The sequence below is a fragment of the Butyrivibrio sp. VCB2006 genome (assembly GCF_000420945.1).
GTDB lineage: Bacteria > Bacillota > Clostridia > Lachnospirales > Lachnospiraceae > Butyrivibrio.
Genome location: NZ_ATVX01000007.1, coordinates 1 through 115,343, shown reverse-complemented (window position 1 = coordinate 115,343; position 115,343 = coordinate 1). Strand labels below are relative to the sequence as shown.

86 protein-coding genes, 3 tRNA genes and 1 rRNA gene (1 of these 90 running past the window's edge) are annotated in these 115,343 nt (G+C 42.2%); 23 read left to right on the top strand and 67 right to left on the bottom strand.

Annotated elements, in window-relative coordinates:
• Nucleotides 1–142: the 5' portion of a spermidine synthase gene (locus G613_RS0108855; protein WP_029232320.1), read on the bottom strand. 1,523 nt of this gene lie to the left of the window's left edge; 142 of the gene's 1,665 nt are visible here — the first part of the coding sequence; it begins with the start codon at nt 140–142; its stop codon lies beyond the left edge, outside the window.
• A 250-nt stretch (nt 143–392) separates the two neighbouring features.
• Here G613_RS0108855 and G613_RS18605 point away from each other — a divergent pair, with 250 nt between their 5' ends.
• Both G613_RS18605 and G613_RS0108845 read left to right on the top strand, forming a co-directional pair.
• Entirely contained in the window at nt 393–1,808 is a 1,416-nt protein-coding gene (locus G613_RS18605) for a GGDEF domain-containing protein (RefSeq protein ID WP_051151052.1), read from the top strand.
• Nucleotides 1,805–3,589, top strand: coding sequence for an ABC transporter substrate-binding protein (locus G613_RS0108845; RefSeq protein WP_029674733.1), 1,785 nt, complete (start codon nt 1,805–1,807; stop codon nt 3,587–3,589). Before G613_RS18605 ends, G613_RS0108845 begins: the two co-directional genes overlap by 4 nt.
• A gap of 61 nt (nt 3,590–3,650) precedes the next feature.
• Here G613_RS0108845 and G613_RS0108840 read toward each other — a convergent pair whose 3' ends face one another.
• From G613_RS0108840 to G613_RS0108830, 3 genes are all read right to left on the bottom strand, one after another.
• Entirely contained in the window at nt 3,651–5,006 is a 1,356-nt protein-coding gene (locus G613_RS0108840) for an MATE family efflux transporter (RefSeq protein ID WP_029232319.1), read from the bottom strand.
• A 110-nt stretch (nt 5,007–5,116) separates the two neighbouring features.
• Nucleotides 5,117–7,888, bottom strand: coding sequence for an AAA family ATPase (locus G613_RS0108835; protein ID WP_029232318.1), 2,772 nt, complete (start codon nt 7,886–7,888; stop codon nt 5,117–5,119).
• A 25-nt stretch (nt 7,889–7,913) separates the two neighbouring features.
• Nucleotides 7,914–9,134, bottom strand: coding sequence for an exonuclease SbcCD subunit D (locus G613_RS0108830; RefSeq protein WP_029232317.1), 1,221 nt, complete (start codon nt 9,132–9,134; stop codon nt 7,914–7,916).
• A gap of 191 nt (nt 9,135–9,325) precedes the next feature.
• Here G613_RS0108830 and G613_RS0108825 point away from each other — a divergent pair, with 191 nt between their 5' ends.
• A complete protein-coding gene (locus G613_RS0108825; protein ID WP_029232316.1) occupies nt 9,326–9,736 on the top strand; it encodes a DUF4430 domain-containing protein in 411 nt (136 codons plus the stop codon).
• 28 nt (nt 9,737–9,764) lie between these two features.
• Nucleotides 9,765–10,301, top strand: coding sequence for a hypothetical protein (locus G613_RS0108820; RefSeq protein ID WP_029232315.1), 537 nt, complete (start codon nt 9,765–9,767; stop codon nt 10,299–10,301).
• Between the two features lie 318 nt (nt 10,302–10,619).
• Here the strand turns inward: G613_RS0108820 and G613_RS0108815 are convergent, their stop codons facing one another.
• On the bottom strand, nt 10,620–11,468 hold the full coding sequence (locus tag G613_RS0108815) for an ABC transporter ATP-binding protein (protein ID WP_029232314.1): 849 nt from the start codon (nt 11,466–11,468) through the stop codon (nt 10,620–10,622).
• Nucleotides 11,469–11,683: 215 nt separating this feature from the next.
• On the opposite strand from G613_RS0108815, the gene G613_RS0108810 reads away from it, so the two are divergent.
• Entirely contained in the window at nt 11,684–12,856 is a 1,173-nt protein-coding gene (locus G613_RS0108810; RefSeq protein ID WP_029232313.1) for a serine hydrolase domain-containing protein, read from the top strand.
• Nucleotides 12,857–12,978: 122 nt separating this feature from the next.
• Here the strand turns inward: G613_RS0108810 and G613_RS0108805 are convergent, their stop codons facing one another.
• Nucleotides 12,979–13,890, bottom strand: a complete 912-nt coding sequence (locus tag G613_RS0108805; protein ID WP_029232312.1) for a hypothetical protein — start codon at nt 13,888–13,890, stop codon at nt 12,979–12,981.
• A 175-nt stretch (nt 13,891–14,065) separates the two neighbouring features.
• On the opposite strand from G613_RS0108805, the gene G613_RS0108800 reads away from it, so the two are divergent.
• Together G613_RS0108800 and G613_RS0108795 are read left to right on the top strand one after the other, a co-directional pair.
• A complete protein-coding gene (locus G613_RS0108800) occupies nt 14,066–15,397 on the top strand; it encodes an MFS transporter (protein WP_029674728.1) in 1,332 nt (443 codons plus the stop codon).
• Between the two features lie 212 nt (nt 15,398–15,609).
• Nucleotides 15,610–16,887 carry an O-acetylhomoserine aminocarboxypropyltransferase/cysteine synthase family protein gene (locus G613_RS0108795; RefSeq protein ID WP_029232310.1) on the top strand — a complete coding sequence of 426 codons (1,278 nt, stop codon included), beginning with the start codon at nt 15,610–15,612 and terminating at the stop codon, nt 16,885–16,887.
• 19 nt (nt 16,888–16,906) lie between these two features.
• Here the strand turns inward: G613_RS0108795 and G613_RS0108790 are convergent, their stop codons facing one another.
• From G613_RS0108790 to G613_RS0108735, 10 genes are all read right to left on the bottom strand, one after another.
• The gene (locus tag G613_RS0108790) at nt 16,907–17,551 is read right to left on the bottom strand and encodes a GDSL-type esterase/lipase family protein (RefSeq protein WP_029232309.1); all 645 of its coding nucleotides are present in this window, start codon (nt 17,549–17,551) and stop codon (nt 16,907–16,909) included.
• A gap of 214 nt (nt 17,552–17,765) precedes the next feature.
• Nucleotides 17,766–18,896: a M20/M25/M40 family metallo-hydrolase gene (locus G613_RS0108780; protein WP_029232308.1), complete on the bottom strand. Its 1,131-nt coding sequence runs from the start codon at nt 18,894–18,896 to the stop codon at nt 17,766–17,768.
• Between the two features lie 8 nt (nt 18,897–18,904).
• Nucleotides 18,905–19,663: an amino acid ABC transporter ATP-binding protein gene (locus tag G613_RS0108775; RefSeq protein WP_029232307.1), complete on the bottom strand. Its 759-nt coding sequence runs from the start codon at nt 19,661–19,663 to the stop codon at nt 18,905–18,907.
• Nucleotides 19,626–20,453 (bottom strand): amino acid ABC transporter permease, encoded by an 828-nt coding sequence (locus G613_RS0108770; RefSeq protein WP_029232306.1) that lies wholly within the window; start codon nt 20,451–20,453, stop codon nt 19,626–19,628. The genes G613_RS0108775 and G613_RS0108770 overlap by 38 nt, the downstream gene beginning before the upstream one ends.
• Nucleotides 20,454–20,465: 12 nt before the next feature.
• Nucleotides 20,466–21,362 (bottom strand): transporter substrate-binding domain-containing protein, encoded by an 897-nt coding sequence (locus G613_RS0108765; RefSeq protein WP_029232305.1) that lies wholly within the window; start codon nt 21,360–21,362, stop codon nt 20,466–20,468.
• A 19-nt stretch (nt 21,363–21,381) separates the two neighbouring features.
• A complete protein-coding gene (locus tag G613_RS0108760; protein WP_029232304.1) occupies nt 21,382–21,900 on the bottom strand; it encodes a GNAT family N-acetyltransferase in 519 nt (172 codons plus the stop codon).
• A 2-nt stretch (nt 21,901–21,902) separates the two neighbouring features.
• Nucleotides 21,903–23,144, bottom strand: a complete 1,242-nt coding sequence (locus G613_RS0108755) for a glutathione S-transferase C-terminal domain-containing protein (RefSeq protein WP_029232303.1) — start codon at nt 23,142–23,144, stop codon at nt 21,903–21,905.
• A gap of 339 nt (nt 23,145–23,483) precedes the next feature.
• Nucleotides 23,484–24,227 (bottom strand): tRNA threonylcarbamoyladenosine dehydratase, encoded by a 744-nt coding sequence (locus tag G613_RS0108745; protein WP_029232302.1) that lies wholly within the window; start codon nt 24,225–24,227, stop codon nt 23,484–23,486.
• Nucleotides 24,228–24,281: 54 nt separating this feature from the next.
• Nucleotides 24,282–24,959, bottom strand: coding sequence for a hypothetical protein (locus G613_RS0108740; protein WP_029232301.1), 678 nt, complete (start codon nt 24,957–24,959; stop codon nt 24,282–24,284).
• 58 nt (nt 24,960–25,017) lie between these two features.
• Nucleotides 25,018–26,082 carry a pyruvate kinase gene (locus G613_RS0108735; protein ID WP_029674722.1) on the bottom strand — a complete coding sequence of 355 codons (1,065 nt, stop codon included), beginning with the start codon at nt 26,080–26,082 and terminating at the stop codon, nt 25,018–25,020.
• Between the two features lie 254 nt (nt 26,083–26,336).
• Here G613_RS0108735 and G613_RS0108730 point away from each other — a divergent pair, with 254 nt between their 5' ends.
• Complete coding sequence (locus G613_RS0108730) at nt 26,337–27,248, top strand: alpha/beta hydrolase (protein WP_029232299.1); 912 nt, start codon at nt 26,337–26,339, stop codon at nt 27,246–27,248.
• Nucleotides 27,249–27,309: 61 nt separating this feature from the next.
• On the opposite strand, the gene G613_RS0108725 is transcribed toward G613_RS0108730, so the two are convergent.
• The 11 genes from G613_RS0108725 to G613_RS18600 all read right to left on the bottom strand — a co-directional run bounded on the left by G613_RS0108725 (nt 27,310) and on the right by G613_RS18600 (nt 44,070).
• The gene (locus tag G613_RS0108725; protein WP_029232298.1) at nt 27,310–29,067 is read right to left on the bottom strand and encodes an SGNH/GDSL hydrolase family protein; all 1,758 of its coding nucleotides are present in this window, start codon (nt 29,065–29,067) and stop codon (nt 27,310–27,312) included.
• A 136-nt stretch (nt 29,068–29,203) separates the two neighbouring features.
• Entirely contained in the window at nt 29,204–30,697 is a 1,494-nt protein-coding gene (locus G613_RS0108720) for an ABC transporter substrate-binding protein (RefSeq protein WP_029232297.1), read from the bottom strand.
• 355 nt (nt 30,698–31,052) lie between these two features.
• Complete coding sequence (locus tag G613_RS0108715; RefSeq protein ID WP_013279717.1) at nt 31,053–32,063, bottom strand: carbohydrate ABC transporter permease; 1,011 nt, start codon at nt 32,061–32,063, stop codon at nt 31,053–31,055.
• Nucleotides 32,056–32,964, bottom strand: coding sequence for a carbohydrate ABC transporter permease (locus G613_RS0108710; protein WP_013279716.1), 909 nt, complete (start codon nt 32,962–32,964; stop codon nt 32,056–32,058). The genes G613_RS0108715 and G613_RS0108710 overlap by 8 nt, the downstream gene beginning before the upstream one ends.
• A gap of 57 nt (nt 32,965–33,021) precedes the next feature.
• Nucleotides 33,022–35,616, bottom strand: a complete 2,595-nt coding sequence (locus tag G613_RS0108705; RefSeq protein ID WP_029232296.1) for a DUF5696 domain-containing protein — start codon at nt 35,614–35,616, stop codon at nt 33,022–33,024.
• Nucleotides 35,617–35,635: 19 nt separating this feature from the next.
• Complete coding sequence (locus G613_RS0108700; protein WP_013279714.1) at nt 35,636–36,295, bottom strand: Yip1 family protein; 660 nt, start codon at nt 36,293–36,295, stop codon at nt 35,636–35,638.
• Nucleotides 36,296–36,300: 5 nt separating this feature from the next.
• A complete protein-coding gene (locus G613_RS0108695) occupies nt 36,301–37,818 on the bottom strand; it encodes a hypothetical protein (RefSeq protein ID WP_196805049.1) in 1,518 nt (505 codons plus the stop codon).
• A gap of 19 nt (nt 37,819–37,837) precedes the next feature.
• The gene (locus G613_RS0108690) at nt 37,838–38,701 is read right to left on the bottom strand and encodes a carbohydrate ABC transporter permease (RefSeq protein WP_013279712.1); all 864 of its coding nucleotides are present in this window, start codon (nt 38,699–38,701) and stop codon (nt 37,838–37,840) included.
• Between the two features lies 1 nt (nt 38,702).
• Nucleotides 38,703–39,641, bottom strand: a complete 939-nt coding sequence (locus G613_RS0108685) for a carbohydrate ABC transporter permease (RefSeq protein ID WP_029232293.1) — start codon at nt 39,639–39,641, stop codon at nt 38,703–38,705.
• A gap of 27 nt (nt 39,642–39,668) precedes the next feature.
• The gene (locus tag G613_RS0108680; RefSeq protein WP_029232292.1) at nt 39,669–42,626 is read right to left on the bottom strand and encodes an extracellular solute-binding protein; all 2,958 of its coding nucleotides are present in this window, start codon (nt 42,624–42,626) and stop codon (nt 39,669–39,671) included.
• A gap of 13 nt (nt 42,627–42,639) precedes the next feature.
• Nucleotides 42,640–44,070 (bottom strand): endo-1,4-beta-xylanase, encoded by a 1,431-nt coding sequence (locus tag G613_RS18600; RefSeq protein WP_029232291.1) that lies wholly within the window; start codon nt 44,068–44,070, stop codon nt 42,640–42,642.
• A gap of 400 nt (nt 44,071–44,470) precedes the next feature.
• On the opposite strand from G613_RS18600, the gene G613_RS0108670 reads away from it, so the two are divergent.
• A complete protein-coding gene (locus tag G613_RS0108670) occupies nt 44,471–45,436 on the top strand; it encodes a helix-turn-helix transcriptional regulator (RefSeq protein ID WP_029232290.1) in 966 nt (321 codons plus the stop codon).
• 61 nt (nt 45,437–45,497) lie between these two features.
• Here the strand turns inward: G613_RS0108670 and G613_RS0108665 are convergent, their stop codons facing one another.
• A complete protein-coding gene (locus G613_RS0108665; RefSeq protein WP_029232289.1) occupies nt 45,498–46,970 on the bottom strand; it encodes a glycoside hydrolase family 43 protein in 1,473 nt (490 codons plus the stop codon).
• Between the two features lie 286 nt (nt 46,971–47,256).
• On the opposite strand from G613_RS0108665, the gene G613_RS20045 reads away from it, so the two are divergent.
• The 4 genes from G613_RS20045 to G613_RS0108645 all read left to right on the top strand — a co-directional run bounded on the left by G613_RS20045 (nt 47,257) and on the right by G613_RS0108645 (nt 53,499).
• On the top strand, nt 47,257–50,061 hold the full coding sequence (locus tag G613_RS20045) for a carboxylesterase family protein (RefSeq protein ID WP_029232288.1): 2,805 nt from the start codon (nt 47,257–47,259) through the stop codon (nt 50,059–50,061).
• A 44-nt stretch (nt 50,062–50,105) separates the two neighbouring features.
• Nucleotides 50,106–51,401, top strand: coding sequence for a glycoside hydrolase family 5 protein (locus tag G613_RS0108655; RefSeq protein ID WP_029232287.1), 1,296 nt, complete (start codon nt 50,106–50,108; stop codon nt 51,399–51,401).
• Between the two features lie 132 nt (nt 51,402–51,533).
• Nucleotides 51,534–52,520, top strand: a complete 987-nt coding sequence (locus tag G613_RS0108650; RefSeq protein ID WP_029232286.1) for a diaminopimelate dehydrogenase — start codon at nt 51,534–51,536, stop codon at nt 52,518–52,520.
• A gap of 19 nt (nt 52,521–52,539) precedes the next feature.
• The gene (locus G613_RS0108645) at nt 52,540–53,499 is read left to right on the top strand and encodes a hypothetical protein (RefSeq protein ID WP_029232285.1); all 960 of its coding nucleotides are present in this window, start codon (nt 52,540–52,542) and stop codon (nt 53,497–53,499) included.
• A gap of 176 nt (nt 53,500–53,675) precedes the next feature.
• On the opposite strand, the gene G613_RS0108640 is transcribed toward G613_RS0108645, so the two are convergent.
• The 8 genes from G613_RS0108640 to G613_RS0108605 all read right to left on the bottom strand — a co-directional run bounded on the left by G613_RS0108640 (nt 53,676) and on the right by G613_RS0108605 (nt 64,427).
• A complete protein-coding gene (locus G613_RS0108640) occupies nt 53,676–53,945 on the bottom strand; it encodes a GIY-YIG nuclease family protein (protein ID WP_029232284.1) in 270 nt (89 codons plus the stop codon).
• Nucleotides 53,946–53,979: 34 nt separating this feature from the next.
• Nucleotides 53,980–56,232: a beta-glucosidase BglX gene (gene bglX / locus G613_RS0108635; RefSeq protein ID WP_029232283.1), complete on the bottom strand. Its 2,253-nt coding sequence runs from the start codon at nt 56,230–56,232 to the stop codon at nt 53,980–53,982.
• 136 nt (nt 56,233–56,368) lie between these two features.
• On the bottom strand, nt 56,369–57,019 hold the full coding sequence (locus G613_RS0108630; RefSeq protein ID WP_029232282.1) for an HAD family hydrolase: 651 nt from the start codon (nt 57,017–57,019) through the stop codon (nt 56,369–56,371).
• Nucleotides 57,020–57,184: 165 nt separating this feature from the next.
• Nucleotides 57,185–60,760 (bottom strand): transcription-repair coupling factor, encoded by a 3,576-nt coding sequence (gene mfd / locus G613_RS0108625; protein ID WP_029232281.1) that lies wholly within the window; start codon nt 60,758–60,760, stop codon nt 57,185–57,187.
• A gap of 96 nt (nt 60,761–60,856) precedes the next feature.
• Nucleotides 60,857–61,435 (bottom strand): aminoacyl-tRNA hydrolase, encoded by a 579-nt coding sequence (pth, locus tag G613_RS0108620; RefSeq protein ID WP_029232280.1) that lies wholly within the window; start codon nt 61,433–61,435, stop codon nt 60,857–60,859.
• Nucleotides 61,436–61,700: 265 nt separating this feature from the next.
• Nucleotides 61,701–61,994 (bottom strand): septation regulator SpoVG, encoded by a 294-nt coding sequence (gene spoVG / locus G613_RS0108615; RefSeq protein ID WP_029232279.1) that lies wholly within the window; start codon nt 61,992–61,994, stop codon nt 61,701–61,703.
• A gap of 44 nt (nt 61,995–62,038) precedes the next feature.
• On the bottom strand, nt 62,039–63,157 hold the full coding sequence (gene glgD / locus G613_RS0108610) for a glucose-1-phosphate adenylyltransferase subunit GlgD (RefSeq protein ID WP_029232278.1): 1,119 nt from the start codon (nt 63,155–63,157) through the stop codon (nt 62,039–62,041).
• A 1-nt stretch (nt 63,158) separates the two neighbouring features.
• Nucleotides 63,159–64,427 carry a glucose-1-phosphate adenylyltransferase gene (locus G613_RS0108605; protein WP_029232277.1) on the bottom strand — a complete coding sequence of 423 codons (1,269 nt, stop codon included), beginning with the start codon at nt 64,425–64,427 and terminating at the stop codon, nt 63,159–63,161.
• Nucleotides 64,428–64,627: 200 nt separating this feature from the next.
• Here G613_RS0108605 and murC point away from each other — a divergent pair, with 200 nt between their 5' ends.
• From murC to G613_RS0108585, 4 genes are all read left to right on the top strand, one after another.
• Nucleotides 64,628–66,022, top strand: a complete 1,395-nt coding sequence (murC, locus tag G613_RS0108600) for a UDP-N-acetylmuramate--L-alanine ligase (RefSeq protein ID WP_029232276.1) — start codon at nt 64,628–64,630, stop codon at nt 66,020–66,022.
• A 361-nt stretch (nt 66,023–66,383) separates the two neighbouring features.
• Nucleotides 66,384–67,493 (top strand): DnaD domain protein, encoded by a 1,110-nt coding sequence (locus tag G613_RS0108595; RefSeq protein ID WP_081647827.1) that lies wholly within the window; start codon nt 66,384–66,386, stop codon nt 67,491–67,493.
• Nucleotides 67,494–67,615: 122 nt separating this feature from the next.
• Complete coding sequence (locus tag G613_RS0108590) at nt 67,616–68,599, top strand: ATP-binding protein (protein WP_029232274.1); 984 nt, start codon at nt 67,616–67,618, stop codon at nt 68,597–68,599.
• Nucleotides 68,599–69,813 (top strand): ribose-phosphate pyrophosphokinase, encoded by a 1,215-nt coding sequence (locus G613_RS0108585; RefSeq protein ID WP_029232273.1) that lies wholly within the window; start codon nt 68,599–68,601, stop codon nt 69,811–69,813. Before G613_RS0108590 ends, G613_RS0108585 begins: the two co-directional genes overlap by 1 nt.
• 111 nt (nt 69,814–69,924) lie before the next feature.
• Here G613_RS0108585 and G613_RS0108580 read toward each other — a convergent pair whose 3' ends face one another.
• Nucleotides 69,925–70,911, bottom strand: a complete 987-nt coding sequence (locus tag G613_RS0108580) for a hypothetical protein (RefSeq protein ID WP_029232272.1) — start codon at nt 70,909–70,911, stop codon at nt 69,925–69,927.
• Nucleotides 70,912–71,189: 278 nt separating this feature from the next.
• Here G613_RS0108580 and G613_RS0108575 point away from each other — a divergent pair, with 278 nt between their 5' ends.
• On the top strand, nt 71,190–71,843 hold the full coding sequence (locus tag G613_RS0108575; protein ID WP_029674713.1) for an HAD family hydrolase: 654 nt from the start codon (nt 71,190–71,192) through the stop codon (nt 71,841–71,843).
• 52 nt (nt 71,844–71,895) lie between these two features.
• Here G613_RS0108575 and G613_RS0108570 read toward each other — a convergent pair whose 3' ends face one another.
• The 4 genes from G613_RS0108570 to G613_RS0108555 are packed head-to-tail and all read right to left on the bottom strand — an operon-like array spanning nt 71,896 to nt 79,517.
• Nucleotides 71,896–73,149, bottom strand: coding sequence for a hypothetical protein (locus G613_RS0108570; RefSeq protein WP_029232270.1), 1,254 nt, complete (start codon nt 73,147–73,149; stop codon nt 71,896–71,898).
• Nucleotides 73,150–73,171: 22 nt separating this feature from the next.
• Nucleotides 73,172–73,810: a lactate utilization protein gene (locus G613_RS0108565; RefSeq protein WP_029232269.1), complete on the bottom strand. Its 639-nt coding sequence runs from the start codon at nt 73,808–73,810 to the stop codon at nt 73,172–73,174.
• Between the two features lie 25 nt (nt 73,811–73,835).
• A complete protein-coding gene (locus tag G613_RS0108560; RefSeq protein WP_029232268.1) occupies nt 73,836–76,952 on the bottom strand; it encodes a glycoside hydrolase family 2 TIM barrel-domain containing protein in 3,117 nt (1,038 codons plus the stop codon).
• Entirely contained in the window at nt 76,953–79,517 is a 2,565-nt protein-coding gene (locus tag G613_RS0108555) for a hypothetical protein (protein ID WP_029232267.1), read from the bottom strand.
• Between the two features lie 80 nt (nt 79,518–79,597).
• On the opposite strand from G613_RS0108555, the gene G613_RS0108550 reads away from it, so the two are divergent.
• The gene (locus G613_RS0108550) at nt 79,598–80,086 is read left to right on the top strand and encodes a DUF402 domain-containing protein (protein WP_029232266.1); all 489 of its coding nucleotides are present in this window, start codon (nt 79,598–79,600) and stop codon (nt 80,084–80,086) included.
• On the opposite strand, the gene G613_RS0108545 is transcribed toward G613_RS0108550, so the two are convergent.
• The 6 genes from G613_RS0108545 to G613_RS0108520 form a co-directional block, all read right to left on the bottom strand.
• Nucleotides 80,083–81,255, bottom strand: coding sequence for a cell wall hydrolase (locus tag G613_RS0108545; RefSeq protein ID WP_029232265.1), 1,173 nt, complete (start codon nt 81,253–81,255; stop codon nt 80,083–80,085). The two genes, G613_RS0108550 and G613_RS0108545, sit on opposite strands and share 4 nt — an antisense overlap.
• Nucleotides 81,256–81,262: 7 nt before the next feature.
• Complete coding sequence (locus G613_RS0108540; protein WP_029232264.1) at nt 81,263–81,745, bottom strand: deoxycytidylate deaminase; 483 nt, start codon at nt 81,743–81,745, stop codon at nt 81,263–81,265.
• Nucleotides 81,746–81,980: 235 nt separating this feature from the next.
• The gene (gene upp, locus G613_RS0108535) at nt 81,981–82,610 is read right to left on the bottom strand and encodes a uracil phosphoribosyltransferase (RefSeq protein WP_029232263.1); all 630 of its coding nucleotides are present in this window, start codon (nt 82,608–82,610) and stop codon (nt 81,981–81,983) included.
• Nucleotides 82,611–82,702: 92 nt separating this feature from the next.
• Nucleotides 82,703–83,140 (bottom strand): ribose 5-phosphate isomerase B, encoded by a 438-nt coding sequence (gene rpiB / locus G613_RS0108530; RefSeq protein WP_029232262.1) that lies wholly within the window; start codon nt 83,138–83,140, stop codon nt 82,703–82,705.
• 93 nt (nt 83,141–83,233) lie between these two features.
• Nucleotides 83,234–84,292 carry an L-threonylcarbamoyladenylate synthase gene (locus tag G613_RS0108525; RefSeq protein ID WP_029232261.1) on the bottom strand — a complete coding sequence of 353 codons (1,059 nt, stop codon included), beginning with the start codon at nt 84,290–84,292 and terminating at the stop codon, nt 83,234–83,236.
• A gap of 4 nt (nt 84,293–84,296) precedes the next feature.
• Nucleotides 84,297–86,000, bottom strand: coding sequence for a glycosyl hydrolase family 18 protein (locus tag G613_RS0108520; protein WP_029232260.1), 1,704 nt, complete (start codon nt 85,998–86,000; stop codon nt 84,297–84,299).
• 713 nt (nt 86,001–86,713) lie between these two features.
• Here G613_RS0108520 and G613_RS0108515 point away from each other — a divergent pair.
• A complete protein-coding gene (locus G613_RS0108515) occupies nt 86,714–87,511 on the top strand; it encodes an adaptor protein MecA (RefSeq protein ID WP_029232259.1) in 798 nt (265 codons plus the stop codon).
• Between the two features lie 133 nt (nt 87,512–87,644).
• On the opposite strand, the gene nifJ is transcribed toward G613_RS0108515, so the two are convergent.
• Nucleotides 87,645–91,175 carry a pyruvate:ferredoxin (flavodoxin) oxidoreductase gene (gene nifJ, locus G613_RS0108510; protein WP_029232258.1) on the bottom strand — a complete coding sequence of 1,177 codons (3,531 nt, stop codon included), beginning with the start codon at nt 91,173–91,175 and terminating at the stop codon, nt 87,645–87,647.
• A 417-nt stretch (nt 91,176–91,592) separates the two neighbouring features.
• Here nifJ and G613_RS0108505 point away from each other — a divergent pair, with 417 nt between their 5' ends.
• Nucleotides 91,593–91,763 carry a DUF362 domain-containing protein gene (locus tag G613_RS0108505; protein ID WP_026517500.1) on the top strand — a complete coding sequence of 57 codons (171 nt, stop codon included), beginning with the start codon at nt 91,593–91,595 and terminating at the stop codon, nt 91,761–91,763.
• Nucleotides 91,764–91,983: 220 nt separating this feature from the next.
• Here the strand turns inward: G613_RS0108505 and dnaB are convergent, their stop codons facing one another.
• The 14 genes from dnaB to G613_RS0108430 form a co-directional block, all read right to left on the bottom strand.
• A complete protein-coding gene (gene dnaB, locus G613_RS0108500; protein WP_029232257.1) occupies nt 91,984–93,327 on the bottom strand; it encodes a replicative DNA helicase in 1,344 nt (447 codons plus the stop codon).
• A gap of 1 nt (nt 93,328) precedes the next feature.
• Nucleotides 93,329–93,775, bottom strand: coding sequence for a 50S ribosomal protein L9 (gene rplI / locus G613_RS0108495; protein ID WP_029232256.1), 447 nt, complete (start codon nt 93,773–93,775; stop codon nt 93,329–93,331).
• 3 nt (nt 93,776–93,778) lie between these two features.
• Nucleotides 93,779–95,830, bottom strand: a complete 2,052-nt coding sequence (locus tag G613_RS0108490) for a DHH family phosphoesterase (RefSeq protein WP_029232255.1) — start codon at nt 95,828–95,830, stop codon at nt 93,779–93,781.
• Nucleotides 95,831–95,949: 119 nt separating this feature from the next.
• Nucleotides 95,950–101,373 carry a CehA/McbA family metallohydrolase gene (locus G613_RS18595; protein WP_029232254.1) on the bottom strand — a complete coding sequence of 1,808 codons (5,424 nt, stop codon included), beginning with the start codon at nt 101,371–101,373 and terminating at the stop codon, nt 95,950–95,952.
• 66 nt (nt 101,374–101,439) lie between these two features.
• Nucleotides 101,440–102,600, bottom strand: a complete 1,161-nt coding sequence (locus G613_RS0108480; RefSeq protein WP_029232253.1) for a YibE/F family protein — start codon at nt 102,598–102,600, stop codon at nt 101,440–101,442.
• Nucleotides 102,601–102,863: 263 nt separating this feature from the next.
• Nucleotides 102,864–103,127 carry a 30S ribosomal protein S18 gene (gene rpsR / locus G613_RS0108475; protein WP_013279647.1) on the bottom strand — a complete coding sequence of 88 codons (264 nt, stop codon included), beginning with the start codon at nt 103,125–103,127 and terminating at the stop codon, nt 102,864–102,866.
• A 17-nt stretch (nt 103,128–103,144) separates the two neighbouring features.
• Complete coding sequence (locus G613_RS0108470) at nt 103,145–103,600, bottom strand: single-stranded DNA-binding protein (protein WP_029232252.1); 456 nt, start codon at nt 103,598–103,600, stop codon at nt 103,145–103,147.
• 18 nt (nt 103,601–103,618) lie between these two features.
• Nucleotides 103,619–103,906, bottom strand: coding sequence for a 30S ribosomal protein S6 (rpsF, locus tag G613_RS0108465; protein ID WP_026489981.1), 288 nt, complete (start codon nt 103,904–103,906; stop codon nt 103,619–103,621).
• 109 nt (nt 103,907–104,015) lie between these two features.
• Nucleotides 104,016–104,189, bottom strand: coding sequence for a DUF951 domain-containing protein (locus tag G613_RS19055; protein ID WP_081647826.1), 174 nt, complete (start codon nt 104,187–104,189; stop codon nt 104,016–104,018).
• Nucleotides 104,190–104,948, bottom strand: coding sequence for an NAD-dependent protein deacylase (locus G613_RS0108450; protein WP_029232251.1), 759 nt, complete (start codon nt 104,946–104,948; stop codon nt 104,190–104,192). It abuts the gene before it with no gap.
• A 248-nt stretch (nt 104,949–105,196) separates the two neighbouring features.
• On the bottom strand, nt 105,197–106,942 hold the full coding sequence (locus G613_RS0108445; RefSeq protein ID WP_029232250.1) for an extracellular solute-binding protein: 1,746 nt from the start codon (nt 106,940–106,942) through the stop codon (nt 105,197–105,199).
• 102 nt (nt 106,943–107,044) lie between these two features.
• A complete protein-coding gene (locus G613_RS0108440; protein ID WP_081647825.1) occupies nt 107,045–107,974 on the bottom strand; it encodes a carbohydrate ABC transporter permease in 930 nt (309 codons plus the stop codon).
• 16 nt (nt 107,975–107,990) lie between these two features.
• Nucleotides 107,991–108,938: an ABC transporter permease gene (locus tag G613_RS0108435; protein WP_029232248.1), complete on the bottom strand. Its 948-nt coding sequence runs from the start codon at nt 108,936–108,938 to the stop codon at nt 107,991–107,993.
• Between the two features lie 258 nt (nt 108,939–109,196).
• Entirely contained in the window at nt 109,197–110,159 is a 963-nt protein-coding gene (locus tag G613_RS0108430; RefSeq protein WP_029232247.1) for an AraC family transcriptional regulator, read from the bottom strand.
• A 176-nt stretch (nt 110,160–110,335) separates the two neighbouring features.
• On the opposite strand from G613_RS0108430, the gene G613_RS0108425 reads away from it, so the two are divergent.
• Together G613_RS0108425 and gnpA are read left to right on the top strand one after the other, a co-directional pair.
• On the top strand, nt 110,336–111,385 hold the full coding sequence (locus G613_RS0108425) for a glycoside hydrolase family 88/105 protein (protein ID WP_029232246.1): 1,050 nt from the start codon (nt 110,336–110,338) through the stop codon (nt 111,383–111,385).
• Between the two features lie 18 nt (nt 111,386–111,403).
• Nucleotides 111,404–113,566 carry a 1,3-beta-galactosyl-N-acetylhexosamine phosphorylase gene (gene gnpA, locus G613_RS0108420; RefSeq protein ID WP_029232245.1) on the top strand — a complete coding sequence of 721 codons (2,163 nt, stop codon included), beginning with the start codon at nt 111,404–111,406 and terminating at the stop codon, nt 113,564–113,566.
• A 94-nt stretch (nt 113,567–113,660) separates the two neighbouring features.
• Here the strand turns inward: gnpA and G613_RS0108415 are convergent, their stop codons facing one another.
• The 5 genes from G613_RS0108415 to G613_RS0108395 form a co-directional block, all read right to left on the bottom strand.
• On the bottom strand, nt 113,661–114,569 hold the full coding sequence (locus G613_RS0108415) for a S1 RNA-binding domain-containing protein (protein ID WP_029232244.1): 909 nt from the start codon (nt 114,567–114,569) through the stop codon (nt 113,661–113,663).
• A gap of 157 nt (nt 114,570–114,726) precedes the next feature.
• Nucleotides 114,727–114,797, bottom strand: a tRNA-Cys gene (locus tag G613_RS0108410).
• Between the two features lie 18 nt (nt 114,798–114,815).
• Nucleotides 114,816–114,887: transfer RNA gene (locus G613_RS0108405), tRNA-Glu, on the bottom strand.
• A gap of 64 nt (nt 114,888–114,951) precedes the next feature.
• Nucleotides 114,952–115,024, bottom strand: a tRNA-Asn gene (locus G613_RS0108400).
• A gap of 105 nt (nt 115,025–115,129) precedes the next feature.
• A 23S ribosomal RNA gene (locus G613_RS0108395) occupies nt 115,130–115,343 on the bottom strand; the annotation flags it as partial.

Here is a 115,343-nt window from a genome sequence, read left to right as displayed (position 1 = left end):
TAGTCCATACAATCTGTGATGAGCTAAAATACGGCGCTAAGAGCCTGCTTGCTCCAAGTTCCACCGCCATTACCGACATTCCGGCAAAAAACTCAGTCATATACAAGAATAACTTGTTCCCCAAAATAGCTTTCTTTTCCATACCTTCTCCCTATATTCCGTAAAATCATTCTAAACAGAGTATATCACAGTCACTCAGTGTTTTGGACGCAGCGACACACAAAAACCGGGGTGCATCATAAATTTGCGAAATATTATATATTTATTTTCGTTTGTTTTTATAAATAAGATATTTTTAAATGCTACAATTTATCTGTGATACTGTGCACCCGGTGCGGCTTTTTTAGTAGTGATATCCAAGGCCGCGCGCAGATTCAAACCGTTTTGGGATTATGTGGAATAAAGCCCAGGAAAGATTTAGGACTCGTAGCCTTATAGCCACAATAATTCTGATTATAGCTGCTGTTATAGGATCTTTATTCTATACCGTCTACATCAGAAGCTATACAAGGCAGAGAACTTACTCGGAACTTCAAAATGCCACCCAGGAAACTCTCGACTCCATCGAGAGTGAATTTCGTGCAACCAGAAATATGCTGCGTCAGACCGCACGTATTATCTCAAGTTCCAACGATTCCCTTCATTCCCTCAGGACCAATTCTTACATGACCACAGGACAGATCACGTCTAATATTTCCGATATCGCTATTCTTACCCCCGAAAATAAAGTAGTTCGAATTTCAGGCAGTGACATTGATGCCACAGGAGTGCTTGATTTTGACAGCATAGTAGATAAAGGTGAACATATCTCCACCCTGCAACCGGATTTGACTGATCCTGACGAAAATGACCTTAGAATCTTCGTCCCTATCCGCAGAAGAGGTGAAACCATTGCATTTATCTATGGTACTGTAACTCCTGAAGTCATCCTGCGATCATGGGTTCCTGTAGTATACGACGGCAATGCCACAATTTCAGTTGTGGAAAAAGATACCGGCGTTATCATCATGGATACCAAGAGCAGAGAACTTCAAACCATCGAAGAAGCAAATATAGATATACATTCAATTTCTACCGATATTTCTTTTACCGAAGCTGTACGAAAAGGCCAGAGTGGCTATGCCATAGGAAAAGACGCCACCACCGGCAGGGATCAATACTACTGTTTCCTTCCTATGAACATAGAAAATTGGGAAATAATATTCAGCGTTTCTGAGAAAGACGTATATGCTACTGTTAGGCCTATCCATACTTATCTGTATGTATTCCTATTCCTTGCAGGTATTGGCCTTGTAATCTACTTCATTTACATCATACATATCACCACCGGATCTCTTGTGGGTATTGAGCGAAGGGCCAATATGGATGCCCTTACAGGTCTTCAGAACAGAAACCGCTATGAGTACTTCTGCTCACATCTTCAGCAGGGTACTGACGGTATCGCTTGCATTTATTTTGATGTCAATGGCCTTCACGAACTCAATAACACTCAGGGCCACCTTGCCGGAGACAATATGCTCAAGGCTGTGGCAAATTCCATTGTGGCTGAATTTGGCGAAAACAATACCTATCGAATAGGCGGCGATGAGTTCGTAGCCTTCAGATATGAAAGAGATGAGAGCCTTGTAAGAAAAGACCTTGCTAAGGTTGTAGCTGACATTGAAGCTCAGGGCTATCACGTTGCCTGCGGCCTTGCCATGGCAACTCCTGACAAAAAGCTTCTTACCGTCATCAAATCCGCAGAGGAGGAAATGTACGAAAACAAGCGTCTATACTACGAGTCTATCGGAAAGGAGATGAGAGGATGAAAAAGACTTATCGCCTTATAATTTCATGCATTTTATCCTTGATGCTACTTCTTTCCGGATGTGGGTACTCACTTCCTGACATTGAACACCACCTTATGGAAGATGCATTCTCCGACGGAGCCGTAGTTTACAGAACCCTGTATGCCTCCGAGGTAGTCAGCCTTAATTACCTCACTGATGACTCCATAGTAGATTCGATTATAAGCGTAAATGTTATAGATGACCTTGTTGACTATGATGATCACGGTAACATAATCCCCGGGCTTGCCAGCAGCTGGGAGAGTAGTGATGATCTGACAAAATGGACCTTCCACCTAAGAGATGGGATTACCTGGGTTGATTATAATGGTGAGTATTACGCAGACGTCACCGCAGATGACTGGGTTTGCGCCTATGAGTATGCCAAGACAGACAAAACCAGCAGTGTTTCTGTAGCAAGCGTAGAAGCCAAGGACGACAAGACTCTTATATATACCCTTAATGAGCCCTGTCCATTTTTTACAAGTCTCCTGTCCTACTCCTGCTACCTTCCTGTTTGCCGGGCATATCTTGATAAAATAGGAAATCTTTTTGCCAAGGATTATAAACATCTTTTATACAACGGTGCCTATGTCCTTCACTATTTCCAGCCCTTTGAGCAGCAGATTCTGGTAAAGAATCCTTCATATTGGGATAAAGACAATGTGTTTATTGACAGGATTGAAAACCGTTTTGATTATGATGCTACTGACGTTTCCACATCTATGTATTTAAACGGATCTATAGACAGGGCAATTGTGCCTTCAGAGAAATTAAAAACATATCTGGAGGATCCTGAAATTTCAGATCACATCCACAGAACAAGGCCAAATAATACGGCCTCAAATTTCTATGCCTTTAATTTCTATCCGCGTTTTGACTCCAAATATGAACCTGAGAACTGGGCCAAGGCTGTGGCCAACGAGAACTTCAGAAAAGCCATTATGTACTCCATAGATCGCGTCACTCTCTTGTCAATCTATGAGCCATACATGCCTACTCTTCTTCTTTCCAACACCATAACTCCTCCGGGAACTCTTTATATAAATGGACAAGACTATGCTTCTCTTCCTTCGTTAAAAGAAATTACGGAAAGAGACAGTTACAACCTATCCCTTACAAGCTATTACAGGAAAATGGCAAGAAAAGAGCTAAGGGAAGCCGGCTGCAGTTTCCCTATTAAAATCCTTATGCCCTATGACCCTTCCGTGGAAGGCTGGGGCCTTGAAGCCGACAAAATAGCCGTCCAGATTGAAGCTGCTCTTGGTAGAAACTTCGTGGATGTCATTGTTGAGGCAGGAAGCTCCACAGGCTTTGAAATGTCAGTTATAAACAGCGGCAAGTTTGCTCTTACAAAGTGCAGCACCAGTTCCGATTACTATGATCCTCAGACCTGGACTGATCCTTTGGTTGATGGCAGCAATTATACCTTCTGGGAAAAATGTGAAGATGAGGAAGTTAAAAAGCTCAATCAGGGCTGGAATTCCCTGGTAAAAGATGCAGCTGCCATAACAAATGATTTTGAGAAAAGATATTCTGCCTTTGCCGGTGCAGAAAAGTACGCAATTGATCATGCCATTGTAATCCCATTTTCAATCCTGAATGGAGATGGCTATGAAATGTGCAAATTGAACGAATTCGAGGGAGAATATTCCCACTACGGATATGCAAGTAACCGCTATAAGTTCAAAAAAATCCACGACAAATCCATGAACCTGGAGGAGTACTACGCAGCCTACTGGGAGTGGATTGCGGGGTTCTGATCATATTTATCGTAATCATAGAAAAGACCAGCAGATATCTGTTCTGCTGGTCTTTATCATTTTAGAATTTTTTTAATTCTGTCATGGCCATGGGTACTGCCACAAATAGTGACAACACATCCGCGCAGGCCTGAGCCATCTCAACTCCTGTGATTCCAAGGAATGCCGGAAGTATCAAAATCATAGGAATAAAGCAGATTCCATTTCGGGCGGAAGCTGTAATGGAAGCCTTAACTCCCTTACCGATTGACTGAAGCATCATGTTACTGATTACAATTGCTCCTGATAACGGAAGTGTGCAACACTGGAATCTCAGGGCTGCTACTCCAACCTGAACTGCTGCCGGGTCCTTGGAAAATGCAGTAATAATGTTAGGAGCAAAGATAAAGCAAACTGCTCCGATTCCCACAAGTACAATTGTTGAATACTTGACGCAGAATGTGAAGCCCTCTTTTACTCTGGATTTAAGACCAGCACCATAGTTAAAGGAACATACAGGCTGATAGCCCTGACCAAATCCGATAAGAGCTGATGCCATCATCATCATGATTCTTCCCGCAACACTCATACCTGCAATCGCAGCATCTGAGCCAATTCCGCCTGCTGTATTATTAAGAATAAGTGTGGCAATTGCTGCAAGACCCTGTCTGAACAATGATGGAGCTCCGCCATTTACGATTTCTTTTATATAATGCCAATTTATATGAACGTTGGCTGGAGAAAGCTTGATGTTCTCACCCTTACTTGTTCCTATGAGAAGCACGCAAAAACTTGTCATCTGTCCCATTACTGTAGCAATGGCTGCGCCCCTTACTCCCATGTGGAAGCCAAGGATAAGAAGTGGATCCAGAACCATGTTCATAAGTGCGCCGCACATAAGTCCGATCATGGCGTAGTACGCTGCTCCCTGGAATCTGAGCTGATTGTTTATTACAAACTGGGCCATCATAAAGGGAGCACCAATCAGGATAATTCTCATGTACTGCTTGGTAAATTCCAAGGTAAGATCTGTGGCACCTCTCCCAAGAAAGCCTGCAATAGGATTAACAAGAAGATTTCCTACAACCGCAAATATTACTCCAAGAATAATCGCCATAGCAAAACCTGTGGAAGCCATCTCGTTCGCTTCCTTGTGGTTATCTGCCCCAAGCATTCTGGATAAATAGTTTCCTGATCCGTGTCCGCAAAAGAATCCGAAGGCCTGAATAATAGCCATTACTGTGAAGACCAGACCAACAGCTGCAGTAGCTGAGGTATTAACTGTGGGGTCGCTTGATACTCTTGCAACAAAAAACGTGTCTGCCGTATTATAAATTGCTGTGACCATCATACTGATGATGGTTGGGACTGACAGTGTCAAAATAAGCTGTGGCACCGGAGTCTTAGTCATATATTCTCTTCTGTTCTTTACTGACATGAATAATCCTCATTTCTACTTCGATATTCCTATGTATTGTATTGCATACAAGATAAAAATGCCAGATACTAATCACCTTTGGATTCATAAATATCTGGCATTTTTCATTTTCAAACTATGATTTGCGCCTTACTTCCGCCACTCTTCTCCTTGGTAACAACGATCTGCTTGTCGATTTTCTCTTTGAGCTCTGTGACATGAGAGATAATTCCCACAAGGCGATTTCCTTCTGTAAGGCCTGCAAGGGCATTGTATGCAAGCTCAAGTGAATCGCTGTCCAAGGTTCCAAAGCCCTCATCCACAAACATGGTATCAATCTGGATTCCACCTGCCATGGACTGGATTTCATCAGATAATCCCAGTGCCAGAGAAAGAGCTGCCATAAAGGATTCTCCTCCGGAAAGTGTCTTGACGCTACGCTGGCTTCCATTGTAGTGGTCGATGACTCCAAGATCAAGTCCGCTCTGACCACGGTTATTTGCAGCTTCTTCCATACGTTTAAGCTCGTACTGAGCATCTGACATCTTCATAAATCGAAGGTTAGCTCTGGCAATTATTCTGTCAAAGTATGTTGTCTGGATATAAGTTTCCAGCATGATCTTTTCTTTGCCTGACAGCTTGCCGCTTGCTGTGTCCGCAAGAGCTGATACCCATGAAAGTCTTTTCTCATTCTCGGATAGTTCGCTGCACTTTTTATCTATTCCAAGTCTTGCGGCTTCGTTTGCTTCAATCCTAGAGTTAGCTGCTGTGTAAAGATCGTTTTGCTCAGACCTAAGGTTCTCCAGATTTCTCTTTTTATCGAGTTCCTGCTCAAGCTGAATTTCTTCTGATTTATCCAGAGTTTCTTTAAGTCCCTTTATCTGTCCCTTAAGGAGATTGATATGCTCAAGATGATCCTTGAATTCCTTGTCGGCCTTATCGTAATTGGCCTGTATTGAGTCTGCATTTTCTTTAAGAGCCTTAATCTCTGCTTCTGCGGCGGACCTACTTTCAAACTCGAACTTTTCTTTTAGAGCAGTGCTTTGTTTTCTAACTGCTTCAACTGCGGATTTATCTGCTGCCAGTTTTTCTTTTAGTGATGCTTCTTTTTCCTTGGCAGCGGCTATATCTGCCTCGAGCTTTGGAAGAATTCCCTCGATTTCTTCTTTTCTCTTTATGAGCTTATCTGCCTCTTTAACCTTGGCATTAATCTCTTCAAGTTCTGTCTCTGCGCTATCTGTAAGCGAAGCAGCTACCTGCCTGATAGCCTCCGGCGTAGTCTCTTCCACCTTGGCAAAAGAGCTCAAATCTTCCACCACATTTTTCTTGTTGGCATCAAAAGCGCTACCCAGTTCTCCGCACTTTACACTGGAGCTTTCAACTGCTGTTCTTGCCTTTTCAGCTGCAGCTTTAGCTTCCTTAAGCTCAGCATCTGTAGGAACCGCTCCTTCAGAAATTGCAGGAGTTGGGTGTGAAAGTGCTCCGCACACTGGGCAGGGCTTACCCTCTTCCAGGGTTGCCGCCAAAACTCCTGCCTGTCCGTCTCTGTAGGCCTTAAAGATATGCTCGTAGTGAGAATTTTTCTCCTGATACTCTCTGTCCAGTTCCAGGTACTGCTCTCTGGCTCTATCCAGCTCTTTTTCCATCTTCTCAAGAGAAGCGATCTTACCAGATATATCCTTAAGGCGGGCGTACTTATCCTCAAAAGCTTTCACCTGGGCAAGATACTTTTCCTTATCAGCGGCAGCATTTGCGTAGGTAGTAAGCTCTTTTTTTAATTCTTCCTGATTCGCCAAGAGAGCCTTAGCCTTCTCAAAAGCCATCTTGGAGTCAGAATCCTCCGCTTCAATTTCTCTGTCTAATCTCGCTGCTTCCTTAATGAGTTTTTCGTACTCAAGATACATAGGAAGCTCTGCGTCTATCTGAGCCTGTTTTTTCCTATACTCTTCCTTGGAAGGCAGTTCTTTTTCCGCTTCTGCTAGAGCCTCTTTTAACTGCTCCTGCCTTGGCTGTGCCTCATCAAGCTCATCTGTGAATTTTTCCAGGTCAGCTGTAGCCTTCTGGATTTGGGTTGCCTTACCAATGCTCTGGTTAACCACTTCCAGCTCTTTATCAAGGGTTTCAATCTGCTCCTTAGCCTTACCAAGAAGAGCCATATCCTGAGAAAGAAGCTTTTCTATCAGGTCCAGAACTTCTTCCGTAAACATGTCTCCTTCTTTTGCCTTGTCCACTTCTATAGACAAAACATCCGTCTCCTGGCAGGCAATTCCTGAGATATACTGCTTAACGCTCTTCTTGGCATCCTGACAGATTCCGTAGCATTTCTTTCTCTCCTCCTCAAGTCTGTCCTGAAGAGTCTGATAGGGCTTGGTCTTAAAGAGCTTTCTGAAAATCTCCTGTCTCTCCTTGGTATCAGCCAAAAGGAGCTTCAAAAAGTCCCCCTGCGCCAGCATTGCAATCTGTGAAAACTGCCCTCTGTCTATTCCAAGAAGCTCAACAACTGCACTGTTTACATCCCTTACCTTAGTGATTACATTTCCGTCCGGCATATGAAGCTCAGCATTTGGAAGTTCTTTTTTCTCCCCGTCGCCTCGCTTTGCCTTTCGCATATATTCGGGATTTCTTTTTATGTAATACTCTTTTCCCGCGTGGGTAAAGGACATCTCAACAAAGGTCGGAGTATCGCTATCCGCGTATTTGGAGCGAAGCATAGAAGTCTCCCTGCTGCCACCACTGGCTTCCCCAAACAGGGCAAAACAGATGGCATCAAAGATAGTGGTCTTTCCTGCGCCGGTATCTCCGGTAATCAGATAAAGCCCCTTCTCTCCCAAGTCTTCCATATTCAATTTAATCTCTCCGGCATATGGGCCGAAGGCGGATATTGTTAAAGATATAGGTCTCATATCATCATTAGTCCTTCATGTCATCTCAGTTCCATATTCCTTCAATAAGATCTTTAACCAGTTCTTTCTGCTCCTTAGACATCTCCTGATTGTTCTGTTTCTCATAGAATTCCTCAAAAAGCTCTACAGGAGATTTTCTCTCTACATCAGAGGCACCTTCTACTATTCGGTTTTCTCTGGTTCTTTTGTTGTCATAGCTAAGCTTCATGAGGTTAGGATAAATAAACCTCAGCTTACTGATAGCATCAGGAATATCCTCCTCGTCAGTAAGGATTGCCTGAATGTAATCCTCTGTGTTGGTGCTTTCGTAGTTCTTTTTATCAGTGAGTTCCTCATAAGTTCCCTTGATCTGACGAAGGTCTCTCTTGGGTGTCAGAGGAATCTTTTCTATCTCAATGTCACCTTTTTCTTTTACGGTGACCACTGTGACTGACTTGTGATGATCCTTTTCGGAAAAAGAATATTTGAGAGGCGTTCCACTGTATCTTATGGTTTCTCTTTTTACAAACTGAGGACCGTGGATATGACCAAGAGCCACATAGTCGAAGTCGTCAAATATAGAGGCATCCACATTATCAAGGCCTCCGATTGTGATTTCTTCAGATTCGCATCGTTCAGCTCCTGTTACAAATTGATGTGCAATGAGGATGTTACGCTTTGTGCTATCTATTGATGTGTTTGTTGCGGTATTTCCACTAATGTCAGAATTCTCTTCCGCCGCAGCAGTATCTACTTCTACATCTTTCCGGCAACTCAGATGCGTCAGTGCTATCCTCACAGCATCTGTGTAGTCCGTAATTTCTTCATCAGGGTAGAAAGCCCTCACATTAGCCGGCTTAACAAAGGGTAGCATGTAGATATTCACATCGCCGCATTTATCAGAGTATTCGTCCGCACATGTGAAATGACTCACTTTGCCGTCATAGGCTGGCGATAAGTGTATTCCCGCCATATCTATAATTCGTGAGTTCTGTGCAAACCTCACCGCAGAATCATGATTTCCGCTTATGGCATAGACCTGAAGTTTCCTGTCAGCAAGCATACTAAGAAAACCATCCCAGAGCCTTACTGCGTCCTCGCTGGGCACAGACTTATCGTACACGTCTCCGGCAATGATCACCCCATCTGGTCTGATCTCATCAAGAATATTTATAATCTGTAATAGGATATACTTTTGATCCTCTATCATGGAAAACTCGTTAACTCTTTTCCCAAGATGGAGGTCAGATAAATGAACTAATTTCATAGAATTCCCCAATTCCCCGTTTGCTTATACTACTAAATTTCTTCTTTTCATACACTATATTATTTTACACTTAACCACATGTATATCCAAGAAATCATTATGGATTTACTCGTATCTCTTTCCAAAAGCCACTAAATATGTGCTATACTAGGCATCGGAAAAACAATAATCGATAAAAAGGGAGATTTATTATGAAAAACAACAAGAAAACCATAATTGGAGTAGTTTGTCTGGTAGCTTTATTAGCAGTATTTTCTGTTTGCTGGTTTGCATTTGGACCTAAGGCTACAAAGGGTGCTAAACACATTACAGTTGAGGTACTTAACAGCGCCGGAGAAGCAACAGAATACCAGCTTGATACAGATGCAGAATTCCTTCGTCAGGCCATGGATGAGCTCAATGCTCAGGGCTTTAGCTACGACGGAACTGATTCAGAGTACGGCATCATGGTTTCCACAATTAACGGTGAAGTAGCCGATTACAACACAGATGGTGCTTATTGGTCTCTTTTTGTAAATGACGAGTACGGCCAGTATGGCGCTGATTCACAGCCTGTAACAGACGGCGACAAGTATACATGGGCTTATGAGTACGCTAAGTAATTGATCCAAGATATTACAAATAGAATTTATGAACAATTCAAGTAAATTTACAGTTAAAGATATAGCCTTAATTGGCCTCATGGTGGCCATCATAGAAGTCTGCAAGGCTGCACTTTCTTTTTTGCCTAACATAGAGCTTACAAGCTTCTGGCTTATAATGTTCACTCTGTTTTTTGGCTGGAAGGTCATCCTTGTAGTCCCTGTATTTATCCTGATCGAAGGTGCCCTCTACGGCATGCAGCTGTGGTGGATCATGTATTTGTACATATGGCCCCTGCTAGTCCTGATTGCATGGCTCTTTAGGAAAAATGAGTCCGCTATTATGTGGGCCGTCATCTCAGGGATCTTCGGCCTTTGCTTTGGTGCACTATGCTCAATTCCTTATTTCGTCATTGGTTGGAGCAGCGGAGACTTTGTGAGTGGCCTTCGCTCCGGCTTCACCTGGTGGATTGCAGGAATTCCCTGGGATATGATACACTGCGCAGGAAACTTTGTCCTGATGCTGGTTCTGTATCACCCAATCAGAACTGCTATGAAGAAAATCCAAGTAGCAGCTATGCAATAAGCCTGCAATTACGGCTCATGAATCATTGACCGACACTCGTAGTAAGATAAAGTCTCAATTCTAGTGTCTGTCAGAAGCTGCTTCTTACTGTCACGACACTAGGATTGAGGCTGTTCCCCCATTCTAGTGTCTATTCTTGGCCAAATCCCTTACATTTTTGTCTACTAGACACTAGACAGCTATTTAATTCTATTTTCTAGTGTCCAACCAGCTAACAACTGACACTCGGGCAATAAACAATTGCTATCTCTAGTGTTTTTCTCCAATCCAACAATTCCAAAAAGCACTCGTAATCACCCAAAAAACGATTCTATAGTGTCAAATAGCAACACCAATGCCGCATATAAAACTAATCCAAAGCTCATGATGAAGATCCATTTTTTCCTCTCTATCCTGGTATGTATCTTCCTGCTTTTTGGAAAGAAATTCCCCAAGATTAAAGAGCCTGATTTCCTTGGCATGGTCACAATACTGGGTCACTCTTTCCATATAGTCAGTCTTTCTCCAGGAATCAGAGAGCTTATCCCAAACCTCTTTTTTATCCTTCTCAACTATTTTCCTATAATACAGAAACTGGATAACGCATAGGACTATCATTGCCAAAATGAGCCTGATGTCCAGAACCATAACTGCCACAAATGTGACAACTACGGTAAAAAGACTGGTAAGAAGCTGCTGCATATAACGCATCATTCCCTCGACGCCATTCATGTTGCCTCCTGTCGCCTGAGCAGCACGCCTTGCCACATCAAGAACGTCAGATCTTTCTATTAGTTCATACTTAAGTGAAAGAACTCTTGCTATCCTCTCGGTGATCATATGCATACGAACATATATAAATCTGTACCAGACAAGACATTCAGACAAAACGCTTCCTATATTCAAAAGGCATGCGATTACTCCTGCCACCAGGACAATCTTGATAAGTTCTTCCAAGGCCTCTTTTTCCGGAAGTCCCATCTGAATAATATCAATTACATATTTGCCAAAAATACCCCAGAAATAGGAAAGAACAGATGAGCACACCATCCCCAGAAGTACAAGAGCCACTACATCTGGCTTGTACTTAAGCATCTTCCCCATGATATATCTTGTGTTACTCCATATCCCAAATTCCTTGTGTAAGGGATTATCTTTGCTTTCTTTGTATTCGTCCTCAATCCACATGGCTATTTCCTCCTTTTGAGCAAAGGCCACATTTCACATAGTAAATGCGCCAAACAACGATGTCTACACAATTCTAACCTACGCAAAAGCTCATAGCTACTTACATATTGCTATCAAAACCCCTGATGGTCTAAAATACTTAGTGAACAAGTTTTTGTATTGCAATCTTGATTCAATATAAATGTAAATAAAGAAATCCTACGAGGTGTAAGACAATGCGAGATAAATTAAAGCTCATCCAAACAGCCATGGATAAAGCCGTAGCAAATAAGGAAGTTGCCGGTGTTAATCTCCTGGTAATTCAGGACGGCAAGGAAACCTTCTATGCTCAGAGCGGCCATTCCAATATAGAAAAAGATATCCCGATGAACAGGGACACAATCGTTCATTTGTATTCCCAGTCTAAGCCTGTGACGGCGGCTGCTGCCATGCTTCTTATGCAGGATGGAATCTTTGATCTGAATGAGCCTGTATCAAATTTCTTTGACAGCTTTAAGGATCAGACCTGTGTTATTGATGGGGAAATCAAGCCACTTCCAGCAGACAAGAGCGTTCGCATAATTGATCTTCTGAATATGACTTCCGGCCTTACTTATGGCGGAATGAATAACGCTGCAGAGCGTACTACAAGCTTGCTTCTCGCAGAAGCAATCAGAAGATTGGAGAAGCCTTATGAAGAGCAGATGAGCACTCTGGAATTTGCTGAAGAAATCGGCAAACTTCCGCTGGCTTTCATCCCGGGAACCCAGTTCCAATACGGCACAAGTGCAGATGTTCTTGGTGCAGTAATTGAAAAGGTAACCGGTCAGAAGCTCGGAGAGTTCATGAAAGAGCGTCTCTTTGATCCCCTTGAGATGAAGGATACAGGCTTCTATGTTCCTGATGATAAAAAGAATCGCCTTTCTCTTGCCTATGAAGTTGTAAACGGTGAGTTTAAAGAGTTGTTTGGAGATCACCTTGTCATCAGAAAAGATGGTAACAAGAATGCCTTTGAATCAGGCGGTGCGGGACTTTTCTCAACTCTTGATGATTATTCTCATTTTGGTCAGATGCTTCTTAATGGCGGAACATATAAGGGAAAAGAGATCCTGACTCCGGCAACAGTAAAGTTCATGACTAAGAGCTCTCTTATGGACGGCCCTCAGCATGCTTTTGATTTCTGGAATGGTCTTGAAGGTCACACTTACAGTAACCTCCTAAGGATCATGGTTGATCCAGAAAAGGCACTTATCATCGGTCACAAGGGTGAATACGGATGGGATGGATGGCTTGGACCATACTTTATGAATGATCCCGAGTCAAACACAACCCTGCTTATGATGACCCAGATGAGAGACTACGGAACCGGCCACCTTACAAGAAGACTTCGCAACATTGTGATGTCTTAAAGAAATATATCTGCATACAAGCACTAGATAGTTATAATCTGATACATTTCCACAGAAAAAGAGCTTACACCGGCAATTATCTCCGATGTAAGCTCTTATTTTATTTGTTTCTTCCTGTTCCTTTATCTTCGTTTTGCTGCTGCCCTTTTCTCAGCTATCTCAGCCAAACGCTTATTTATTTGATTCCTGATAAAGACTTGATCTGACTCTTTTACCAGGAAATACATATATGAGTCTAGCACAAGACTCTGAGGGAGTCCACGGCCCACAAGCTTAAAGTTTCTAAAGCCCATGTCAATGTAGTCCTTCATTTGCTCTTTACTGATAAAAGCAGGCTTGTTCTTGCAGTCTTCAAAGGATTTCTTTTCCTGTCTGTTAGGGCAGTTAAAGGGCCTTGCAATCTCAAACTCCAATTGTTTTTCCGCTTCGTCGCGGTAATGCTCAAGACGCTTAGGGCACTGTGGAAAACAGATTTCATCCACAAGGATTTCTACTCGGTCAGCCACAGGCTTAAGACTTTCCAGAACTTCCTGATCGTGGTTCATGTCATAATCAAGAACAACCATGAAATAATCCTTCTCAAGTTCCTGATGGAGCTTGTCGGGGTCAGTAATTCTCTTGGTTGTAGATGAAATGAACTTGAAGTTCGGATACTCTTTTCGAAGATATTCCTCGAGAACAGGAGTATTAACAAGCACCTGATTCTCGCCGTTATCTGCAAGTCGCATAACGAGGTTGCAGTAGGTGTCGTTTAAATGCTTTTCTTCTATAAGTGGATTGGTCCAGGTGAAACGCACAGGAACGTGCCTTGAGTTGAACATCTTGATGGTGCGTTCAATCTCATTCTTGGGGCAGAAACCCAGAACTGTTCTACCTCCGTTCCAAATAGCTCCCGGAAATGTACCGTAAACACTGCCCACACGGTAATTATCATAAAAGCTGTTTGGAAATTCTCTCATAAGGTCAATCAGCGTACTATTAAGATCTCTGAATACGCTAAATCCCGGTAAATGCCAATAAATATAGTCCTTCATATATCCCCCAAAACTCTTTTTTGTAATCCCCATTACAAGTATATTTAATTATACTCAGAAGAGTCTTGCTTTACTAGCTTTTCTTTGCTTTTTTACGCTTGCAGTTTTAGCGAAAAAATGATGTATAATCTAATGTAAGAGTGATTATCAAAAAAGCGTATAGTGGGGGGTATTTATGAATAAAATAATGAAGAGTAACAAGGCTCTGTTCTGGTCACTTATCTGGCTTCTTGGTCTTGCGGGCCAGCTTTGTTGGAACATGGAAAACCAGTGGTTTAACACCTTTGTTTATGCCAAGATAGCCAAGGATCCAACAATTATCTCATGGATGCTGGCCATTTCTGCCACAGCCACCACTATCTCAACATTTCTTTTCGGATGTGTCTCTGACCGAATCGGTAATCGAAGAAGTTTGATCTCAATTGGCTATACTCTGTGGGGAGTATTTACCATAGCTTTTGGCTGCACAAGCTTTCTTAAGAGAGACAGTAGCGAAACCACAGCTCTTATAGGCGTTGCCTTTGCTGTCGTAGCAGCAGATGCCATCATGAGTTTCTTTGGTTCCATGGGTAATGACATCGGTTTTAATGCCTGGATCAATGACCATATGAATCCTGAAAACTCAGGCTCTGTGGGCGCTGCCCTGGCTGTTCAGCCTGTAATCGGAACTATAGTAGGTACCGTACTTGGTGGTCTCCTTGTGGGAGCCGACGACAACTACATGCGTTTATTTATAGTTATTGGCGGAAGCGTCATCGCACTTGGTATTTTTTCTCTCTTTGCCCTTAATGACTCAGCTTCACTAAAACCCTCCAAGAGAGGTTCATTTTGGGGCCAGTTCTTTTCCATATTCAATGTAAAAGAGTATTTGCAGCACAGAGAGCTTGTATTTGTTAATCTCATGCTGGCTGTTTACTTTATATCGTTTAACGTGTATTTCTCACATCTTGGCAACTTTATGATCTACTATCTGGGATTTACAGCAGATATCATGGGTCTTATCGAGGGTGTTGGCCTTATGATTGCCATGTTTGCCACAATTCCTGCCATAAAGCTGATCAAAGCCGATAAGTCTACGCTTATTGTCCTTATTGCCATCGTCCTTAACACTATCGGCCTCCTTGTGATAGGTCTTTTCGTATCCCCGGAGAATGTAAATCCCGGCAGTATCTGGAATCCGCACCTTTTAATCGGAGTTCTTTTTGTGGGCCTTGGCTATATTCTGTTCCTGCAGACGGTTACAGTATGGTCCAAGCTTCTGTATCCGGAGGAGGCCAGAGGTCAATTCGAGGGAATCCGTATCGTTTTCTATGTGCTGATTCCTATGGTTGTGGCTCCACTTATCTCCAATCCAATCATCAAGAAGAGTGGTGAATTCGTAGACGAGTACGGGTTTACAGAGTATCTGCCTACAAATACGCTGTTCCTGGCAGGAGTATTCCTTGTTCTGATGACTCTTATTCCACTAATTCTGGCTGATAGGGAGCACCAGAAAACCTCTTCTTAATAATATAGTGAATATCATAATTGCAAGATTATATTTCGTTCAAAATTCATCCCGTTAATTCAATAAAGTCTGTTGAATTTATCTGAAATATGATATTGTTATAGGGATGTTTTTTCTATAATACAATCTATATTTTTGTAAGATGCTACAGAATCAGTAGTTATGGCAAAAGAAATGATTCTTATGTAATCTGTAGCAGATAGGAGCATAAAATGAGCGAACAGAAAATCGGAACAAAATGCGTGCAGGCTGGATATACTCCGGGAAATGGCGAGCCTCGTCAGATTCCTATTATCCAGTCCACAACTTTCAAATATGACACCAGTGAAGATATGGGTAAGCTTTTCGACCTTGAAGCTTCCGGATACTTCTACACAAGACTTCAGAACCCAACTAATGACTATGTAGCTGCCAAGATTGCTGCTCTCGAGGGCGGATGCGCAGCTATGCTTACATCTTCAGGACAGGCCGCTAACTTTTTTGCCCTGTTCAATATCTGTGAATGCGGAAGCCACATTGTAGCTTCATCATCAATCTACGGCGGAACCTTCAACCTCATCGCTGTAACAATGGCTAAAATGGGCATCGAGGTAACCTTCGTTTCACCTGATGCTACAGAGGATGAGCTTAACGCAGCATTTAAAGAGAATACAAGAGCTATGTTTGGTGAAACAATCGCAAACCCTGCTCTTACAGTTCTTGATATCGAGAAATTTGCCAAGGTTGCTCACAGCCACGGCGTTCCACTTATCGTAGATAACACTTTCCCTACACCAGTCAACTGCAGACCTATTGAGTGGGGAGCTGATATTGTAACTCATTCAACAACCAAGTACATGGACGGTCACGGCGCCGGTGTTGGTGGTGCTATCGTTGATTCTGGGAACTTCGACTGGATGGCTCACGCAGACAAGTTCCCAGGTCTTTGCCAGCCTGATGATTCTTATCACGGAATCACTTACGCTGAGAAGTTTGGAAAAGAGGGAGCGTTTATCACAAAGTGTACCGCTCAGCTCATGCGTGACTTTGGCTGTATCCAGTCACCTCAGAATGCTTTCATTCTGAACCTTGGTCTTGAATCACTTCATGTTCGTATGCCTAAGCATGTTGAAAACGGCCTTGCAGTTGCCAAGTTCCTTCAGGAGCAGCCAGGAGTTGTTAAGGTTAATTACCCTGGTCTTGAGGGAGATAAGTACCACGGACTTGCACAGAAATATCTTCCTAACGGCGGATGCGGAGTTGTATCCTTCGAACTTGCCGGAGGACGTGCTGCTGCAGAGAGCTTCATGAAGAAGCTCAAGGTATTTGCAATTGAAACTCACGTTGCTGATGCACGCTCCTGCTGCCTCAACCCAGCAACATCAACTCACCGTCAGATGACAGACGAACAGCTATCTGCAGCTGGAATCCCAGCCGGACTTATCAGAATCAGCTGCGGTCTTGAGGACAAAGAAGACCTTATCGCAGATCTTAAAAATGCACTTGCATAAAATAATACCTGCCACTGCGTCAAGCAGTGACAGGTATTTCTTTTGCAAGATTCATTTCCACAAGTTTCTCAGAGATTGCCCTTGCAAGTTTCCTATGTCCCTTCTCATCCATATGCTCGTCATCAACACTACTTGGAGCCGCCACATCTGATGCTGCAAGAAAGGCATTTTCTCTTTTCCCCGCAATCTTTTTATACTCCTCTTTAAGCTGCCTTGAAGTAAGAACTGAAGTCTCATTAAACTCAGGATCTTTTTCCGGAAGCCATACCTCTTTTCCCAAGGTAATAGGAGAAACCACAAGAATCTTGGAGGGTTCTATATATTTCTCAAGCTCGTCCAAGCATCTCTCCAGGCCTTTTCCAATAATATGGGAATTGGCGCCAAACAGAGCTTTGCAGTCATTGGTTCCAAGCATTATAACTGCGCCGTCCAAAGGGTAATTGCTCTCAAGAGTGAGTCTAAGTGTATCCGCGCCTTTCCTAAATGGCCTAAGAGCATCCTCAAATACTGTTGTCCTTCCGCAAAGGCCATCTTCAATTATTCTATCCCCGGGAAAACGCTGCTGAACAAGGCTTGGCCACCTGACTCCCCAAGGATATCTATTTGTTGTTCCGGGGATAAGTCCCCAAGTATTTGAATCACCGAATACTAAAATGTTCGACATATCTTTTCCCTCATAATATCTGAATCCGTTAACGATCCTTCCAACAATTCTATTATGAGTTACTAGCTATGCATCGTAAATTAACCAAATCTGATAGTCACATATAATATCAGGCTATCACAAGTACCCTTTTCTTTCAGGGCCAAAATCATACTTAAGGCTATACGTATCTTTTCTGTCTGCTATCTCATCGAAGTCATATTTGCTCATAGGTTTATTCCTCAGATGTCATAAGAGTTTTGAACAATTCTTTTGTCCTTATCAGTTCATCAACAGTAGTGTACTCAGAAGTTGTATGGATATCATGCATAGGATTATAGATGCAAAGGGCATCAATTCCATTTCGGACGAGGACATTCGCGTCGCTTCCACCATAAGATTTCTTAGGAATTGGAATAATACCCTGCTTCTTAAGAGCTTTTTCATATCTGCTGACAGAGTTGTATTCTTGATTTTCCATAGAGTATGCAATGAGTCTTACACCATAATCACATTCTGTTCTTGCACCAATTCCCGCGGCTTCACGCTTGAACACCGTTTCAATCTCATTCCATTTCCTGAAAGCATCTTCATGAACAGAGCTTCTTATTTCGCCCTTTACGATTACAGATTCAGAAACCACATTGCTATCTGTCCCGCCTTTTATACTTCCGATATTCACAGTAGTATGATCATCAGTCCATCCCTGTTTAATACCTGCTATAGCTGCTGCCGCCGCTGCTATGGCATTTATACCGTTTTCAGGCTCAAACCCTGCGTGTGCTGCTCTACCTTCTATTCTTATCTCGAAGTATATGAGTGTCGGCTCCTGGGAAGAATAAACGCCATACTCTCCACTACAATCAGGGACAAAGGCCGTCTTCGATCTAATCTTTGTAAAATCAAAGGAAGAAGCGCCAACTGTGTAGGCTTCTTCTGCCACTGTGAACAAAAACTCTATCGGAGGATGCGATAGCCCTTCTTCCTGAACCTCCCTGAAGGCTTCCAAGATTGCAGTTATGGCGGCCCTGTCATCGGCGCCAAGAACCGTAGAGCCGTCACTGGTAATGCGCCCATTCTTATGCACGATTACCTTTTTCCCATTTCCCGGTGATACAGTATCCATGTGGGCGCAAAACAAAATTGGTTTCCTATTTTTTATCTCCCCCTCGCCTTTGTAAATCCCGTAAAGATTTCCGGCATTTCCACCAATCTTTTCTCCCACATTGTCTTCTGTCAGAACTACACCTGATTTTCCAAACTCGATTTTTAGATAGTCCGCAACAGCTCTTTCCTTATAAGATTCACCATCTATAGAAGCAATGGAAGTAAAACGCTCTACGATTTTTCTTTTTGCACCATCCATAACTAACCTCATATTACATATTCAGGCTGATTTAAAATGCTCATCTTGGAAAAGAAATCCTTTGTTCTCTGATTTTTCGGATGTTCAAAAACTTCCTTGGGCGTGCCATCCTCGACTATATGGCCTTTATCCAGAAAAATCACTCTATTTGAGACGCTCTTTACAAAGTTCATTTCATGAGATACTAGAAGCATAGTAAAGCCTTTAGCCGCAATCTCCTTAATTACTTCCAGCACTTCTCCTACAAGCTCGGGATCAAGGGCCGATGTTGGTTCATCCAATAGAAGAAGTCTAGGCTTCATCGCCAGTGCTCTTGCTATGGCTACTCTTTGCTGCTGACCTCCTGACATATGCTTCGGATAATGATTGGCAAAAGAAAGCATTCCGACCTTTTCAAGCTCTTCAAGAGCTAATTTTCTAGCCTCTTCTTTCTTCATCTTTTTTACAACAATTAGTCCTTCCATGACGTTTTCCAACGCAGTCTTCTTTTCGAATAGATTGAACTTCTGGAAAACCATCCCAGTGTTTTGTCTTATCTTGATAATTTCTTTTTTATTCTTTTTGGAGAGATCAACTCTGATTCCATCCAAACTGATTATGCCTTTGTCCGGAATTTCGAGCTGATCTATGCACCTAAGAAGGGTTGATTTTCCTGTACCTGAAGGGCCTATAATGCCAATTACTTCCCCCTCCTGTATTTTTAGTTCTATGTCCTCTAATACAATATTGTCATGATACCTCTTGGATAATCCTTCTATCTCTATCATTTTCGACCTCTTTACCGACTTTATATTTTGATATCTGCTTAGCCTTAACTTTTTCAGTGCCTGGCTCTAATGGTATATAATTGGCAACTTGTTCGGGAATAGCCAGCTTTTTTTCCACAAAAGACAAGCCTTTTTCTATGACAACTGTTATAACCCAATAAATAATTGCAAGACTCACATACACTTCAAAGTATCTGTATGTTCTTCCTCCAATGATCTTGCCTTGCGCAGTCATCTCAACAACTGCGCAGGTAAAAGCAAGTGATGTTCCCTTTATTACAGATATAAGTGAATTTCCAAGAGAAGGAAGTGCTACAGTTATTGCCTCCGGAACAATAATCCTAAAAAGAGTCTGGAAGTAATTCATTCCCAATGCACTTGCTGCCTCAATCTGTCCTTCTCCCACGGAAAGAATCGCCGCTCTGATAAACTCAGCATTGTATGCCGACTGATTGATTCCAAGGGCCACAACCGCATATATAAAGCCATCTATCTTGGCCACATGAAAATCAGTACCATAACTTTGATTTAACCATTTAAAAAACATGGGTATGCCAAAGTATGCAATATACAGCTGAACCAATATCGGTGTTCCTCGTATAGCGGATATAAAAAATGTAGCCACTGACTTAAGAATCTTCACCTGCCTGATCTTTACAATTGCCAGAACAAGTCCAAGTGCCAGCCCCAAGAGCATTGATAAAAGTGCCAGTTCAAGGGTTATGGGTAAGAACCTTATTAAATCCGGCAATTGAGTAAAAACCAGTTTGAAATCGAATAAATTTGACATACCCTTCTCCTTTTAGTTAAGTACTTTTTCAAAATCTGCAGCGTCAGGAGACTGATCAATTCCAAAATACTTCTCTGACAATGTCTTTAAAGTACCGTCTTCCTTGAGCTCTTTTAGTACTCTGTTTACATCTTCTCTAAGGGCAGCTCCAGCCTCATCCTTTGGGAAAAGGAAATATGCATTTAAGGAAGATGAAACATTTTGAGCCTCTTCATCCGACAAAGAATTTCCCTGAAGTTGCAAGTCATACTGCTCTTTATAAGCATTGAAAATTGGATGATCATCAATTCTAAAGTCAGAGGTTCCATCTAATATATGCTCAAAAAGAACTAAAATATCGCTCTCTGTGTAAACCAGCTCAATCTGAGCATCAGGATTTGATTCGTTCCATGCCTCCAGAGCATTGGTCACATTGTTACCGGCTCCCACTTCAATTTTGTAGCCTCTTTCAGATGCATCCCTGAAAGATGTTAAAGGCTCGTCATCAGCTCTCTGAATGAAATCATATACAACCTTGTCATAAGGATATGAGTAGTAGTATGTCTCTGCTCTTTCCTCTCTATACCCCCAGTTATTTACTGAAATCTGATACTGTCCGCTGGTCAGGCCGGTAAGTGCATCATCGGTTTTTACCAGCTCTACATCGTACTGTGGAAGTTTCTCAAATACTGCTCTGAATACTGCAATATCATAACCATCCAGTTCATCATTCTCATCCACTGTGATATATGGAACTGGACCACCTCGTGTAGCAGCAACCACATGGATCACTTCTTTTGTGTTATCTACTGCTTCCGCCGCAGAGGCTGATGAAGGATTTGCACTTCCGCATCCAATAAGTGAAGCTGCTCCCACAACTATTGATGTAAACAATGCCAAATTTCTTTTGATCACTTCTAAATTTCTCATAATTCTTTCTCCTCCTTTTTTATGAAACATGTTTTTCTACAAGTACGCAGGAAAATCCTAATTTGTTTTTCTGCGGTATATAGTTTCTTGTTATTTCTTCCAGATTTCTTCCGCTTTCTTCATAAATCCTTGGATCTACACCCTGAACTAATTCATAACCAAGTTTTTCATAGAACCCCTGTGCTCTATCCTGACTGTTAATAACAATCTTTGTGACATTACTCTCAAGAATCCACTCCTCTGCTGCTTCTATGAGTTTTTTTCCAACGCCTTTCTTTTGGTAATTCCTTACCACACAGACTCTGCCGATTTTTCCTATATCATTTCTTGGAAAAGAAATCCTGCATCCCGCTACGGGCTTACCATCATCAATGATTACCACTGCCTTGTAATCATCTGTAATCAGCTCTTCATGTCCATACTCAAAATTAATTGGAATTCCCTGTCCGAAGCAGAATGCATCTGTCCTGGCGTATTCATAGGCCCTGTGGAGCCATACCGGTGAATCCTTTGTTATTCTGTGAATCTCAGTATCCATTTTTACTTCTCTACCTCGTTATGTAGCTTTCCTTTAAGAGGATTGACTGTTACATCAAACTCAGGTCTGTAATTTGTTGGTTCTCTGTCATCCCAGGATGGTGAGTTCCAAATCGTCTCTGATATTTCTGACTGGTAATCCTGCGGTGTTTCTCCTTTAGGATGCTTTAGGAAAAGATTATCCGGATCACTGGAAAGCTTTGCTCTCTCATGGTCAGTCCTCCAAATTTCCTCAAATGGGATAAGAGGTACGATTCTCTCCTCGTAGCCTTTGAAAAAGCTCTTTCCCCCTCCTATTCCTCTGCCTTCCTTAAAGAAGGTATATTTTTTGAACTGAGGAATTGAATAAAGTTCACGCAGGTATCCCCATATATTCTTGTATTCAGTGATTCTCTTTTTCATAGGTCCAATTGATCTAAAGTATCCTGTCTCCCACCTTACAAGTGAAACATAGGCTCTTATATCCGAATCTGTGATGTAATCACCAAAGATGAATCTATTGGTCTCGAGTCTCTTATCCAGCTTTTCAAGCGAATCAAAGAAATCTTCATAGGCTTCATTGTAAGCCTCCCATGATACTCCAAATGCCATGCGGTAGTGGCCATTGTTGATATGAGGGAACAACCAATCATTGAACTCATCAATCTCTTTTCTGTACTTCTTGGGATAAAGATCCGGTGCGTCCACCGGCTGATATTCTCTGAACTGTACCTCTATATAATTTGATAATCTGTGGTAGTCATTGTTAACAGCCTTCTTCTCTTTAATATCCACCAGCGTCGGTGTTGTAGCTCTTCCCTTGTAAAATGGATTTGCATTCTTATAAAATTCTGAAAGAAAATGAACTCCTGTTATAGGATCTTTATAATCCTTCTGATCTGCAAAGCCATGTCCATATTTATTTGATTTACCCGAATGGCTTGTAGTCTGATCTTTGATGACATTTTCAAGTCCAAGTAAGTCTCTTACTATAACAGGTCTGTTGGACCAGTTGCATCCATGTGCCCAGTAAATTGCATATCTGCCATCTTCTGCTTTATGTTCTCCTTCTTTTTCTCCAAAAGGAACTATGAAAGAATTTGGCTGTCTTACGAAAACTCCTCTCTCATTAGTCTCATCGTTCTGCTCATTTGGTCTTGGAGCAAGTCCTCCTGCCTCCTTTGCAAATAACTCTGCAAGCTGGTCTGTATATTCTGTTTCATTTTCTATCTGTGGTCCAAAATTAACTGCGCAACTATTACTCATTTTCATTCTCCTTTTCGTTTTCACCTAAAAAAGGGTAAAAAAATACAGCTCACCTTTTCGTGAACTGTTCCCCAAATTTTCCTAGTTCATAAAAAGATTACCACTCATCCCATATTCGTTTCTTTTGGCATGGTACAAAGACAACACATCATCATATTCTCCTTATTTGTCATATTCATTTTCATCATCGTCTTTGCTCCTTTCGTTTTGTATTGTGTTTTGTATTGTGTTCTGTTGTATTTATGCTAATGCCTTATCGCGTTAATGTAAAACATTCAAGAGTTATAGTGAGCGATAGGAAATGATTATCGCTTTCAAAAAAAACTCCCAGTCCTGTGACTAGGAGTTTACTAAATCTTTTATAACCTCGGAAGCAATAATTAGTCCTGCTACCGATGGCACAAATGCTGTACTTCCGGGAGTACTACGACGAGGATGAGCTACTTCTGAATCTGAATCTGAATTTGCTTCTGCACTGCTATCAGGCTGGATGGGCTTAAGTGCCTCTTCTTCCGAATACACCACCTTAAGTTCCTTGATTCCGCGCTTTTTAAGCTCTCTTCTCATTACCCTTGCAAGGGGATCTACGCTTGTCTTGTAGATATCTGTAATCCTGAATTTGGTAGGATCAAGTTTATTTCCGGCTCCCATGGAACTGATGACAGGGACACCTTTTTCTTTTGCCCGCATAATGATCTCAATCTTGGCGGTTACGGTATCTACTGCGTCGATAACATAGTCGTAGTCTTCAAAGGGGAACTGATCTGCATTCTCAGGTAAAAAGAAACACTGGTGAACGTTGACTTTGACGTCAGGATTTATGTCCTGCATACGCTCTTTCATAACTTCAACCTTGTATCTTCCTACTGTGCTGTGAAGGGCGATTATCTGTCTGTTAAGGTTTGAAAGGGCCACCTTATCATCATCGCAAATATCGAACTCTCCAATCCCTGAACGCACCAGGGCTTCGCAGACGTATCCGCCCACTCCACCTACGCCAAAGATGGCAACTCTTTTACCGGCTAATTTATTAACCGCTTCCTCTCCCAGAAGAAGCTCTGTTCTCGAAAACTGTTCACTCATATTTATATCTCTTTATTTGGAATTCTTTGGTTACTTGTTCTATTTTGCTCAGTTTTAATTGATTTTGGCACAGTCATATGCTGACAACGGCTGTCCAAGATACTCCATAATAGCAAGCTCATCCACTGCGTCATACACTGCGTTGTGGACTTCGCAGTAACCTACGTTTCCTGTAAGCATTCTGGTGATTGGCTCTACTCCGTAACTTGTCTTAAGGCGTCCGGTCTTACAGCAGGGCATTGTATCTTTTATGGCCTTGTTAAACTGCTTGTAGGCTGCAAGTCTCATTATGTCATACCACTCAAAGCTATCCAATTCTCTAAGGTGAGACAAGTCGAACTTACCATTGTAGGCAAATATCTTGCTAATTCCATTTCCTCTTAGGAATGTGCTTATTTCATCTATTGCCTTTTTCCTTGATAAACACTGGGGTTTTGAGTTATTAACTGTCGCACTTCCAAGGTGTTTTTCCTGATAATTCAGGACATTTGAGTACATTCCGCCTACTCGGTAGGCTGGATCAAGTATGTAGTATCTTGTATTCTTACACTTAAAGGTGACTGAGTCGGCAATTGCAACTCCGATAGACATCACTTCATCACGCCAGTTGGTTTCGGTATCAATTACGGCGATTAAATTCCCATTTTTTGCTATCGGCGGTACAGCTTTTTTTGAATTACCCGTCCCGCCCTTAAGCATCTCAAGGAAATCAATTGATGCATTTGAACTCATATTTCTTCTCTTTTTCTTTTATTACTACAAATATATCCTGGCAAGTCTACCATATATTTTACATTGCGACTTGCGCAGTTTTGCTCAGATATTTTATCACATCTACAGGGTTTTCTCCTACTGCAGTTTCTCCGGTGACCATAACGGAGCTTGCGCCATCAAGAACCGCGTTGTAGATGTCACTCACCTCAGCTCTTGTGGGAACTTTGCTGTGTTCCATGGATGCCAGCATCTGTGTGACCACCATAAATGGCATAGCACTGTATTTGCAGGTCTTGGCTATCATTTTCTGGACCTTGGGAAGTTCCCAAAGTGGCATGGCATTGCCAAGGTCGCCTCTTGCAATGACGATTTCATCTGCATAAGGGAAAAAGGTCTCAAGATTTTCTACTCCGTCCATGTTTTCAATCTTGGCGTATATCCTGATTTGCTGGCCATCATTGTTATCAAGTTCCTTGCGTAGTTCCTCCAGCTCTTTTACCCGTCTTACAAAGGGCTGCATCACTCCTGTTACTCCGTATTTCGCTGCAAGGGCAATATTCTCCCTGTCTGTATCGGTGATAGCCGGCATTTCTATGGTCTGACCAACAATAGCAATGCTCTTTCTGCCCTGCAAAAGACCTTCCCTGGTCACCTTAAGTCTTGCGCTGGGAACAGCCAGCACATCCACAAGGAAGTCGCTCATAGGCGCATTCTCGACATCAATAGAAATTACCTGGGCAGCTATTTTACCATCATCCAAAAGGATTTCCTGGCCAACCCGGAGGTTCTCCAGAATAATCGAATCGACCGGGACAGCTACAGAAGGCCTATTTTCAGTCTCAGATTCGGTATTTGCTTCATTATTTTTGGCGCAGAGCCCTATAATATCATCCTGATGAAGCTCAATGGGCTTCTCCAGATTTCCAATCCTAAGCTCCGGCCCCTGCATATCAATAAGAATCTTGGGCTCAACAGCGGCTCTTTTTGCTGCAGTCTTAATTTGTGTGATAGATTCGGCGCAGTCTGCCAGCTTAACGTGGGACAAATTGATTCTGATTCCCGTCATGCCCTCTTTAAACATCTCATATAATATATCTTCGTTGTCACAACTTGGACCTAAAGTACCAAAAACATCAATCATAATTATTCCTCATAAATTGAAACGAACATGCTTCTAATCTTAGGTTACTCTTATTCTATTATATTCCAAAATGAACATGTAATGAAACATGATGATTTTTGGAAAGCCGCATAAATCAAGACAATTTTGTTGGTCAATTGCTAGAAGCCACTGTATTTCTGCATTGAATTTGGGGACTTGCATTTTTGAAATTTCGTGATATTATTTTGTCTTTGGAAAAATGTCAATTTGTTTTTAAGAGGTTAAAGCGTTATATGAAATTCGTAATAATAAACATATTAGTCTTTATACTTATATATCTTACACTCTGTGCAATAATTGCAAAGTCACTTGGACTTGTAAAGTGTATTGATCCTAAAAAAGCATATATGAAAGAAAACCGCAGACATTTTCTTGATGGCTACAAGAAATGGAAAAGTGAAGAGTACATAATTAAATCATTTGATGGTTATGAACTTCATACAACTTATATTCCTGCAGCTGTTCCTTCCAAAAGATTTGTAATCCTGGTTCATTCATCAACTTACTGTAGAATCGGAGGCATCAAATACTTTAACATCTTCAGAAAAATGGGATATAACGGTATTCTTTTTGATCTTCGTGGTCACGGTGATAATGCAAAGACTCCATCAACATGGGGCATCAAGGAAAGCAAGGATCTTCTTTCTGTAATAGATGATACTGTTAAGCGTTTCGGAGATGATATCAAGATTGGCGTTCACGGTGAGTGTCTTGGCGGCGTTACAGCGCTTACTGCTCTTAAGTATCACCCTAATATTTCTTTTGTTGTTGCTGACAGCTGCTACAATTCACTTTATTCACTTATTTGCAAGCTTGTTCAGCAGCTTGGACATGTATCACTTATAGTTTTTGATCCGGCTATAGTCTTCTTCAAGCTTATGTTCGGATATTCTTATAAAAATATATATACAAGAGACAGCCTTAAAGGCAATACAGTTCCTATCTGCTTCATTCAGGGTGACAGCGACTGTGTTGTACCTGTAGACGATACAGTAGAACTTGAAAGCGCAACTAAAGGCTACACTGAAATGCACATATTTGAAGGCGCTGATCATACTCGTAACATCCTTGCTGATGCAGATCGTTATGAGGAAATAATCAGAAACTTTTTATTCAAAGTTAACTGTATGGAACTTACAGCTTAATTAAACAAAATTCCCGGGAATGCATAGTTTCCCGGGAAATTTTTGTCTAAAATCTATTATCTTATACTACCGCACCGAATCCAAGAATTGTAAATCTCTTATCTTCCATGCCTTCTGCCATCTTAATCTCAACTATATGGCTTGCAGCCTTCTTGTCATTAAAGAGAATAACTGCATTGCAGTGAGTCCAGCCAACCTTAAGAGGATCGGCATCCATTACTTTCTTGTCATCTACAAAAACCTCTGCAGTGCCGTAGATCTGGCTGCCTGAATCCTTGAATAAAAGAAGGAGCTTGCTGCATGTAATCTTCATCTTAAAGCTTGTTTTCTCACCTGCCACTTCACTTCCCGGGATATGAGCCCAGTTATAAGGGAACTCAGGAACTGGTTCAATCTTATCATCCATCTCAACCATCTGAAGTTCCTTGTCAGTGTCGTTAAATGAACCCTCTTCCAACAGGCTAACGTGGTATTTCTTTTTGAGACGTGGAAGCTCATGTCTGTCAATGAGTTCTACATTCTCAAAGTCTGCGCCGATAACAGGCTGAATTCTTGAAAGCTCAGTTTCATCAATGCCTGTATCAAGGCTTGTGGCGTTGCCATTTACTTCATCCATAAGATGGATAAGGCAGTCGCTCATTATCTGATGTCCTAGATTGCTTGGATGGTAAACATCGTAAAAGAACTGATTCTTGGAAATAACTCTTCCATCTTCCGGAAGAAGGTTAAACTGTGGTGATACAGCATCAAGAATGCTTACCATAGGTATATCGTAGCGAACTCCAACAGGTCCAAGCCTATCCTGTAAGTTCCAATCAAATGAGAAAACAGCAAACAAAAGAACTACTGCAGGCTTCCATGGAAGTGCAAGGGCCTTACGTACAAGAGACTCATAACATACGCCCTTAGTCTCATCACCCTCGTCATTAACGGCAAATTCGATAACAATCATATCAGGCTTTCTAACGCCGCTTCTAAGGACATCTCTTTCGAATCTTACCATTCCAAGCTCGGAAGGTGTTCCGCCAACTCCGGCCTTAAGAAGTGTTACTTTTCCACCGTTTGCATATTTTCTCTCAAATTCCTTAGCAAAAGCTCTAGGGTAGCATTTTTCATGAATCGGAATAGCTCCTGCTCCCTGAGTTATAGATCCGCCGATAAATCCAAGGGTTACATCCTCTCCCTTGCCGGCTTTCTGAAGTACTTTTTCCAGTCTTGCAGTGTTACCCAGCTGCATGAGACTTCGGCTTATCATCTCACTGTAGCCCTTTGATCCAAAATCTACCATGGATTCCATAGGCTGAATAGGAGCAACAAAGCCGTTGTTCAGGTAAAATCTGACATCTACTGAAGCCTGAATTCCTGGTGTAGGAAATTCAAATCTTATCTGGCCGGGTTCACGGTCAGATTCCTTCCAATCTACATCAGACATATTGATGACTCTTTCCATACCATCCATCTCAAAATCTAATGTAATCTGGGTTGATGTAGGATCACTCTGGGTTGCTCCATACATCTGAAAAACAAATCTTACTTTTTCTTCCTTAACACGTCCTGATACACTCACCCCAATTGAGTGAACCATCTTCCTGAAGCCCTCTGTAGTCTTAAGAAGACTTAACATGTAATCATCTGTTATATTTCCAGAAAGTCTCGCTGCATCAATGAGTCTTCCATCGCTTTCGTAAATAAACTGTATTCCTCTTCCATCAGGCTGAGGCGTACCATATATTTCTTTACCCTGCATTATAAAAAAGAATGGTTTCTTTTTGATAGGATCCTTAGGTGCCTTGGGTCCTCTAACTGCTACTGCGTCCATAGTTTTTCGTTAACCCCTTAATATGAAGTAAAAAGCATTAAATATAAAATTTCGCGTAAGTTTACATAGAAAGAAGCGGCGCCTTTATAGACGCCGCTTCAAAAATCCTTTATAAAAACCTTTTAAAAGCTTTTAATTATTTGTTAGCTTCGTCAACATAAGCCTTCCATGTATCACGGATTGCTTCAACCTGCTCTGAAACTACAGCGCCAGGTCCAATGTTCCATACGAAGTCAGAACCAAGGTTAAGGTTAGGAACCATTCCGTGGAATGCAACTGTTCCCTTTTCTGTCATCATCTGGATTGTCTCATCAACTGCTCTCTCATCGAACTTACCGTTTCTAGCTGTTGAAAGGTATCCGTTGTAATCGACGTACTCAGCAGCTGGAGCGTTTGTCCAGAGGTTCCAAGCAAATGCAAGCTTCCAAGCCTTGTCTGCATCATAGCAAGCAGGGATAGCAACTGGGTTGTTTGACCAAACGTTGATGTAGTCGTTCATCTTAGGTCCCTTAGGGAACATTACGAAACCAATTTCATCCTGCATATCCTCAAGGAAGTTACCTGGGCATCCAGCGTACTCATCCTCTACAAGGAAAGCTGCCTGACCGTTAAGGAACTGCTCTTTGTAGTAATCCCACTCAGCACCCTCTGGGTTAGCTACTTCTGCATCATACTTATCAAAGATGTTAACTGTCCACTCAAGAGCTTCAAGTGTCTCAGGTGACTCAAGGTTGTATACGAACTTTCCGCTAGCATCCTTGTCGATGTAAGAACCGCCGTTTGAGAAAACAGCTTCTGTTGTCATAACACCTTCGTTAAGTGTAAGACCATAGATATCTACTGTACCATCGTTATCCTTATCCTGCTGAACCTTTGAGAGAAGTTCTTCGAACTTATCCCATGTCCATGTTCCATCAGCCTGCATATCGTAGATTGATTCAGGATCGATACCAGCCTCTGTAAGGATTCTCTTGTTGAAGTAAACGCCTGTACGTGCCTCTGAATAGCCAGCGAACATAGCGTAGATTGCATCTCCCTTAGCATACTGCTCGTGAAGAAGGTTTCTCTGGAACTTGTCCTGTGAGAAATCAAGGCAATCAAGTGTAGAAAGGTCATACATAAGACCGTTAGCCATAGCAGATGTGATAGCTGGATCATCACGAAGTGTGAAGATGTAGTTCTCATCGCCACCTGTTGTAGCATAATCTACGAAATCTGTAGGTGTTGAACCCCAGTCAGACATAGCTGTCTGTGTAAGTGTGAAGTTGTATGTCTCCTGAAGCCAATCATGGTAATCCTTAACAGCCTCTTCATACTCATTCTGTGGTTCTGCTGGGTCGCCTGACCACCAGTCGCGGATAACAATTTCCATACCACCAAGATCTACTGGGTTGCCATCTGCATCTGTGATAATCTGATAAGGATCATACTCGTCAGATGCTGTTTCTTCTGCAGCTGCTTCTGTTGTAGCTTCTGCAGCAGGAGCCTCAGCTGTTTCTGTTGTTGTTTCAGCTGGCTGCTGTGTGTCTGTTGATGCTGGTGCTGTCTCAGCTCCGCATCCTGCCATGCTTGTGAGCATAGCTGCTGCTGCGATAGCAGCTGTTGCTTTTGTTGTTAGAGACTTTCTCATACTCTAATCCTCCTTGTTAATGTAATCCCCTTAGGATATGTTTAACGAAAAAACTACTAACTTATATTATAAGTTTGTACATGTTTTTCCGATAACCAACTATTGCTATTTTATTCCCACACTTCTCAAATATTGCTAAAATTGCCAGAATAAAAGATAAACTGTCTAGTCGAACTACGTGTTCGCGATATGACGGATTGCTCCGTACTTCGTACTCTCGCAATCCTACGTCCATTCGGAAATCGACATACTCATTACATTCGTATGTCTTTTTTCCTCATGTCCGTTAGGTCTCCGAGGTTTCAAGTACCAGCATGCAAGCATGCGTACTTGAAACTTCTGATCCCAATATCGCTCACATCTTTATACCAGTAGCAGCAATACTCTCTACGAATGATCTCTGTGCGAAGAGGTAAAGAACGATAAGTGGAACGATGATCATAAGTGTTCCTGTTGCAAGAATACAGTTAGAATAAGCAACAGAAATTGTAGTCTTAACGCCGTTAATTCTCTGGATATAAGCACCAAGGCTGTCTACGATTCTCGAAAGGCCTGTGCTGACAAGCTTGGTATTACCAAGGAACATTCTGGAGTAGAATCCGTCTGTCCACTGCCATACAAATGCGAAAAGGAAGCAAGATGTAAGGATAGGTGTAGCCTGTGGAAGCATGATCCTGATGAATGTCTTAAGTGTTCCGCATCCGTCTACATAAGCGGCCTCTTCAAGGTCACCAGGGATGTTACGGAAGTACTGACGGATCATGTAGATATACAATCCATTCTTAAGTCCCATACAACCAGCACTCATCAGATAGTAAGGAATCTTGGAACCACGGAGGTTAATGCTTTCTCCGGTGATAAGTTTGAATATTCCTAAGATATCAAAGTATCTAAAGTGCAAGTGAAGTGAGCTGGCAATTGTCTGTGGTGGAATCAGGATTACAAGGATAACCATTACGAACCAGAATTTCTTAAGCGGAAATTCGAATCTTGCAAATCCATATCCAACAAGTGTACAAACTGCAATCTGAAGAGCAGCGATTGTAAATGAAATAAGAAGTGAGTTAAGTACAGCACTCTTGTAGCTCATAAGTTCAGCTGCAAGTCTGTAGTTTGCAGTTGTGAAATGCTCAGGGATTGAAACTACTATAGGGTTATACAGGTCTTTTTCTGTCATAAAGCTGACAGATATCTTGTTGAAGATTGGCTGAAGGATCAGGAAGCACATTCCGAATAAAAGAATGAATCTTATAATGCTTACTGCTCTCTCCATAACTACTTTCTGAAGCAGATAACCACCAGAGAGTTTATTTCTTTCCCAAAATGTTAATTTTTTGAATTCAGTTGTATTTTGTACATTAGTCATAATAATAAACCCTCTTAGAAATCAGGAATGATGTTACTCCTACGAATGCCAGAACTATCAAAAAGTAAATCCATGACATCGCTGATGCATTACCATACTGCTGCTGATCGATCATTACCTTCTGAATCTTCTTAATAACTTCGTTATCAGTTCTCATACAGAAATCAACTACTGTGTAGAGCCAGTTTACAAGGAACAGTGAACTGATCATTGGGAATGTGATCTTCCAAAGGCTCTCCCACTTTGTACATCCTTCTATATCAGCTGCCTCATACATACTTGATGAGATTGTCTGAAGTCCTGACAGGAAGATGATGATCTGAATACCTGATGAAAGAGCTACATCATAAATATTATCTATAACTTCGAATACCTTCTCATAAGCTCTTACACCAATACCTGCTGTTCTGAGGACTTCCTCAAGAGCATCTGTAACACTTATGCCCTGAGTTGTCTGTTCAATTGTCTGTGCAAGCTGATCCATAAGCTGGTTGTTAGATTCAAGTCCGATGATAACGCCGGATGAAAGAATAACCGGAAGGAAGAAAATCGCTCTTACAAGTGCTCTTCCCTTGAACTTCTGATTGAGGATCAACGCTACGAAGAAGCTAAATACTATGATTGCCAGGGAATAAACCATCATTCTGGTTATTTCTTCCCACAGAAGTCTGTTATATTCAGGATCAACCCTGAAAGCGAATATGTAGTTTGTAATACCATTCAGAGTCTTTGTAACGTTTCCGGCTGCAAGATTAACCTCACAGAAACTCATGTAACAAGACTCGAAAAGCGGTTTGACCATAAAGACCAGAAAACCGATTATGAACGGAGATATGAAAAGATATCCCGATATAGCCTTACGCTTTTGCAAGCCGGCTAACTTATTCTTTTGTTTACTCATGATAAATGCCTCTCTTATCTTTTGTTACTGGCCATTTCTGACCAGTAACTTATGTGACTATCTTGTTACAACGTAATCTCTTGCAGGAACCTTAACGCCGTCTGCAGTGTAATCACTGTATCCATAGTTAACATATACCTTGGTTCCATCTGCATATTCTGTGCAGGATACATCAGATGTAAGGTTGTCATGACCTGTCATTTCCTGATTAAAGGTATGACCAAGCTCCTTGTTGTATCTGGTGTAAATGTTTACGAGGTTATCTTTAACAGCATCGAAGTATGCTCCGTAGTACTGTGTGTAAAGAGTCTTCTGAGTTGCAAAAGAGCTTTCGTTCATGAGTTCGAAGCAAAGGCCTGCGCCATACTCTGCTGAATAAAGGATCTCATTTTCCATGTTTCCACATGTGTTGATTGCTCTTCCTGTGTAATCAACTCTTCCGTGTACTGCAAGCTGGTAAAAAGGAATGCACTCATCAATTATTGTGTATTCGCTTCCTCTAAGGTCCATGCCTGTAACCATCTGGCAGAATGGAACTGCATAGTCATTACCCATGTTGATCATAAGTGGAGTTCCATTGTTATTGTAGTTCTCAAGCTTGGCAACCTGTTCATTCAGAACTGCCTCTCTGCTGTATGTCTTTTTCTTATAGAAGTCAGATGAGAGGTCCATTCCAAGATCCTGGAATGATGCACCTGCGCCATACTTCTGTGAAGCTTTTACAAGGTTGTCTGCATACTTGTTAGCGACGTCTGTGTGAAGCAGGAAGTACTTGTGGTCTGCATTTTCTCTCTGTCCGTATGTTACGTTACTGTACTCATACAGCTCAGCTCTTTCTTTACTGATGAATTTAGCAGCATCCCTATATGAGAAGAATCCATCTAAAAGATTACTGTTAAATGCGTACTGTGTAATTCCGTTGAGGTAAACTGTGTTACCATTTGCTTCTGCACTGCTTATCAGATTCTGAAGATCTTTTTTGCTTCCAAGGGCTCCGATTGTCTTGGTCTTGGAAAGAACTTTCTGCTGAACACCACCGTTGCACCAGCCTGAAAGCTTAACGTGCATATTTGTAAGGCCTGCTGCTGTGAGCTGATCAAGTATATTTGATGCTTCTGAATAGCTTGTAAGCTTAAGTGGTCTTGAAACAGGAACACCAACAATCTGTTTAACCTTATCGATTGCGCCAACCATCTCGATTGCTACAGGAGTACTTGTATCACTTACAAGATCAAGGTATCCTGCGTATTCCTTCTGTAAATATTCGCCATATGTCTTGGCCATATCTACATAGCTGCCTGAGTTAACAAACTTGTATCTCTGAGTAATTGTCTCATCAGGAAGGTCTGTTGCGTACTCGTAGATTTCACTGTTAGCGATATCACCTACATCGTACTGCTCTCTCTGACAAACGCTGTACTTGGCATTTACGAAGTTGTAGCTGTGGTTCTTACCAGCGATATCTGCCTGAATTGAAGCATAACTTCTGCCGTTTTCCAGAATACATACAAAGGAATCATTTCCTTCTGAAATACCATATACTCCGTAGTAAGCTCTTGTATTGTGTACTACCGCATCTCTTGAAAGACACATGTCCCAACCATATACGTTAGTGTAATAACTACTCTGTGATGTCTTACCATTGTTGAAGTTTATGATTGCTCCGCCACCTTCAGGAACCAGCATGAAGCCCTGATCCTCAGGTCCGCCAGCTCCGAAGTACGGAAGTGGAGTTACAGTGTAAATTGGTGTCTCAGGATCGAAGTCCAGATCTTTAAATGGAACTTCTACAACCAGGTCTTTTCCATCAAGCTTGTAAACTACACTTGCGTTGAATACAGGTGTGTCTGATGAAGAAGATGAAAAATCCAGTTCCTTATCAGCAAGGTAATCATCATATGTATATCCTGCTGCTTCGAACTTATCCTGAATTGTCTTACGTACGTTATCCTTGGTTCCTGAACGAAGTACATAGATAACATCTGTCTCAAGTACGGGATAGCTTGCAAGGAGCTCATCCTTGTTATCCTTTGGTGTCAGTTTGTTGATATCGTACTTTTTGTAGTACTGCTTGATCAGATCTACTTCTTTTTTATCAAGGTTACCCATGAATTTTTCGAAGTTAGTCTTTGTGATTACAGGAGGAATTGTGAACTCCTTCTGGACACTACCAAGTGAGTAGTTAACTCTGATCTCATTCTCGCCGGGAACTATCTCATAAATTCCGTTCTGAGCACTGAAGGCAAAAGAGTTATAAGTTGTTTCAAGTCCCTGTGTGATTGAGTAGGACAGGATAAATGGAGACTGAAGGTAGTTTTTCTGATCATCAAGGGCTGCTGTATCTTCTGCTGCATCCTTGGGATTTGAATACCAAACCTTGCCGCTGTCCTTAACTTCAACAGTGAACTCTGTCGTTGCCGGATCCATTGTAAGCTTGAGCTGTCCGTTATCGATAACTACCGGCTTATCATTGCCATCAAAGGCATATGGTGGAATCGGTTCCTTAACCTCTGTAGGAGCTTTTGTATTTATTACATAAAGAGCAGCTCCAACTATTATCAAAAGAACTATGATTGAAGGGAGAAGTTTTAAAAAGCCCTCCAATATTTTTTGAGTAAATGCATTCTGCTTTTTATTTTTATCTTTTTTCAACTTGGTCACCCCTTCATTCCTACATTCGGAACATCAATTCTTTTGCCAGGGAAATGAAATACGCAACTCCCTGTGAAATCATGCTAAAGAAGATCATCAGAATAAAGATCATGACTAGCATTGCAAACAGTGTAGCTACAGTAAACAAAAGGTTCTTGCCGGCTGAGTACTCATGTATCTGTCCCATGGCTGCTATTACCAAAAGAGCTGCCCAGACAAGTGATAAAGCACTTACTACGCTGTAAAATTCGGCTTCGTCTACTGTTACAAAGTTACTGAAAATCATAAGTGGGAACTGGATGAGCGGATAAGGAGTAAGTGCATAGCATGTAGCCATGTAAACCTGTCCTAGCCTACCTTTACCATCAAACAGTGTGGTAAGTCCCCAGTTACCTACAACCCAAAGAGCCAATGGGAAGAGGATACTTGCAAGGTAGAGGAAAATATTCAAGTCTTCCCAGTAAACCTGTATAAAAAGGAAACTTGTAAATCTCAGCTTGAGAACACGGATTAAAAGTGTAAGGAAAAGAATCGTGTTGGCAGCTGCATAAGTTCCTCTCTTTTCGTGAGTCAGATCCCAGAAACCGTCTAGTGGATGCGTAATGCAATAGAACGCAAATTTCAGGGAGTCAAAATATTTATCTTTAGGATTATCTAATTGTTTTGTATTTGCTATCATATTTCTCACCCTTTTTTCTCTAGAACAAATATATCTGCTGTATCTATCTCATGTCTGATTGCCTTGACCTTGCCAATTGATAGAGGAACAAGGAACAATAACAGTATTACCAGTACTATCCAGAAGATGTGCTCTTCTACCCAGATTTTTCTGTACTGCTTATATGCTTTGGAATAGTTTTCCGCATCATACTTAAGTTCAAAGTACTTCATAGCTTCTTCATACTGTTCCTGACGAAGAAGCGATCTTCCGATTCCGATGTAAGCAAGATCATAGTTACCATTCTGGTTCATAACTTCCTGCCATGCTTCTCCGGACTCTTCGTACTTACCTTTATCGAAGTCTTCGATGGCTTTATATACAAGCTCTCCGAACTGTGTAGGAACAAATGCTGTGATTGAGCAGTCAAGACTGTCTACTACGTAGAGCTCGTGGCCTACATGATCGATAGCTGAAGGTCTTCTGAAGTAACCGTCCATGTTACCGTTACCACCGAAAGCGAATACCATACGTCCCTGATCATCGTAACCAAAGAGTCGTCCTCTGTTTCTGTCAAGGCAGACATAAATGTCATTGTCCATTACAGTTACGTCTGTGAGTATTGATGGACCCTCATAACCACCGCCGGATCCCAGATAAAGATCTCCGCCTACTGACCAGTCACCGTTAGAAACAAGGATGTCGCTACCAAGAAGGTTTAATTTTCTAACAGCATTTTCATCGTTATGTGCCTGATCTTCTGTACGAGCTTTTGTTGCATATATGAAGCCTTCATAGTCCATGAAGATGTTCTCATACTCTGTAGGAACGAAGGATTCCATCTTGGCTCTCTGTTCCTGAGAAGCGAGTTTCTTCCATATATAATCTGTCCAGTCAAAAGATACCGGTGTGGCTCCAACAAATCCTGAGAAAGTACCATCATTCTCATATTTGATAAGACCTTTGTTGATACCTGTCGCTATACAGTAAACACGTTCTGCTGTATCAACTGCCAGCTTGGTTGGTTGGAATACCAGCTTAGGATCAAGTGTGTTATCTGTTGGTTTAACAAAGTCCATTATGTAATTTAGATCTTTGTCAGCCTTAATAATTCTTGCATTCCCATTATCAGCAATGAATATATTTCCATCTTCTGATATAGAAACATCTGTCGGGTTATTGAGAGTAGAAGGATTTGCCCCCTTAATGGAATCAATTATTCTTACTACTTCCATCTGCTCAGGTGAAATCCTGTTAAGCTCAATTATTCTGTTGTTTCCACTGTCACACAAATAAAGTGTATTGCCATTTGCAAATAATCCCTGAGGATTCTTGAGCTTGGTATCAAGGCCAAGTTCTGTAGATGTGAACACTTTGCAGGAGTTGTAAAAGTCTGCACTGTCCATGTAATCGCCCCAGTAGTCATAGTTGTATGTGTAACTACCCTCGTTTGTGTTGGCCTTAACCTGAAGTGGCTGAAGAAATGCGGATGCTATCGCAAGTATTGCCATTCCAGTTCTTAAAAAGAAATTCTTTTTACGCATATGCATTCAACCTTTCAAATTAGTCCTTAAGTCCTGAGCTAGCCATTGTCTCGAGGATCTGGCTCTCAGAGAATACGAAAATCAAAATAGGAACTATCATTACTACTACAAGAACCGCAGCTCCCTGACCTGTTCTTGCGATACCACCACTCTGAATCTGCTGAAGAGCAAATACAAGAGTTTTCTTTTCCTCAGAATAGATGTATGTTGATGCCTTGTTGTTCCAAAGTCCCTGTACTGAGAAGATGATAAGTGTCATCCATGCAGGCTTAACGTTTGGCATTACTATTCTGGAGAATACTGTCCATTCATTAGCACCATCGATCTTGGCAGCTTCGATAAGAGCTGTTGGAAGACCTTCCATGAACTGCTTCATAAGGAAAAGACCCATTGGAGAAGCAAATGCCGGTATAATGATTGCCCAGTATGTATCAATCCATCCTAATTTATTAAGGATGAGGTAGTTAGGAATTGCCGTTACCCAACCTGTGAACATCATAGCTACTGTAACGATCTTGAAGAACGTCTGGTTACCTGGGAATTCGTACTTAGCAAGTACGAAAGCACCCATGGAAGCTATGATAAGATGTCCTGCTGTACCAACAAAAGTAATGAACACTGTGTTGAACAGGTATCTTGTGAATGTAACCCATGACTTACCCATTGTTACGAACAAGTCTGAGAAGTTATCAAGTGTAGGATGCTGAGCGAAAATCTTGGGCGGGAATTTAAAGAGCTCGTCCAAAGGCTTTAACGCACTACTTACTGCATAGATGATTGGGAACGCCATTACAAAGGCAACCAATAACAGGAAAAAGTAAAGTGCTATATCGCCAGCAATTGATCTATTTGGCTTTCTTTTTTTAATTATTTTTGCGCTCATATCAAGTACCAACTCTCCTTAACAGACTCTGGATTGCCTTGTTACAAAGTATCATCATCAGGAACAGGATTGTAGCTATTGCACAGGCATAACCCATTTCAAATCTTGAATAACCATAGTCAAACAGGTGTGTTACGATGGTACGTGCTGCGTAATCCGTACTAGGATATCCGCAAAGAGCCATTGTTACATCTGCAACTCCAAAAGAAGAAGTGATTGTCATAACCGCACCGAACATAAGCATTGGCTTCATGCTAGGAAGGGTAATGAACCACAGTTCCTGCCATCTGTTCTTGATACCATCCATGTATCCGGCTTCGAACATTGATCTGTCGATACCCTGAAGTCCGGCTACGAATGAAAGGAATCCGGTTCCCAAACTCATCCAGAGAATAACGATCATACATATAGGAAGCATGTATCTTGGATCGATGAGCCACAGCCTTGCTGTATCAATTATTCCCAGATTCATAAGGAAGGCATTTACATATCCGTATGCATCTCCTCTGAAGAATACTGAGAAGATTACATAACAGTTACCTGCTATGGAAGGGGCGTAGAACACGATGACCGCGATACTTCTGATCCATACGGGTAGCTCATTTATGAGCCAGGCAAAAAGGAAGGATAAGATATATCCAAGGGGGCCTGTGATCAGAGCTATCATCAACGTGTTCTTAACGCCTATCAGAAAGATATCATCCTGAAGAACCAGTGAGATATAATTCTGCAATCCTATGAACCGAGGAGGCTCAAGTATGTTGTAATATGTGAAGCTGTAGTAGATTGAAGCTACTACAGGGAACACATAAAACATCGTAAAGAGTATTGCATAAGGTGCCAGGAAGAGGTAACACATCTTTCGGTTCTTGGCCTTCTTCCAGGCTACAGTCATATTATGTTTGCGAAGTGTAAAATACTTCTGAAGATATTCCTTCATCACCTTGTCTCCCAATAAACTTGTTGTTTAGTCAACCGGCATACCAAATTCGATACGTTTCTTCTTGATCTCTTCGTCGATCAGGATTGAGTAGTCGATAATTGTCTCTCGAGAATCAACCTTTTCGTTAATAACTTTTCTGATCGCATTGGAGATATGTCTACCTGTGAAGTAACCACCTGGAACCTCTCTGATTCCAACTGTGTTATCCCACTGCTCATCAAGAACTTTGATGTCTTCTGTACTCCAGGAAAGATTCTTGAACGCATCTCTGTTGGCTGTTGCATATCTTGCGGATGAACCAAGGAGAGCTTCGATCTCACGACCAAATCTAACCTGTGTATCAGCCTTAGCCCACCACTTCATGAATTCCCAAGAAGCAAGTCTAAGTTCTTCATCATCTGTCTTGATCATCATTGTTGCACTACCTGTGATAAAGTCTGATCTATCAAGATACTGCTTGCCATTTGCATCTGTTCTGTAGGTACCAGGGATAAGAGTGAAGTCCCAAAGTCCTCTGATCTCAGGTGCGGAAACCATCAATGTGTTGTAAGTAGAATATGGAGCAATTCCAATTGGCATTTCTCCTGAACGGAATCTGCTTACAAAATCGTAAACTGTAGGAATACCATAATCATTAAAGTATCTTACATAATCATCAAATGCTGCTACACCAGCCTCAGTATTAACTGTGGTCTTGGTGCCTTCCTCGTTGTACATGTCTCCGCCATACTGATAAAGGAGTGCAAAGTACATTGAAAGGTCAGGAGTGTTGGACATGATTGATGTTGAAGCTGCTGCAGCTCCGCTGCTTCCAGCTGCTGTAGGAATACCTACTGAAAGGTTGTTACCCTGGATTGTAGGAAGAAGCTCAATCAATTCTTTCCAAGTGTTTGGAACCTCAAGTTCCATTTCTTCAAGTACGTCTTTTCTGTAGAACATTACGTTGAAGGTCTGTGTCTCAGGAATACCGTAGATGTGTCCGTCTAATCCATACTGCTCATAAGAGCTCTTTGAATAGTGGCTCATTACTTCTTCCCAGCCCTCGAACTGTGTAATGTCTTCTGCTGCACCACGGAGTGCGTAGTTTACAGGCTGATCGGCACCAACTGAAAGAACTACGTTTGGTCCGCGTCCTGCAAGAACGGCATTAAGAAGTGCACCGGGATCAACGATTTCTACGTTGACCTTAACTCCTGTTGATGTGGTAAAGTCATCATCTACCATGGTCTTAAGGATTGTACCCTGGTCACGACCTGTAAGTACCCAAACCTTAACTACCTTGTCTGTTGAATTCTCATCATATACATCACCAACTGAGTTGTAATCTACAAAGAAGGAAGCAACGAAGGACTTGATCTCGTGTCCTGCCTTTGTAAAGAAGTTTGCCTTTTCCTTTTTAGGAGTAACCTCTGTTCCTGAAACTACCAGGTAATCTACATCCAGCTTGGTCTCACTAAGATTAAGTGAAGCTGTACCAAGTGAAGTGATGTTATCCTTGAAGGTTGTAAACTCTGTTGTAATCTTCTGAGGCTTAGCACAGAATCTTTCAAGCTGCTGAGCAATTGTCTGTGCTGTGGCAATGTTATCTGCCATCTGTCCTGAGTAATCAACCATGTCATCAACTATCTTGTAAAGTCTCTTGGACTCAAGTTCCATAGCTTCCATGATTTCAGGATAGGTTGTATCAATATGGTAATCTCTGTATACGTCTGGTGAAGCACCTGTGTAAACAAGGATTCTTCTGTAAATCTGGTTAAGTCTGTAAGTGGAATCTTCCATTTCCTCAAGGATTGCACCCATGCCACCGAGAGTTGCCTCAAGTCTGATTGTGTGCTGTCCCTTTGTGAGGTAGAAGTTAAATGGTGTTCCATCCTCTGATGCTAGGTCCTTACATTCCCAGTCATTCTTGTAATCAAAAGAAATTTCTGAAAGCTCTTCAAAAGGAACCTCTCCGTCAATAAGAACTGTTCTGTTTGAAACAGATCCTCTTGAATAGTTCTGACGTGCCTTTACCATGATGTTGTAGTAACCATCCTCAGGCACTTCGAAGTTCCACTCAATCCACTGTCCTGAGCTTCTCCAAGCCTCACCACCTACGTAGTTGAGGACTGTGGTTGTTACGCTGTTAGGAACTGTAGTTGGCGAGGAACGATCGTATTTAGCATAAAGGGAGGACTCTGATCGAAGGCTGGAATCCTCGCCCTGTACCACCAAATTGAAAGTCTTGGCTGTTTCTGAGCCGGCATTCTGTGGCTGCGCTGCCAAGTATTCCTCATAAGTGGGTTTATCTGTTATTGCCTTAAGCTCTACATTAGATAGAAGCATTGGCTCGTTATCTGCAATGAAGCTAAGTTTGTTCTCACCCTTTTCAAAGTAGAAGACATATGGCTCAGCTACAAATCCCATATCATCTTTGAAGTAAGCACTCTGCCATCCGAAGTATTCTACCTGACGAGGTCTGATCTGGTTGCCCTGATTATCGATCTTAACTTCTCCGCCGTCCATCCACATTCTTGTGAAAGCAATGTTTCTGGCATCCTCAAATGGGAGCTCGTCGTTGATCATTACTGTTCTCTCTGCAGGAACGCCTCTTGACTCTGTTATCTTGTAGTCGATGTAGAGTCTGTACATTCCGGCCTGTGGAACATTTACGTTCCAGGTTACTGTTGAACCTGTGTCAGTGAAAAGAGCATCCTTCTTATCATCTGTAGCACCCTTTTCTACTCTGACTGTTCCTTCAGACTCATAATTGAAGATGTCCACCTGAACATCGTTTGCAGGATGTGCATCATTCAAATGCTGGTTTACATATCCTGTGTATGCTCCGACTCTTTCCATACCCTCAACTTCCTGAGTGAGGTCAACCCCCTCATACTTAGCATGGAAGTCTGCCTTCTCTCGTCTTGTTAATACAAGACACAGGCAAATGATTGCTGCTAAAATACCAAGTACTATCAATAGTTTTTGTAAAGTCTTATTCATATTCTTAAGTCCTTTAGTTAGTTTCTGCAAAAACCCAAAATGCGGGCTTGGGCTTGTACAAATCATCAAACAACAGTGGGCACTGTGCCTTTTCCTTGTTGCTGCCACCACCTACCGTAGATCTGTGCTGAAGCCACGAATACTTGTCAATTGTTCCCCAGAATGTAATACCTGTTACTTGTACTCCGGAAGCCTGAGCTGATTGAAGTGCGTAGTACTGAAGATTGTACTGTTTGCGCATCTTCTCGTACTCTTTTTCCTTGGACTCTGCGCTTCCATCGTAGTCATCGGAAGAACTAAGATCCCACTCAGTTATCTGAACGGCCCCAACCACTTCGCCGTAGGCCTTGGCCGAAGCTTCCACATCTGTATAAGATGGTGAATCAGCACTGTAGTGACCCTGCATGCCCATGGCTGAAATTCTTGTTCCAACTCCGGGCTCGCCTTCCTGTGACTTGATTTTCTGTAAGAGAGCTACAATTCCTTCTCTCTTTTTGGCTACGCACTCGTTGTAGTCGTTGTAGTAAAGTTCAAGTTCTGCGGGTGCGTATTTGTTTGCATATTTGAATGCGTTTATAATGAACTCTTCGCTCTGGTAAACGTGCCACCAGCTGGAGTTATTACCATGTGTATCGTTTGAAAGATCTTCGTTTGGATTCTCTGTATCTGTTCTATAGGTTCCTGTCGCATCTGAAACTGCTTCGTTAACTACATCCCATCCATAGAAAAGATCTTTGTAAGGACTGTCCTCTCCGGTGAAATGAGTAAGTACTTCTCTTATGTACCACTCCTGTCGCTTGTCCATTTCCTCTGCAGATACATAAGGCTTAGTCTTGTCGTAGTCCTGATGGAAGAACCACTCCGGTGTCTGTGAATGCCATACAAGAACATGGCCTCTTACCTTGATCTGTCTGTCCGGATTGACTTCGTTCCACTTAACAAGTTTGTTAAGTATCTTCTCGGGATTAGAAAAGTTCAAAACCGGAACTGTAATGGTCTCGCCGTTTAGTTCAGCCTCCTGAGTTCCAGGACATTTTCCGTTGCTATAGCCAAACAATGAATCAGGTTTAAGCTCGTTTCCCAGGGTTACTGCATTGAAATGAGTTGTTACCAGATTCCATAGTGGAATGTCCCAGGGCTCTTTGCCTGTAATTGCACATCCGACTCTGCATCCCATTTTTTGCTCTACACAGTCTCTAAGTGCCGGAATCTCTTCCTCATCTCCTGCCTCAGCATCTTCTGAGCTGCCCTCATTAGAACTAGAAGCTTCTATATTCGATTCGTCTGTGGAAGTACTGATAAGTGAATTATCTGATGTTGCCGCTTCGGTACCAGTCTCCGATGATCCCGCCGCCGGACTTTCTGTGACTGCGCCACAGGCCACCGTCGCCAGCATCACTGAAGCTGCCATGATGGCAACTAAAGATTTGCCCCTATTGTACACTTTCCTTTTGCCTCCCAGTAATAATACTCAAAACTTGCTACCGTCGACCCCCATCGACAAGTATAAGCATAAAGGCTTTCGATAGGTGGTGCTTACCAATTTTTGCCTGATGGTTTGCAGATGTTGCTTTTTAATGTCAAAAAATGCGATACAGTTTTTGTGCATTATTAACAAAATGGCATATAAAAATCGTGCACCATTTATTTAATGTGAGCACGATTAGGTAATTAATAGCAATATTTGATAAGAAGCATTTGTCAGAAAATGTTATTATTTGCTTGTATTTTATTGACGATGTGATTATTTATGATTGTTTAAGCGTCCGCAATATTTCGGCAAGTGGGGATAAAAAATTGCCTTTTGGACGCGGTTGTTATTTGAGGTATGGGAGGAGATCACTATGGTCAAGAATTCATCTACTAATGTCACTCTCGATTATTACCAGCAGAACACCGATTACAGTGCACGTACTCTTGAGGGTAATAATGAGAAAGCAATTTTCCCTAAGGATAGTTCAATCAGAATCTGGTATAACGAACAGGCTTATGACTATCCATCACATTGGCATAACGCCCTTGAGATCATCGCACCTATCGATAACTACTATGATGTAGAGATTGAAGGAGAGATTCATAGGGTTATGGCCGGCGAGATTGTTTTCATTCCGCCTAGGAAATCCCATTATTTGCATGCGCCAAGCACAGGAGCAAGATATGTATGTCTCTTCGATATTGATTTCTTTTCATCAATGAGAGGCTACTCAGGTCTTATGAACATGCTCAAGGACTGCATTCATATCACACCTGAAACATATGCTCCGATTTATAATGAAATAATGGCTTTATTCTCACAGATTTGGAATGAGTATTTCCAGAAAACCGAGTTCTATGAGTTTTCAATTTACTCCCATTTATTCCAGATCATGACTATTCTTTCAAGATATCAGCTCAATAAGATCAATCTTTTTACAGAATCTACTCCTGTTAAGAGAAGAGAGTATTTTGAGAAGCTCAATACAGTCATTGATTACATTGATGAGAATTATGCTTACGATATTACTCTTGAAGATGCCGCTTCCTACAGTGGTTTCTCCAAGTTCCACTTCTCCAGACTGTTCAAGGAGTACATGGGATGTACCTTCTATGATTACCTTATAGGTCAGAGAATCAAGGCGACAGAGCTGCTGCTCACAAGAGATGATCTGTCAATTACAGATATTGCTCTTCAGTCCGGATTCTCAAGTATCTCAACCTTTAACAGAACCTTTAAACTCAAAAAAGGTTGCACACCGGGTGAGTATCGTTCATTATTCTCCGGCGGTCTTGGCAAAGAAAAAGGTGATGTATCCGCAAAAGTTGCCAAGTAATTTCCTTATTAATATGTACTAATAAATTGCGCTGCCCGCATCCGCGTGCAGCGCTTTTCATTTATCTGGCAATCCAGGAATATACTTCATATCCTTCGCCGGCGTATACAAAGAATACGTTATGCTCGCCGGTTACAGGCTCTGTAAATTCTGCTATGGCCTCAACATTATCAGCCTTCTCATTAGCAATAACTGCACAACCTACAGCTTCGCCTGATGGGCTGTCGAGACATACTTTTATAGCTCCGCGATAGTCACCGTTTGGATTTGTCTCTTTTACATTGAGAGTAAATGCAATCTCTTTTGCTCCGTCAGTTCCAAAATCAACACCGGATACACTTGTCCATGCGCCGTTTGAAATGTCGCAAAGAATCATATCGCCTGAGCCGCACTTTTTAGCCACATCGCCATACTGCTTGGTCTTAAGACCGATTGATGCATTAGAAAGAGTTACTGCCTTAACTTCCTCGTATGGGTTAAGTGCTTTGAGCTGCGCTACACCTGCTCTTGTACCTGCACTCTTGGATGGCTCGTTGTTCTCGTTGAGAACGAGCTTATCCACATTGGTGCTGCGGTAGCCGCCGTCCATATCAAGGCCTTCTTCAAGGATTCTTGAATGGTATGTTATGTAATACTCACCATTAAACTCAAACATGGCGTGATGGTTGTTACCGCCTCTTCCAAAGAATCTCTCAGGATTCTTGAGAACAGGATTGCATCTTTCAAAAGGTCCCATAGGTGAATCAGACTTCATTGTAACAATCTCGCCGGATTCAAAGCCAAGCTCTGATGCAGCCTGTGGTGTTACGTTGAAGTTTGAACAGTATGAGTAGTAATAGGTTCCGTCAATCTTGTTGATTCCTGAATCTTCAAAAAGGTAATCAACATTTTCGATGGCAATAGGATCCCCGTCAAGGCTCATCATGTCGTCGCCAAGCTTGCAAACCCTTGCTGTGCCGGGATTAGCTGCCTTGTCAGGTGAAGGAACTCCGCCGCCAACGTAGATGTAAGCAGAGCCGTCATCATCCATGAGAACTGCAGGGTCAAAAAGCCATGTAACCTCTGCACAGTTGGGGGTCTCTCTGGAAATAAGCGGTCCTCCGATTTCATCAATAAATGGTCCAACAGGTGAATCAGAAGTAAGAACTCCGATTCCGTTTCCGTTGTTTGCAAAGTACAAGAAGAACTTGTCCTTGCCATCAATATTCTTGTATGCTGCTGCGGGTGCCCATGAATTAGGTCCCCAACTTGCTGCTCCGGTCTTTCCGGCAGCGTAAACTGATCCGTGGTCTGTCCAGTTTACAAGGTCATCAGAAGATACAACATTAATCGTATTGATATTGCCGTAAGTATTCTCTTTTATTGAGCCATCGGCATTATAGGAAGGCTTGTCCCCGGTCATATAAAGGTAAACCCTTCCGTCGTAAACAAGTGCATATGGATCTGCTCCAAAGCGCTGTACCATTACAGGGTTATGATCTGTAATAGACTTCGCACTCTTTTGAAGACTAATAGTTCTAGTCAGGCTCTTCATTGCCCATACCTCCAATCATTTTACGCCAATGAAGAAAAAATCATTCGTGTCATTAGCAATAAAAATATAATGGTTAATACCTCACCCTAGCCACCAAATAATTGCTGAATTAATGTCGTATATTGCGATGGACTGCAAGTTAGCAAGGATTCGCTTTTATCTAGCAATATTTGGGTGGATGATCCTAGTCCTCAAACTATAAATTTAAGATAAGTGAATGTACTATATATGTATAAGAAATAATGCGTTTTTATCAAAACTATAAAAATTGGGGAGAGTATGCAAAATGCTTAGAGAAACACAGGTTAAAAACGGCAAAGTCAGAGGTCTGGCCGGAACAGACCCAAGAATAACTGTTTATAAAGGAATTCCTTTTGCAGATAAGCCCATCGGGCAGAACAGATGGCGCGCACCTCAGCCATGTCCTGACTGGGACGGAGTTCTTGATGCCTATAACTTTGGTCCAATCTCATATCAGGACAGACCGGGCATGGGCACAGATATTTATTGTAGAGAATGGCATGTTGATCCGGGCATGACTCTCAGTGAGGACTGTCTCTACCTCAACATCTGGACTCCTGCCAAGAAGGCAGATGAGAAGCTCCCTGTACTTGTATGGTACTTTGGCGGTGCCTTCCAGTGGGGCTACACAGCTGAGATGGAGTTTAATGGTGAGCAGCTTGCAAAGCGCGGTGTTGTAGTAGTAAGTATCGGCTACAGACTTAACTGCTTTGGTTTCCTTGCTCATAAAGATATTACAAAAGAGGCGCCTACTGCCCCTTCAAACTTTGGTCTCATGGATCAGTGCGCAGGTCTTAACTGGGTTTATGACAATATTGCTGCCTTTGGCGGTAACCCTGAGCAGATCACAATTTCAGGCCAGTCCGCAGGTGGATCCAGCGTTATGCACCAGCTCACTCATAAAGGCAATGAAAAGCTCATTAAGGGCGCTGTAATCTTCAGCGGAATCATCCGCCTTGCAGATCCTCAGAATGATATATTCAGGCCCCTTACCCTTGAGCAGGCAGAGGATCTTGGCCAGCAGTTCTTTGAGTCCCTTGGGGTAAAAGACCTGGAGGAGGCCAGAGCTCTTTCAACTGAAGAAGTATTTAACGGCTACAACCGCTTTGTAGCAGATCACCCAAGAATGTTCCCTATCCAGGACGGCTTCTTCTGCGAGGAAGATCCTGTTCAGAAGTTCATTGACAGGAAATGTGCAGATGTTCCTGTAATGTCAGGTAACACAACAGATGAATTTAGCTGGGGCGGCGTTAACAGCGTTGAAATGTCTGTTAAGGCTGTATTTGAAGGTGCTCATAAAAATGAGCCTTCTCAGAACTTCTATTATTACAGATTTGATCCCGATATCCCGGGAGACGGAAACCCGGGGGACAGCTATCCCGGAACCTTCCACTCCTGCGATCTGTGGTTCTTCTTTAACTCTATAGATAAGTGCACACGTCCTTACAGAGGAAGACACTTCGACCTGGCAAGACAGATGTGCGACTACTATGCAAACTTTATTAAGACTGGTAATCCTAACGACGATGGCGGCATCAAGGGCCTTGTAAGATGTGGAGACCCTGAGAGCCTTTCTGTTTGGCTTCCATACTCCCCTGATAACAGATTTGAAATGGAATTCCTCGGAAAAGGAGCTACTCCTAAGTTCGAAGGTGGTATCAGACAGGGTAGCAAGAAGCAGGCAGTTAATCCTTATCTTCCATCCTGGGAATACATTCCTGACGGAGAGCCCTATGTATTTAACAATCGCGTATATGTATATGGTTCTCATGACCTTTACCAGGGCGAGACCTTCTGCCTTGGAGATTATGTAACCTGGTCAGCACCTATAGATAACCTTGGAGACTGGCACTACGAGGGAGTTATCTATCCCAAGACTGCAGACCCTCTTAACAAAAGAGGTAACATGTGCCTGTACGCTCCTGACTTAACTGTTGGTCCCGATGGCAAATATTACTTATATTATGTCCTTGATAAGGTAAGCGTTGTATCTGTTGCAGTCAGTGATACTCCTAACGGTCCTTTCAAGTTCTATGGCTATGTTCATTATGAGGATGGAACAAGACTCGGTGACAGAGCAGGCGACGAGCCACAGTTTGACCCAGGTGTTCTTACTGAAGGGGATACAACATATCTTTTCACAGGCTTCTGCGGACAGGGCGACAAGTCAAGACACGGCGCAATGCTCACTGTTCTTGATAAGGACATGCTCACTATTAAAAGAGATCCGCAGTTCGTTGCTCCCGGTAACTGCTACAGCCAGGGTACCGACTACGAAGGACATGCCTTCTTTGAGGCTCCTTCCATCAGGAAGCATGATGATACCTACTACTTCATCTACTCTTCAGAGGTTATGCACGAGCTTTGCTATGCTACTTCCAAGGATCCACTTGGCCCTTACACCTATGGCGGTGTAATTGTATCCAATGCTGACCTTCATATCGACAGCTACAAGAAGGCCGAGGAGGCAACCTGCTATGGTGCCAACAACCACGGAAGTATCGTAGAAATCGGCGGTGATTGGTATATCTTTTACCATAGACACACAAACGGAACCTGGTTCTCAAGACAGGGCTGTGCAGAGAAGATACACTTCGAGGCAGACGGTTCCATCAAACAGGTAGAGATTACTTCCTGCGGACTTAACGGCGGACCACTTAGCGACGTTGGTGAGTATCCATCATATATCGCCTGCAACATTTTTACCGATGAGCACAAGCTTTACGTTGAAGCTGATGCTCCAAGAGTTGTTCAGGAAGGCGGCGATGGTGCTCAGAATAACGGCTACATCAAGGCAATCGTTGATACAACTACTATTGGATTTAAGTATTTTGATGTTAAGGATGCTTGCGGTCTTAGAATTAAGACCAGAGCTTACTTTGACGGATGCTTCGATATTAAGACCAGCCTTGACGGCGAGGTAATCGGCCAGATCAAGTGCAACGGTTCCAATATCTGGGAAGCTCACGAGTGTAAATTCGACAAGAAAGTTTCCGGTGTGCTTGCATTGTACCTGCGCTATAATGGTAGTGGTAGCTGCTCACTCGCAAGCGTTGAGTGGCTGCACTAAACGCAATATATTTATTAGTTAAGATTTAAATAAGAGGATATTTTATGTACAAAAAAAGATTATTATCAATTGCATTAGCTGCTGCAATGACATTTGGAGTTATGACTGCATGTGGTGACAACAATAACAACACCAATCAGACAACTTCAGAGGCAGGCGTCGATAACTCAGAAGCAGTTTCTCCCACAGAAGAGAGCAGCAAAAGCAATGACAGTTCTTCTGAAGCCGCCACCGAGGCATCCGCTTCAGAAGAAGTTCCATCAGTTACTGTTAAGGGTATTACCGAAAGGAGCGACGAAATGCGTGACATTTCTGCAAAAGAACTGGTGGCTGAGATGACCGCAGGCTGGAACCTCGGAAATACTCTGGAGGCAACCGGCGGAAACGGAATTGATTCCGAGACAAGCTGGGGTAACCCTAAGATTACCAAGGAAATGATTGATTTTGTCTGCGAAAAAGGTTTTGACAGCATCCGTATCCCGATTACCTGGGGCAATCACGTAAGCGAAGCTCCTGATTATACAATTGATCCTGAGTGGATGGACAGAATTGAAGAAGTTGTTAACTACGCTCTGGACGACGGAATGTATGTCCTTATCGATTCTCACCACGAAGAGTTCTGGAGAATTCCTGATGCTGAGCATATCGAAGCAGTAGATGCAGAGAATATCGCCATTTGGAATCAGATCGCAGAGAGATTTAAGGACTACGGAGACCACCTTGTATTTGAAGGTCTTAACGAACCCAGAACAAAGGGAAGTGAAAATGAGTGGTCAGGCGGAACTCACGAAGAGCGAGTTCTCGTAAATCGCCTCAACAAGTCTTTTGTTGATACAGTACGTGCTACCGGAGGCAACAACGAAAAGAGGCTTCTTCTTGTTACTACCTATGCCGGTGCAAATATGCCTGAAGTTCTTAATGAACTGGACGTTCCTGAAGATGATGAGCATATCGGCGTAGCAATTCACGCTTACGAGCCTTACTTATTTACTTTTTCAGGTGGTGACGGCGAGTACGCTACTTGGGATGGCAGCCACAATGGCGATATCATTAAGCTGATGACCCGCCTTGAGACAACCTTTATCAAAAACGATATCCCTGTTCTCCTGACGGAGTATGGCGCCATGAACAAGAAAGAGAACACCGAGGAAGTAGTTAAATGGGCCGAGGCTTATGTTTCCCGTGCTACAGAAAGAGGCATTCCTTGCTTCTGGTGGGATAACGGAATCTACACTCAGCAGGGCGAGAAGTTCGCAATTCTCGACCGCAAGAACCTTAAGTGGTATAGAGAAGAGGTTGTAGATACAGTTATTCGCGAGAGCTACAATGGCAAGAATTAAATTTTATAAAACTCTTTTTGTTAAAAAAATCCTATGTTATAATTCTTTTCGTTAGGCACAGATAACATGAAGTCATTTTATAGTAAACTGAATACTTGCTTAGCATAAAAATAAGTTATATGGAGGACTAAGATGAGTACAAGAATTGGTATTTTAGGTTATGGTAACCTTGGAAAAGGCGTTGAACTGGCTGTTAAAGAGGCCCCTGACATGGAACTGGTAGCTGTTTTTACAAGAAGAGATCCTTCTTCGCTCACAATTCAGACTGCTGGTGTTCCGGTAGTTTCAGTTAATGACGTGGCCGCATGGACAGATAAAATTGATGTCATGATTCTCTGCGGAGGAAGCGCTACTGATCTTCCAACACAGACTCCTGAGTATGCTAAGCTTTTCAATGTAGTAGATAGTTTTGATACTCACGCAAGGATTCCTGAGCATTTTGCGAACGTTGATGCTGCTGCCAAGGGAGCCGGCAAGATCGCTGTTATTTCCTGCGGTTGGGATCCAGGAATGTTCTCACTTGCAAGAGTTTACTCAAATGCTATTCTTCCTGACGGAAATGACTATACATTCTGGGGCAAGGGCGTTTCACAGGGCCACTCAGATGCTATCAGAAGAGTTAAAGGCGTCAAGAATGCCAAGCAGTACACAGTACCTGTAGAGGCAGCTCTTGAGGCAGTTAGAAACGGTGAGAATCCTGAGCTTACAACACGTCAGAAGCACACAAGAGAATGCTTTGTAGTTCTTGAAGAGGGCGCTGACGCTGCAGCAGTAGAAAAAGAGATCAAGGAAATGCCTAACTACTTCGCTGATTACGATACAACAGTTCACTTCATCAGCGAGGAAGAGCTTCTTACCAAGCACGCAGGCATGGCTCACGGCGGTTTCGTATTCAGAAGCGGCAAGACCGGTGCTAACAAAGAGCACAATCACATTATTGAGTACAGCTTAAAGCTTGATTCAAACCCTGAGTTCACAACCAGCGTTCTTGTAGCAGTTGCAAGAGCAGCTAAGAGAATGCAGGAAGAAGGCATGAAGGGATGCAAGACAATTCTTGATATTCCTCCAGCATACCTTTCTGATAAGAGCGGTGAGGAACTCAGAGCTCATCTTTTATAATTTTTTAAGGGGTTACACAATGTCACAAGTTAAGTTTCATTTACCGGGGTTACGTTACAATTTTCCCCTGAACATGTTCTGGCTGAACATGATGAAGCAGTATCCACACTACTTCAGAGAAGGTGTTGAGATTGCATCATTCTTTGGTTGTTTCCCATTCTCTCTTTGGAATGGCGGACGCCTTATTTCCGATGATCAGTGCGATGCTGGATTTGTTAAGCATGTCATCAGCAGCATAAATGCGCAGGGTATTCCTGTCAGATTTACATTTACCAATCCGCTTATCAAGGAAGAAGACCTTTCAGATGAATTCTGCAACTTCTGTATGAAGGCCGGAGACAATGGTAAAAACGAGGTCCTTGTCTTTTCACCTATCCTGGAGGAATACATCCGCAAGAACTATCCTTCCTACAAGATAGATTCCACAACCTGTAAGGAAATCAGAGATGTGGAGACTCTTAACAAAGAGCTTGAGAAGGACTACAAATATGTTGTTCTTGACTACAACATGAACAATCAGTGGGATATCATAGAAAATCTCCAGCACAAGGAAAAGCTTGAAGTTCTGATAAACGCTCTCTGCATTCCAAACTGTAAGAGACGTGGCGATCACTACAAGAACATCGCTCTTAACCAGGAGATCATGAAGGAGAACAGAACTCTTCCTCCTGAAAAGAGAAAGCACATTATTCCATGGACCTGTGAGTATGGAGATAAGAACAATCTTTACACTATTCAGGACTACTGCACTTTCGTTTCACCAGAGCTTATCTGGGAAAAGTACGTTCCTATGGGAATCAATAACTTTAAGATTGAGGGCAGAACTGCTAACCTGTTCTCTCTCATCGAGACTTATTGTTTCTTTATGATAAAGCCTGAATACGTTGGAGAAGCAAGGCTTCTTCTGCTTCATAACCTTGAAAAGAATCATTTCATTCAAGTTAACAAGCCAAGACCGGGTGTATTTAAGCCAGAGTAATTATTTGGCTAATAATGAGAGTAGCAAAGAGAAGCATCATAAGTCTTGCTATAAAGTTACCCCAATGACTTCCACAAAGGTAAGAATATCAATAAGCCTTTCATTTCCTTCAAACTTTTTAAAGGCAATACCAATCACATAAATTACTACTACTGATTCCAAAAAAGCCACAAGTCCTAATGAACTTGCGGCTTTTCACGTATCAGTTTTTCTTTTTGAGCACGGGTAAGATGCTTAATATGCCATTCCCTACTCTGTGCTTCTTCTTTTGTTTCAAATGTTTCGTAGTATACGAGCTTTACCGGAAGGCGGACTCTTGTGTACTTGCCGCCCTTCCCATCGTTGTGGGTGGCAACTCTCTTTTCAAGATCATTGGTCCAGCCACAGTAATAGGTGCCGTCGGAGCATTCTAATATGTAGGTGTAATTGTTTTTTTCTGTGCTCATATATCAGTCACCACCAGGTATGCGTCAATATCAATCAGATGAGTTCAAACTCTGCTTCATTGTCTGTAGCACTGTCAAAGCCGATAAATACCTTGAACTTACCTGGTTCGCTCTCGAACTTATTTGAAGCAGTCCAGAATCTGAGCATTTCTTCTGTGATTTCAAAAGAAACCTCGGCGGATTCACCGGCTTGTAATGAAACCTTCTTGAATCCCTTAAGTTCCTTGATCGGGCGTACTGTACTTCCGGCCATATCACGGATGTAGAGCTGAAGAGTCTGAGTAGCAGCTACTGATCCCGTATTCTTTACGGTAACTAAAGCCTTGATTGTTTCATTTAAATTGCAATCTGACTTTCTATTCTTATCGAGTGTTGTTCCACAGTCATGCTTATGCATTTTGTCACTACTTAACTTAACCTTAGAAATTTCGAAATCAGAATAGGTAAGTCCATATCCGAATGGATATCTTGCCTCATTAGGGCAATCAAGGTATCTTGAAGTAAATATGGTATTGCCCTCTGCTGGCTTAGGTCTTCCTGTATTAAATCTGTTGTAATATAGAGGCTCCTGACCTACAAGCCATGGGAAACTCATAGAGAGCTTACCCTGCGGTGAGAACTTTCCTGTTAAAACATCTGTAATGCCGTGGCCGCTCTCTGTTCCGGGTCTCCACACTATCATAAGCGCATCAGAAGTCTGCGGTATATCTTCAAGATCCAGTGGTCTTCCTGTGAAGATAAGCGTTATGAGCTTTTTACCTTTTTCTTTTACCTTGTTATAAAGGTCTCTCTGAACCTTAGGAAGTCTGATGTCTGCTCTGCTGGTGGACTCACCGGATTGCATAAGGCTCTCACCAAGGCACATGATTATTGTGTCACACTCATCTGATACCTCAAGGGCTTCTGCCAAAAGTTTCTCATTATCTTCTTCAAATGTATCTGAATGGAACTTCATAAAGCCAAGATCGCAGTCGTTATCTACTAAAGTACATCCATTAGCATATTTGACCTGAACGTCACTTCCTGCAAACTCCTCTTCAAAGGCCATTCGCATAGTGATGTTATTGTCATCATTACAGGTAATTGCCCAGGCACTATGGGTTTTCTTTTCATCTACGTAAGGTCCAATAAGGGCTATTTTCTTGCTATTGAGAGGAAGCACGCCGTTCTTATTCTCAAGAAGTACCAAGGATTTCCTTACGGCATCCCTTGCCAGGTCTCTGCTTTCTTTTGACAGGGTAATCTCTTTATATCTTTCCTCAGATGCGCCATGATATGGATCTTCAAAAAGCCCCAGATCATTCTTAAGCTCCAGAACTCGCATAACTGCCTCATCAAGAAGGTCTTCCTTAAGCTTTCCCTCTTTTACCAAAGCTTCGAGATTATCGCTATAAGCCTCTGTGCACATGTCAATGTCTACGCCAGCTTCCATAGCCATTGCAGCTGCTGCCTTGAGATCCTCTGCAAAGCCCCAGTTCACCATTTCCATGATGGCACCCCAGTCAGAAATAAGAACGCCCTCAAAGCCCATCTCATCTCTAAGGATATCTCTCATAAGCCACTTATTTCCAGAAGATGGAACGCCGTTTAAGGTGTTAAAAGAGGTCATGACAAGCCTTGCGCCCTGTGCGATAGGAGCTCTGTAGCCCTGCAGATACTGATCTCTAAGTGTATGCTCTGAAATCTCGCAGGTATTGTAATCACGTCCTGCTTCTGCTGCGCCATAAGCTGCAAAGTGCTTAACGCAGGCAGCCACGTGGTCTTTATCCTTTATGTCACTGCCCTGATAGCCCCTAACCATGGCTGCTGTCATAAGGCCATTAAGATATGGGTCTTCTCCAGTGGACTCCACAACTCTTCCCCATCTTGCGTCTCTTACAAGATCTGCCATTGGTGAGAATGTAACCTGAACGCCGTCTGCTGACGCTTCCTTAGCCTGAACTGCCGCGCCTTTTTCTGCCACTTCCGGATCAAAGGTTGCTCCCTGAGCCAGAGGGCATGGGAATACTGTATCGTGCCCATGAATAACATCCAGCATGAAAAGAAGTGGAATGTTGTGCGGATGATTATCCATATAGGTTTTCTGTATTTCTTTTATCTTGTCTGCCCCATGAAGTCCCAATACGCTTCCGGCAAGAGTCTTCATCTTCCCAGCCTTATCCATATCGGCTAGACCAGTAAGTGCCGCAGATTCTTCAAATGTCTGTCCTGGAAGCTGCACCAGCTGCATGATCTTCTCTTCAAGAGACATGTCGTGTAAAAGTGCCTGTAGCTTTTCTTTTTCCATAATATTTAACCATCCTCACAGTTAGTAATAACAATCACTATTCAATAGAATAACTATACGCAATTTATTTATTATGTTTCAATCAATTTATTATAATATGGTTACTATTTTTTATAATCGGCTACTAGCTATACTTTTATTCCAAAAAATCAGCCAGCTCACTGACACTCTTGAACACATAAGGTGTATTCTCTCTCATGTGCTTCTCATTCTCAGGAATATCGAAACACCAGCAGGCTGCTGCAAAATCAATGCCTGCTGCCTTGGCCATATCAAGGCCAGGTTTAAGGTCGTCTATCATCAGGATGTCTTTTGCCTCAAGACCAAATTGCTCCTGAATCTTGTAAATTGGCACAGGAGAAGGCTTTCTCTCTTCTAAAGGCTGCTCCCAGCCAAAGATAATATCAGGATCAGGAAGTCCGTTATGTCGATAGTCCTTCATGATATTCTCAGAATAGGAATGGGACACAACCGCAATGTAGCCTCCCTCCTCCTTCTGGCGCTCCATTATCTCTTTTATCCCAGGAAAGGCGTCAGCTACGTGAGTCTTGGCATAATCAAACCAGAAAATTTCTTCCTGCTTAAGCTCCTCATCGGAAAGACCGCACATATTACTGAAAAACTCAACGACCCCGGGATGGAAGTTGTATCTGACGTATTCCTCAAGGGTGTAATTGATTTCAGGACGATACTTTTTCATGTACTCCACAAAGCTTGGGTAATGTATGGTTGCCGTGCTATTTACCGTCGTATCATCATGGTCAAAGACCAGACATTTATATCGCATTAACTTTTTTCTCCTCTTCCCCTATAACTACTTTGATTTGACTTTCTCATACTTTTAATTAATACCAATTATTATTCTATCTGTTCCTTTGGTATTATCACACCTCACAAATTCATTGTAATTCTTCATCAGATAATCTCAATACTTCAGATCCGAGCTCACTCATCACTTCTTCACCAGCAGTCCCTGCATCTTCTCAATGATGGCCTCAGTGTCTGCCAATAGCTGCTGCTCTGCCTTGGCGGGATTCTTGTCCTTGTCATAAGTATAGACAAATACAGGAACTCCTGCAGCATGGAAGGTCATCTTACCCTTATAGCCTGCCACAAAGCCCGGTATCTTGCCGGAATCAATCTTGGCATTAGGATTTACCTTGATCTCAATCTTGCCGTTTCCACCCTTGATTTCAGGGATGTAAAGGGCATGCGCCCTTGTTCGCAGTAGAGATATGCGAAGAAGGTTGATCGCTGTCTCCGGAACTTCACCAAATCTGTCAATAAGCTCATCCTTCATGTCATCGCATTCACCCTGATTCTCAAGTGATGCAATTCTCTTATATATCTCAAGCTTTTGCTCTTCGTTGAGGATATAGTTATCAGGAATAAAGGCGCTGACATCCAGGTCAATACTGGTGTGGATATCATCAAGTGTGTAATCTCCGTCAGCATCATCACTCTTTTTGTGTCTTACGGCTTCTCCCAGCATCTTACAATACAGGTCATAACCTACAGCCTGCATGTGGCCTGACTGTTTTCTTCCAAGAAGGCTTCCGGCACCACGAATCTCAAGGTCTCGCATGGCAATCTTGAAGCCTGATCCAAGATCAGTAAATTCACGGATTGCAGATAGTCTTTTCTCAGCAACCTCTTTGAGCATCTTGTCCTTCTTGTACATAAGGAAGGCGTAGGCTGTCCTGTTAGATCGTCCAACTCGGCCTCTAAGCTGATAGAGCTGGGAAAGTCCCATCTTGTCGGAGTCGTGGATGATCATGGTATTAACGTTAGGAATATCCAGTCCTGTCTCAATGATGGTGGTAGAAACAAGTACATCAATGGTTCCATCAATGAAGTCGTACATGATTCTTTCAAGCTCGGACTCCTTCATCTGTCCGTGAGCAAAGGCAACGTTGGCCTCCGGCACGAGCTTTTGAATCTGAGCCGCCACATCTGCAATAGTATTAACTCTGTTATATACGTAGTAAACCTGGCCATTTCTGGCAAGTTCCCTTGCGATAGCTTCTCTTATCAGCTCGTCGTTATACTCCATAACATAGGTCTGAATAGGCATTCTGTCATTAGGAGCTTCCTCTAGGACGCTCATTTCCCTGATTCCAACAAGGGACATGTGAAGTGTTCTTGGAATAGGAGTTGCTGAAAGCGTCAGAACATCAATGTTCTCTTTTAAAGTCTTGAGCTTTTCCTTGTGGGTTACGCCAAAGCGCTGCTCCTCATCTACAATAAGAAGCCCCAAATCCTTGTACTGGACATCCTTGGAAAGGAGTCTGTGTGTACCAATTACGATATCAACAAGACCTTTTTTCAGGTCCACAATTGTCTTTTTCTGCTCAGCGGGAGTCCTGAATCTGGACATAAGGTCCACTCTTACAGGGAAATCTCTCATTCTCTCAGAGAAAGTGTTATAGTGCTGCTGGGCCAGGATAGTTGTAGGCACCAGAACTGCAACCTGTTTGCCGTCCTGAACTGCCTTAAAGGCTGCCCTTATGGCAATCTCAGTTTTACCAAAACCAACGTCACCACAGACAAGTCTATCCATAATAATGGAAGACTCCATGTCACGCTTGGTATCTTCAATGGCATTTAACTGATCCTCTGTCTCCTGATAAGGGAAGGCATCCTCAAACTCCTGCTGCCATACAGTGTCAGCACTGAACTGATGCCCCTTGGCTTCCTGGCGCTTAGCATAAAGTTCAACAAGGTCCTGGGCAACTTCTTCAACTGCTGCCTTAACCTTATTCTTAGTGTGACTCCACTCTACGCTTCCAAGCTTATTAAGCTTAGGCTTGTGGGTAGTCTCGCTGTCATCGCCACCGGAGGCATATTTCTGGATCACTCCAAGGCCTGTTGCCAGAACATAGAGGTTTCCGCCATCTCCGTACTCAATCTTGATATAATCCCTGACTACATGATCAGTTTCAATCTTCTCAATTCCGCGATATATTCCAAGGCCGTGATCCTCATGAACCACATAGTCGCCAATCTTAAGGTCTGAAAAGCTTGATATCTTCTCTCCCTGATATTCGCTCTTTTTCTTCTTTTTGCGCTTTTTGACATGCTCTGTAAAGATGTCACTCTCGGCAATTACGGCAAACTTAATCTCAGGGTACTCAAAGCCTTTAAGTATCCTGCCGTAGTAGGTCATGATCTCGCCGGGCTTAAGAACTCTTCCGGGATCTTCACTGTAAAAAGCTGTAACCAGGTTATCACGAAGATCATCAACAATTCTTTTTGCTCTTGTTCTTGATCCGGAGAGGATCAGCACTCTGTAGCCTTCCTTAACATATTTCTTAAGATCGGATACAAGAGATTCAAAGCTGTTATTATAAGGTGCAATACTTCTGGCCCTGATATCCCAGGTCTTTTCCGGTTCAAAGAGATTCTGGGCCTTGGGCATCTGAAGCGCTGAAATGAGAACTCTTCTGCCATTACTCATTCTGGCGATGCAGTTATCTATTGAATACAGAAGATCCATCTGACCGGGCAGGATGTAGCCTTTCTCTGCCCTATGAGTCATACTCTCTTTAAACTCTGTCTCTACAGCCCAGGCGTGCTCCTGAACTCTCTGGGGCTCGTCTATGAAAATGCAGCTCTTTCCCTTGGGGAACATCTCCTGCATTGTAACTGTATCCGGGTAAAAATATCTGATGTAGCTCTCTAGATTTACAAGGGACTTAAGCTCAAAGAGCTGCTCACGAAGTTCCTCTGTCTGAGTCTTAAGCTGATGTGCCTCTTTGGTCTTAAACTCGGCGCGCAGGCTAGCTACTCTTTTATCTGTATCCTCCTGGATTCTGTCCATGCCTTCTGAAAGGAGCTTATCGTCCAGAATGATCTCAGATGCCGGGTAAATTTCTATGGATTCAAGCTTCTCCAAGGACCTTTGAGACAGAATATCAAAGCTTCTGATTGACTGAATCTCATCGCCCCAAAGTTCAATACGGAATGGGTTGTCCTCAGTAAGGTCAAAGACATCCACAATGTCACCGCGAACAGAGAACTCTCCGGGGCCCTCAACCTGATAGTTTCTGATATAGCCCATGGTTGTAAGGCGTCTTGCAATCTCAATCTCATCAATAGGCCTGTGCTTATCGATTGCAAGAATGTTATCCTTAATGATCTCAGGTTTGATCTGAGGTGCCATAAGTGCAGCAAAGGTAGTGACAACAGTAACGGGTCTTCCCTCCAGAAGTCTTCTCATGGTGCGGATACGCTGTCTTACAATTTCATTACTGTGAACATCGGCCTGGTAAAAGATAAGATCCTTGGCAGGGTACACTGTGACATTCCTGTCATAAAATTTGTAGTCCTCATATATTTCTTTTGCCCGAAGATCAGAATAAGTCACAATAATTCTGTACTTAAAATCAGCTCCCAGACTGTCAATAAAATGAAGCTTCTGGGAGTCGACACATCCTGTCACCTCTGCGCAGGCAAAGGGCTTTTCAAGGTATTCATTTATTTCCTGGAACTGTCTTAATTCCTGTAACGGATTTTGAATTGCTCTCATGTACTATCCTCTAACAGACTACAAATTCTACATATTCTCCGACAACATTCTTTAGTCGTGTCTATTCAAAGTGGCATTTTCATGCATTATAAATAATCAATCTTGCTTCTTCTTACTATTAAACTTATTCATAGCTGAATCCACGCCATCAACCATGATCTCTTCTACTGCACCTACGGCCGATTCGATACCTTCCTTAATAGCTACGGCATCCTCACCTTCAAAGTGTCCAAGCACCCAGTCAACCATGTCCCATTCCTTGGGCTTTTTGCCAACACCCACTCGAACTCTGTTAAATTCGCTGTGACCAAGCTGCGCAATAATGCTCTTAAGACCATTGTGTCCACCGGCGCTTCCCTTAGGGCGAACTCTTATAAAACCTGCATCAAGGTCCACATCATCAGATATGACAATAAGTTCTTCCTTGGAATCCACCTTGAAATAGTCGCAAATTGGTCTTATGGCTTCGCCGCTAAGATTCATATAGGTAAGTGGCTTAACCAGGATAACTCTGTCAGCTCCTATCCTTCCTTTTCCAAAGGCAGCCTTGAACTTAGTCTCAGTAAGCTCAATATGATATTTATCTGAAAGGGCGTCTATAACTGCAAAGCCCACGTTATGTCTTGTTCCAAAATATTTCTTTTCCGGGTTACCAAGTCCCGCTATAATGTACATCTTACCTGTTTCCTCTTCTTTCCTTATTCCGCTTGCAAATAATCTTTTTAAAAATTCAAACATTCCCCATTCCCCGCAATTTCAAAAGCTCTTTTTCCATATCCCAATTCAAGCAAAACCCTAAATATGCCATAAAGACGCCCCGCAAAAGGGCATGCATATATGCGCAGCGACCAAAATTATGGCCCCTGCGTATCCCTATAATAACATAAGGGAGCTCAGAAATCTAAGCCCCCTTACTAATTATTTTATTAAGTTTTTCTGCTTATTCGATCGGTGCGGAATCCCCCTCCGCAACAACTTCATCAGCAGCCTTATCATAAGCTTCCAATATTGTGTCCTGAAGGACCTTTCTCATATCGGAATTGATAGGATGTGCGATATCTCTGTATTCGCCATCGGTTGACTTCTTGCTGGGCATTGCGATGAATAATCCTCTCTCGCCCTCAATTACCTTGATGTCATGAACTACAAATTCATTATCAAATGTAACTGAAACTACTGCGCGCATCTTGCCCTGCTTGGTGACCTTTCTTACTCTAACATCTGTAATCTTCATTGTAATAACCCCCTCTTGGTTAGTTAGACTGAAGCTGTCAACTGTTACAGTACATACCGTTCATTGTTCTCGACAACAACTTTGATGCCGTTTTCCTCTTTATAATAAGAGTTTGCCTGAATTGTTCCATGGCTCTCAACAATGCAGTTCTCAATGTGTGAATTGTCCCCGATGTACACATCATTAAGTATTATTGAATTTTTGATATAGCAGTTATTTCCTATGAAAGCCCCCTTGAACACCAAGGAATCCTCTACGGTTCCGTTGATGATGCATCCACTGGAAATAAGACTGTTCTTGACGTTAACACCTACGTTGTACTTGGCAGGCGGAAGATCAACTACCTTGGTGTAGATTCCCGGATAATCACGGAAGAAGTAGTTACGAACCTCTGGCTTAAGGAAGTCCATGTTGGTTCTGTAATAGTCTTCCACTGATGCGATGTTGTTCCAGTACTCCTTGATCTTGTATCCGTAGATACGTTTCATATCCTTGTATCTTACAAGAATGTCTCTAACGAAATCGTATCTCTCCTCTGCCTCAGCTCTTTCGATAAGTTCGATGAGCTGTCTACGTCTGATTACGTAGATACCACAGGAAATGGTGTTGGATCTTGATACAACAGGCTTCTCTTCGAATTCCTCGATTCGGCTCTCCTCGTTCATGCGGATTGTTCCGAATCTCTCTGTATCAATGCTTGCAGGCATATCCTTGCAAACAACTGTGATATCTGACTGCTTCTGAATGTGGTATTCAAGAAGCTTAGCGTAATCCATCTTGTACACACAGTCACCGGAAGTAATGATTACGTATGGCTCGTGACAACTACGTAAGAATTCCAGATTCTGTGCAATGGCATCTGCTGTTCCTCTGTACCAGAGGTTTCCTGATGCCTTAACTGCTGGTGTAAATACATACAAGCCGCCCTGCTTACGTCCGAAGTCCCACCACTTGGATGAACTAAGGTGAGTATTAAGACTGCCTGCGTTATACTGTGTAAATACGGCAACTGTCTGAATGTGTGAGTTGGTCATGTTACTAAGAGCAAAATCGATACTCCTGTAGAAACCTGCCACTGGCATTGCACATACCGCTCTACGCTTGGAGAGCTCCTGCATTCTGCTACTGCTACCGCCTGCTAAAATAATGCCAATCGCCCTCATGTCAATCACCTGCCTTATCTAATGTTCTACCACTTTCAAGAATTCCGCCTGGGTAATCCTTTTCAGTAGTTTTTCCGGAAATCATTGTATTCTTACCAATCTGTACATTGTCAGGAATAACTGATTTCTCACCGATAGTGCAGAGACCTTCACAATAAATTCCGGGCTTGGTCTCATTCTCTTTTTCCTCGAAGGCTCCGAGTGTAACTTTGTTACCAATCTTAACCTTCTCAGCGATAATGCCCTTTTCTATGTTACAGCCCTCGCCAATCTCTGACTCATTCATGATGATTGAGTGGCTGATAACTGTATCCTTGCCAATCTTGACACCTGGTCCGATGACTGAGTTGTAAACTTTACCGTATATTTCACAACCCTCACCTACAATACTGCGTTCAATAGCGCTCTCAGGTCCCAGGTACTGAGGCGGCTGAACATCGCTTGCTGTGTATATCTTCCAGTACTCCTCATAGAGGTTAAACTCCGGAACGATATCAATGAGTTCCATGTTAGCTTCCCAGTATGATGTAAGAGTTCCTACATCCTTCCAGTATCCATCGAACTCATAAGCATAAAGTGCCTGTCCCTGATCCTTGCAGTAAGGAATGATATGCTTACCAAAGTCAAGACCTGCCTGGTCCTTGTTCTTGATAAGAGCTTCCTTGAGAGCCTTCCAAGAGAAAATGTAGATACCCATTGAAGCAAGATTGCTACGTGGATGCTCAGGCTTCTCTTCGAAATCAACAATGCGCTTGTTCTGATCGGTGATCATAATACCGAATCTGCTAGCCTCTTCCATAGGTACCGGCATAACTGCAATAGTAGCATCAGCGCCGCTTGACTTATGGAAATCAAGCATTGTCTCATAATCCATCTTATAAATATGATCTCCTGAGAGAATCAATACATAATCAGGATTGTAGTTCTCCATATATTCTAAGTTCTGGTAAATAGCATTGGCTGTACCGGTATACCATTCACTGTTGGAACTCTTCTCGTAGGGTGGTAAGACTGTTACACCACCGAAGTTACGGTCAAGGTCCCACGGAATACCTATGCCAATGTGAGAATTAAGTCTAAGTGGCCTATACTGAGTAAGCACACCTACTGTGTCAACTCCTGAGTTGATACAGTTACTAAGAGGGAAATCGATTATTCTGTATTTTCCCCCAAAGGACACTGCCGGTTTAGCCATCTTGGCTGTCAGCACGCCCAATCTGCTGCCCTGGCCCCCTGCCAAGAGCATTGCGATCATTTCCTTCTTTATCATGTTTCCACCTCGTTGCAAAAATCGCTTTTTTTCCCTATATAAAAGTATATCATAAAGAAGTACTAATGTTGACGCTGATTTTCATGATTTTTTAAATTTATATTTAGTTTATTTTTTGTTTTTTGACATTGTCATTATAAGTGTTAGAATATAATCCGTTAAAAGAGATACTAATTATAGGTAAGAATCGAGGAATTTTTATGTATCAAATAGATTTCAAACAGCCTGTTCATGTGTATTTCATGGGCATTGGCGGAATTTCGATGAGTGGTCTTGCGCAAATTCTGATAGAAGAAAACTTCAAGGTTTCAGGTTCAGATAATAAGGAATCAGATATAACAAGAGCTTTAGAGAAAAAAGGCGTCAAGATATTCTACGGACAGAAGGCCGAGAATATAGAGGCTGCAGGCGACATCGACGTTGTTGTTTACACCGCAGCTGTTCATCCTGATAACCCTGAGTTTGCAGCGGCCAAGGCAGCTAACCTTCCAATGCTCACAAGAGCAGAGCTCCTTGGACAGATCATGAAAGAGTACGATCTTCCTGTAGCAATTGCCGGAACTCACGGTAAGACTACAACAACATCAATGCTCTCCAAGATTCTTTTGGAAGCAGACACGGATCCTACACTTTCAATCGGTGGAATCTTCAAGGATATTAATGGAAATATCAGAGTTGGTAAGTCAGAGTACTTCGTAACTGAGGCCTGTGAGTATACCAACAGTTTCCTTAGTTTCTTCCCTAAGATAAGTGTTATTTCCAATATAGATGCAGATCATCTTGATTTCTTCAAGGATCTTGATGACATCAGACATTCATTCAGAAAGTTTGCTCAGCTCCTTCCTGCTGACGGAACTTTAGTAATTAACGGCGATATAGATAATGTAAAAGAGATCACAGATGGCCTTAGCTGCAGCATCGTAACCTACGGCTCCAAGGATTCTTTTGACTACTATCCAACTGATATCACCTACAACGAGCAGGGTAACCCTTCATTTGTAGCTCATCTCCCAGGCGGAGAGACCCTTGATATCAGCCTTGCTGTTCCCGGCATCCACAATGTTTACAATGCTCTTGCTTCTATAGCAGTAGCTAATATTCTTGGTATTTCCAAGGAGCACATGATCTCCGCTCTTTCACTTTTTGGCGGAACCAGCAGACGTTTCGAGCACAAGGGTGAGATTGGCGGCGTAACAATCATTGACGACTACGCTCATCACCCAACAGAGATAAAGGCTACTCTTACAGCAGCCCAGAACTATCCTCACAATAAGATCTGGTGTGTATTCCAGCCACACACTTACACCAGAACCAAAGCTCTTTTAAATGAGTTTGCAGAGGCTCTCTCATTAGCAGATCACGTTGTGCTTGCGGATATTTACGCTGCCAGAGAAAAAGATAATCTGGGAATCAGTTCCAGAACTCTTCGCGATAAAATCGTGGGACTTGGTCACGAGTGTAATTATTTTCCAACAATTGAAAACTTTAGTGAAATAGAAAAATTTCTTTTGCAAAATTGCACTAAAGGAGATTTGTTGATAACCATGGGAGCCGGTGATGTCGTGAAAATAGGGGACGAACTCCTTGGTAAGTAATACTTATCCACATTTCCACTTTGGATAGGTCAAAATATTAAACGATTTCGGTGGATAACAGCCTATCATTTTCCACTTCCTTTTTTAGGATGTAAGGATAGATGATTAGGCTGTTTTGCATTAATCCCCCAATAAATAATCCACGTTATCCACATTGTCCACAAAACAGTCCACAAAGGGAAACTCCGCATGGACACTGTATTTCTTCGTCACTTTTTCCAATATCATTTAAAAATTTGTCATGCTATAATTTCAATTGTTCAAGGGAGTGCAGGTGAAAAAGCTTGTTTACGTCTGGCGTCGGATCAGACTGTAATATGACCTCAGAACACCTAATTCAACAAAGAGGTGATCAGATATAATGATGGGGAAAGTAACTATTAGTCATAGTATGGGGGAGGATTCTACCAATGTTTCCAATATTTTCATTGACGAATACATGCAGGATGCAAACGATGCGCAGCTCAAAGTATACTTATTTTTACTGCGTATGATGGCATCGAATTTACCAACAAGTGTCCCAGACCTTGCTGATAAATTCAACCACACTGAGAAAGACGTTATACGTGCTCTCAAGTACTGGGAGAAAAAGGGTCTCATCAGTCTTGTTTATGATGCAGATCAGAACCTTACCAGTATTCATATGGAAGAGATCGTAGCGCACAAGAGCTTTGGCCGCAGAAAGGAAGACAGTGTTATTCATGCCCTTCCTCCTGTACAGAAGGCTCAGGTTAGCGATATTTCCGAAGCGGTTCATGAGAAGCCACACTACACTGCAGCACAGCTACGCAATTTCAAGGAGAATTCCGGAAGCGGAATCATGTATGTTGCTGAGCAGTACTATGGCAGACCGCTTAATCCTTCAGAGATGTCTACTATTTACTATATACATGATGAACTTAAGTTTAGTGATGAACTTTTGGACTATCTGATGCAGTACTGCGTCGATAATCATAAATCTGATTTCAGATACATGGAAAAGGTTGCCATTAGCTGGAATCAGGAAGGTATCAAAACGCCAAGACAGGCTCGCGCGGAAAGCTACAAGCACGATGGGGACATTATTTCAGTAATGAAGGCCCTGGGTATGGAAAATGCACCAACTATAACGGAGGGGTCCGTTATCAGTTCGTGGCGTGGGGAGCTAGAGTTTTCGATGGATATCATTATGGAAGCCTGCGAACGTACTGTCATGGCTACGCAGAAGAATCGCCTTAAGTATTGCGACAGCATTCTTCGTTCCTGGCATAAAAGTAAGGTGTCAACAAGGGAGGATATTGCCAGGTTAGACGACGCGCATACCGCTGACCTTCGTAAAAAGAAGGCTAAGGCTTCCGTTTCATCCATCGATGTTAAAGCCCGCTTAGACGAATCATATATTCGTCCTAACGGTTCCCAGAACCGCTTTAACCAGTTCCAGCAGAATACATATAATTTTGCTGAGCTTGAGTCAAAGCTTCTGGACAACTGATATAGCAGCCCTGTACTTTGTGCTGGCGGCGGTTTATTCCTTCCCCAGAACACGTACAGGGCTATATGTATGCATTTCTGAATTAAAAAGCAGGAAAAACTTGCGAAGGAGTTTATAACATCATGGCATTAACAAACGCTCAATACGACGCAATAATGCATGAATACGAAGAAAGGCGCTCTCTCCACAGGCAGGAGCTTGAGGACAGGCAGCGCTATGTATATGATAACGTTCCGGGCTACAAGGATCTTGAAGACGCCATAGCCACCACCAGTGTTAATTTCGGTAAAAGACTTCTCTCCGGCGAGCGTCTGGACAGATCAGCTCTCAGGAACGAAATCGCAGAACTCTCCAAACAGAAACTCACTCTTTTAACAGAGGCTGGGTTTTCTTCCGATTATCTTGATATGGGCTATACTTGCCAGGATTGTAAAGACACCGGCTATATAGGCAATGAAAAATGTCACTGCTTCAAACAAAAAATTATTGAAGCTCTCTATGATAAATCCAATCTTAAAGCATTAACTAAAACCGCTAATTTCAGGCTTCTTTCCGAAAAGTACTATCAGGGCGAAGATCTTAAGAGATTCCAGGGTGCTGTTCGCAACAGTGAAGATTTTGTTAAGAATTTCGACTCTGACTACCAAAATTTATTTATTTATGGTACAGTTGGTACTGGCAAAACGTTCCTATCAATTTGTGTTGCCAACGAACTGCTTAAGAAAGGGCATTCAGTCATATATTTCAGTTCCCTGGGGCTGTTTACCATGCTCGGTGAATATGCCTTCGACTACAAGGCCAAGCAGGAGCTTCATGATATTTATGAAGATCTTTACAACTGCGAACTTCTGCTGATCGATGACCTTGGCACGGAACGACCTACTAGTTTTGTGTTATCTGAGTTGTTTTCTCTTCTCAACGAGAGAGATCTGAGGAAGAAATCAACCATCATAACCACAAACCTTTCTCTTGAAGACTTACAGGCTATTTACTCTGACCGTATTTCATCCAGAATTATCAGCAATTACAAATTATTCAAGTTATCCGGTCAGGATATTCGTAAATTAAAGAAAATTGCAAAAAAAGAAAGCGAGGATTTGCAGTAATGCCAAAGAGAGAAGAGAAACGTAATCTGGAGACTATCCCGGTTGGTTCCCTTGGAATCATACCACTTAAGGGTGTTAAGCCTCTTGCCGAGAAGGTTGATTACTATCTCGTAAAATGGAGAGCTGAGAGGGAGAACGAGCACAAAGGAAGCCTTGCATTTACAGGCTATGAGCGTCCATCATACATTTTGGATGCTGAGGTTCCAAGATTCGGAACCGGTGAAGCTAAGGGTGTTATCAGAACTTCCGTACGTGGAGATGACCTCTATCTTCTTGTTGATGTTTGTAACTATTCACAGACCTATTCTCTTTTTGGTCAGGAGAATCACATGTCTCCTGATGATCATTACCAGGATCTCAAAAGAATAATCGCTGCTGTTGGTGGTAAGGCAAGACGAATCACAGTTATCATGCCTTTCCTCTATGAGTCTAGACAGCACAAGAGAAGCTCCAGAGAATCTCTTGACTGTGCTATTGCTCTTCAGGAGCTGGTTAACATGGGTGTTGATAATATCATTACTTTCGACGCTCACGATCCACGAGTTCAGAATGCTATTCCTCTTAACGGATTTGAAACAGTCCGCACTACATATCAGTTTATTAAAGCCCTTCTTCGCAATGTATGGGATCTTCAGATCGATTCAGATCACATGATGGTTATCTCCCCTGACGAAGGCGGAATGGGCCGCGCTATCTATCTTGCCAGCGTACTTGGTCTCGATGTAGGTATGTTCTACAAGAGACGTGACTATACAACAGTTGTTGACGGACGTAACCCTATCGTTTCTCACGAGTTCCTTGGAACAAGTGTTGAGGGCAAGTCAGTTATTATCGTTGATGATATGATCTCATCAGGAGAATCTCTTCTTGATGTTGCCAAGGCTCTTAAGGAGCGTAAGGCTGCAAGAATCTATGCATTCTCAACCTTCGGTCTTTTCACAAGCGGACTTGAAGAGTTTGATGAAGCTTACAAGAACGGTATCATCGACAGAGTTCTTACAACGAACCTTGTTTATCAGACACCTGAGCTGTTATCCCGTGAGTGGTACATCAGCTGCGATATGAGTAAGTACATTGCTTACCTTATCGATACTCTTAACCACGACGCTTCTATCAGCGATCTTCTTAATCCTGTTGAGCGTATCAACAGCATTATCGAACGTTACAACAGTGGAGAGCTCCGCGCAAGTCTCGAAGCTGAGAAAAAAATCTGAGAATAATAACATAGACCTATCCCGTTTAGAATGGGATAGGTCTTTTTATTAACCAAAAACTGCTCTGCCAGTATATCTGACAGAGCAGCTCGTTCTTCATTTTTAATTCAATCAGTCACCGTAAGACATGAATGTAAGTGAATCAAGGATTCCTGCCAGGTAATCACATACTTCCATATCAAGCTCATCATTGCCTGTAAGATGTCCGATTACTTCAAAGCAAAGGTATCCGCCCATGTACTCTATGATGATTGCTTCCTCATAGAGACCTGATCCGCCTTCACCTGCAGGGCAAGATGCTCTGTAAGCAGTAACGTCATCAGCACCAGGGAAAGGAGTCTCCATAGTTGTGGCATTCTCGCCATACTCTTTTGCAATGGCATCTCTCTTCTCTTTTGCAGTCATATCTACATCGTAAGTAACCATGATCATGTTTGTTCCAACACCTTCACCGTTATATACGATTGCTACCTTGTTGGCGTCCTCTGTAATATCGAAACGCTTAGGATCGTACTTGATGCTCCAGCCGTTAGCGTTCTCATAAATATAATCACCTGTGCTCATGTAGTTAACAGCATTGAATGTATCAGGATCAACATCAGGGACAGGCTCAAATACAAGCTCAATCTTCATGTCGTCATCAAAATGTCCGTAAATAACTCCGTCTTCAACGGATGTTACTACAAATACATCTTCGATAGCATCTACACTTCCGAATGAGAAGTGAACTGATCCTTCGTCCTGAACACAGTCAAATGGTACTCCGGCACCATTCTCGCTATCCTCTGTATGTCCCCAACCCTCATCATTGAATACATAGAAGTAATTCTTAGTAGGGTTCTCTGCTTCCTTAGCGTAATTTACATATACACCCTTCTTAAAGATAGGTGCTCCCTCTTCATCCTCAGAGTCAGCTGATGGAGCCATGGCAACAGGCTCTTCTGTGATCAGTTCGCTGTTTAAAGACTCTTCGATGACTGCTTCATCTAATGCACTTCCATCCTCTGAAGAAGCGCTTCCGCATCCAACAAGTGACATTGCAGCAAGTGATGCCGCTAATGTGATTGTTAATACCTTGCTAACAAACTGCTTTCTCATAATTTTATCTCCCTCTCATAAGAAAATGTGTTAATGTCCTGTGCATTAACTTGTTTTATCGCTTTGACAATTGTTTATACGAACTTTCAATTATCGTGGCAATAAAATTATGTAATTTTTTTTCACTACCTCACCCCTCATATGAAATAATGCTGCACTGATGATTATGTTACTCCTATTTATGCACCAATCAAATTAACTAAATCTAAACAATTCTAAAAAATCTATATCCTATTATTTCTTTTTAACGCTATAATAGGGGGGAGCGAGGATTATAAATGAATAAAATAGATATAAAAGCTGTAATTTTCGATTTGGACGGAACACTTACAGATACAGAAAAATACTACCAGATAGCATGGCCCAAGGCTCTTGAGCACTTTGGATACAAGTGTGAACCATGGATGCCCCTGGAACTAAGGTCTCTCGGCAGGCCTTTCGCTCCTCTTCAGTTTAAAGAATGGTTCGGGGAAGACTTCGACTATAATGAAGTTCGCGAATACCGCAAGGCGATAGTTGCAGATATGTTAAAAGAGACCGGGATTCCACTTAAGCCCGGTGCCAAGGAAATCCTTGAATGGCTTAGAGAACACGGGATTCTTACAGCTCTTGCCACAGCCAATGACTATGAGCGCACCAAGGGGTACCTTACTAAGCTTGGCCTGTTTGAGCATTTCGATAAGATTATATGTGCAGATATGGTAAAAGAGGGAAAGCCCTCCCCAGACATTTACTCTTATGCCTGTGAAAAGCTCTCCCTTTCTCCTGATCAAACCTTTGCCGTAGAAGATTCACCAAACGGCGTTACCAGCGCATATCTGGCAGGCTGCAACGTTATCATGGTTCCTGACCTGACACAGCCCGATGCGGAGCTTAACCAAAAACTATATGCCTGTGTAGATTCACTTATGGAAATACAAAATTTGTTTTAACAAAAAGCTGTCGTTCTGCATACTTACGCAAAACGACAGCTTTTCTATGTTTTTATAGTTCGTAGAACTCTGCATTTATATACTTGGTATCATCCTCAAATGCGGATGGCTCAGCATTTGACGCATATTCCCCTGCACTGCTTCCAAAAAGGCTTCCGAATAAGGATTTGATGCTGTCGCCGCCAATGAACGCCACATCCTTGGAAACTGAACTCACAGCACTCTTCTGTTCCGGCGAGCAGCTTACCTTGGCGCAGTCTCTGATCTTAAGGCGCTGTCTGATAAGTTCTGACGGAACATCCTTATCAATCTTAAGAAGCGCGCAGTCTCTTACAAGAATCCCCTGCGGAGCCGCTTCCAGGGCTGCTCTGTCAAGACTTGCCATGGCCATATCTTCCATTACAATCCCCTTACTAACTGTAAGCTTGTCATACTTGGCACCAATCTCAGACAGTCTCTGAACACAATCTTCCTCAGTTGTTATCTCGCCTTCAACTATGAGCGAGCTGAGCTTATCAAGTGCTCCTCTATTGGCTGCAGATATATGCGCATTCCCAATGATATAAAGGTTACTTCCGTTTGCGGCCACATAAGCTTCATCAATCTCGTTCTGGTCAGCAACTATCACATTGCAGTTGTCCGGAATCTCAACAATGGCTGCCTCAATATTAAAGAGTGGAAGTCCTTTTTCAAGGTGGCTCTTTCTAATATAGATCTTTTCAGTATTGAATCTGACATTCTTTTCCACCAGCTTGTCAAAATCGGTTTCCAAATCCCCATCATAAATAAATGAAGCTGCGAAATATCCTGTGTTTTCCGGTGCTCTTAAAGGGAAGTATTTATCCAGCTTGTAGCGGTTGTCCATAAGCGTATAATCATCCGGATATGACTTAGTCATGCCGTTTATAGTCAGCCCTGGGAACGGTAAAAGAGCTGCAATGCTCTTAGGGCATAGTATCAGTCCGTTAACACTGATTCTGCTGAACTTCTTTATAGCCTCTTCTGCTCCGGGTGCTACCTTAAGCATTCCGTTTATGGTAAGAGATGTTCCTTCTGCAACATCAGTTTGGGGTGTGATATCGTAGATTCCATTGATATTCAGATTCTTATTTCCGGGATCCTCTGCAAAGTCCTTGCTTCTGACTTCTTCTGCCTTTATATTAAACGGAAGTCTGTTCAGGATTTCCTTACTTCTGTCATCAACAATGAGTTCTTCAGTATATATCTTAATCTGACTAAACTCCCTGTAGTTGTCTTCGTTAATTTTCCTTGCATCACACTTCTCGCAGTTAATTCTCAGTTTCATCTTGTCCCCTTGTTAAAAAATATTAAAATCCTAAATTATCATTAACAAGGATCACATGTATCCTGTCTTTGTGCCTTGAAAACCTTGTAATAAGGAACTGACAACAGATGGTATCAGGGGATTTGCAGTCCATACATGCCCCAGTCTTGGAACACGGTGTACTAAGGCCAAACCTTTGTGCATTGATCGGAGCAGCCACATTTCTTGCTCTCTTCATTGCGCCATCGATGTCGTCGCATACTTTATTCATACCAACTACGAATAAAACATGCTTAGGACCCTGAGCTATCATTGATACACGGTTGGAATTTCCATCGATATTAACGATCACTCCATCATCAGTCATGGCATTAGCACTGGCTAAGAAGAAGTCTGCATCGTAACCAGCCAGCATCGCAGCTCTTTTCTCTTCTGGAGTATTAGCTGTATCTCTATCGATAAAGTTGTAATTGCCATTTTTTACAGCTTCTACAAGTCCGATTTCATGAGCGCTCATAGCACCACCCATAGTCACGCTGCTGCCTTCCGGAATAATCTCGAGGGCCTTCTTAAGCGCTTCTTCTTTAGTTGCAGCATAGTAGCCAGTCATGTTTCTTGATTCAAGGCCTTTTATTACCTTCTGTGCCAATAACTCATTTCTCTTAACAATATTCTCATTCATAGTCACAATCTCCTATTATGTCTGATCAGATTCCCCTAAAGCTCATAACAAATGTCAGCTTCTCATCGTTTGGAAGCAGGAACTCAGGATGTGTCTTGGCACCCCAGGTGTCGTCTCCTGCAATACCCATCTGCATGCAGCTGCAGCGAACGATTGTCTTGGTAACTCTTGGAAGCTCATATGGATGATCTGCTGCCTCAAGTTCGTCAGGGAGATATGGAATAGCGCTGAAGTTCATGGTGTCAGGAGCTTCGAACAACAGTCCTCTTCCCCTGTTATCAACAACCTTAGCCCATCTTACGCCGGTCCTGTTTCCTGTTTCCTCGGGAAGAAGGTAGCTCTCCATTGCATCCTTAGTTGTTGTATTAAAGATGCCAAGCTTAGCGCCTCTGTTTCTGTCCACATAGTTCTCCATAGGGCCATTTCCATAGTACTGGACTTTATCGTATTCAGGGCTGAATCTAAAGAGCATTCCAAACTCAGGCATTGGTGTAAGGCCCTTAACAGGCTCGTATTCCTCTTTGATCCAGACTCTTCCGTCTCCCGTAACTGTATATGTTACAAGAACTGAAGATGCAGGAGTGGTTGGAAGATAGAACTTGCAAACAACGCTTACGCTGTTATCTTCCTCTATTACCTTAGGATACTCACGTCTCTCTTCGTAGCTTCCGTTTGCATAGCCGTTTGATTCCTCAAAAATAGGTGAGGTTGAAGCATAGGAGCTTGCAATCTTCCACTGTGCATATCTTCCAGCCATGTTGTTACCCCTGTCATTTTCTACAGGAGCTCTCCAGAAGTTTGGTCTTGGAAGTCCAAGGCCATAGAGCATCTCTTTGCCGCCGTAGTTATAGGAAGTGATGTTGCCCTTTTCTCTTGAGAACATTACGCTGAAGTGATTACCCTTGATTCCGATATTGTAATCACCCTTTACCACCTTGAGAGGGCCACAGCTAACTACTGTTGATGCAGCAATTCTGAATACGCCCTGTCCGAAGGCAACCTCATGTCCGCGCTCTGCCCAGGTTGTGTCCTCACGAAGTCTGAAGGATACTGTTACAGCATACTCATCAAGTGGGAATGGTCCGTTCTCGTCATAGCCCTCTGATCCCATTACTGACATTCTTGCTGTAATCGCCTCAGGAAGCTCGTACTCTTTTTCTGAAAGAGGCTCAACATCTGTAGCCATACGCTTCTCTAAAAGCTTCTTGCCATCTCTTTCAAGAATAACAACGCAGTCATATTCACTGGTGTTTGTAAATAATGAGGTATTCACAACCCTCACTTTATCTCTATCAACATATGCCTTGATGTTCTGGTAGTTAAACTTAACATCCTGCATCTTGGCATAAGGCTCACGCTCTGAATTAACAATACCATTTCCGCTAAAGCTGTAGTCGCAAGGTCTCTCGCCATGGTCTCCGCCGTAAGCCTGATAATCTTCTCCAAAGCAGTTCTTGGTTCTGATGGTCTGATCTACATAGTCCCAGATAAATCCGCCCTGATATCTTGGCTCTCTGTCAGCAAGGTCAGTGTATTTGAACATACCACCGCAGCTGTTAGCCATTGCGTGTGTGTACTCACAGCAGATAAATGGCTTGTCAGGATGTTCAGCCAGGAACTTCTCAATATCCTTGACCGGTGGATACATCTGGCTTTCCATATCGCTGGTATCATTGTAGGTTCTGTCGTGGCAGATTCCCTCATAGTGAACAAGTCTGTCCGGATCAAGCTTTCTAAAGAGCTGTGACATCTCATAAGGAACCTTTCCCCCGTGAGACTCATTACCAATTGACCAGATCAGAACTGAAGGGTGGTTTTTATCAAGCTGATAGGTTGAATTGATTCTATCAAGCATCATAGCCATGCAGTTATCACGGCTTCCGGGAATCGCAAATGGGATTGCAGGCTCATTTCCAAGGTGAGACCAGCTTCCGTGTGACTCCAGGTTATTCTCTGCGATCATGTACAGACCATAAATATCACAGAGCTCATAAATAGCAGCAGAGTTCTGGTAATGACTTGTTCTGATGGCATTGATGTTATTGCGCTTCATAGTGATGATATCCTTGAGGGTATCCTCATAGGAAACAACACGTCCGCTGTCGCAGGAGAACTCGTGACGGTTAACGCCCTTGAACACGATTCTCTTACCATTTATCAGCATGAGGCCGTCTTTCATCTCAAAGCGTCTAAATCCAACGTTCTGACTTACAACCTCAAGCTCGTTCTCTTCTTTATCGGTAATCTTTATAACAAGCTGATATAACTGTGGATCCTCAGCGCTCCAAAGCATCGGAGAAACTATTTTCTCTTTTACCAAATTAAGTGAATCGCCGGTAAGCTCTACAGTTCCCTTTACAACAGGGTGATTATTTCTAAAGAGTGTGTAGCTTACATTTCCCTCGCCCTGCGTTTTGAATGTAACTTCAAGTTCTGCTTCTGAAAAATCATCATTCAATATAGTCCTGATCTTAACATCCTCTAAGTGAGTCTCAGGAATCAGCTGTAAATAAACATTTCTGTATATTCCGGAGAATCTAAAGAAGTCCTGATCCTCCATCCAGCTTGAAGCTGTCCATTTGAACACCTGAACAGCCAACTTATTTGTTCCCTCTTTAAGAAAAGGAGTAAGGTCAAACTCTGAAGGTGTAAAAGTATCCTCGCTGTAGCCAACGTACTTACCATTAAGCCACAGAGCATATCCACTCTCAACGCCGTCAAATACTACATGAACCTGCTGTCCGTTCCAGTTTGCAGGCAGATTGAAATATTTAACATAGCTTCCAACAGGATTGAACTCCTCAGGAACCTGGCCAAGCTCTATTTTCTCATGACCATCCCATGGATACTGAACATTTATATAGGCGGGGATATCATAGCCTTCCATCTGCATATGAGCAGGAACGTGAATGTCATCCCAGAAATTGCAGTCATAATCCTCTTTTTCAAAGCCCGGTACAACCGCTCTGTAATTCTTGGCATAGTGGAATTTCCACAGTCCATTTAAAGAGATGCGAAGAGAAGTATCTCCCTCGGCAAGCTCATCCTGTGTTGCAAAGCTCACAAAATCTCCGTGAGCAGGGAGCACGTTGTCTTTAAAAATCTCAGGATTTGAAATATAAGAATAGTCAAATTTCTCCATTTAGTTTTCCTCCATGATATAGGTTATAAAGTGATTACCATGTTCCTCAAATAACTTCTCTGAGTCATTCATTCCATATTTATAAACGCTTCCGGTAGTTGGATTCATAAGCACTGTATTAAGATCGTTAAAGCCTATGATAAGCATTGCCGTACCGTCGTTGAGCATTGCCATAACCGGAATGTCCTGATTGGTGTAGTAAAGCATAGATGACATTGGACAACCATCCAGATCCAGTATCCTTGACTGTGGAAGCGAAGATTCCAAAATCTGATAAACGCTGTCTCCACCCGCAAGAAGTGATTCTACGTTCCTGTTTACGCCTTCATAAGAAAGTATCAGGTCAAGACATACTGCTATCGGATCTTTACTTGTCATATCCGAATAGATCTCAGCATTTCGCGTAATTGACATGTTCTGATTAGATCTTAGAAGGTTACCCTTGATCCATACAAACTTATTATTGTCTGAGACCACAGTTCCCGGCGCATTATAAGCGATTTTTACCGCTTCCGCAGGTTCGCTGTAGATACCTTCCATGCCCATCAGTCCGTATACGTAGTAGAATGGTTTCTCTTTGGTGTCACGTTTTGACTCAATACTTACGTTTCTGTCGCCTTCAAAAAGAGTCTGCGCAGGCGTCATTACCCTAATCTGCTTGGTCTTTATCTCACTCTTTGCGGAAATCTGAACAATCTTTTCAAATACATCTACAGATACTACGGAAATCACATTGCTTCCGGATTCAGTCTTGAGGGTACTCATGATCTGATCGTCATAGGTGCTTACATACTTGCCGGATTCTTCATCCTTGATCACTCTTGTCATCCTGATCTGGTTGTCACTTATAGATACTCCGGTGACATAAATACCCTCTGGATGATAATTCTCAAGTATATTTCCGTCTCCGTCCTGGATCTTGAGATTATATATAGCATAAACCGGATTACCCATCTGATCATTCAAGACATCCGATTCATGAACAAGGCCATATACCATATCCTCGCCCATAAATCCAAGTACCATTATGTAATCGCCCTCATCTGCCGCAATCTCAGAAATAGTCTTGGTTCCGAGATTCATCATGTTGAGGCTCTTAAGGTCACTGCTCTGCCATGCTATGGTGCTCATGGACTCAGAAATCTTGTACTCACCGGATCCGATATCATCTACTACAGATGAGTAGGTTCTGTCATTTAGATCAATAGCATAAATATTCTGATCAAGCATCACGTAAAAAACATCGCTGTTATTGACGTAAGCTATGGTATCCACATACTCCATCAAAATCTGCGGATCTGTCTGGCTCTTTATGAATACCTGCTCCTCAACAGCATTGATCGTGGCGTTGTAATCATAAACCGAAATACCAACCTGGCCTTCATGAGAGCCCCTGTTCATGTATCCTGCTACAGCAAATTTAACATTGCCGGCCTCATCAACCTTCAGAATCTTGATCCTGTTCTGGTCCCATCTGGTCCTTATATCATTATTGTTATCATCATAGAATCCAAACAGATACGCCAGCTTATTCTCAGAATTATTGAGCATGTAAAGTCTGTTCTCGGAAACAAAGGCAAAAGCGCTTCCACTGCTGCTTTCCACAAGCTGAAGCTCAGGATCCGAGATACTAAGGCCAATAACATTCTTGGTTATAGAAAAAGACTTAACATCAAAGATGTAATTCATTGTCCTCTCAAAGTTGAGAAGGTATATTCTGTCACTGGTATATCTAAGTCTATAGGCCTCGCACACGTTGTAGACCTTGTTAAGAGCTCCCTCCTTGATACTTACCTGATACTTTAGAAGGTAGCTTCCCGTCTGGCTGTGAATATCCGTTACATAAATCTCAGGATCTGTGTGATCTACAATCTGAAGTTCTCCCCAGGTAACCTGACTAAAGCTGCTATGAATGTTTACTTTGTTAAAAGAGGTATTGTCGCCCTCGGAGTTGGGTTCCAAATATCTTGAGTACTCGGAAGCAGCCTCTTTGTCAAAAGTAGCACTGTTAAAGCGCTTAACAAAATCAACTTCCTCGTCCAGGTGGTATCTGAACTCATCATTGGTCCAAACTATTCTGGAGTAGAATCTAGCCCTGCCGTTTTCAGTATCCATCAGCATTACAAGCATGTATTCAGATCCGGATGTAATAAGGTCTTTTAACTGAAATGAACCTGTGATGGTATCAGAAGTCTCTTTGTAATCCTGAAGAGTGGTATTCTCCACAAGACCTGAGCCATCAACGTTTCTCACTTCAAAGCTAAGATTGGATACTTTCCGTCCATACGTATTGATCTTATAAGATATATCTCTGCCACTTCCAATCGGGAAAACCGATCCTCTGATATGGCTGATATCCATTTCATCAAGGTACCCGTGCAGTGGATTGATTTCTTTGTAATCGCTGATAAACGTCACTGTTGGTAGTGTTGCCGCCGACATCTGAGCAGTCATGTCCGCTTTGTCTCCGGTTGAAACCTTGCTGATAATAAGAACCGCTATCACAAAGATCAATATGGCATATATTAATTTGATTATGGTTAGTTTGACTGATTTACCCTGCATAATTGACTTTCAATTTGAATAATAGTAAGATTTTGATTATACAATTTAGGCTGTTTGCAGTTTTCTCGAAAGGAGATAATATGAAACATCCAATCTTGTACCGCAAACGCTTCATTCCGGATGAATGTCTTGAGCTAAAGGACGATATCATTCTGGAATGCAACGAAAAACAAATTGTGACTAAATGGAATACAATCCATGACAGATGTGATCTCGCCAAGGGGTATTCCTGTTATTATCTTGATCGCGGTTATAAGATCAGCAAATTCCTTCGCTCTGATGGATCTCTTCTATGCTGGTACTGCGATATCATAACCTGCGAATATAATCCTGAACAAAATTCCCTGTTAGTTATAGATCTTCTTGCGGATGTAAAAATCTATCCAGACGGCCGAATGCGTGTTGTTGATCTGGATGAATTGTCAGAAGCCTTTGAAAAGAAGCTTATCGATGAAGACCTTCTTAAAAAGAGCCTGCTCTCACTGAACAAGCTCCTTAATGATTTGTACGAAGGTGGAATTCAAAAGCTTGCTGAGCCAATTGAAAACCTGGCCACGTCCGAAAACTAATAGAAAACATGACCACCAATAGTTATTCCGTTAAGTCCCGGAACCGGTGTCCTGAAATAAACACAGTTTCCTACATTTGAATATCCCTTCATAGCTTCGTCGGCAGCCTGGTAACAGGCTGCTGTTGCTTTTCCTTCAGCCAGTGCCAAGGCAAGCCTTCCACTGCTTGCGGGAGAAAACTGCTTATTCTGATAAATAACTCCTACAACCGTATCCGGATATACTGAACTGAGCACTCTGTTGATAACAACTGCTCCAACAGCTACCTTTCCTTCATAGGGCTCTGAACCTGCCTCGCAGTATATCAGATTAGCCAAAAGATATCTGTCTCCCTCGGCAAAGGTAACCTCTGAAATGTTTCTCCAGGCAGATTTAGCTGCCAATTTGGAAAGTCTCATTTCCTCTGCAAGCTTGGCTTCAAGCTTCTTGATATCCGCTTCCTGTTCTTTAATCTGATCCTCTAAGGCCTTGGCCTTTTCCTCTGCATCGGAAATATCATTAGCATACTGCTTGATACTTCCGGATGTCTGATTCACAAGTCCGGATACTCTGCTCTGTTCCGCCTGAGCCTTAACTTTGTATTCATCCAGCTGCTCTTTTTCCTCTTCCAAAGTAGCTTCCTTAGTCTCGATGTTCTTTCTGGTCTCTATGTACTTAAGAAACATCTTCCTGTCGTAGGCTGACAGCTGTTCGATATAATTGTTCTGATTAAGGAAATCCGCAAAGCTTGTGGCTCCCAGAATCATATCGAAAAACACAAAGTTCTGCTTCTCATATATAAACTGAACTCTTTTCTTCATGCTGGCATACTGCTGAACTTCTGTCTGTTTGGCTACCTCAAGCTCTGCCAATGTATTCTCGATTTCAGTTTCCTTATTGTCAATCTGCTCTTCCAAATCCTGAAGATTGTTGCTTACTTCTGTAAGCTGATTATTTAGCGTACTTAGCTGTCCCTGCAATGATGACTTTTCCTCGTTCATCTCTGCTAAGTTGTCCTTGGTGCTATCAAGCTCGTTTTGGGATTGTTTCTTTTTCTCTTTAGCCTCTTCAAGCTGTTTCTTGGTGGACTCCGTCGCTGTAACTCGCGCAGAGGGCATAGATACAACTGCCATCACAAAAACTGCCAGTATCGCTATTATTCTTTTATGCCAAACCCCGTTAGTCTTCATACTCTTCTCAAATAGTAATCTTTATATTTCTGCCGCTTGGCTGGTACTGATAATATCTGACTCCTGCCGCATCAAACATCTTTTTGGACGCTCTGGTGCTGGCTGAAGCGCTATACTTGTCGCTATCATATACTACTGTGCGAATACCGGCCTGAATGATGGCCTTGGCACACTCATTACAAGGGAAAAGAGATACATAAATCTTGGCACCAACCAGGCTTCCGCCTCTGTAGTTAAGTATCGCGTTAAGCTCACTATGGGTAACGAAAGGATACTTGGTTCCAAGCTCATCCTCGCCGTCTCTCTCCCATGGAAACTCCTCATCAGAGCATCCCTTAGGAAAGCCGTTATAACCCATGGAAAGTATGTTGTTGTCTTCGCTTACAATGCAGCTTCCAACCTGTGTGTTGGGATCCTTGGATCTCATAGCTGCAAGCTTGGCAACACCCATAAAATACTCATCCCAAGATATGTAGTCTTCTCTTTTCATACTTCCTCCCTTGTATATACCCCGTGATATACGGATTGCTCCATACTTCGTATTCTCGCAATCCTACACCACTACAAAAACAAAATGCGCATGTCTACGCTTCGCTTTCGACATGCTACATCAATTCGGAAATCGGCATACTCCTATCGTCGTATGCCTTTTTTCCTCATCGATGTTTTGTCTTCAAAGTTGCAAATATATACATGCAAGCATGTATATTTGCAACCTTGAATCCTTATTTTGTTCCGAAGATCCTATCTCCTGCGTCTCCAAGTCCCGGTACAATGTATCCATGCTCGTTGAGCTTCTCATCCAGTGATCCAACGTAGATATCAACGTCAGGATGAGCCTCCTGCATAGCCTTAAGTCCCTCTGGTGCTGCTATAATGCACATAAAATGAATATGCTTGCAGCCTCTGTCCTTGAGCATCTGAATTGCTGCTACTGAAGATCCACCTGTTGCAAGCATAGGATCTACAACAAAGATTTCTCTCTCTGTTACATCTGCCGGCATCTTGCAATAATACTCAACAGGTTTAAGTGTCTCAGGATCTCTGTAAAGACCAATATGTCCGATTCTGGCTGCAGGAATAAGTGAAAGCACACCATCAACCATTCCAAGACCTGCTCTTAAGATTGGAACAATGCAAAGCTTTCTTCCCTTAAGCTCTTTGACTGTTGTCTTGCAAATGGGAGTCTCAATCTCAACATCCTGAAGCTGAAGATCCCTTGTAGCCTCATAGCAGATCAAAGTTGCAATCTCACTGATTGTATCTCTAAAGTCCTTTGTTCCTGTGTCAATTCTTCTGATATAACCAATCTTGTGCTGAATCAATGGATGATCCATAATAACTACTTTTCCCATATGAGCCTCCTGAAAATAATCTTATATTTAAATTTTGATGTAATACATTCTTGTCGTTAGTACTAAATATGTCAGATCGTAACCTGCTTACTTTAAGCCTCAAGGTCCGCTATCTTGGCAATTCTTCTTGAGTGCTTCTCAAGATTGGAAAAAGGTGTGTCAAGGAAAGTGTCAACAATCTCGTTAGCAAGAACAGGGCCTACAAATCCGCCGCCCATTGCAAGAACGTTTGCATCGTTATGCTCTCTTGTAAGTCTTGCAGTGCTAACCTCTGAACAAAGCGCACATCTTACGCCCTTGATCTTGTTGGCTACAATTGAAATACCAATTCCTGTAGTGCAAACAACAATTCCCTTTTCGCACTCTCCGTTTGCTACTGCCTTAGCTGCTGCAGCTCCGAAATCCGGATAATCGCAGGAATTAAGATCATAGGTTCCAAAATCCCTGTACTCGATGTTTCTTTCTTCAAGGTGCTTTTTAACTGACTCCTTGAGTGCAAATCCGCCGTGATCACTTGCTAATGCTACCATTTTCATTACTCTCCTCTGCTTGGATATCAGATTTTAAGACGTTGCATTTTAAAACCCAATATCATATATATTATAATGTTTTTTCAAACAATCTTAAACTTTTTCAATCTGATGACCAGCTGCCTTAAGAAGTCTGTTCATAATGGCCTGGCCAATACCGCTGTCATCAAATGACTCAGAGAACATTACGTCCACATTCTCATCGTCAAACTCTCTGAGCACCTTAAAAAGCTCATGGGCAATGGTACTCTCATCCTGTCTGTTTCCAACGCTTTTTACAACATCTGCCTTGTACAAATCTTTGGTTGCATCTGTTGCTATTACTCCAACTCTTTTGCCATTTTCCATAGCTGCCAAGGAGTTTTCATTAATATATGAAACAACCTTATCCTGAGGTCCCTGAACTATCTTAAGGTCACCCTTAGGAGCATAGTGCTTGTACTTCATGCCAGGTGCCTTGGGTTTTTCAGTTGAAGAACTGTCAATAATGGTCTTGTCGATACTGATTTCTCCAAGAACCTCTTTTAACATATCTGCTGTAATGTAGCCTGGTCTCAGTATCATAGGTACAGGAGAAGTAAGGTCCACAATTGTTGACTCCAGGCCTATGCCCACCTGACCTCCATCAATTATCATCTCTATCTTGCTGGAAAGGTCCTCTACACAGTATCTGGCAACAGTTGGGCTTGGCCTTCCTGATGTATTTGCTGAAGGCGCAGCAATGTAGCCTCCGGACTGCCTAATAAGTTCAAGTGCTATCTGATTATTAGGCATTCTGATTGCTACTGTATCAAGGCCTCCTGTGGTTTCATAAGGAACCTTGTCATTCTTATTCATTATCATAGTAAGAGGTCCCGGCCAAAAGGCATCTGCCAGTTTCTTTGCGGCCTCCGGTACTTCTTTTACAATCTCAGAGAGGTCCTCCATGTTGGCAACATGCACGATAAGTGGGTTGTCTGAAGGTCTTCCCTTGGCTGCATATATCTTCTTGGATGAAAGAGGATTAAGTGCATCTCCTCCAAGGCCATAAACAGTCTCAGTAGGAAAAGCCACAAGGCCTCCCTCTCGTATTATCTGCCCTGCTCTCTTAAGGCCTTCAAGGGCCTCTTCATCCATATCACTTTCTTCTATTACTATTACTTCTGTTTCCAATTTTTTATCCTTCTATATAAGCTGCAATTACGTCCCAAACATCAGAGGTTTCCATGCCAAGAGACCACTCGGCAATACCTGCTATGTTCTGAGCCCTCATGGAATCGATTTTCTGGCCGATAGATGTGGCATCTTCCATCCATATCTGATTGAGAGTTCCGTCTGATGATGAAAACTCTCCATAGTTCTGTCCTGCTTCTGCATCCCAGGTCATATTTATGCTGTGATTTGCAATATAATCCTTGGCAGTCTGCATGGATACAGCCTCACTTGAAAGGGCTCCGTTTGATGTATGCCATATTCTGGTATAAAAAGGTACCGCGTTGATTACTTTTGATGGGTCAACCTTGGCGGTTGTATTGATAAGTCCGTTTTCTACATAGCTAAGAGAAGCTACTGATCCGGCCTCTGCAGATCCTGCATAATGCTCGTCATAGCCCATTATAATAACGTAGTCAGCAACAATTCCCTGCTCTTTGAGATCATAGTGATCATTGAAATGCATAGGCACATAGTCATCGATAGAGTACACGAGATTATTTGCCCTGCAGAATATGGATAATTCCCTTACAAATTCAATGTAATCCTGACCGGACTCACTTGCAATTGTCTCAAAGTCAAGGTTGATTCCGTCAACGCCAAGGTCAATCGCATAAGCCATGAGCTGGTCAATGGCATTTAGTCTGCTGCTGTAATGTGAGAGGAATTCAGATGTTGTAAAATCTCCGGTTCCTGTGAAGTTGTCTACAAGTGCCCATACTTCAAGGCCTTTATCATGAGCAGCCTTTACATAGGAACTTGAGCCAATGCTTACAATATCACCACCATCGGAATTAAGCTTAAACCATGTGGGTGAAATTACATTAAGGCTCTTGGCCCCGGATACAACACTTGAAAATGTATCGTTACCTGCAACTCCGCCGATATTGTGGAAGCCAAGGTTTATCTTATGGCCTCTGTTAAGAGTTGTGTATTCCTCTTCCACATAATCCTCAACAGGAATAGGGCTCTTGGTTGTAGTATCTGAAAGTCTCTTATTCTCCACATAACCAATATAGGAATCGGCAGTCTTAACCTTTGTCCAGTTCTCAAGTTCCTCAAGGATAACAACTGTGTCACCCTTTGCAAGGTCCTCTAAAATCTCGCTCTTAACGCCGCCCCTGAGACGAAGCTGAGTATTCTTATTAATGGTAGCAACCTGCTCATCCTCCCAGCTTGTTGTAAGCTGCATATGATTAGGCTCTGTGAAGCCTTCATAGGAGAAGTTGGTATATTTTTTTACATAATCCAGTGCTACATAGAGCTTATCGCCCTCTGTTCTGGCAATCACATAGCCAACATCCTCAGATTCGCCCTGAAGGTTATTCCAGCTAGTGGATCCAATCTCAGTGGTAATTATGCTTGTTGCTGTTGTGTAAAAAAGAGTATTGTCAGCCTCTCCGTAGTAGAATCTTCTATTAAGATACTTCTGAACTGAATCAAAATCCATATAGTAATGGCCATCAAGAAGTCTTGCTCTTTCTTCAATGCGCTCATTTCCAAGGATAATTGCCACATCTGTATCACCAGTGATATCAAAGTAACTTCCTAAATCAGCTCGTTCAGTACTATAGGAATAGTGCTGATAAACTATCTGTCCGGCGTAAATTGCGCCTATAACTAAAATAAGAGCGATTATAATAATCGCTGGAATCACTTTCTTTTTCATGCTCTAGCTCCTTTACAATCGCTCTATATTATAACAGACTATTAAGTTTACGTCATTATCAAAGTCCACGGGCATTTAGCTATCGTTAGATGTATATGTCAAGGCGGGGTCCTCTCGATTTACAAAGTGAAATCTCTTTACATTAGTAAAAAATGAATTGATAGTTTTTATGCACTTTTGGCTTCGTATATTGTGTCTTTTCCATACCCAAAAGGATTTCTTCATGTGATAAATTCTGGAGTAAAATGCAAAAAGACACGTTTTCTTTTGACGTTTATTAATATTTGAGGCGCCCATTGCCTAGTCCTTGGTTTTGGAGCATGTCGATTGCCCCAAATATGGTATAATAGTATTAGAAAAATACTATAAATTGTCTATGCAATTAACGTTGTTATTTGTGATTATAATTAAGAGAAACTTAAATCGAAAAATCTTAGTAAGACATTTCATACCTTAGTATGAAACAATGAAAAAAAGAATAATGACGATTATGTTTCTGAATTCTCGCCTCCTTTCCGGACTGTAATGTCCAGGCAGGCGCCTCACAAAATTTATAGTATCAGGAAATTCTTAAGATTTACCATCGAAATTTCTTAAGATTTTCTTAAGATTGAAAAAAGTTCATATTTTTGCCAAATATGACGATACATCTATTGACATAGAATACTGTTTAAATTAGTATCTATGTATTCCAAAGTCAGGAGGTAAGCATCATGAAAATTGAAAAAGTCAATGATCACCAGATTAGATGCACACTTACCAAAGATGACCTTGCGAAGCGCGACCTTAAGATTACAGAGCTTGCATATGGAACTGACAAAGCCAAAGAGCTTTTTCAGGACATGATGCAGCAAGCGAATTTACAATATGGTTTTGACGCAGAGGATACTCCTCTTATGATTGAGGCAATCCCAATCAATTCCGAATGTATTGTTCTTGTTATCACAAAAGTTGAGGATCCTGAGGAGTTAGATACAAGGTTTTCTAATTTCGCTCCATCTGTCCACGAAGAGGATGAGGAAGAAGAATACGATTACTACGATGAGGATGAAGATTATGAGGAGGATGAGGAAGAGGATGTTATGGGCCTTTTCAGAAGACTCCAGCACAGCAATCTGAGTGATTCGCTGGATTCGTCCATGAGCAGTCCATTCTCAGATTCCAAAAAGCTTAAGGAAAAAACTACTAATCCTCGCAAAAAGGGATTACCCGACAGAAAGGGTTCAAGAATCTTTTCTTTCGATTCCCTTCACGAGGTTACTAGATTCGCTGCAATAGTTAGCAGGAAATTCAATGGTATCAATACCCTGTACAAGAACGAAGCAAATGGTAAGTATTACCTGATTCTTCACCAGGGCGATCTGGAAGATAATGTATTTGCAAATATCTGCTCACTACTTACAGAGTATGGCAAGACTGAAGTAGGTTCTACTGCAGAAGAGCAGTATTTGGCTGAGCACTTCACAACACTTGTGAAAGATAACGCAGTTCAGGCATTATCTAAAATCTAATCACAAACTATAAGAGACAGTAGGCATTAGCCTCCTGTCTCTTTTTTATGTAACCCAGCAAAAAGGAGCCGGTTCATTTCTGAACCGACTCCTCTATTATTAGCTATTAGACTTAGAATCTTATGCTACTAGATCAGTCCTTACCATAGAGAGCAACGAGTTTCTCGAGGTAAGCTCTGTGCTCCTTAGCATGCTCTGCAGCAGCTGCGTTGAGCTTAGCAGCTCTCTCAGGATTCTTAAGCTTAAGTGAAAGGTATCTAACCTCACCATCAAGGAAGCTCTGGAAGTCTTCTGTAGCTGGCTTAGAATCAAGAGTGAACTTGTTCTCCGCCTGAGGATTGAATCTGAACATATCCCAGTATCCTGTAGCAACAGCCTTCTTCTCTTCGTCCATAACCTTGTTCATACCAGCCTTAAGTCCCTGGTTGATACATGGAGCATAAGCGATGATAAGTGAAGGTCCTGGATAAGCCTCAGCCTCTTTGATTGCATTGATAGTCTGCTGCATATTTGCACCCATAGCGATCTGTGCAACATATACGTAGCCATAGCTCATTGCGATAGAAGCAAGGTCTTTCTGCTTAATCTCTTTACCGCCTGCAGCGAACTGTGCAACAGCACCTGTAGGAGTAGCCTTTGAAGACTGTCCACCTGTATTTGAGTAAACCTCAGTGTTTACAACGAGAACGTTAACATCCTTACCGGAAGCAAGTACGTGATCGAGACCACCGAATCCGATATCGAATGCCCATCCGTCACCACCGAAGATCCACTGTGACTTCTTAGCTGCGAAGTCCTTATTCTTAAGAACATACTTAGCAGCATCTGAGCTGTCGCCCTCAAGAGCCTTAACAAGAGCATCTGTAGCAGCTGTGTTCTCAGAACCAACGTTGAATGTATCAAGCCACTTCTGTGCAGCGTCCTTAGCAGAACCGCCTGCAGCTACGATTTCTTCTACCTTCTCCTTGATAGCATCACGGAGTGCATTCTGAGCAAGTACCATACCCATACCAAACTCAGCGTTATCTTCGAACAGTGAGTTATCCCATGCAGGACCCTGGCCCTTAGCATTTACTGTGTATGGTGTTGAAGGTGAAGAGTTACCCCAAATTGATGTACATCCTGTAGCGTTAGCAACGTACATTCTGTCACCAAAGAGCTGAGTAACAAGCTTAACATAAGGAGTCTCACCGCAACCTGCGCAAGCGCCTGAGAACTCAAGGAGAGGCTGCTTGAACTGTGAGCCCTTAATTGAGCCTTCGCCAAACTTAGCAACAACATCTTCCTTAATAGGAAGTGTTACAGCATAATCGAAGTACTTCTGCTCGTCCTTGTTAGCTGCGATAGCACCCATCTTAAGTGTCTCGCCCTTATTGTTACCAGGACATACATTTGCGCAAGATCCGCAACCTGTACAGTCAAGAGCAGAAATAACAACTGAATACTTGTATCCGTCCATTCCAGCAAGAGGCTTTGTCTGAAGTCCCTCTGGAGCCTTAGCAATCTCATCATCTGTCATAGCGATTGTACGGATTGCAGCATGTGGACATACAAGTGAACAGAATCCACATCCGATACATGTTGTAGCATCCCATGCAGGAACGTTTACAGCAATACCACGCTTCTCGAATGCAGCTGATCCTGAAGGTGTAGCACCATCAACGTATGGAAGACAATCAGATACCTTAAGAGTATTACCTTCCTGAGCGTTAACCTTTGCCTGGATGTTGTTAACGAAATCAACAACGTCCTTACGGCTGCCCTCAGCCTTCTTGAAGTCAAGTCCTTCATCCTTGGCATCCTTCCAGCTCTCAGGAATCTCAACCTTGATAAGGTTCTTAGGATCTGCACCGGCATCGATAGCATCCCAGTTCTTCTTAACAACGTCTTCACCCTTACGGCCGTATGTCTTCTGAGCAGCATCCTTCATGAACTTGATAGCGTCTGCTTCAGGAATGATCTTTGTAATGTTGAAGAATGCAGACTGAAGAATTGTGTTAATTCTTGTAGGTCCCATACCAACTTCAACACCGATCTTAGAACCGTTCATGATATAGAAGTTAATCTTGTGATCATACATGAACTTCTTAACCTGTCCAGGAATCTCCTGTTCAAGCTGATCAACTGTCCATGGGCAGTTAAGGAGGAATGAACCACCGTCAACAAGCTCCTGAACCATGTTGAACTTACGGATATATGATGGATTGTGGCAAGCTACGAAGTCAGCCTTTTTGATGAGGTAAGTTGACTTAATAGGCTTCTTACCAAATCTAAGGTGAGACATTGTAACACCACCAGACTTCTTGGAGTCATAGTCAAAGTATGCCTGAGCATACATGTCTGTGTTATCACCAATGATCTTGATTGAGTTCTTGTTAGCACCAACAGTACCGTCAGCACCAAGACCCCAGAACTTACAGTTTGTTGTTCCCTCTGGAGTTGTAACAAGTGGAGCACCAGCATCAAGTGAAAGATTTGTTACATCATCCTCGATACCGATTGTGAACTCTTCCTTCTTGTCGTTCTCGAATACAGCAACGATCTGTGCAGGTGTTGTATCCTTAGAACCAAGACCATAACGGCCACAGAATACAGGAACTGACTCGAACTTAGTTCCCTTAAGAGCTGCGATAACATCAAGAGCAAGAGGCTCACGATATGATCCAGGCTCCTTTGTTCTATCAAGAACTTCGATTCTCTTAACTGATGCAGGAATAGCATCAACGAGAGCCTTAGCTGAGAATGGTCTGTAAAGACGAACCTTTACAACACCAACCTTCTTGCCCTGCTTCTCAAGGTAATCGATAGTCTCTTCGATTGTATCGTTTACAGAACCCATAGCTACGATAACTACCTCTGCGTTAGGATCGCCGTAGTAGTTGAAGAGCTTGTAATCTGTACCAATCTTAGCATTAACCTTGTCCATGTACTTCTGAACGATCTCAGGAAGCTCGTTGTAACCTGTGTTACAAGCTTCTCTTGTCTGGAAGAAGATATCTGGGTTCTGAGCTGAGCCCATCTGACAAGGGTGGTTAGGATTAAGAGCGCCAGCCTTGAAAGCATCGATTGCTTCATGGTTAACCATCTCATCAAGATCCTTGTAGTCCCAAACCTCGATCTTCTGAATTTCGTGTGATGTACGGAATCCATCGAAGAAGTTGATGAAAGGAATTCTTCCCTCAATAGCTGCGCAATATGCTACAGGAGTAAGGTCCATAACTTCCTGTACGCTGGAATCACAAAGCATAGCAGCACCTGTCTGACGGCAAGCGTATACGTCTGAGTGATCACCGAAAATGTTGAGCGCGTGAGAAGCTACGCAACGAGCTGATACGTTGAATACGCCAGGGAGTCTCTCACCTGCTACCTTGTAAATGTCAGGGATCATAAGAAGAAGTCCCTGTGAAGCTGTGTATGTAGATGTAAGAGCACCTACTACAAGTGATCCGTGTACAGCACCAGCTGCACCAGCCTCAGACTGCATTTCTGTAATCTGTACTGTACGGCCGAAAATATTCTTCTTTCCGGCTGTTGCCCATTCATCTACATGCTCTGGCATAACAGATGATGGTGTGATTGGGTACATAGCAGCAACTTCAGTAAACGCATAAGATGCATATGCGGCTGCTTCGTTACCGTCCATGGTTTTCATGTTTCTTGCCATTTTGATTCCTCCTACCTTAATTTTTGGATTATTTTGGCTTTTTATATTAAGTTGTGTAGAAACATAACAAAACGCGCAAAAACTCCGTTCACATTTTCTTCCTCCCGTGGAAAATAGATGTGACGGATATTTCACTCGTATTCTGCCGTATTCAATAGTATCATCAAAACTATACTGATGTCAACGTTTTCAAGGGTTTGACGGCAATTTGTGTAAACGCTTACATTTCCCGAATTCATCCCTATTGTCAGTTAATTTATACTAATTTAATCTTTTCATCTGATAAAAGTTTTCGTTTATAGTCTTGCGCAAAAAGTTTTGTTATATTATCATAATCATGTATCAAAGGTTGGCATGGCTAAGTCAATCGTTAATTTGTTACAATTTAAGGCATTTAAATGATGGAAGGAGACTATTATGGCATACGTTATTAGTGATGGTTGCATCAGCTGCGGTTCATGCGCTGCTCAGTGCCCTGTTTCAGCTATTTCTCAGGGAGACGCTCAGTACGTTATCGATGCTGATACATGTATCGATTGCGGTTCTTGCGCTGCTCAGTGCCCTGTATCAGCAATCTCTCAGGGCTAAGTCCAAGCGAAAAATAAACAAAAGCACGTTTAACAAGTTTACTTGTTTAAACGTGCTTTTTTTATTTTACATTTGGCGCAGCCAGATGAACGAGGAAATGCTCCGCATTTCCGAGTGCGCAGGGCTCAACTACTCCGCATTTCCGAGTGCGAAGGACTCATTTACTCACTCCTCCGAGTGCGAAGGACTTAACTTCTCGCTCCTCCGAGTGCTGCTGGACTCAATGCCCCTTCTCAAGGTTAGCGAATTTCGTATACTGCGGAAGCCAGAGTAGTTCTACTGTTCCGATTGGGCCATGTCTTTGCTTGGCAATAATAACTTCTGCGATGCCCTTTTTCTCAGTATCCTTATTGTAATAGTCATCTCTGTACAGGAACATAACCATATCTGCGTCCTGCTCGATGGCTCCTGATTCTCTTAAGTCCGAAAGCATTGGCCTGTGGTCAGGTCTCTGCTCAACTGCACGAGACAGCTGTGAAAGAGCTATAACAGGCACGTTAAGCTCTCTGGCAAGAGCCTTAAGAGATCTTGAAATCTCTGATATTTCCTGCTGTCTTGACTCAGATGCTCTTCCTGTTCCTCCACTCATAAGCTGCAAGTAGTCGATCATGATAACCTGAAGATCAAATTCCATCTTGTACTTACGGCACTTGGATCTAAGCTCCTGTATTGAAATACTTGGCGTATCATCAATGATAAGCTTGGAGGATCCTATAACATCTGCACTTTCGATCAGTTTCTCCCAGTCCATATCTGACATATTACCAGTTCTGATGTGCTGTGAATCAACGTGTGATTCCATGGAAAGGAGACGGTTTACAAACTGCTCCTTAGACATTTCCAGTGAGAACATGGCAACGCACTTATTATCATGAAAAGCCATATACTCAGCAATGTTCAGAACAAAGGCTGTCTTACCCATAGCAGGTCTGGCTGCGATAAGGATAAGGTCAGATGGCTGGAAACCAGCTGTATTAAAGTCAAGGTCTGTAAATCCTGTGGAATGACCTGTAACATTACCCTTCATCTTGCTGGCAATCTCAATTCTGTTGAGGGCATTCATAACTACCTGATCGATAGAAACGAAATCACCAGTGTTACGCTTCTGTGTTATCTGGAAGACCTTCTTTTCAGCGTCGTTAAGTACGCCTTCCATATCATCTGCGTCATTATAGCAGGCATTGATTGTCTCTTCACTTACATGAATAAGCTTTCTGAGAGTAGATTTATCAGCTACAATCTTGGCATAGTATTTAACATTAGCAGATGTAGGAACTGCATTGATCAGATCTCCGATAAATTCTACACTGCTGACATTAGGTGGAACATTCTTTTCACGAAGTCTGTTCTGAAGTGTGACAATATCAACCGCGCTGCCTTCTCTATTAAGTTCAACCATTGTTTCAAAGAGTGTTCCAAGCTGCCTGTTGTAGAAATCATCCGCAGTTACTATCTCGGCTGCTATCTCGATGGCATCCTTATCCATCAGCATAGCACCAACAACAGATTGTTCTGCCTCAAGGCTGTTCGGCGCAACCCTTTTTAACAGCGTTTCTTCTGCCATATTACTGTTCCTTTACGCATACCTTAATTGTAGATGTAACCTGTGGGTGAAGCTTAACAGGTATCTCATAAGTTCCAAATGACTTGATTGGCTCAGCAAGCTGAAGCTTCTTCTTGTCGATATCAAATCCAAACTGCTGCTTGGCAGCTGTAACAATTTCCTTGGTTGAAACGGAACCAAATACTCTTCCGCCCTCTCCAGCCTTCATTGTAACCTGGATTGTTTCCTTGCTGATTTTCTCCCCATAAGCCTTAGCCTCGTCAAGCTGCTGCTGTGCTACTATTGAATCTCTCTTCTGCTGATTCTTGAGCTCATTAAGTGCTTTTTGAGTAGCTTCAACTCCGAGTTTCTTAGGTATTACAAAGTTCTTGGCATAGCCGTCACTTACCTTAACGACCTCGCCTTTTTTGCCAAGTGTCTTAACATCTTCCAATAAAATTACCTGCATTTATTATAATTCTCCTTCTTCCATCATTTTATCCAGTGTCTGCTTGACTATTTCTATAGCCTGCTGTGCATTAACATTCTCAATCTGACATCCGGCGCTGCTCATATGTCCACCGCCGCCAAGCTTCTCCATGATAATCTGTACATTGACTTCATCGATTGATCTGGCACTTACGTAAACCTGATTCTGATACTCAGTACAGATAAAGCTTGCGCGAACTCCCTTAATATTTAGAAGCTCGTTAGCTGCCTGGGCTCCGATAATTGTAGGACTCTGAAGCTCGTCATTTTTGAGAACAGATATAGCGAACTTGCCCTTATAAACCTGGGCCTGACTTACTACATCAGCCTTAGCCTTGTATTCAAGAGCATCTTCTCTAAAGAGCTTACGCACACGTGTAACATCTGCACCGTTTCTTCTAAGAAATGCTGCGGCCTCGAATGTACGGACACCGGTTTTATTCATAAAGTTATTGGTATCAACGATCATTCCTGAATACAAGCTGTCAGCCTCTTCATTCTTGATCTTGACGTTTTCACCAATATACTGAAGAATCTCTGAAACCATCTCACATGCAGATGACGCATAAGGCTCTACATATGAAAGTGTAGCATTCTCAATAACCTCTGTTCCTGCTCTGTGGTGATCAAGGACCACGATTGTCTTACAGAAACGAAGAAGTTCCGGACACTCTGTGATGCTTGGCTTATTAACATCCACTACTACAAGAACTGTATTGCTGCCTGCCATATCAATGGCCTGCTGATTGGATATGATCATATCCTCTTCGTAATCAGGATTATTCTTGAAAAGATCTACCAATGGCTGCATAGAAGTTGTTACATCATTAAGAACAATGTGGCACTTCCTATCCAAAGTCTTGGCAATCCTATAGATACCAACTGAAGAGCCAAAGCTGTCTACATCGCCGATTCTGTGACCCATTACAATTACAGTATCCTTACCGGAAATAATCTCTCTAAGGGCGTGAGCCTTAACTCTGGCCTTAACTCTTGTACTCTTTTCAATCTGCTGGCTCTTACCGCCATAATAAGAAATATTATCATTGCTCTTAACAACGGCCTGATCACCGCCTCGGCCAAGAGCAAGATCAATGGCGTTTCTGGCAAACTCATAATTCTGAGCATAAGAAAGGCCGTCAAGTCCGATACCTATACTTAAGGTAACCGCCATCTCGTTACCGATATTAACTGTCTTAACATCCTCAAGAAGATCAAAACGCTGCTCTCTAAGCATCTCACAGGACTTCTTGGGCATTACAACAAAGTACTTATCCTTCTCAATCTTCTTGGCAATACCATTGCAGGAGGCAATGTACTTGTTGATCTTTCTATCTATAAGCGCTGTCAAAAGGGATCTTCTAACTTCCTCTACGCTATCAAGAGCTTCCTCATAGTTATCAAGGTAAATAAGGCCTGCTGCCAAAGACTGGTTATCAACCTCTTCAATTGCAAGTCTAAGAGCTGTCTCATCGAAAAGATACACAGCAATAAGGCTGCCCTGATATTCCTGAGCATCAATAATATCACTGTTAACAGCCATCTCATGAAGAGAGATTCTCTTAATCTTCATAGTATAATTGCTATTCTCGTATTCCAGCTCGTAGGAAAGTTCCTCATAACCTTCCGGGAACTTGTCCGGAGTAATATTTGGGAAAAGAGTTGTGATAGATTTCCTGTAACCGCGTTCCACATGGACTATTCTCTCAAATGCAGAGTTGGTCCAAACCACTTTGCCGGTGTCATCCAAAACTGCATGAGCAAGATCAAGCTCTCTTAAAAGCTTTTTCTGAATCTGTCCATATTCGGTAGCAAAGCTAACCAGTTCATTCATTATGAGAGGCTTATTGTAGAAATTCACATAGAGAATGACCACGAAATATAGCCCGGTGAAAGCCAGCAAAATAAGACCTGCTGTAAAATCCACTGTAAACACAGCTATATTAATCAGAATCAGTAGTATTCCAAGATATGTAAAGACACGAAGATATGTCTTAAGCTTCCCCTTTAACTTAACTCTGTTCTTGTTAGGCATTATAAAGTCCTCTTCCCCAAAAATTTGGACATGTTATCACTTACTATAGTATAGCACAAAACTCCGTGATAGAAACTTCTATCACGGAGTTTGTAAACTTCACTTATTTCGTTAGTTAATTACTTGATCAGATGACCTTCCTCATCAAATGAGTACTTAGCGCCCCACTTTGTGATTGTCTCTGAAATTGCAAGTGTTCCATCGCCCTTGCAGTAGTACTTTTCACCATCAACTGTTACCCATGAGTTGGTAAGAACAGCACCATTTTCCTTGGTATAATATCTTGATCCGTTAAAGGTAAAGAAGCCAGTCTGAAGAACTCCGTTCTCATCAAAGATATACTTTGTTCCCCACTTTGTAACTATAGTATTCTTAGCAAGGTTACCATCCTTAAGTGCATAGTAGGTCTTGCCATCTTCTTTTACCCAGTTCTGCTTAACTATAGCACCGTTAGACTTTGCATAGTAAGTATTGCCATCACGGTCAAAGAAGCCAGTCTGAAGAACTCCATCTGCATCAAATGAGTACTCAGTTCCCCACTTGTTAACTACTCTATCCTTAGCAACTGTACCATCAGCAAGCACATAGTACTTCTTGCCGTCTTCTGTTACCCAGTTACTCTTAACCATGGCACCCTTTTCGTTGAAGTAATAGTCCTTACCGTCAACTGTATGGAAACCTGTAAGCTTTTCGCCATCCTCTGTAACAAGATAGGTTACTCCCCACTTTGTTACAAGTGTAGCCTTAACTTCTTCCTGAGCTGCAACAAGCTCAATCTCAGCTCTATCACGAACTCTCAGGCAAGCTCCGTCAGGATTATAGTAAGAAAGGCCAACTGCACTAATTGTATTTCCTACCTTAACATCATCGTTAACTGTATCATTTCCGTCTGAAGCAAGGATATAACCATCAATGAATACTCTTGCCTCTACGCCTGACTCATCAACTACATAGAAGTAGTCAACGCCTGATGTGTTAGTTACAACCTTTGTAACCTTACCTTCTACCTTAAGAAGTGAACCGCCAAGTGCATCGTAATCAGCTGCCTGCTTAGTTGTTACCTTTGCAGGCTCAATTACCTTGTGCTCTGCATCAAGAACCTTGTAGTTGTAGATCTGGATTTCCTTATCGCCCTGATATCCATCAACGAAACCAGTAAGTCTAACCTTTGTTCCGATTTCGATTCCCGCATCAGCGATAGGGAATACTGTTGTTCCGGCTGTCTCATCCTGAACATAAATAGTATCGAAGAACTTATTTCCTTCTACTGCTGTTCCGGCTGTTACATAACCTTCTACTGTAAAGATGTCTCCAGGCTCGCCCTTTCTCATCTCAGCGATTGTGCTAACCTTAATATCCTTTCTGTTATTTGAAAGGTAGTTAAGAAGGATGTTACGGTTTGCGTAGTACTCCTGTCCGCCGTAGTCAAGCTCAGACTTAACTTCGAAGTTTGAAAGGAATACTGTGCCTGTTACAAGTACTTCACTTCCTGAAGAAAGTTCTTCTCTTGCTGCAAATACAACGCTTCCCTTAGGAACTTCCTTGTAGTAAGCATCAAACTGCTTGCAATCCTTGGTATATGTTGTGTCGAAGCCTGTTACAACTACCTCAGCCTTACCTGCTGCTACTGCCGCTTCATCAACAAGAACTGAGCATCCGCTGTAAGCACTGTACTTCTGAGTATCTGTTACACCCTTTACAAGGTAGCAGTTTCTGTTAAAGCCTGCAGGATAGAGTCTGTACTCCTGTCCGCCATTGTTATCATTATCAACAACCTCATCGGAGTTGATTCTTGTTGTAGCACCAACTGCCTCAAGAAGCTTATTGATTTCAGTTGAAGACTGTCCGTCAGCTGTATCCTGGTAATCTGCAAGACCGCAAACAATAAGGTTTCCGCCGCCTGCAACATACTCTTTTACAAGTTCAATAAATGAATCTTCAAAATGCTTAACTTCACCATACTTGGTGTTCTTGTTAGGAGCAGATACTACGAATACAGTTGCATTTGCAAGTGTCTCAGCTGTGATCTGATCCTTAACAACATCAACCTTTACATAATCGCTTGCTGCGATATCTGCAAAGTTTCCAACGTTTCCGCCGTAATAACCTGTTACATAGTCGTTGAGGTGAGAACCATCTACAACAACATGTGTAACCATATCATCTGAAACATATACAAGATCAAGTGAAGATGTATAGTGTTTTTCTAATCCGTTGAGGTATCCGATAAGTTCAACCTGGATGGTCTGCTTGCCGGCCTTGTCACACAGATATGTGAAAGAATCTGTAAGCTCGCTCTGTGCCTTAAGTACAGCCTTGTCACCTGTAACATCTGTCACATGGATAACTTCACCATTTGCTGTATAAACGATACCCTTTACGTCAAAGTCACTTGGCTCATTGTTAAAGAATGATGCATTGAGTGTAAGTTCTTCACCTGCAACAGGAAGAGCTGTTTCTGTAGAAAGTGAGCTGATTCCAACAGCCTCAACGCTTGAAATCCATACAGGAGCTGTAACAGCGATGTTACCGTCTGCCTGTGTAACTCTGATGTAGTAGTAATTCTTTTCAGGATACAGATCAAATGATACTTCAGCAGCAGATTCTTCAACTCTCTGGCTTGCTACAACATAGCCGCCATTAGCAACAACTTCTACAGTCATAACACTTGAATCTGTAGGGTCTGAAGTCTTAACCTTGATGTTAACATTTGAAGGAACCTCATCAAGAACAGTTCCCATTTCGTAACCATTCAATGTGTAGTAAATCTTAAGGTCATTATCCTCTGTTGCATATACACGCATGTTGCGGATAGCATCATAGATATTCTCACGAGTAAGAGAATCTGCAAGGATTACAGTTCTACCTGTATTTGCATCTCCCCATCTACCCTTGTGGTTGTCCTGGTTGTTAGCAGGAGCCACATGCCAGCCTTTATCAAGTGCTCTTGTGTAATACTCATATGAAGGGAAGTATCCTGAACTTCCGATTGCACCTTCACCGTTACCAACCTCGATAAGTGTGATCTGCTGATCGTTTGCCTTTGAATAGTAAGCAAAGTCATAGAAATCACCGAAGGTTGTTCCTGGGTGGTTGAACATTGAAAGTGACTCAGGTGTGTTAACAAGCTGAGCATAGTAGTTCTGAAGAGCTGTTCTTGACTTGCTCTCATAACCAGGCATGTTACGGCTCATGAAACCATTAGTATTGAAGGTATTCATGTGACCAGGTGCTCCACCTGACCATGTCATCTCGTATCCGAAAAGACCTACGAAATCTTCTGTTGTGTACTTATCTGCAAGTTCATGTCCCTCAACCCACTCTGAAGAAGCAGAACCATCAGCGATTGTAACTGATGTGTCGTTATCATATGAGTTTGAGTGATCTGTTACTGCAAGGAAGTCAAGGTTCTCAACTTCGTTGGCAGCGTGGTTAAATGCCTCATCAGCTGTTCCTGCACCATCTGAATATGCGGTGTGTGAATGGAGCTGACCAAAATAGATATTGTATTCTTCGTTAACTCTCAGTGTGTAATCAAATGTAGCTACAGGGCTCTCTGAATATCCATCAAGAGTAGCCTTTGCCATTACAGAAGCAGGAAGCTCTGTAAGCTTGAATGGTTCTGTATAAACAGTCCATGTCTCACCCTTATCAAGTGAGTAAAGAATCTCAGCACCTTCTGTTGCTGTCTTAAGAGTGATCGCATTTGAAAGTCTGATAGCACCGCCGTTAGGGCTTGCCTTAACAGTTCCAACCTGTGCCTGTGTATAAACAAAGTCCTTCTTAACACTGTCGCTTCTGCCTTCACATGTTGCATATACTGTTACAACAGCCTTCTTGGTAACATCAAGCTCAGAAGCAGTTACAAACATATCCTGTGTAAGTACTGGCTTGTTTGAATCATCATAAACTGCAAATTCGCTGCCATTTACTGAGTAGTAAATTGTTGACTCTTTTGTCTTGCAGTTCATGGAAAGAGTTGTGTTATATGGAATCTCGCCAGCTGCAGGCTCAACATTTACAGAAGAAGTGATGTCCGAAGCTTCTACAGGGCTACCTGTAACCTTAATATCTGTAAATCTGTTAACACCGCCTGTTGCGACAGTCTTGCCGTTAATAGAAGTATCATCTGCAGGACCAACTCTGAAGATAATCTTATCAACATGTTTTACATCAGCAGGAACTTCAAAGGTATTATCATCCTTCCAGCTTGTGCCTTCCAGTGCAACCTTATCGCCGATTGCGGTAAAGTTCTCGCCATCTGTACTATAGGAAACTGCCCAGTTCTTGGCGCCTGTATTAGATCCCCTCATGTCAAAAGAGAGCTTGTAAAGGCCATAGCCCTTGCCTGAAACAGTAATCTGATAGTAATCACCGGACTTCATTCCTGTTGATCCGATGATGCTTATATTGTTGTCACCATTCTTGTATGAGTAAACAGGAGCTTTCTGGTTACCGCCCTTGAAAGCAGTAACTTCGTGATCCTTGTTTGCACCATCGTTGGCAACTGTTCCATCAGCATAGATTACAAGGTCATCCTTAAATGCAGATACATCTGTTCCAGCAAAAGAAGCAACGTTCATTGTAACTGAATCGTCAACCTCTGCCTCTGTTGGTTCTGGTTCCTCTGGTTTTACAACTTCAACCATATTGTGGGAATCGTCAGAATAAAGAATTACCTGTATGCCCTTATAGTCACTTACAACAGCTGTAACATTAACTGTAGTACCTTCCTCAAGCTCTCCAAAAGCTTTGGTCACATTGCTCTTGTCGTAAACAAGAATGCTTGATGATCCGCTTGTAAGAGTAACCTTACCCTTACCAATATCAGCCTTTGAACCAACTGTAACATTCTTGAGAATAACTCTCTGGCACTCATAGTCGTCATGATTAGCTACAAGTGTAGCAATCTCACCGCTGTCAAATGTTGTAAAGCCGTAATCTTTGGTATTTGTTGTATCATTTTCTACAAGTGTAGCTCCTGACAGCTCAAGAAGTCCGTTGTAGTCCTGATATGTTCCTTTTGCAGTGAGAAGATTTCCTACTGCAACACTTGGCTTGTCAGTAAAATACAAGCAGATTGCACCGGTCTCATCCTGTATATAGACATTCTTGCCGTTTGCATAAACAACAACGCCCTTTACAGTAAACTCGCCGGAAGCCTTCTCTTTTACTTCCTTGATTGTAGAGATAACTACTTCAGCCTCTGCTTCCCCTGTAGTCTCTTCAACCTTTTCTTCTTCCTTAGCAGGCTCTGTCTTAACTTCGCCATCAGAAGCATTGTCTGTTACTTCAGGAGTCTTCTCAATTGAATCCTCTTTTGAAGCTTCATCAGTCTCTTCAACTGATGCCTCTGTAGAAGCTTCATCGCTTGCATCAGTTGTAACAACTGAAGTCTCAGATGATGCCTCGACGCTGGCAGCTTCTGTCGCAATTTCAGTTCCTTCTGTAGCAAATGCTACAGCGCTTGTTGACTGAAATGCTGTTGTTACTGACAAAAATCCAGTAAGGATCAGCGCCAGTATACGCTTTCTGTTCTTCATACGCTCCCACCTTTCAATACTTTTTCTACTATCTGATAATTATTATCAGTAGCGTCCTCGCCTCTCTCAGCTTCTTTTTTCTATTGTGGCGGAGAGAAAAGCCACAATCGGTACTGTCAGTACAATGCCAATGCTGCCCGCCAGCCCCTGAATCACTTCTCTGGCAACCATATCAGTGTTGATAAGCTGCGTAAATCCGATGTTGTAATAATAAATAAGTAAGAGAAGTGTAAAGGATGATCCTGCAAACGCAAGGATCAGGGTGTTAGCCATGGTTCCCATAGCATCACGTCCAATATTCATACCTGAACGAAATAGCTCCATAGCTGTCATCTCACCGTTGACCTCGTGAAGCTCATGTACGGCAGAAGCAATACTCATTGCAACGTCCATAACTGCTCCAAGAGATGCGATCAGAATACCCGCTGTAAAAAGACCTTTGATTTTCATCCCATGGTCTGTACCGATCAACAATAATTCTTCAGCCTCATTCGTCTGAAATCCTGAAATATGAGAAACATAACCGGCGATTGCCGCAAAAGCACTGGCAATTACAACTCCCGCAAGAGTTCCAAGTGCCCCGCTGATAGTTTTTTTATTGATTCCATCAATAAGAACGAATGTGAATACCGTAGTATAAAAGACAATAAGAATAGTAGCAAGTATAGCCGGGAAGCCATACTCAATAAGTGGAAACAATATCCACCCAATAGAAATCATGGTAAAGATAAGGGATACAAGTGCCATGGTGCCCTTACCTCTTCCTATTATAATAAGAGATAATGCAAATACCGCAAACAGTACCAGTAAGATCCTTGTCCTGTCATAACTATAGATAAAGGCGCTATAACCCTCCCCCTGAGGATCAAGTCGAACTATTACCTTGGTTCCAAGCTGCGCGTCAACATTAAACAGCGTACTCAGATAATTGGAGGTCTGATACTGTTTGTCCTTGAAAGGTCCGGAAGTAATCATAACAATAACTTCCTGGGATCCCCTAAGTATCCCTTCTGTGGATTCATCTGCCTGCGTATTATCAGTTATGACTGCAACAACTCTCGCTCTTGCATAATGAGAAGTAGTACTGGTAGCTTCGGTCTTCTCAACAAGTCCGAAGCGAATTAGAAATACTGACACGACAAAAATTGCCACCAGGATAATAATGGCAGCAATGCGTTTTGTGTCCCATTTAGAATTAAGAGTCCTTGTCCCCCGACTGTTCCCCATTTTTGACAATAGCTCCTCTAAAAAACGCCCAACAAAAACGCACACCTAAACTTTATTTTTTAGGGTGCGTTTTTAATTCTAGCAGATTAAATTCATTAAATCTACACAAATAATTAAGATAAAATTAACAATTATTTTGGGATAACCTTGTGCAATAGTGTCACATGTGTCAAAAATCAATTTAAAGTGTTAAAGCATCCGCAAATAAAAAACACTTCTTGGAATTTCTTCCAAGAAGTGCTTAATATCTTATCTTATGTAGATTACTCAGCTACGTAAGGCATAAGTGCAAGATGTCTTGCTCTCTTAACTGCTGATGTAAGCTCTCTCTGGTGCTTAGCGCAGTTACCTGTGATTCTTCTAGGAAGAATCTTGCCGCTCTCTGAAACGAACTTCTTAAGCTTAGCTGTATCCTTGTAATCGATTACATTATCCTTGCCACAGAAAACGCAAACTTTCTTTCTTCTGTGCATTCCGCCCTTTCTCCTCATAGGAGCATCGGACTTATCAGACTTAGTAAAAGCCATTGTAATTACCTCCTAAATTAGTTAAAAGGAAGCTCCTCGTCAATTCCATCAGGAATGTTCATGAAGCCATCCCCAGCTGCTGAAGGTGCAGGCTCACTTGCTGGCATACTTGATGCGAAGTTTCCACCGCTTGTAGCAGATGAATTCTTGGACTCAGCAAACTCCTGGTCTTCTGCAACTACATCAGTTGTGTATACTTTAACGCCATCCTTGTTGGTATAAGAACCAGTCTGGATACGTCCCGTTACGATAACTTTGGTGCCTTTTCTGAAATACTTCTCAGCAAACTCGCCGCTCTTACCAAATGCTACAATGCCGATGAAATCAGCTGTCTGAGCATCCTGGCTATCTCTTCTGGCGAATCTTCTGTCAACTGCGAGTGTGTATCTTGCTACGCAGCTAGCTGTCTCTCCCTGTGAATATCTAACGTCGGGGTCTTTTGTAAGACGACCCATAAGTATAACTTTGTTCATATTTTCGTCCTCTTCTATTTAAGCCTCGTTCTTAACGCATAAATATCTGATGACGCCATCCATAATACGCATACGTGACTCGATCTCTGCAGGTGTTGTACCCTCAGCATCGAACTGGATGAAGTAGTAGAAGCCTTCTGTCATTTTCTCGATCTCATAAGCGAGCTTCTTCTTACCCCAATCATCTACGTTAGTAATCTGACCACCATGCTTCTCGATAGTCTTCTTAACCTTCTCGATGACTGCTGTTCTGGCATCGTCTTCGATCTTTGCACTAACAACAACGGCTAATTCGTATTTGTTCATGCTATTGTTACCTCCTTTTGGTCTCTGGCTACATTTTTCAGTAATGTAGCAAGGAATTTATCACAGAATGGTATGTTATCATAATAATGCCAATAATGCAAGCATTTTTTCATCTGATTCCCTTGATATTTTTTTCAACACTTTTTCTTGGAACCATAATCTGATGACCGCACCCCATACACTTAAGCCTAAAGTCTGCCCCCACTCTGAGAACCTCCCATTCATAGTTGCCGCAAGGATGTTGTTTCTTTAATTTAATAATATTCCCTACCTGAATATCCATTTATAGTTCTATCCCCTGTAATGCTGCAAGTTCTCGGAATACCTTACCAATCTTTTCCCTGATGATCAAGGTGTTCTCTGCTCCCCTTACAGGTATCTCGCTCTCATTGATCACAACCAGATATTTTCCTCTGAAGTAGTTAATAAAGGACGCCGCCGGATATACTGTAAGTGAAGTTCCTCCTATTATAAGCATCTGTGCTTTGGAAAGAGCTCTGGTTGCCCCATCAACCTGATCTTCCGGAAGTCCCTCTTCATATAACGTAATATCAGGGCGGATCATTCCACCACAGCTACACCTTGGAATAGGCTCTTCAGACTCAAAAATATAGTCCTCAGGATACTCTTTTCCACAGCTCATACAGTAGTTTCTGAGTGCACTTCCGTGAATCTCATAAACAACTTCACTTCCAGCCTTCTGATGTAAGCCATCGATATTCTGCGTAACAATTCCCTTAAGCTTCCCCATTTTTTCAAGAGCTGCAAGATATTTATGCGCATCGTTTGGCTGAATATTCCTGGTGTCCATCTTCTGTCTGTGGAACTCATAATATACCTGTGGTTCAAAGACAAGGCAGCTATGGCTCAAAAGATATTCCGGCTGATATTTATCAAACCTGACATCGTGCTGGTTGTATAATCCATCTTTGCTTCTGAAATCAGGAATACCACTCTCCGTAGAAACGCCTGCACCGCCAAAAAAGACTATATTGTCACAGGCATCAATCATCTCTTTAAATTTCTGAATCTGTTCTGACATATAACCCCCTTTCTCAATAAATACAGCATATATATTTTAACACAAAAAGAATGTCGCTTGCGACATTCTCGCGCCGAGCGCGGTTGCATTTATGCAACATATTCCTATCGCGCGAGTGTGCATCCATAGCGGAGCGCTTTTTATGTGATAGGATTTGCGGAGCAAATTCCTATTACATAAAAAAGAGGTCAGACACGCTAGCATCTGACCTCTTTCATATTATTTATTGCAACTTTCCAAATCAGTTATTACTGAAGCTTTGTTGTGTTACCAGCGTCAAACATTTCCTGTCTCTCGTCGATAACATCCTGATATCCTGCATCAAGATACTTCTGTGAAAGCTCATCATAAAGAGCATCAAACTCTTCTGGAGCACACATTACAAGCTGATCACGGTACTCAGGATATACTTCTTCCTTAAGAGCTGTTCCGTTCTCTGTTACAGACTCAAGTGAGCCACCAAACAGACAGTCAACGTTAGCATATCCAGCCTCGTAAAGAGCGAGCTGACCCTTGTAGTTAGCAAGAAGGTCATCATAGAAGTCCTGAGGAAGTCCCTGAGGATTGATAGCTGCGATATCCTTCTCGATATCACCAAATGACTTAGAAGCTGTAACAACCATCCAGTAGTCTACGTTGTTGTTGTGACCCTGCTGCTCTTCAAGACCAGTCTGATCGCCAACTGCTACAGGGTTGCCATTCTCATCATAGTTGAAGTTTACGCCTTCAAGACCCCACTGCATTGTAAAGAGGTTCTCATCCTGAGCCATCCACTCAAGGTACATCTCACCAGCCTTAACTTCGTCTTCTGTTGCATTGTTTGCAAATGCGATCATAGCACCAAAGATGTTGTTAGGACGGAAAGCATTGCTTGAGCCCCATGTTGAATCCTGTGTGAACTTGCCATCGCATACAACTACACCAAGCTCTGCATCTGGGTTAGCCTCATAGAATGACTGAAGAACCTGCATGTTAGATGAAACATATCCGCTCCATGAAAATGCCTTGCCATTGATGAAGTCAGCCTCTACATCAGATGAAGCTCTGAGGTAGTATTCTGGGTTAATGTAGCCTTCGTTGTAAAGCTCGTTGTTCCACTTAAGAAGTCTCTTCTGAGCCTCTGTTGAAAGAGCTGGAATCTGGTAGTCACCTGTTGTGCACCATGTTGTCTCATCCTGTGGATAATCTCTGAAGCTATAGTTCTGGTCAGCACCAGCGCCTGCTACCTTAGATCCGCTAAGGAGATACTCATGTCCGTTCTCCTTCATCTTAGCATATGCCTCAAGGAGCTCTGAAGATGTTGCTGGATATGAATCATAGCCAGCATCCTTGAGCCAGTCCTTACGATACCATGTTACGAATGTATAGTTTGTGTTACCATATGGTCTCATACCAAGAACCATGTAGTCTTCATCGCCAAACTTTGTGTAGCCAGTAAGGCCGTTAGCTTCCATATTTCCCCAATATGTAGGAGCTATTGTCTTGAACTGCTCGATGTCGATAGGCTGAAGATATCCATCAGCTGCCCATGTAGCGAGCTTATCATAGTCGTACTCCATGCAAAGAGTAGGAAGTGTGTTTGTTGAAGCAAGCATTGAATAGTCAGTCATAACGTCTGAACGTGTGATACCAACATACTCAACCTTGATGTTGTACTTGTCACCGAAGTTCTCCTGAACCCACTTTGTCCAGTAGTTGTTCTCAACATCTGAACATCCGTTACCTGCATCGCCTCTGTCGTAAACAGCAACACGAAGTGTAACCTGGTTGTCAAATGGAGTCCATCCATCAATACCTGCAACAGTCTCAGCTGGAGTCTCTGCAGCTGGAGCCTCTGCTGTTGTCTCAGATGTCTGTGTCTCTGTAGTCTGCTGTGTATCTGTGTTAGCACTTGTATCAGCAGCTGTGTTGTCACCACATCCAACGATTGTTCCTGCAACCATAGCACCTGTCAATGCAGTAGCAAGAACCTTCTGAAGAAAACTCTTCTTCATAATTCATACCCTCCTTTTATCCATAAAGAAAATTGGTTTTATTTTATGCCGCCTAAGCGACTTAAAAACATTATTATATCACTTTTTTGCACTAAAAATGCGTTAACCCTTAACAGCTCCGATCATAGTTCCCTGTACGAAATACTTCTGAAGGAATGGATAGATGATAATAATTGGTACTGTTACGAACATAATACATGCCGCCTGAAGTACTTCAGGTGTAGACTGTGCAACACCACCTGTATCTGCCAATGAAGCATTCTGAGCCTCTGTCGCTGATGCAACCAGCTGATAAAGCTTGTACTGGATCATCTTAAGATCAGCAGATCTTGTGAAATACATGTTATCAGCATATGAATTCCAACGTCCTACTGCATAGAAAAGTGACAGTGTAGCCAGGATTGGCTTGGACAATGGAAGTACAATCTTACCGAGAATCTGGAAGTTTGTTGCTCCGTCAAGGAACGCTGACTCCTCCAAACTATCCGGAATAGTACTTGTAAAATAGTTCTTCATGATCAGCATATTATAAGGTGAATAAATAAGCGGGAGGATAAGTACCCAAAATGTATCCAAAATATGCAGCTGATAATAAAGAATGTATGAAGGAATGATACCTGCTGAAAAGTACATTGGAACCATCAGCAAAAATGTCAGTACCGGGCGACCCTTAAGTCTCTTTTTTGAAAGCGGATATGCCGCGCAGGTACAAACAATCATACCAAGCAGTGTGAACAATAATGTGATCCATGCTGAAAAGAACATTGACTTTGTCATGGACTCATCTTTAAAAACTCTGCTAAATGCATCAAATGTAATATCTTTCGGCCAGAAATATACTGACTGTGACATTACTGCAGTATTTCCTGAAATTGACTTTGCTGCAACATGTACAAAAGGAAGTACACATGTAGCACACAGCAAGATGATGACAAGCATCATAATTGCATCACTTAACTTAAATCCGATAACGGCATTGGCTCCACCTGAGGAGTAGCTCTCTTCGCCGCTTACAGTCTTACTCTTTCCCATTTCAAGTCCCCTCCAATCAAAGCAAACCGTCTTCGCCAAGCTTCTTGGCTATTCTATCCGACAAAAGAACCAGCAGTACACCGATAGCTGACTGGAAAAGACCTACTGCAGTCGCCATACTAAATTTGTTATTACTGATACCTTTTTGATAGATGTAAACAGCAAGCTGATACTGGAACTCTTTGACCTGAGTATTACCAAGTGCTGTAAGTCTCTCAAGGTTACTTCCCATAACACGTCCAAGGTTCATGATAAGAAGTGTTACGATTGTACTTCTGATACCAGGAAGTGTGATGTGGATCATTCTCTGCCAGCGGTTAGCGCCATCGATCATGGCTGCCTCATAAAGTTCACCGCTAATACCTGTAATAGCTGCGAGATAAAGGATTGTTCCCCATCCCATGCCCTGCCAAACACCGATAAGCAGATAAGTTACTGCCCAGTGCCATTTCTCATTTAAGAAAGGTATACCTTCCTGAATGATTCCTGCATTCATCATGGCTACATTTACAAGTCCGCTTGATGGCTTGAACATTGTAAGAGCTACGCTACCAATGATAGCCCATGATAAGAAGTGTGGCAGATAAAGAATTGTCTGTGAAACCTTCTTGAATCTCTTATATCTAAGCTCGTTAAGAATAAGAGCCAGGATAATAGGCATTGGGAAGCCCACAAGAAGATCTGCCAAGTTAAATACAATTGAGTTTCTAAGAGCTCGGCTAAAGTCTGCATCCTTGAATACCTTATGGAATGTTGCCCAGCCAACCCATTTACTACCGGCATATCCCTTGGCAGGTTTATAATCCATGAATGCCATTCTAAGTCCGGGATACGCACCGTAACTAAAAACAATTACTAAAATCAGTGGAATTAAGAGAAGTAGATAAAGCTGCCAGTCCCTCTTTAAGGCGCTTTTCCAAGACGTGGTAGTCACCACTCCCCCTTTTGAGTTTTGTTTTTTCATACCTTTGTTGCCCCTTCCCCTTGTATAAGCTAATCCTAAAATAATTTAGTTAGTATATCTAATCACTTAGTCAAAAAAACTTTGCATAAACAACCATTTAAACGAAATCTTTTAGTGCCATATGTCCCTTTTGGCTAAAAGTTTCTTTATCTTTTTGTGCACATTTACTACTCAAACGTTTTCGTCAATCCGTTAATCCAGGGGTCAAAAAAGAGCCCCGATCATCCGGGACTCTCTTTCAATTAATTGTGTATCAGATTATCTGTCTCTACTCTCTGTAAGAGTCTGAGCCTGCATCCAGCCTGTATATTCCAGTATTGATGCGTTATCCACCCTTGCCATTTTATGTCTCCACTCACTTGGCTGTGTACCCATTATCTCTGAAAAATGCCTGTTATAGCTTGATACAGATCTAAAGCCAACCTGCTCAGATATAGACAGAATGGACTCTTCTGTTGTACGTAAAAGAATACATGACTGCAGTATTCTTGTAGTATTCAAGTAATTCAGAGGGCTTGTATTCATAATCTCGTGGAACACTCTTCTGAAGTGAGTCTGGCTCAGATGGCACATGTCCGCCAGCTCTTCCATTGGAAAGTTCATCATATAATTTTCCTTAATGTAATCAAGGGCTGGGGAGATAACTATAGCATTTTCGTGAGCGTCCTTATCATCCAGCTTCTTGCCCTTATTTTCTGAATAAATTCTCATAACCTTCATAAAAAGAGACAGCATAAGCCCCTTAACAGAGAGCTGATAGTTGATTCTCTTTTCCTGTAATTCATCCATAGTTGTTCTAATAAGATAGTAAATCTCAGGATAGTCTTCCTTATTCAGAATAAGCTGGAAGTTCTGCAGCATGTCGGCAAACACTTCCGCATATGGTGAAGAATCAGAATACATGCCCTTTAGAAGTTCGTCAGGCTGTATAAAAATATATGACCAGAGACTAGCTTCTCCCTTATTACTATAGGTAGTATGTGGAACATTTCTGGAAATAAATGTGATATCCCCAGCCCTGAACGGATAGGGAGTATTATCAAATTCGATAATTCCGCTGTCTGAATGACAAATGCCGATTTCAAGGCAATTATGGAAATGGAGCTTACCTGACTTAACATCCGAAATATGCCAGCGATCCCCTGTCAAAAGCAATACCGGAAAGTTCAAAGGTAGCTCATAGTTTCTATATTCTATAACTGTCTTTTTTGGTTTGGCCATGAAAATTTCCCCCGAAAAATTTATCACGAATGCGTATATTTTACCCAATCCAAAATAGTAAGTCAAATAGTTGAAATTGCAAAGGATTTTATTTTAGTTGAATAGACATTTCGACCATGTAATTTTATAATTTGCTCAAAATCACCATATAAGGTGTTATCTGGGAGTATTAAAGCATGGCAAATTTAGCTTATGACAAAAAAGAAGTTGAAAACGCAATTGATTCCATCGTAAAGCGTACTATGCGCATGGATCTGACCTGGGACTGGCCGGGCGGTGTAGCATATTACGGCGTTTGCGAGGCTTATCTTGCAACAGGTAAAAAAGAATATATCGAAATGCTCAAAGAGCGAGTTGATGAGTATATAGAATTAGGGCTTCCATCATGGACTGTAAACACCTGTGCCATGGGACACGCCATGCTTACACTATATGAATATACAAACGATGAAAAATATCTTGATATAGCTAAGAGCAAAATCGACTATCTCGAAAATGAAGCTCTAAGATTTGGTGACAATGTGCTTCAGCATACGGTTTCTGTAAATAACGATTTTCCTGAGCAGTGCTGGGCTGACACACTTTTTATGGCTGCATTCTTTTTACTTAGAGCAGGGGTTCTTCTTAAGGATGAAAAGCTCATTGATGATGCGCTGAATCAGTACTACTGGCATATCAAGTATCTTCAGGATCCTGCGACAGGTCTTTTCTATCATGGTTATAACAATATAACCGGTGATCACATGTCCGGATTTTTCTGGGGACGTGCTAACGCGTGGGCTGCATACACTATGTCCGAAGTTGGCAGAGTCCTTCCTGAGTGCTATTTATATCCCAAGTTTCTTGATATTGTTGGCTCTCTCAACGAGCAGCTTGCTTCTATCAAGTTACTTCAGACAGAGAATGGTCTTTTCAGAACAATTCTAGACGATGAAGAATCCTACGAAGAGGTATCTGCAAGCTGCGGAATTGCTGCCGCTATGATCAACAAAGGAAATCCTCTTCACATCAAATATATTAACAAAGCCACAAAAGGAATCCTCGACAACGTTTCTGCTGACGGAAGAGTTCTCAATGTATCAGGTGGTACAGCTGTCATGAAGGACAGAGAAGGTTATCGTGGCATTTCAAGAGATTGGATCCAGGGATGGGGACAGGGTCTTGCCCTTGCTTATCTTTCCGGAATCATCAATTACGACAAAATAAGAAGCGATGGGGCGCTTTAATTTAACTTGGGGGTTTTTATGGGAGTTATGAACAGCAAAGGGGGATTCACACTTCCTGGTGAATCGGGCTATGAAAAATTAACACTTGAGCTCGCTGATAAATGGGGCGCCGATGTGATCAGAGATAGCGATGGCACTGTTTTGTCTGATGAAATCTTGAATTCAGGCTACGGAATATATTCAACCATCTGCATTATAAGAGATCACAACGAATGGGCAAAAAGAAATCCTGATAAGCTTCAGCAGACATTCCTTATGACTCAGCCCAAAACTGCAGACGATGGTTTTCTTACTTTTCATCTTTTAGACGACTTTTTTGATCAGCAGTTTGTGGTAAATGACAGTGCTGATTCTATGAAGTATTGGCAGGTTTTCGACCGCACAACAGGCCGTGAGATCAGCAGTAATTTCTGGACCTATGAAAAGGAAGCAGGAAACGTAACAGTCAATAACGTTATTCCCTGGCACAGATACACTGTAAGCTTTCTTGCATATCGTATATGGGAAGAAATTTCCATGTACAACCATACAACAAATAACTGGGACAAAGAGCATCTTATGCCAATCGATCCTGTTCATCCAGAGACACAGGAATACATGGCAAAGTGGCTCACTGATTGGTGCGAAGCTCATCCTGCTACAACAGTAGTAAGATTCACATCAATGTTCTATAACTTTGTTTGGATCTGGGGAAGCAGTGAAAGAAATCGCAATCTTTTTACAGACTGGGGATCCTACGATTTCACTGTAAGTCCTAAAATGCTTGATTCTTTTGCCGAGAAATATGGCTATAAACTTACAGCTGAGGATTTTATAAATAAAGGAGCTTTTCACGTCACTCATATGCCACCTGTTAAAACGCAGCGTGACTACATGGATTTTGTTAATTCGTTTGTTGTATCTTATGGTCGCAAACTTGTTGATATAGTCCACAACTATGGCAAAAAAGCTTATGTCTTTTATGATGATAGCTGGGTTGGCGTAGAACCCTACAGCAGCAGATTTAAAGATTTTGATTTCGATGGTCTTATTAAGTGCGTTTTCTCAGGTTATGAGGTTCGTCTCTGTGGCGGTGCTGATATTGAAACCCACGAAATCAGACTACATCCTTATTTATTCCCGGTAGGTCTTGGTGGACTTCCAACCTTTGCACCTGGCGGAAATCCAACAAGAGACGCCAAAGAATACTGGAACCACACTAGAAGAGCTCTTCTTCGTACAAAAATTGACAGAATCGGTCTTGGTGGCTATTTACATTTAGTTGAGAATTATCCTGATTTTGTTGACTATATCGCAAAGATATCAGATGAATTCAGAACTATAAGAGATCTTCACTCAAAGGGCTCTCCTGTTACAATCGGAGCTAAAGTGGCAGTTCTTCACAGCTGGGGCAAGCTTCGTAGTTGGACCTTAAGCGGTCATTTCCATGAAACCTACATGAATGATCTCATCCACATCAACGAAGCTCTTTCAGGACTTCCTGTAGATGTAGATTACATCAGCTTTGAAGATGCTGTTAAGACAGATCTTTCCATGTACAAGATCATAATAAATGCCGGAGCCGCAGGAACAGCATGGAGCGGCGGTGATAACTGGAAGAATCAGACTCTCGAGGAAGTAATCTCCAAATGGGTATTCAACGGCGGTACCTTTATTGGAGTAAATGAGCCATCTGCTATCGAGGGTTACGATACAGCCTTCAGACTAGCAAATATCCTCGGTGTTGATAAGAATACTGTAGACAAGGTTTGCCACGGAAAATGGAGCTATGATCTCACTTCAATAGATCATTTAATTCCTGAAGGAGCCTATATTCCAAAGAGATGCAGCGTTCATCTTACTGACGGAAAAGCCAAGGTAATCCTTGATAAAGAAGGTGAGCCGGTATTTACAGTAAATAGCTTCGGCAAAGGAAAAGGTATCTACTTATCCACCTTTGAAACAACTCCTATTAATAACAGACTCCTACTTAACATCCTGTTATATGCTGCCGATCTTTCACAGGATTCAAATTACATAACAGACAATGCAAATACAGAATGTGCTTACTTTGCAGCTTCTAAAAAGCTTGTTGTAATTAATAACTCAGATACCAAGCAGAGCACATCCGTTAAAACTGAGTCAGGTATTCAGACCTTCAAGGATATTGAACCCTTTGACACAGTAATCAAGCAGCTTTAACTCATTTTCCTATATTCCAATATAGCAAAAGAGCGGTGATTCCTCCCAAAATGTTTTATATCACCGCTCTTTTCTATGTATTAAATTATTCTATTTAGAATCCTGCTTTTTTAAGAAGATCTGCCATGGAGGTTGTTGCCTCTCCATCACTTTCGTATTCAATCTTCTCTTCTGTTATTTCAGTTGCTGCAATCTCCTCAAGCGCTTTCATACTAAGACTAAGTTTTCCATCTTTAATTGCAGTTACTTTAACTTTAACCTTCTGTCCAACCTTAAGAACAGATGAAGGATGTGCTATTCTCTGATTGCAGATCTGAGAGATATGAACAAGACCTGTCATACCATTTCCAAGATTAACAAAAGCACCATAGTTCTGAAGACTTTCAACAACTCCCTCTGTAACAAGCCCAACTTCTAAATTGGAAATCATCTCTGCCCTTCTTGCATCTGCCTGTTCCTTAAGATACTCTCTGGCAGATAAAACAAGCTTGTTGGCTTCCTTATCAGCTGTAATAACCTTTACCTTAAGAGTCTTTCCTATATAATCTGCAAGACGATCCTCTTCAACAAACTGAAGATCAAGTTTAGAAGCCGGTATAAAACCTCTTATTCCTTCTAAGAATGCAACGCATCCTGCCTTAACGGCCTCTGATACTTTTACATCAACGTATGAATCTGAATTCTGTAATTCTTTTATTTTATCCCAGGACAAAACCTGATTAGCTTCTTTCTTGGATAAAAGAATGTTTCCATTACCGTCATCTGTGCTGATAACTGTAGCTGAAATCTCGTCTCCCACTTTCACATCTCTGTGAACAGAGAACTTAGGATCATCACTCATATCTTCTACCTTGATAATACCCTGGGTATAGTACTTAAGATCCAGTGTGATTTCAGTATCGGATACATCTATTACTGTTCCTTCAAGGATATCCCCTTCCTTAACTTTTCTAAAGGATCTGTCAATTTCATCCTTGAAATCATTCATTGTTTCTTCTGCCATAGTAATTCCTCCAACATACATTTTATAATGCTGACACAAAATCTGATTTTGTGCATTTCTTCATATATGAAGATTATATCACAGTATAGTCCACTCTACTTAGGATTCTGCTTATATACAACAAAAAAGCCTATGGAGTATTCCATAAGCTTTCTAGAGGTGACAGGCGGATTTGAACCGTCGATCAGGGTGTTGCAGACCCACGCCTTACCACTTGGCTATGTCACCATATTAAATTTAGAAAAATGACTCCGACGAGAATCGAACTCGTGTTACCGCCGTGAAAGGGCGATGTCTTGACCGCTTGACCACGGAGCCGCATACGACCGTTTCGCTATAGTAACAGTCTATCTTACTTCTCTATCAATTTCAATAGATTTAACTCCCCAAGTAGGACTCGAACCTACGACACTTCGGTTAACAGCCGAATGCTCTACCGACTGAGCTATTGAGGATTATTGATACAAAAATACCATGCCAAGCATGGTACTCTTTCTTGTACCTTCAAAACCGAACACTGATTATCTAAATCCTAACCTCTTCTTTTGTTCCTAACCTTTTTGGATAAGCCCTCGACCTATTAGTACACATCAGCTGAACACGTTACCGTGCTTACACCTTGTGCCTATCTAACCTCATACTCTCTAAGGGGTCTTACTGGACAAGCCAGGGATATCTCATCTTGAGGGGGGCTTCACGCTTAGATGCCTTCAGCGTTTATCCCTTCCGGACGTGGCTACCCAGCCTTATGCATCTGGCGATGCAGCTGATACA

Coding starts and splice junctions, on each gene's coding strand:
- G613_RS18605 (WP_051151052.1), top strand. CDS start 393: ATGTGGAATAAAGCCCAGGAAAGATTTAGGACTCGTAGCCTTATAGCC.
- G613_RS0108845 (WP_029674733.1), top strand. CDS start 1,805: ATGAAAAAGACTTATCGCCTTATAATTTCATGCATTTTATCCTTGATG.
- G613_RS0108840 (WP_029232319.1), bottom strand. CDS start 5,006: ATGTCAGTAAAGAACAGAAGAGAATATATGACTAAGACTCCGGTGCCA.
- G613_RS0108835 (WP_029232318.1), bottom strand. CDS start 7,888: ATGAGACCTATATCTTTAACAATATCCGCCTTCGGCCCATATGCCGGA.
- G613_RS0108830 (WP_029232317.1), bottom strand. CDS start 9,134: ATGAAATTAGTTCATTTATCTGACCTCCATCTTGGGAAAAGAGTTAAC.
- G613_RS0108825 (WP_029232316.1), top strand. CDS start 9,326: ATGAAAAACAACAAGAAAACCATAATTGGAGTAGTTTGTCTGGTAGCT.
- G613_RS0108820 (WP_029232315.1), top strand. CDS start 9,765: ATGAACAATTCAAGTAAATTTACAGTTAAAGATATAGCCTTAATTGGC.
- G613_RS0108815 (WP_029232314.1), bottom strand. CDS start 11,468: ATGTGGATTGAGGACGAATACAAAGAAAGCAAAGATAATCCCTTACAC.
- G613_RS0108810 (WP_029232313.1), top strand. CDS start 11,684: ATGCGAGATAAATTAAAGCTCATCCAAACAGCCATGGATAAAGCCGTA.
- G613_RS0108805 (WP_029232312.1), bottom strand. CDS start 13,890: ATGAAGGACTATATTTATTGGCATTTACCGGGATTTAGCGTATTCAGA.
- G613_RS0108800 (WP_029674728.1), top strand. CDS start 14,066: ATGAATAAAATAATGAAGAGTAACAAGGCTCTGTTCTGGTCACTTATC.
- G613_RS0108795 (WP_029232310.1), top strand. CDS start 15,610: ATGAGCGAACAGAAAATCGGAACAAAATGCGTGCAGGCTGGATATACT.
- G613_RS0108790 (WP_029232309.1), bottom strand. CDS start 17,551: ATGTCGAACATTTTAGTATTCGGTGATTCAAATACTTGGGGACTTATC.
- G613_RS0108780 (WP_029232308.1), bottom strand. CDS start 18,896: ATGGATGGTGCAAAAAGAAAAATCGTAGAGCGTTTTACTTCCATTGCT.
- G613_RS0108775 (WP_029232307.1), bottom strand. CDS start 19,663: ATGATAGAGATAGAAGGATTATCCAAGAGGTATCATGACAATATTGTA.
- G613_RS0108770 (WP_029232306.1), bottom strand. CDS start 20,453: ATGTCAAATTTATTCGATTTCAAACTGGTTTTTACTCAATTGCCGGAT.
- G613_RS0108765 (WP_029232305.1), bottom strand. CDS start 21,362: ATGAGAAATTTAGAAGTGATCAAAAGAAATTTGGCATTGTTTACATCA.
- G613_RS0108760 (WP_029232304.1), bottom strand. CDS start 21,900: ATGGATACTGAGATTCACAGAATAACAAAGGATTCACCGGTATGGCTC.
- G613_RS0108755 (WP_029232303.1), bottom strand. CDS start 23,144: ATGAGTAATAGTTGCGCAGTTAATTTTGGACCACAGATAGAAAATGAA.
- G613_RS0108745 (WP_029232302.1), bottom strand. CDS start 24,227: ATGAGTGAACAGTTTTCGAGAACAGAGCTTCTTCTGGGAGAGGAAGCG.
- G613_RS0108740 (WP_029232301.1), bottom strand. CDS start 24,959: ATGAGTTCAAATGCATCAATTGATTTCCTTGAGATGCTTAAGGGCGGG.
- G613_RS0108735 (WP_029674722.1), bottom strand. CDS start 26,082: ATGATTGATGTTTTTGGTACTTTAGGTCCAAGTTGTGACAACGAAGAT.
- G613_RS0108730 (WP_029232299.1), top strand. CDS start 26,337: ATGAAATTCGTAATAATAAACATATTAGTCTTTATACTTATATATCTT.
- G613_RS0108725 (WP_029232298.1), bottom strand. CDS start 29,067: ATGGACGCAGTAGCAGTTAGAGGACCCAAGGCACCTAAGGATCCTATC.
- G613_RS0108720 (WP_029232297.1), bottom strand. CDS start 30,697: ATGAGAAAGTCTCTAACAACAAAAGCAACAGCTGCTATCGCAGCAGCA.
- G613_RS0108715 (WP_013279717.1), bottom strand. CDS start 32,063: ATGACTAATGTACAAAATACAACTGAATTCAAAAAATTAACATTTTGG.
- G613_RS0108710 (WP_013279716.1), bottom strand. CDS start 32,964: ATGAGTAAACAAAAGAATAAGTTAGCCGGCTTGCAAAAGCGTAAGGCT.
- G613_RS0108700 (WP_013279714.1), bottom strand. CDS start 36,295: ATGATAGCAAATACAAAACAATTAGATAATCCTAAAGATAAATATTTT.
- G613_RS0108695 (WP_196805049.1), bottom strand. CDS start 37,818: ATGCGTAAAAAGAATTTCTTTTTAAGAACTGGAATGGCAATACTTGCG.
- G613_RS0108690 (WP_013279712.1), bottom strand. CDS start 38,701: ATGAGCGCAAAAATAATTAAAAAAAGAAAGCCAAATAGATCAATTGCT.
- G613_RS0108685 (WP_029232293.1), bottom strand. CDS start 39,641: ATGAAGGAATATCTTCAGAAGTATTTTACACTTCGCAAACATAATATG.
- G613_RS0108680 (WP_029232292.1), bottom strand. CDS start 42,626: ATGAATAAGACTTTACAAAAACTATTGATAGTACTTGGTATTTTAGCA.
- G613_RS0108670 (WP_029232290.1), top strand. CDS start 44,471: ATGGTCAAGAATTCATCTACTAATGTCACTCTCGATTATTACCAGCAG.
- G613_RS0108665 (WP_029232289.1), bottom strand. CDS start 46,970: ATGAAGAGCCTGACTAGAACTATTAGTCTTCAAAAGAGTGCGAAGTCT.
- G613_RS20045 (WP_029232288.1), top strand. CDS start 47,257: ATGCTTAGAGAAACACAGGTTAAAAACGGCAAAGTCAGAGGTCTGGCC.
- G613_RS0108655 (WP_029232287.1), top strand. CDS start 50,106: ATGTACAAAAAAAGATTATTATCAATTGCATTAGCTGCTGCAATGACA.
- G613_RS0108650 (WP_029232286.1), top strand. CDS start 51,534: ATGAGTACAAGAATTGGTATTTTAGGTTATGGTAACCTTGGAAAAGGC.
- G613_RS0108645 (WP_029232285.1), top strand. CDS start 52,540: ATGTCACAAGTTAAGTTTCATTTACCGGGGTTACGTTACAATTTTCCC.
- G613_RS0108640 (WP_029232284.1), bottom strand. CDS start 53,945: ATGAGCACAGAAAAAAACAATTACACCTACATATTAGAATGCTCCGAC.
- bglX (WP_029232283.1), bottom strand. CDS start 56,232: ATGGAAAAAGAAAAGCTACAGGCACTTTTACACGACATGTCTCTTGAA.
- G613_RS0108630 (WP_029232282.1), bottom strand. CDS start 57,019: ATGCGATATAAATGTCTGGTCTTTGACCATGATGATACGACGGTAAAT.
- mfd (WP_029232281.1), bottom strand. CDS start 60,760: ATGAGAGCAATTCAAAATCCGTTACAGGAATTAAGACAGTTCCAGGAA.
- pth (WP_029232280.1), bottom strand. CDS start 61,435: ATGTACATTATAGCGGGACTTGGTAACCCGGAAAAGAAATATTTTGGA.
- spoVG (WP_029232279.1), bottom strand. CDS start 61,994: ATGAAGATTACAGATGTTAGAGTAAGAAAGGTCACCAAGCAGGGCAAG.
- glgD (WP_029232278.1), bottom strand. CDS start 63,157: ATGAGGGCGATTGGCATTATTTTAGCAGGCGGTAGCAGTAGCAGAATG.
- G613_RS0108605 (WP_029232277.1), bottom strand. CDS start 64,427: ATGATAAAGAAGGAAATGATCGCAATGCTCTTGGCAGGGGGCCAGGGC.
- murC (WP_029232276.1), top strand. CDS start 64,628: ATGTATCAAATAGATTTCAAACAGCCTGTTCATGTGTATTTCATGGGC.
- G613_RS0108595 (WP_081647827.1), top strand. CDS start 66,384: ATGATGGGGAAAGTAACTATTAGTCATAGTATGGGGGAGGATTCTACC.
- G613_RS0108590 (WP_029232274.1), top strand. CDS start 67,616: ATGGCATTAACAAACGCTCAATACGACGCAATAATGCATGAATACGAA.
- G613_RS0108585 (WP_029232273.1), top strand. CDS start 68,599: ATGCCAAAGAGAGAAGAGAAACGTAATCTGGAGACTATCCCGGTTGGT.
- G613_RS0108580 (WP_029232272.1), bottom strand. CDS start 70,911: ATGAGAAAGCAGTTTGTTAGCAAGGTATTAACAATCACATTAGCGGCA.
- G613_RS0108575 (WP_029674713.1), top strand. CDS start 71,190: ATGAATAAAATAGATATAAAAGCTGTAATTTTCGATTTGGACGGAACA.
- G613_RS0108570 (WP_029232270.1), bottom strand. CDS start 73,149: ATGAAACTGAGAATTAACTGCGAGAAGTGTGATGCAAGGAAAATTAAC.
- G613_RS0108565 (WP_029232269.1), bottom strand. CDS start 73,810: ATGAATGAGAATATTGTTAAGAGAAATGAGTTATTGGCACAGAAGGTA.
- G613_RS0108560 (WP_029232268.1), bottom strand. CDS start 76,952: ATGGAGAAATTTGACTATTCTTATATTTCAAATCCTGAGATTTTTAAA.
- G613_RS0108555 (WP_029232267.1), bottom strand. CDS start 79,517: ATGCAGGGTAAATCAGTCAAACTAACCATAATCAAATTAATATATGCC.
- G613_RS0108550 (WP_029232266.1), top strand. CDS start 79,598: ATGAAACATCCAATCTTGTACCGCAAACGCTTCATTCCGGATGAATGT.
- G613_RS0108545 (WP_029232265.1), bottom strand. CDS start 81,255: ATGAAGACTAACGGGGTTTGGCATAAAAGAATAATAGCGATACTGGCA.
- G613_RS0108540 (WP_029232264.1), bottom strand. CDS start 81,745: ATGAAAAGAGAAGACTACATATCTTGGGATGAGTATTTTATGGGTGTT.
- upp (WP_029232263.1), bottom strand. CDS start 82,610: ATGGGAAAAGTAGTTATTATGGATCATCCATTGATTCAGCACAAGATT.
- rpiB (WP_029232262.1), bottom strand. CDS start 83,140: ATGGTAGCATTAGCAAGTGATCACGGCGGATTTGCACTCAAGGAGTCA.
- G613_RS0108520 (WP_029232260.1), bottom strand. CDS start 86,000: ATGAAAAAGAAAGTGATTCCAGCGATTATTATAATCGCTCTTATTTTA.
- G613_RS0108515 (WP_029232259.1), top strand. CDS start 86,714: ATGAAAATTGAAAAAGTCAATGATCACCAGATTAGATGCACACTTACC.
- nifJ (WP_029232258.1), bottom strand. CDS start 91,175: ATGGCAAGAAACATGAAAACCATGGACGGTAACGAAGCAGCCGCATAT.
- G613_RS0108505 (WP_026517500.1), top strand. CDS start 91,593: ATGGCATACGTTATTAGTGATGGTTGCATCAGCTGCGGTTCATGCGCT.
- dnaB (WP_029232257.1), bottom strand. CDS start 93,327: ATGGCAGAAGAAACGCTGTTAAAAAGGGTTGCGCCGAACAGCCTTGAG.
- rplI (WP_029232256.1), bottom strand. CDS start 93,775: ATGCAGGTAATTTTATTGGAAGATGTTAAGACACTTGGCAAAAAAGGC.
- G613_RS0108490 (WP_029232255.1), bottom strand. CDS start 95,830: ATGCCTAACAAGAACAGAGTTAAGTTAAAGGGGAAGCTTAAGACATAT.
- G613_RS18595 (WP_029232254.1), bottom strand. CDS start 101,373: ATGAAGAACAGAAAGCGTATACTGGCGCTGATCCTTACTGGATTTTTG.
- G613_RS0108480 (WP_029232253.1), bottom strand. CDS start 102,600: ATGGGGAACAGTCGGGGGACAAGGACTCTTAATTCTAAATGGGACACA.
- rpsR (WP_013279647.1), bottom strand. CDS start 103,127: ATGGCTTTTACTAAGTCTGATAAGTCCGATGCTCCTATGAGGAGAAAG.
- G613_RS0108470 (WP_029232252.1), bottom strand. CDS start 103,600: ATGAACAAAGTTATACTTATGGGTCGTCTTACAAAAGACCCCGACGTT.
- rpsF (WP_026489981.1), bottom strand. CDS start 103,906: ATGAACAAATACGAATTAGCCGTTGTTGTTAGTGCAAAGATCGAAGAC.
- G613_RS19055 (WP_081647826.1), bottom strand. CDS start 104,189: ATGGATATTCAGGTAGGGAATATTATTAAATTAAAGAAACAACATCCT.
- G613_RS0108450 (WP_029232251.1), bottom strand. CDS start 104,948: ATGTCAGAACAGATTCAGAAATTTAAAGAGATGATTGATGCCTGTGAC.
- G613_RS0108445 (WP_029232250.1), bottom strand. CDS start 106,942: ATGAAGAAGAGTTTTCTTCAGAAGGTTCTTGCTACTGCATTGACAGGT.
- G613_RS0108440 (WP_081647825.1), bottom strand. CDS start 107,974: ATGGGAAAGAGTAAGACTGTAAGCGGCGAAGAGAGCTACTCCTCAGGT.
- G613_RS0108435 (WP_029232248.1), bottom strand. CDS start 108,938: ATGAAAAAACAAAACTCAAAAGGGGGAGTGGTGACTACCACGTCTTGG.
- G613_RS0108430 (WP_029232247.1), bottom strand. CDS start 110,159: ATGGCCAAACCAAAAAAGACAGTTATAGAATATAGAAACTATGAGCTA.
- G613_RS0108425 (WP_029232246.1), top strand. CDS start 110,336: ATGGCAAATTTAGCTTATGACAAAAAAGAAGTTGAAAACGCAATTGAT.
- gnpA (WP_029232245.1), top strand. CDS start 111,404: ATGGGAGTTATGAACAGCAAAGGGGGATTCACACTTCCTGGTGAATCG.
- G613_RS0108415 (WP_029232244.1), bottom strand. CDS start 114,569: ATGGCAGAAGAAACAATGAATGATTTCAAGGATGAAATTGACAGATCC.